The following is a 102,218-nucleotide window of genomic DNA, read 5'->3' as shown; positions in this document are numbered from 1 at the left end:
AGTTCTTTATCTCTTCCGATAAAATGACGGCATGGTTTCGGAACCTCACTGTCCATAATATAATCCAGCACAATGGGTGACAGGGCACCTCCGGCAATTAATTTTTGATTTTTAGTATCACGTTTGATAAATTGTCGCTCCATGCCAAAAGAAATCAGCTTTGCAAGAAAAAGCAGACGTGAGCTGGCTGGTTTGTACAGAGAAGCCAGATTTTTCTTTTTGGCATCGGAGATGGTGTCATCTTGTATAAATAATGTGTATATATCCTGCATAGCCATATTGCAGTCAGACATCAATGGAAGCAGATTCTGGTGAATGGTTTCTGCCAGTTTTTTCTGATTACTGGGTTTGGAATAGTAGGCAGATATTTTGGGACTGATCTTTGCTTGACCGGTCAGCCAACGACAAACCAGACCATTATCCATAGAAAAATCCTGATTTGCCGGATCATCCATAAAATCTTCAAATAATTCGTATAAAAAATCAGGCTGACTCATTTGATTACTTTCGCTGATATGATTTTTTAAGCAAGTGCTAATAGAAGAAAAATCGCATCGATTCAATAGAAATTCCCCTTTCGTAGTTAAGATTAAGTATATCTATCATAACACGAACATATATTCGATTCAAGAAAATGCGGATATTTTTAAATTGATTGTGTCAATTTACAATCAATTTCTATTCAATGTGGTTTTCCGGCAGGTTCTGTAAAATAAGCTCAGATCAAAACAATGACGGGAGGAGCTTATGCAACAGAATATTGAATTTGAGCGGTGCATTGATTTTCTGGTACGGATGCTTGATAAGTACGGCGATGAAGTCCTCCGGGAGTTGGAGGAAGAAAAACAGAATAAAGAAGAAAAAATAGCATAGAATACTTCTGAGCGGGTATGGCTAAGAATGTTTTGGCGTATTGACAGGACATTTAAAATGACGTATACTAAGCTCAGTGATCGTTCTGTAGAAACTTGCGAAGCCTACAGGCGGGGGAGAGCCTGCGGGTCTCTCCCTCTTTTGTTTTAAGGAGAAATGATATGCAGACACCGAAAAAATTCTCTTCTTTTAGTGATCAGGTTTCCTGGATCAGTGACGAAAAGGGAATAAAAATAAACGACAGAGAATATGCAGAAGAGATGTTACGCCAAATAGGATATTTTCCTCTTATGGGAGGATATAAACATCTTTTTAGAATATCGAATACAAAGAAATATAAAGCAGGAACAAGTTTTGAAGAAATAGTCAGTCTGTATAAGTTTGATGCAGAGCTTAGAGAGTTGTTCTTTAAATATTTACTGCAGGTTGAGCGACAGATGCGTTCTTTGATGTCATACTATTTTACTGAAATGTATGGAGCAGAGCAGAAGCAGTACCTGGATGCTAATAATTATAATCATACAAAAAGAAATCATGCAACAATCGTAAAGTTGATAGCGACCTTGAAACGGGCAACAACGACCACAGATTATACATATATCAATTATTATCGCAAGACATATGGTGAAATTCCATTATGGGTTTTGGCGAATGTACTTACGTTTGGAAATTTATCAAAAATGTTCCGAGTATTTCCCCAATCCTTAAAATCAAAAGTGTCAAAAAACTTTGAACCTTTGAATCAGCATCAGATGGAGCAGTTTCTATCGGTTCTCACGAAGTATAGAAACGTATGTGCACATGGAGAACGACTGTTCACATACAGAACGGTAGATGCTATTGCGGATACACCGCTTCATAAAAAACTTTCATTGCCACAGAGTGGGAATCAGTATGAAAAAGGAAAACTGGAAAAATATTACCAGATACCATTTAAAGTAAAGAAAAATCCTCTAAGAGATAGTGAAATACCTATTGTCTTAGGGGATTTTTTTGTATTAATTATAGGATTGACAAAGAAATGAGTCAATAAGAAAATAAGTATTGAAAATAGTTGGAACAAGTACTAAAATAAAGTTGGGACAATAAAACGGAATTATACTGCGAGGAAGATTATGAAGAATAAAAAGATTAAATGCGATATATATACCAGAGTATCCACAACCATGCAGGTGGATGGCTACAGTCTGGATGCTCAGAAAGAAAAACTCAAGAGATATGCAGAATTTCAGAATATGGAAATCGTAAATGAGTATTCCGATGAAGGTAAGTCTGGAAAGAGCGTAGAGGGCAGACCGGAATTTCAGAGAATGTTAGATAATATTGAGAATGGAACAGATGAGGTACAGTTTGTACTGGTGTTCAAGCTTTCCAGATTCGGTCGTAATGCGGCAGATGTATTAAACTCTTTGCAGAGGATGCAGGATTTTGGAGTGAATCTGATCTGTGTTGAAGATGGGATTGACAGCTCAAAAGATAGTGGAAAGCTGATGATTTCTGTTCTGTCTGCGGTGGCAGAGATTGAACGGGAGAATATCCTTGTTCAGACAATGGAAGGACGTAAGCAGAAAGCAAGGGAAGGAAAATGGAACGGCGGGTTTGCTCCATATGGCTATGAATTGGTAAATGGAGAATTGCAGATCGCAGAGGACGAAGCAGAGATTATTCGTCTGATCTATGATAAATTTATTCATACAAATATGGGAATTTCTGCGATTGCTGCATGGCTGAACCAGCATGGATATAAAAAGAAAAAACGACAGAATAATACACTGGACGCATTTGCCGCTTCATTTATAAAAGGCGTTCTGGATAATCCGGTATACTGTGGAAAGCTGGCTTATGGACGAAGGAAGAATGAGAAAGTATCTGGTACAAGAAATGAATACCGTATTGTAAAGCAGGAAAATTATATGCTACACGATGGTATCCATGAAGGAATCATTTCAGAAACAGACTGGGAGCTGGCACATCAAAAACGGGAAAAAACAGGTGTGAAATATGAAAAGACACATAGTCTCGAGCATGAGCATATTTTATCCGGAATATTGAGATGCCCGTTATGTGGAAGCGGTATGTATGGGAATGTGAACCGAAAGAAAAAGAAAGACGGAACCTTATATAAGGATTATTTCTATTATGCCTGCAAACATCGTCGCCTGGTAGACGGTCATAAATGTGGATATCGTAAACAATGGAGCGAGGAGAAGATTAATAATGCAGTGGAAGAAGTTATTCGGAAGCTGGTGAAGAATCCTAAATTCGAAGAAGCAATTCTGAATAAAATCGGTTCAAGAATAGATACAGAAGAAATAGAAAAAGAGATTGAAGGATTAGAAAAGCAGCATAAGCAGCTGACAGGAGCAAAAGCAAGACTCGGACAGCAGATGGATAGTCTGGATATCATGGATAAATTTTATGAGAAGAAATATCAGGATATGGAGACAAGGTTATACCGTTTGTATGATGAGATTGAAGGCGTGGAGAACAGTATAGAAGAAGTCAAGAATCGCCTGCTGAATATTCAGCAACAGAAAATATCAGAAGAAAACGTCTATCAATTTCTTTTATATTTTGATAAACTATATGATAAGTTCACCGACCTGGAGAAGAAAGAATTTCTTAACAGCTTTGTAGAACAGGTGGACATTTATGAGCAGGAGCAGCCGGATGGCAGATTCCTGAAGCACATAAAGTTCCGCTTCCCGGTGTATTTTGGAGACAGGGAAATACAGGAACTTTGTTGGAACAACGAAAGTACCGTTGAGACGGTAGTCTTGATGTCAAAACAAAGAAATAAGGACCAGCTTCCAGGTCGAGACGGTGAAATCCGGCAACTCAACTCCCTGCGAGTGTATGGCCAATCAGAGGTCAGAGCGGATGGATTGTGTAGGAGTTGAGCGTTCTTCACTGTCTCAACTGTCGAGACAGTAGCAGAGAGCAGCAATGTAAAAGTGCCTTGCATTATTTGGATGCTGATAAGACAGAAATTTCGTGAAACAGACGAAGAGGCTTGTCTGAAAAAAGAAGGAATGAAAAAACAGGAGAGGAAAAAAGAAACATGGCAGTAAATAAAAATGGAATCGTAGTATTAGGAGCAGTTTTTGTGGATATCAAAGGTTTTCCAGAGGACATCTACGTCCCGGACGGCAGAAACGCCGGCCATGTCGAATACATCCACGGCGGTGTGAGCCGAAACGTGGTGGAGGATATCGCAAACCTGGAACTGCGCCCGACCTTCCTTGGAATCGCGGATAATACCGCACTCGGCGAGGATGTTGTGCGCAAACTGCAGCGCCACAAAGTCAATACCGAATACATGAAAGAAATCCCGAACGGTATGGGAACATGGCTTGCTGTCTTCGATCACAACGGTGACCTGGCGGGCTCCATTTCCCAGCGCCCGAACCTGATGCCGATTCTCGATATTCTGGAAGAAAACGGAGATGAAATTATCGAAAACTGCGATTCCATTGTGGCAGAGATCGATATGGACAAAGAGATCATCAAAAAGCTGGTACAGCTCTGTGAAAAATACGATAAAAAATTGTACGGCGTTGTCAGCAACATGAACATCGCGGTCAGCAGAAGAGATCTTCTGCAGAAATTTGACTGCCTGATCTGCAACCAGCTCGAGGCAGGCGTTTTCTTCTCCGATGATTACAGCGAAAAAACACCGGTCGAGATGGAAAAGATTCTCGCCGAGCGTCTGAAAGCAGCAAATGTTCCGGCCATGGTCGTAACAATGGGCGGCGACGGAGTGGTTTATGCGGAAGCAGACGGAGAGAGCGGCTTCTGCCCGGCGCAGAAAGTACAGGTAAAAGATACAACAGGAGCCGGTGATGCGTTCTGTGCAGGTGTTTCCGCCGGTCTGACCTATGGAAAAACGCTTGGCCAGGCAGTTGAAATCGGTACGCGTCTTGCTGCATCCGTCATCACATCGTCGGAAAATGTCTGCCCGCGCTTCCGCCCGGAAGAGTTCGGCATCGAGGCATAGAAGGGGGCAGAAATGAAGTTACTGTACGGAACCGGCAACCCGGCAAAACTCGACGCGATGCGTCATCGCCTTGCCGGTCTTGGGATTGAGCTGATCGGGCTGAAAGATCTTGGCGGTGTTAAGCAGCCAGAGATTATCGAGGATGGAAAAACGCCGCTGGAAAATGCCAGGAAAAAGGTGGAGGCGTATTTCAACGCGCTTCATATGCCGGTGTTCTCCTGTGATTCCGGTCTGTATTTTGACAACGTGGCAGAGGACGACCAGCCCGGCGTCCATGTGCGGACCGTGAACGGAAAGTATCTGTCCGATGAAGAAATGACCGCGCATTACGCTGCCCTTGCAGAAAAGTACGGCGGCCTGACGGGACGCTACAAAAACGCAGTTTCGCTGATTCTTGATGCGGACCACCGCTATGACGCGATGGACCCGTCAATGGAGAGCGCTCCTTTCCGCATGGTCAGCACACCCCATCCGATGAGCAAAAAAGGCTTTCCGCTCGACCGTCTGTCGATCGATCTGCGGACCGGAAAATATTATTACGATCTGAATGAGCAAGAAGCCGCGCTCGATCAGCTTGCCGTGGAAGACGGTTTTCTGCAGTTTTTTGAGCGGGCAATGGAGGAATACCATAAAATGGAACGATATGAACTTCGAACCATCCGCCAGGATGAAATGGAACAGGGCGTTGCCATTGAGCTGGCGTGCTTTCCGCCGAATGAGGCGTGCTCCGAAAAGAGCATGCGCGAGCGGGTGCAGTACGCGCCGGAGCTGTTTCTGGCGGCAGTAGACAAAGAAACCGGAAAAATCGCCGGAACGCTGAACGGACTTGCAACAAACGAGACAAAATTCCGTGATGCCTTTTTCGATGAAATCAGTCTGTACGACCCGAAGGGAGAAAACGTCATGCTGCTGGGTCTCAGTGTCCTGCCGGAATACCGCGGCCAGGGAATCGCCCGCGCGCTGATGGAAGAGTACAGCCGCCGGGAACAGAAAAACGGAAGAAAACAGCTCATTCTGACCTGCCTGCAGGATAAGGTGGAGATGTACAAAAAGATGAATTTCCGCGACGAGGGAATCTCCGCATCCACCTGGGGCGGCGAGGAATGGCATGATATGACGAGAAAATTAAACGATTAAGAAAATTTGCAGAGAAAATCTCTTGTGTTAAAGTTTGCTGTAAGCGTTATAATAAAGAAAATCAAGCAAAACAGGAGGAACAACCATGAGCAGAGTAAATTTTGGAGCAAAACCAAACATGTATCCACTTCCGGTTCTGATTATTGCAACATACGACAAAGATGGCAACCCGGATGCCATGAATGCTGCATGGGGTGTAGTCACAGATTTCAATGAGAGCTTCCGATGGCACTGGAGTGCAAAGTGAAAAGCTTTGACAACGGCATTCTGGTCGGCGAGATCGTGAACGTCTGCGCAGACGAGAGCGTTCTGACCGACGGAAAGATCGACCCGAAAAAACTGAAACCAATCGCCTTCGACCCGGTCAACAACACCTATCTCGCCATGGGCGACAAAGTCGGCGACGCATTCGGTTCCGGAAAAGCCCTGAAATAAACACAGATGATGACATGACAGCGAATATGTAAAAATTTTATATATTCCCCTTGACAAACCACCTCCATCGTCTTATGATATGTATAAATTATATATATAAATATTTTACATATCAGAAACTAACGGAGGTGGTTTTTCATGTATTTTCCGGTATCAGCACTGCTGATCGAATTTATGATCCTGTCGATTGTGAATCGGGAAGATTCTTATGGATATGAAATCAGCCAGACGATCAAACTGGTTGCCGACATCAAAGAGTCGACACTGTACCCGATCCTGAAAAAACTGGAAAAGGCGGGCTACGTGACGACGTATTCCGCAGAGTACCAGGGCAGAAAACGGAAGTATTATTCGATCACAGAAGCAGGAAAAACACAGATGGCGTACCTGCAGGGCGAATGGAAGTCCTACCGTGACACCATTGACGACATTATCGTGTGGAGGAAAAAAGAATGACGAGTGGGGAATATCTGAAACAATTGGAAAAGTATCTGAGGAAGCTTCCGCAGAGCGACTATGAAGATGCGATGGAATACTTCACCGAGTATTTTGCAGATGCCGGTCCGGAAAATGAGCAGGCCGTGATCAAAGAACTTGGAACACCGAAACAGGCAGCCGCCGAACTGATGCGGAATCTTCTGGACAAAAAAGTAGATGAACGCGAGGCAATGGAAAAGGAAGAAAAACAGAAAGAGAAGAAAAAAACGACAGGCGCCAACGTCGTCTGGATCGCGATTCTCGCCCTGCTTGCAGCCCCGATCGGAGCCCCGATTCTGATCAGCATTCTCATTGTTCTGCTCTGCGCGGCCCTCTGTGCGGCACTGCTTGATATGAGCGTCTTTCTGATTGCAGTTGTCGGCGTGGCCGCCGGAATTAAGATGCTGCTGCGCGGCATTCTGGCAGTCTCGGTTTCCTTCGGCGGATTCTGCTTTATTACCGGAATGGGCGTTTTCATGCTGGGAATCAGTATTCTGTGCGCGGTGTTCGGCGTATACTTTGCAAAATGGATGGGACGGCTGTTCGTGTGGTGTACACGTAAGGTAACGAAAAAAGGAGGAAGCAGATCATGAAAAAATGGACAAAAACAGCATTACTGACAGGATGTGCCTGCTGTATTGCCGGTGCAGTGCTGATGTTCAGCGGATGGGCAAGCGGCGGAAAAGCATACGCGGAAACGTATGATCTGAATGCGATGAGCGGTTCTGCGAAGAAGGAAGACGGCATTTCCACACAGGAAAAGATAAAACTTGATGATTTTGATGAACTGCAGGCAGACCTTACGATCGGCGACCTGAACATCCTTCCGTCCGGTGACGATTCCTGTTATCTCGCCTGGCGGATTCCGTCGAAAAAAGGAGAGACTGCAGTGGAATATCGCGTGCGGGACGGTGTTCTGAGCATCGAAGAGACAAGCGCAGTGTCCGATACGATTTACATTAATATTGACTTTACGGAAGAAATCTTAAGTGGCGGTAAACAGTCGGAAACAGGAGTGATTCTGTATGTACCGGAAAAGAAGGTACTGAAAAAAATAGAGGTAACGATGGGATTCGGTGATGTGCAGATGAATGGCATCCAGGCGGAAAGCGGAAGACTGCAAAATGCGGATGGAGATATCACACTTTTCGGATGTGACATGCAGAATATCAAATGCAAAGCAGATTACGGTGATGTGGAACTGAAGAGCGGAACGTGGGAAAATGGGTCGATCACGCTGGAGGATGGCGATGCGAAAATCCAAAATACGAAGCTTTCCGGAGATGTGTCGGTGGAAAACTCTTACGGCGATATTGAACTTGAACTGGGTAAAAAAGATCTGGAACGGCTGGAAATTACGGCAAAGACAGATTTTGGGGAGATCGATGTACCGGATACCATGGAGAATCTGATGCAGAAAGAGGAGGACGAGCAGAGCTTTTCTTATGTACCGGATCAGGCTGCGGGCAGAATCACACTGATGACAAAGGATGGTGATATCTCGTTGGAAAACGATTAAGCGTTTGTGACTGTTCAGGGGCATATGAAATTCCAGAAAAATCGCAAAGCATGCCCGCATGAATGAGCGTTTTTGGAAAATAAGACAAAAGTGACAAAAACACAGGAGGCTGTTTGGATGGTTTCACCAGAAAAAGGGAAATGATCCAAACAGTCGCTTGTTTTTTTGTACTTAAATTTTCAGCTTTTAACTTGATTTGTAGATTGCGGTGCTTTAAAATAAAAGTAATCAAGCATTGTGGAACGGGCTCCACAGACCGGCAGCGGGGGAAAAGCCGGAACGAGTCAGTAGAAAACAGCCCAGTGTCAGAATAGGAGTTAGGAGAAACTATGGCAAGTATTAGAGATGTCGCGATCAAAGCGGGAGTAGGAATCGGAACGGTATCCCGTGCACTCAATGGAAGTGGGTATATTTCCGATGAAACAAAACAGAAAATCATGCAGGCGGTGGAGGAGCTGAACTACAAACCAAACGAACTCGCCCAGAACCTGTTCCACAACAAGTCCGGTTTTATCGGAATTGTTGTTACGAATCTTTCACATCCGTTTATGACATCTCTGGTGAAACATGTCGAGAATAATCTGTACACGAATGGCTACAAGTGTATGCTCTGCGAGGTTGGGGACAATCCGAACCGCATCGAGGAATTTGTGGAAATGCTGCAGCGAAATGTCATGGACGGCATTATCTGCTGTGCGGATATTCCGTCTTCTATCAGCCTGGCGGAAATTCATCGTCCGATTGTCATGGTTGACCGCTACGTCACCGAGGGGATTCCGTGTATACATTCCGACCATAAGCGCGGCGGTGAGCTTGCGGCGCAGGCACTTTTGAGCGCCGGATGTAAGAGCGTGGTCTATTTTGTGTCGAGTGCAACAGAGCGTGGTTACTCGATGGATCGTTACCGACGGTTTGCGGAAGTCTGCAAACAGCATAAATGTAAAGTTACAGCGATTGGTGGCGGAAGCAAGATTCCGAATTTCCAGAGCGGCCCGACGATCTGGAAAAAATACATCAGCCATTTTGATGGAATTGATGGACTCTTTACAGCCGATGTCACAGCGGCAGTGTGCATGAAGATGCTGCAGAAAAAAGGAATCAAGATTCCGAAAAAACTGAAGGTGGTCGGCTACGACGGTCTGGATTTTACCCGCTTTTTGACACCGGAGCTGACGACGGTCCGTCAGAATGTGCCGGAAATCGCAAAGCGGAGCGTGGACACCATCATCCGCATGATTGATGGAAAGAAGATTGAGGAGATGGAGCAGATTGTGGATGTGACCTTCCGAAAAGGAGAAAGTACCTGAAGGTAACAAAACAGGGAATCGCCGAATTTTGCATCATTCTCCGGAATTGCGATAGAACAAAAGAAGAACAGATATCAGAGACACTCGATCTGAAAAGAGAGGGTGTCTCTTTTTTAAATTTACAGGAAACCTCGTTGAATTTTTCTGTAAATTTAAAAAGCCCTCCGTAGCAGGATTCGTTCTTGTATATAAAATAAAAATGAAATAAAATCAACTGATATGCGGCAAAAAGACAGAAAGACGGAGCAAAAAGGCATGAAATCGCCGCTGAAACAGTTGCAATTGCCGAAAAAATAGTGAAAAACGGAAAAGTGGAACATATGGAACAGAAATACATGGAACAGCGGAATATGTGGAACAGAAGAATGAGAGAAGGAAAAAAATATGTGTGAGTTCTATGAAAAAATAAGATACATATTGCACAAAAACACGAAATATAAATTGTGAAAATATTGAAAATGACGAAAAAATATTGATGATTTGTTGACATTGGGCGAACTGCGTACTATGATACAGGTATGGAACAGGTTCCACAAGGCAAAGTGCCAAAACGGAAACGATGCAAATGTGGAACGAAAAGCGGTTGGTAAAGCTTTTAGAGAAATAAGGAGGGAACTATGAAGAAAAAAACGTCATCGCCGAAAACGGCAGAAAGTGGAAAATTGAAAAAAGCGCTCTCGTGCTGGCAGCTGTACATCCTGCTGATTCCTGCACTGATCTGGCTGATCGTTTTTGCTTACTATCCAATGTACGGTCTGATCATCGCCTTTAAAGATTTTAAAGGCCGCATGGGAATCATGGGAAGTCCGTGGGCAGATCCGATCTTCAAGTATTTCAAGATGTTCTTCAGTACCAGTATTGCCATGACGGCAATCAAGAACACGATCGTCATCAGTCTGGAGAGCCTGATCATCGGATTCCCGATTCCGGTTATCTTCGCACTCTTACTGAACCAGGTACAGAGAAGCGGACCGAGACGAATCATCCAGACCATCTCCTACGCACCGTACTTTATGTCAAACGTAGTTGTAGTCAGCCTGATTTCCGTACTGTTTTCCGCAAACGGTCTTGTAAACCACGCGGTTATGGGAGCCGGCGGAAAAGCAATCATGTTCACCAGCCTTCCGGAGTACTTCCGCAAACTTTTCATCGGAAGTAACATCTGGCAGACGATGGGATTCAACGCCATCATCTTCATCGCAGCACTGACCGCAATCAGCCCGGAATATTACGAAGCAGCAACGATGGATGGTGCTTCCAGATTTCAGAAGATCCTTTACATTGATTTACCTCTGATTATGCCGACCATCATCCTGATGCTGATCCTTCAGGTAGGTAACATTATGAACGTGGGATATGAGAAAGCTTATCTGATGCAGAACGGTACCAACACAACCGTCAGTGAGATCATTTCGACATACGTATACAAAGTAGGTCTCCAGACCGCACAGTACAGTTTTGCGACAGCCGTTGGCTTATTTAACTCCGTTGTAAACTTCATTATTCTGGTTATCACAAACGCAGTTGCAAAGAAGACCAGCGATATCAGTATTTTCTAAGAGTCAGGGGGCTTGAAAAATGGCAAATAATAACACTGTGAAAAAGAAAAAAGTAAAAATGAGTACGGGAGACAAGGTCTTTACTGTGATCAATACCGTTATCATGATCCTTGTCTGTATCGCAATTGTATATCCTCTGTACTACGTGCTTCTGGCATCTGTTACAGACCCGATTGTTGTAAGCTCCGGTAAATTCCTTCTCTATCCGGAAGCGTGGTACACCAACGGATATGAAACCACACTGAAATATCAGCCGCTCTGGACCGGCTATGCAAACACCATCAAGTATACCGTAATAGGAACGCTGATTTCCCTGGTCTGCACCATTCCGGCCGGCTATGCACTTTCCAGATACGATATGGTAGGAAGAAAACCGATCATGTTCCTGTTCACCTTCACGATGTTCTTCAGCGGCGGTATGATTCCGATGTACTTAACGGTACAGCAGCTGCACATCTACAACACAACATGGGCTATGGTTCTTCCGGTAGCAGTATCTGCTTACAACCTGATCGTATGCCGCTCTTTCTTTGAAAGCGGTATTCCGGTCGAGCTTCTCGAAGCAGCAAAAATCGACGGCTGCAGCGATTTTGGATTCTTCTTCAAAATTGCAATTCCGCTGTCGAAAACCATCATCGCAGTTATGTGTCTGTTCTATGCAACCGCAATGTGGAACCAGTTCTTCAACGCACTGATGTTCCTGCAGGATGACAGTAAGATGCCTCTTCAGGTCGTTCTTCGAAACCTGGTACTGATGAACCAGTCCAACCAGATGGGAAGTAGTGCTTCTGAGATGGTAACAAAACAGAAACTGGCTGAGCAGTTAAAATACTGCGTTGTAGTTGTTTCCGCATTCCCGTTGCTGTGCGTATATCCTTTCCTGCAGAAATACTTCGCAAAAGGTGTTACGATCGGTGCAGTCAAGGGCTGATACAGAACAGAAAAGTTATCGTTACAGAGTTCATGGCTACAACAGACATGATTTTATAGTAGAAACACAAAAATATTTACGTATTTCACTGCCGAAAAGGCAGCAAAATAAAGGAGGAACAACATGAAGAAAAAAATCGTATCCGTATTACTGGCAAGCCTTATGGTAACCAGCATGCTCGCAGGCTGTGGAAACAGCTCGGGCAGCTCAAGCAGCTCCGGTGCAGGAAGCACAGGAGGAGACACCACATCTGCATCCGGTACAGAAGCAGGTGACACAAGTCTCACAGCAGAAGAGCAGGAAGCAGTAGATGAGGGAATTATCCAGCTCGACGGTACCCTTCCGATCATCAAAGATCCGGCAAAATTCGAAGAGAAATACGGAAAAATTTCCGCTCTGATCGTAAACTCTGCAGACAGAACCGTAGAAGTAGGCGACCTGGCTATGTGCAAGAAATGGTTCGAGGACACAGGAGTAGAGTTTGACTGGCAGCCAATCCCGCAGGAGAGCGCAACAGAGAAAATCAACCTGATGCTTTCTTCCGGACAGGATCTTCCGGATGTATTCTGGAACTTCGGCGATGGTAAATCCGGAAACACCGTAGTTCAGTACGCAGACCAGGATGTATTCATTCCAACCGAAGGCCTGATCGAAGAGTACATGCCGAACCTGAAAGCATTCCTCGATGACAATGAGCAGTATCAGCTTGAGATCACCGCTCCGAACGGCCATAAATATGGATTCCCGTATGTAGAGGAAATGAAAGGTCTTGTATTAACACCTGGACCATTCGTGATTAACAAAACATGGCTGGATAAAGTAGGCAAAGAAGTGCCGACAACCGTAGACGAGTGGGTAGACTGCCTGAAAGCATTCCGCGACGGCGGCGATCTGAACGGCAACGGCGAAGCTGATGAAATCCCAATGGCAACCTGGTTCGGTGCAACCGATACCTTTGGTTCCTACAACCTGTTCTATCGTTTCACAGGTGCATTCGGATGCGCTGACTCCTACTGCGGAGGAAATGCATATGCGGATCACTTAAGACTGGTTGATGGAAAAGTTACCTTCACTGCAACAGACGAAGCATTCAAGAAAACAGCAGAATTCTTCAATATGCTGTATGAAGAAGGACTGATCTGGAACGGCTCCTTCGAGGCAGACTCCAGTATGGCATTCAACGCTTCCCTGATCAAAGAGAACGTTGCAAAGATCGGTTCCTTCGGTGTTTGGGGCGATCAGGAAATTACAAACCAGGAAGTACATGATCAGTACGTAGCAGTTCCAAGACTGCAGGGCGAAGACGGTATGACCGGTTTCGAGTGTAACTACTCTGAGCTGCAGGATTCTTCCGATACAGCAATCACAACAACCTGCAAATTCCCGCACGTTGTTGCAAGATTTGTAGATTACATGGTAGGCGATCCGGAAATTTCTGTTACATCTAACTGGGGTGCAATCGGATACAACTATGAGAAAGACGAGGACGGCATTCTTCGTACACCACTTGATGAAAATGGAAACTACAAACCTCTGAATCCGGATTATAAGAACTTTGGTGAGGCTCGTGTAAACTCCACAACCTGCCGTGGTTCTATGATCGTTCAGAACGAGTACTATGACACCGTTTGCGGATACACCTTCGATGCTGTGAAACTTCTGGAGATGCAGAAAGAAAACGGTAAAGATGACATCATGGAAGAGTATGACACTATTCCGCGTGTTCTGATGACCCAGGAAGAGATTCAGCGTCTGGCACAGATTCAGCCGACCATCTCCGATATTGTTGATCGTTACATCACCACATGGGTAACCGGCGGCGTTGATGATGCAAGCTGGGATTCCTATAAAACAGAGCTGGAAGGCGCTGGCTTGAATGAACTGGTTGAGATTTACCAGGGCGCAGTAGATCGAGCAGCTTCTGCAGCAAACTAAAAATCGGGCGAAAAGCGATTACGAAAAAAACAGTAACGTAAACGATTTGCAATTGATGTTCTACAACTAAAGAAATTCTAAAGGTGGCCATGTTGTATCCCATATAACATGGCCATATTTAAAAAGAAGACTATTTCGTTCTTATTTCTTTTTTGTTGAAGTTTCAAATGGAAAAAGATAAAATAGGAAAAGAGGGATTACATGAGTAAACAGGGAAAAAGAGATTTTAGACCGAACATTCATTTTACACCGGAGAAAAACTGGAACAACGATCCAAATGGACTGATTTATATCGATGGTATCTGGCGCCTGTATTATCAGCACAATCCAAATGACGTTGTATGGGGACCGATGCACTGGGGTCATGCAGTATCGAAAGACCTGATTCACTGGGAGCATCTGCCGATCGCATTGTACCCGGATGAGATCGGAACGATGTACTCCGGAAGTATGGCATACGATGAAAATAACACAAGCGGATTTGCGAAATACGGTGAGAAGCCGATGGTGGCTGTCTACACGGCACACAATATGGAAACAGGCCTGGAGCAGCAGTGTATTGCATACAGTCTGGATCAGGGAAAGCATTTTGAAAAATATTATGGCAACCCGGTGATCAAAAACCCGGGCGCACCGGATTTCCGTGATCCGCGCGTCTTCTGGAATGATAAAAAGGACTGCTGGAGCCTTGTTCTGGCATCCGGCGATCACGCAGAGTTTTACGCATCCCAGGATTTGAAAAACTGGAAGAAAACAGGCGAGTTCGGTGTCGGTGTCAATAAAGTGCCGACCGTATGGGAATGCACCGATCTGATCCGTGCTAAAACAGGAAATGAATTTGACGGATTCAAATGGATTCTGATAGTCAGCATGATACATCCGGGAACCGAAGGCCGTGCCAATATACAGTATTTCGTCGGCGATTTTGATGGAGATACCTTCCAGTGCACCGAGATCACAGACGAGCCGCTGTGGATTGATTTCGGATTCGACAACTATGCCGGCGTAACGTATGGAAACTACGACCGCCCGGTTTACCTTGGATGGGGCGTTAATCCTCTCTACGCGAACTTTGTTCCGACCGGTGAGTATTCCGGTCTGATGACACTGCCAAGAGAACTTTCGCTTTGTGAGACCGATGAGGGCTACCGCCTGAAAACAAAACCGTTCGGGATCGATGAGTACCGTGCGGGTGCCTTCCCGATCGGAAATCAGAAGCCGCTGCTGACCGAGAGCTTTGGACTTCTCGTGCAGGGCAATTTCGGAAGAATTGCGCTGAAAAACAGCAGAGGTGAGGAAGTAGTCATCGAGGTAACGGTGGACAGCATCACGGTGGACCGCTCTAAGAGCGGCGACCTTAGTTACTTTGATGATGTAGATCCGAAGCTCTTCAAAAAAGAGGATCTGCTGGTATCTACAACAAAACGTTACATGCGCGGAAATGTCAACATGGAGATTATTTTTGACGTTTCCTATCTGGAGATTTATGCAGATGGTGGTCTGGAGACCGCTTCCGTATGCGTTTACCCGGATGCTCCGTATCAGGTGGTTTCCACAGACGGAGATCTGGAAGTGAAAATGTACACTATTAAAAAATAGGGGATGGAACATTTATAAACGGTAACGATGCAGCATGGCAGAATCGAGATGGGACTCTGAAGCGTTACTATAAATAAAAACGACGGATGTCTGCAAAGCCGATGGAAGTGGTTTTGCAGACCGTTGTTTATCTTGGGAGGTTTTACAAAAATGATGAAAAAAAGAGATTACAGACCGAAAATTCACTTTTCACCGGAAGAAGGCTGGATGAACGACCCGAATGGCATGGTTTATGTAGATGGCGTGTACCACTTCTTTTATCAGAAGTACCCGTATGATACCAGCTGGGGACCGATGCACTGGGGGCATGCAACATCCCGCGACCTGATTCACTGGGAGCATCAGCCAATCGCACTTTATCCGGATGAACTTGGATTTATCTTTTCGGGAAGTGCTGTGTATGATACGCAGAATTCTTCTGAGTATGGTACCAATGAAAATCCGCCAATCATTGCTATTTATACCAGCCATCACAAGGACGGTTTGGAACAGCAGAGTATTGCATACAGCAATGATAAGGGCCGGCATTTTGAAAAGTCATATCTGAATCCGGTCATCAAAAACCCGGGAATTTCCGATTTCCGTGACCCGAAAGCGTTCTGGAATCCGGTCAGAAGATGCTGGAGTCTTGTTCTTGCAGCGCAGGACCGTGTCTTCTTCTACGCATCCCAGGATATGAAAAACTGGGAGAAAACTGGAGAATTCGGACCGGAAGGAAACCATGTGAAGGGTGTATGGGAATGCCCGGATCTGTTCCCGATTGAGTATAAAGGAAAAAATGTATGGGTTCTCGTTGTCAGCATGACGAAAGCTTCCGAAGATGACCACTGCAAAATGCAGTATTTCCTGGGTGATTTCGATGGAGAAAAATTCCTCTGCACCTATCCATCCGATGAGCCAAGATGGCTGGATGAAGGCTTCGACAACTATGCAGCCGTTACATTCCAGAATGCGAAAGATGTTCTGCTGATGGGATGGGGTATGAACTGGCAGTATGCAGCGCAGACTCCGACAGAAGGGTACTGTGGACAGGCAACTCTGGCAAGAAAACTGTCCCTGACAGAAGTAGATGGTGCTCTGACCCTTGCGGCTGCTCCGGCCGGACTGGAAAAATTCCGCCACAGCAGCTATCCGATCGAGAATCACACAACGATCCGCACAGAGACCTTTGGACTGAAGGTTTCCGGAAAAGGAGATGCGAAAATCTGTCTGAAAAACTCAGTGGGACAGAAATTGAAGATTTATGTAACTGACACCAAAATCACGGTTGACCGTACCATGGCGGGCTACAAAGAATTCAGTGAGCACTTCATGACGGAAAAATATTCCATCAGCACCGCAGCGAGAAAGAAAGACGGAGCATGGAATCTGGAGCTTGTTTTTGATGTTTCCATTCTGGAACTGTTTGCTGAGGACGGCGTAGATGCTATTTCTACAGTGGTTTATCCGGAGACACCGTACGACCGTATAAGCTGGAAGGGTGATCTTTCTGTTGAACTTTACGAAATTGATGCATAAGGGCTGCGAGAAAGGGGAAAAGCAAAATGGGATACTTTAAAGATGTGACACCGGAATCAGCTGGAATCAGCTCCAAAGGAATTTTGAATTTTCTCGACCGAATCGAAGAGAACCAGATTGAGCTGCACAGCTTTATGGTGATCCGCCATGGACAGTGTGCAGCGAAGGGCTGGTGGAAGCCGTATGATGAAAAATTTCGTCATCCACTGTATTCGTTCAGCAAATCGTTGACAGCAACGGCGATTGGTTTTGCAGAGCAGGAGGGAATCTTATCGCTGGATGAGAAAATTGTCGATATCTTTCCGGACCTGCTGCCGGAAAATCCATCCGAAAATCTCAAAAAAATCACGCTGCATCACCTGTTGATTATGGGTTGTGGTCACGAGACGGAGATTATGGACAATTCCGAAAACTGGATTTCTACCTTTCTTCATCATCCAGTGCTCCATGAGCCGGGAACGTTTTATAAATACAATACAGCCGGAACTAACATGCTGGCTGCCGTTCTGAGGAAAAAAACGGGACAGAACGTCACAGAGTTTCTGAAATCCCGTCTGCTGGAGCCGCTTGGCATCACATCCCTTACCTGTGCGCTGCTCGGAGACGGAACGGAGCTCGGTGGAGGCGGTATGAAGATGGTGACGGAGGATATGGCAAAATTCACGTATTTTCTGTCCAGACAGGGCGAGTGGGAAGGAAAACAGCTGCTTCGAAAAGAATGGTTTGAACGCGCCTGCCGCAAACAGATTGAGACGGAGGGCGATTCGGAAGGCCACGTAAAAGACTGGGCGCAGGGCTACGGCTATCAGTGCTGGATGTGCCGTTATCCGGGCTCCTTCCGCGCAGATGGTGCGTACGGTCAGTTCGGCGTTGTGTTCCCGGATCTCGATCTGATTGTGATTCTGACAACAGCAACTGAGCAGACACAGGAGGAACTGAGCGCACTGCAGGAGGAACTGATCCCGTATGTGAAGAAAGAGGCAGGAGAGCTGCCACCGTCCCCACTTGCCGGTGCAGTAAAAGAGCGTACCGCAGATCTGGCTCTGCCGCCGCGCAGAGGAACGAGAAATCCGTTTATGGAAGAGAAGGTAAGCAAGCATGTTTATGTATCTGCCCCGCTGATGGGGAACCAGCAGCTGCCGGATTCCGCAGAAATTCTGATCGGCGGAAGCGGTCTGTTTTCGCTGGAGACAAGTCCGATTCAGGAGATGCGATTCTCCTTTGGCAGCGATAAGATGTACTGGAAAGTACAAGAAGGCGGGAAAGAAAAGGAATTTGTCCTCTCCATGCGCCGGGATTTTGCCTATAGTGAAGCGGATGGCCATATTTATGCTGGTTCTGCTGCATGGCGTACGCTAAATACGCTCGAGATGGAGATTCGGCGGATGGACGGTTTGAGTGGTGGCCGCATGATCGTCAGATTCCAGAAGGAAAATCTTCTGCTGGAGGCAGAGGATACGCTGATTAGTGTCGGTGGACTCGGTATTTCACCACGTCAGGCACTGACTGTATTTGGAATAAAAAAAGATTAAACAGGTCGAAAGAGAGAAAAACCGGCGGAATTTTCCGTCGGTTTTTCCATAACAGTGTGAAAATCCTGTAAAAAAAAGAAAAACGATATGCAAAGCCGAACGGAAGAATTGCCAAGTCTCTCTGAACATGGTAAACTTTTACCTATATTGGAAAAGAATCGACACAAAATATTGAGATACAGGAGGCTCTATGTCAGTTTTTTCAGATTTATTATCCGAATATATCACCATGAAGGATGTCGGGGTTTACCCGCTTTCACAGTTCTGCGGACTCGATCGTTCTTTCATGTATAAGATCATCAATGGAAAACGAAATCCGTCCGGAGAGGATGTTGTGCGGAAGATGGCGCAGTTCATGCAGCTGACGCCACGGGAAAAAACAGATTTCATGGATGCATTTTACATTACCCAGATGGGTGAAGAGGTTTATTACCGGCGCAAATCGGTCGGAGAACTGATTGAAACGTTCAGCCACCGCGAGGGGAAAAAGGAATATATCTTCCATGAGGCGGAGATTGCAAAACTGGAATTGAACGGGGGGGGGTAGCGGAGAGATTCCCCTTCGGGGCACAGTGCATGTGCGGCATGCAATTTTGCAGCTGTTTTTCGGTGAAGCTGTAAAAGAAGACGGAAAAATTTCCGTTCTGGTCCAGCCGGACTTCGATTTTGCCATGGAACTTCTGCAGGTATTCGGGGAACAGAACCCGAATTTGACGATTCAACATCTGTTCTGCATGAACAACAACGAGAAGATGGTTTCGATGCGGAAAAATTACAACCTGAGTTGTCTGCAGAAAATTCTCCCGATCTGTGCCTGCGGCTGCGATTACCGTGCGCGGTACTACTACGACAATGTGACGGCACGGCTGAATGAGTTCCGCCTTTTCCCGTACCTCATCCTGACGGAGCACTGTGCGCTTGCTTTCAGCGCCGATTACCAGAATGCACTTTTGTTCCGGGAGGAGACGACGCTGCGGATGATGCGCGAGATGTTTGAAGGCTATTTCAAACAGTCGGAGCCGTTGTTTGAACGTCTTGACACGGTACAGTCCCAGCTTGGCTATACGGAAACACTGATTCGTCACTTTATCGCATCAGATTCCCCGCGGTATTTCTTCCAGAGAATGCCGTGTCTTTCCGGCCTTCTGACAGCAGAAATGCTGGAGCGCCATCTCGTAAAAGAAATGCCGGGGCGTGAGCAGATGATACGGGCGGTTGCACAGTACGCAAAGGTGATGCAGACACAGGTACTGGATAAAAAAACGACGATGTTTTTTTCAGAGGATGGCATCAAAAGTTTCCTGGAAACGGGGCGCGTGGATGAGTATCCAAAAGAATGCTATTCTCCGCTGGACTTTGACGAGCGTATCGCCCTGATCCGCCGCTTTCTGGCGCTGCGGGATCGCGCGAATCTTCGTATGATCCGGGAAACGAAAGAGAGAGCAGAGCATGCGCTGAATATTTCGGTCAATGCAAACGAGGGCTATCTTCTGTTCCAGACGCGGACAGAGCGGCTGATTTACCTCAGCATCCGGGAACCGAGCATTCTTATGGCATTCTACGATTACCTGGAATCCATGAAACCGGAAGAACTCTGCACGGAAGAGGAGATGCTGGGACGTGTCGAAGCCATTCTGTATGAATTTGTGGCTTGTCATTCCAGAGAAGGTTCGATATAATAGAAAAAAGGATATTTCCAAACCGGTCATCTCGGGTGAGTTCCGGTGTGTGTCTGCTGAAAAGAAGGCTGGACACACACCGGGCGGAAACCTGTGGATGACCGGTTTTGACTGTACGAAAAAGAAATGGGGGTTTTTACGAATGAGTGCAGAAAGTAAGACAAGAATGACGGAGGGCAGCATTTCGAAAAAGATGATTCTGTTTGCGATTCCGCTGTTTCTTGGCAATCTGTTCCAGCAGTTGTACAACACGGCTGACTCACTGATTGTAGGAAATTTTCTGGGAAGCAATGCGCTGGCAGCGGTCAGCTCTTCGGGCAATCTGATCTTTCTGATGGTTGGTTTTATTAACGGTATCGCAATGGGCGCCGGTGTCGTGATTGCAAGGTATTACGGAGCGAAAAACCGGGAAGATCTGCAGAAAGCGATCCATACGACCGTGGCGTTCGGCCTGGCGGCCGGTGCAGCGCTGACTGTGCTTGGCATGTATCTGGCGCCGAAAATCCTTGTGCTGATGGGAACACCGTCCGATGTCCTGCCGCAGTCCGTCGAATATTTCCGTACCTATTTTGCAGGATCTCTTGGTTTTATCATGTATAACATTTTCGTCGGCATCCTGCAGTCCGTTGGCGACAGCCGTCACCCGCTGATCTATCTGATCGTATCGTCGTGCATCAATGTTGTGCTCGACCTGCTTTTTATCGGAGGGCTTGGCATGGGGGTCGGTGCGGCGGCGCTTGCAACGGTCATTTCCCAGTTCACAAGCGCGATTCTCTGCATGATCCATCTGCTGCGGACGAAGGAAGAGTATCGTCTTCATATCCGCAAAATCCGTTTCGACGGCCGGGCGCTTGGCGAGATTATCCGCAACGGTGTGCCGTCCGGTTTCCAGAACTCGGTTATTTCGATCGCAAACGTTTTCGTGCAGACGAACATCAATGCATTCGGGAAAATGGCGATGGCAGGCTGCGGTTCATATGCAAAAATCGAGGGTTTTGCATTCCTTCCGGTTACATGCTTTACGATGGCATTAACGACGTTTGTCAGCCAGAATCTCGGTGCAAAACAGTATGACCGGGCGAAAAAAGGAGCGCGGTTTGGCATTCTCTGTTCCATTACCATCGCCGAGCTGATCGGGTTTGTGATCTATGCGGCCGCACCGACTTTGATTGCGGCGTTTAACAGCGATCCGGCCGTTGTCCATTACGGCGTGATGCAGGCGAGAACGATTGCACTGTTTTATTTTCTGCTGGCGTTTTCTCATTGCATCGCGGCTGTGCTCCGCGGTTCCGGGCACGCCGCGGTTCCCATGGTTGTCATGCTCTGCGTCTGGTGCCTGTTCCGCGTCAGCTACATTACCGTGACGGTCCGGCTGATCCCGGATATCCGCGTGATTTTCTGGGCTTACCCGCTGACCTGGAGTATCAGTTCTGTCATTTTCCTGTATCTGTTTTTGAAAGGAAAATGGGTATACGGTTTTGAAAAAGGAGGAAAACAAAGATGAACGCAGAATCGACGAGAGAAGCGCTTGATGTGGCATCGCTGGCGGGAGACATCCTGCTGGCGAGCGGTGCGGAAATCTTCCGTGTGGAGGAGACGATCGACCGCATTGCGCGGGCGTATGGCGTTGACTCCAGCGATGCGTTTGTGTTGAGCAGTGGTATTTTTCTGACAGCTGAGAGCGGAAAAAAGCAGGAATTTGCCCGCGTGCGTCACATTCCGCTGTCGGCGGCGCGGCTCGACAAGGTAACGGCAGTCAACCAGCTCTCCCGCGAAATCGAGGAGGGGCTGCACGCGCCGAAGGAGGCGAAGGCCTGGCTGCTCGACATTCAGCGGATGCCGGACAAACCAAGATGGCACCAGGTACTTGCATCCGGTGTCGGAAGCGCGTGCTTCTGTTTTCTGTTCGGCGGCGATGTGGTGGACAGCATGGTAGCATTTCTGTCGGGCTTTGTTCTGTACTTCTATCTGCTGTACCTGCTGCGCGGCAGAATGTCAAAAATTGCGACGAATATTTCCGGCGGCGCGCTTGTCACACTGATTGCCGTTTTTCTGTATCAGGCGGGGATCGGCCATCATCTGGACAAGGTCATCATCGGTTCGATTATTCCGCTGGTGCCCGGTGTCAATTTCACGAACGCCATCCGTGATATTGCGGATCAGGACTACATCGCGGGTTCCGTGCGGATGCTCGATGCGCTGCTTGTGACATTCTGTATTGCGCTCGGCGTCGGACTGATTATCACAGGATATCATCAACTGGCGGGAGGGCTGCAGCTATGAGTGATACCATTCGTTTAATTGCGGAATTTTTTGCAGCCTGCGTCGGAACGATTGCGTTTGCGCTGCTGTTCCAGGTGCCGCGGAAATACTACCTGTACTGCGGACTGGCAGGTGCCTGCGGCTGGATCTGCTATAAACTGATCCTCCCGCATACGACAGAGCCGGTGTCCATCTTTTTTGCAACGGTGCTCGTCATCCTTCTGTCGCGCAGCTTTGCGGTGTACAAGCGCTGTCCGGTAACGGTATTTCTGATTGCGGGTATTTTCCCGCTGGTGCCGGGAAGCGGCATCTACTGGACTGCTTTTTACGTGGTAACCAATGATCTGGAGCGCGCCGGTGCAAGAGGATTTCTGACACTGAAGGATGCAGTTGCGATTGTGCTTGGCATTCTCTTTGTTTTTGAGTTTCCGCAGAGCTGGTTCCGTAAGGTGTTGACAGACAAAAGCAAATAACCTATTATTGTAGTAGAGATTATAAACAAGGAGGAAGGAAAACAAATGGCATTAAATCAGTTTTCCAGAACACAGCTTCTGCTCGGACAGGAGAGCATGGATCTTCTGGCGGATGCGACCGTTGCCGTTTTCGGTATCGGCGGCGTGGGCGGCTATACCGTGGAGGCACTGGCAAGAAGCGGTGTCGGCCATTTTGTGCTGGTAGACGATGATAAGGTCTGCCTCACCAACATCAACCGTCAGATTATTGCGACGAGAAGCAGTGTCGGAAAATATAAAGTAGACGTAATGAAAGAACGCATTCTGGATATCAATCCGAAAGCGGAGGTAGAGGTATACAAATGCTTCTATCTGCCGGAAAATGCGGACGATTTTGATTTTTCGAAGTATTCATACGTGGTGGATGCTGTCGATACGGTGACAGCGAAGATTGAGATTATCATGCGCGCCAAAGCGTGCAATGTGCCGGTCATCAGCTGCATGGGAGCCGGAAACAAGCTGGACCCGACGAAGTTCCGCGTGGCGGATATCTATAAAACGAACATGTGCCCGCTGGCAAAGGTCATGCGTCGTGAGATGAAAAAACGCGGCGTGAAGAAACTGAAAGTGGTTTATTCAGAGGAAAAATCCCTCCGTCCGCTTGAGGATATGAGCATCAGCTGCCGGACAAATTGTATCTGTCCTCCGGGAGCTGCAAGAAAATGCACGGAGCGGCGTGATATCCCGGGCAGCGTAGCGTTTGTGCCGTCCGTAGCAGGACTGATTCTGGCGGGAGAGGTCATCAAAGATCTTTCCGGTGTCAGAGAGAGACGGCAGCTGCAGTAAAAAATAAGAATAAAAGGGACGAGCCCCGGAAAAGCAGTTGTGCTTTCCGGGGCTCGCCTTGTGTTTATGGAGATTTGAAATTTGAAAAATTACATTACGGCAACAACATCATATTCGGTGCAGCCTTCGGTGAGCGGAATCAGATTTCCTTCTACTGCGGTTCCGTTTACCGTGAGGGAAGAAATGCCCTTCTCTTTGTGATCCGGATTCTTAAAGGTAATGTTGTACCATGCACCGCGGAAGTATCTGCGGATCTTGAACTCTTCCATATTGGACGGAATACACGGATTTAAGGTCAGTCCGTCGTAATCCGGCTGAATACCGAGGATGTACTGGGAAACATTGACAAAAGTCCATGCGGCAGTACCGGTCAGCCAGGAGTTCTTTGCCTCACCGAAGTGAGCAGCGTCTTTTCCGGCGATCATCTGAGAGTAGACGTACGGCTCGGTGCGGTGGATCTCGCTGATGTCCTCAATGTAAGCCGGGCAGATCTTGCGGTACAGATCAAATGCGCGGTTTCCGTGGCCGACAACGGTTTCAGCGATGGAGATCCATGGGTTGTTGTGGCAGAAGATACCAGCATTCTCTTTGTATCCCGGCGGATAGGAGGAAACCTCACCAAGATTCAGGTAATACTTGGTGTAAGCCGGCTGCAGAAGAACGACACCGTACTTGGTTTCCAGAATATTTTTGACAGAAGTCAGTGCTTTTTCAGCCAGTCCCTCTTTGACACCGATTTCAGCAAGAACACAGAAGCCCTGCGGCTCGATGTAGATCTTACCTTCCTCACACTCATTGGAGCCGACTTTTTCGCCTGCTGCATCATAAGCACGCAGGAACCATTCGCCGTCCCAGCCTGCATCAAGGACTGCCTGGTAAACTTTTTCGACTTCTTTTTCTGCGTAAACAGCTTCTTCCTCATTGCCTCTGCGGCGGCAGATGGCTGCGTACTCTTTGCCGTATTTCACGAACATAGCGGCGATGAAAATGGACTCAGCAACCGGTCCCTCGGAAGGTCCTGTCGTCTGGAACGGTTCGCCCGGCTCTGCAGAGAAGCAGTTCAGGTTCAGACAGTCATTCCAGTCTGCACGGCCGATGAGCGGCAGTTTGTGCGGTCCGAGATGGGTTACGGTAAAGTCGAAGGAACGTTTCAGGTGCTCCATCAGAGGCTGTGCCTTGGTGGAATCGTTGTCGAAATCAACCTGCTCGTCGAGAATAGAGAAATCTCCGGTCTCTTTGATATAGGCGGCACATCCGGCGATCAGCCAGAGCGGGTCATCGTTGAAGCCGCTTCCGATATCCATGTTTCCTTTCTTCGTCAGTGGCTGGTACTGATGGTATGCGCTTCCGTCTTCAAACTGGGTAGCGGCAATATCGAGCAGACGCTCTCTTGCGCGGTCCGGGATCAGATGAACGAAGCCGAGCAGATCCTGGCAGGAGTCACGGAAGCCCATGCCGCGGCCGGTGCCAGACTCAAAGTAGGATGCGGAACGGGACATGTTGAAGGTAACCATACACTGATACTGGTTCCAGATGTTGACCATGCGTCCCAGTTTTTCATCTGCACAGGAGAGCGCATATTTTGCCAGCAGGCCTTCCCAGTAGGAAGCAAGCTCTGCAAGTGCTGCGTCAACCTGCTCGTCGGTCTGATAGTGGGAGAGCATCTCTTTTGCCGGCTTTTTGTTGATCACGCCAGGAGCTTCCCATTTGTCATCCGCTGCATTCTCACAGTAGCCGAGAACGAAGATAAAGGAGCGGGACTCGCCTGGTTTTAAGGTAACGTCGATGTGGTGGGAACCGATCACACCCCATCCGCTGGCAACGGTGTTGCCTGCAGTGCCGCGCAGAACGGTCTCCGGGCGGTCATTTCCGCGGTAAGCGCCAAGGAAAGCGTCGCGGTCGGTATCGTATCCGTCGATCGGGCAGTTGACTGCATAAACAGCGTAATGTCTGCGGCGCTCGCGGTACTCAGTTTTGTGGTAAATCTCAGAACCCTGGATCTCAACTTCGCCGATGCTGAAGTTTCTCTGGAAGTTGGTCATATCGTCCACGGCGTTCCAGAAGCAGAACTCTACAAAAGAAGTCAGAGTCAGTGTTTTTTCTTCGGTGCCGTTGTTGGTCAGCATGAGACGGTTTACTTCGCAGGAATCTGCCAGCGGAACAAAAGCGGTCAGTTCAGCGGCAACTAAGTTTTTGGAAGAAACAAAGCGGCTGTAGCCAAGGCCATGATGGCACTCGTAGGAATCGAGCGGCGTCTGGGTCGGCTGCCAGCCCGGGTTCCAGACGGTATCGCCGTCCTTGATGTAGTAGTAGCGTCCGTTCTGATCGAGCGGCGTATCGTTATAACGGTAACGGGTCAGACGCAGAAGTTTTGCGTCCTTGTAGAAGCTGTATCCGCCGCAGGTATTGGAAATCAGAGAAAAGAAGTTCTCAGATCCCAGATAGTTGATCCACGGAAGCGGAGTCTTCGGGCTTGTGATGACATACTCTTTTTTCGCATCATCAAAATGTCCAAATTGCATGTGTGATACCTCCTTCGTCGTACAATGTAATTTCATTATACAGCCGAAAAAAGAAAAAACTAGCAAGAATTTGCTAAAAATATAAAAAAACGCCGAAACCGTTTTCGTAACGGCTTCGGCATTTGTGAGATATTCACAGAAAAGATCAGATCTTCTCGCGGTTTTTAAATTTGCGGATGACTTTCTGAATACGATCCGCCGGATCCAGCAGTCCGCTGATGGAGGCGTCGTGATTCAGCTTGTCGATGATGAGAGCGATATATTTGCTCAGGTCGCAGCTGATGTAATATTCGCGGGAGAGAAGCTCCGGTGTCTGGTATACGACGTTGGTGGTCAGAACTTTTGTGAAGAGTCCTTCCTCATAAGCCTTGTCGAATTTCTCCAGTCCGCTGGTGAACAGTCCGAAGGTCGAGCACATGTAGATGTTGCGTGCCTCACGATCCTTTAAGAGTTTGGCAACTTCCAGCATACTCTCGCCGGAGGAGATCATATCGTCGATGATGATCATATCCTTACCTTTGACATCAGCACCGAGAAACTCATGGGCAACGATCGGGTTGCGTCCATCAATGATGGTAGAGTAGTCGCGGCGTTTGTAGAACATACCCATGTCAACACCGAGGTTGTTTGCCATGTAGATCGCACGGCCCATACCGCCCTCATCCGGGCTGATGACCATCAGATGATCCTTGTCGAGCTTCATATCCGGTGCATTGCGCAGGATGTTTTTGATGAACTGGTAAGCCGGCTGGATGGTTTCAAATCCATGCAGCGGAATCGCGTTCTGGACACGCGGGTCGTGAGCGTCGAAGGTGATGATGTTTTCTACGCCCATAGCAGTCAGCTCCTGCAGACCAAGTGCGCAGTCGAGAGACTCTCTTCCAGATCTCTTGTGCTGGCGGCTCTCATACAGGAATGGCATAATGACATTGATTCTGCGGGCTTTTCCACCGATGGCTGCGATGACACGCTTCAGATCCTGGAAGTGGTCGTCCGGAGACATGTGGTTGGTGTAGCCGCACAGAGAATAGGTCAGGCTGTAGTTGCAGACATCGAGCAGAATGTAGATATCGTCACCGCGGACAGATTCGTTGATGATACCCTTTGCCTCGCCTGAACCGAAACGCGGAACCTGAGACTGGATAATGTAGCTGTCACGCTCATATCCTTCATAGGCAGCGACATATTTTTCCGCAAATTCATTGCCGCGTCCCTTTCTCCAGCTGACCAGATAATCGTCGACCTTTTTTCCAAGTGCGGCGCTGCTGTTCAGCGGGATCAGTCCCAGTCTTCCGATTGGCAGTGTGTCAAAATGTCCTTCAGTTCCCTTACTCATGCTTTGGTTCCTCCCAAAAGTTTTTTCTGGATCCGAATATCGTTTCCAAAAAGTTTAATGATGGTGTAGTTACTTGAAATTCGTGAAAAGGTACGTTCCGAGTACGTCTCCATGAAGCGGTCAAGGGGCAGGTTCGTGGAGATGATCGTCGATTTCTTCCGCAGGATGCGTTCGTTGATGCAGAGAAAGAGCTGGGAAGAGACGAAGCTGTTGGTCAGTTCCGTACCTAAATCATCGATGATCAGAAGATCGCAGTCAAAGATATTGGCGTGAGCGTCTTTTGCTTCTTCTGAACTGGAAAAGGTGTAGCGTGCAAACAGGTCAAACAGATCAAATGCAGTAAAATAAATCACACAGAACGACTGCTCGATCAGCTCGCGGGCAATACAGTGCGAAAGAAACGTTTTTCCGACACCGGTGTCGCCGTAAAAGAAGAGATTTTCAAACGACGAGCCGAAATTGCGGACGAACGCCTGGCTTTTTTCGAGCGCGGCAGCAGCGGCCTCGCGGGAAGTGAGCGGTGTTCCGGTACTGGTCAGGCTGTCCGAGTAGTAATCCAGAGAGAACTGGCTGAAATTTTCGGCTTTCAGAAGCTCCTCCACGTTGGACTGCCGGTACAGAAGATCGACGGCAGCTTTTTTGAAGCAGGCGCATTTCTGCGTGCCGTTGATGTAGCCGGTGTCGCGGCAGAGCGGGCAGTCATACGTCAGCTCGAGATAGTCTGCCGGGTAGCCGTGCATGGAAAGGAGCGCCGCGCGTTCCTGGGAACGGTCACGGATGGCAGCATTCAGGTCGAGATCCATGGAAGCGTCTCCGTTCAGCATCGCTTTTGCTTTCCGGACCGAGAGGGATGCAATCTCGGCGTCGATTTCCGCAAGGCGCGGAATCTTTTCATAAGCAATGCGGATGTGCTCCTGCTGTTCTCTCTGGTGGCGGAGCTGCCGTTCGTTGTACATGCGCATAATCGCATCGTATTGCGGGTTTGTCAGTGCCATAGTTGTTTCGTCCTCCGGGCGTTATTTCAGAAGCTGTTCTTCTAACTTCTGGTAGTCGTATTCTCTCTGATGGAAATTGTTGAAGCGGTTACTTGAAGCAGCAGGAGCGGTTTTTCGTGCCGCATTCTGATCAGAAGCGGTTTTCTTCCTTTTCTGGTGCTCCGCATCGCGCTGTTCGACGTCTGCCATGGAGCGGACGCCCTGTTCCTTCCATTTGGAGAGAATGCCTTCCGCGTACTGGAAGCTCGGCTGGCCGATCTTGGAAACGGTGCGCTGACAGGCTTCGATGATAAGATCAATCGTAAAACCGTAGGTATTCAGCCAGCGGTCCATCATCTCGGCTTCTTTTTCCACCGGTGCGCGGTTGCGGATGCCGAATGCTTTCAAAATTGTGTAGTAATGTTTGTTGAATGTCGTGGTCTCCTGTTTGGCAGAGGCAACATCGCGGATTCCGCTTTCCTGCCAGGCGAGTCCTACCTTTTTCAGGTAGTGGATGCTGGTGCTTCCCTTCGAAACACAGTATTCCACCAGGTATTCCAGAAGATCCGCGGAAAAGTGGAGATCATCATAGAAAAACATGATGCATTCGATTTCCGTTGGCGACAGAAGATGACCGAAATACGTCTGCGCAACGTAAAGAACGTGCTGCAGTTCTTCGCGGCTGCCGGGAGCGTGTTTTTTTTCTACTGACTGTCCGGAAATACCGGAACTGGAAAGATCATCTGCCGGAGAAGAGGCAGATGGGGCAGAAACGGCCGGCTGTGGTGATGGAGCCGGGGTCTGTTCCGTCTGCGGGATTTCAACGGATACAGCAGAAACAGCCGGTGCAGCCGCAATCGGGCCGGAAATCGAGGATTCCGGTGTTGGAAGGATTCCGCTTTCTTCCTTCCGGACAAGCGGCAGAAAGGCGATTCCGGTCGGAACGCTTTCCCCGGCGGTGTAGGAGAGCGAGAGGAGTCCCTGCTTCTCCCAGTATTTCAGCGCCCGGACGATATCGTTTTCCGTGCAGGAAAAAAAATCTGCCATCGATGACAGAGTGGAATCCTGCTGATGGTCTTTGACCAGCTTCAGCAGATAAAGGTACACTTTTACAAATTCTCCGTTGGCTGCGGGCATATATTGTTCCAGAAAAAGATCCGGCACAGCAGTCACACTGGCCAGGCAGTCATTGTTTAATGTCAGCATACTCAAAATTACACCATCCTGTTCTTATCGTGCGGCAGATTTTTACTTTTAGCGATCTGTTTTTTATTATACGTCTTGCCTTCTCATACACAATCAAGTATAACACAGTATTTTCGACAAGTGAATAGGTGTTTTGCGGAAAAAACATTCCGGGAAAAAGGCACGGTGGATGAAAAAGGACTGTGGACAATGTGGATAATGTGGAGAAATCCGTTTTGTGAAATATTATCATCTACCAAAAATGTTGAAAAATGGAGGAAAACAGGGAAGTATAGGACTTTCTGGTGATATCGTTATGTAAACAAAGTTATACACAGGAAATCCACATTGTGTGGATCGTAAAAATGTGTATAAAATTGTGGATAATGTGGATAACTCTGAAAACAGGCGAAAATACAGGAAAATAGCTGTGAATAAAAATGTGCGTAACTATTTGGCGAAAAGACAGATTGTGTGGATTCGGAGCAAAAAAAGACCCTGTGGAAAAAAGGAAAACTCCATTTTCCACAGGGAGCAGGTAAAGCGAAAGAATGATTTTATTTTTCGGAAGCAAGAAGCTCCTCACCGATTTTTACAACGTCTCCGGCACCCATGGTGATCAGCATGTCGCCCTCGGCAAGATTTTCGTTCAGATAGTTTTCGATTTCCGCAAAGGATGGGAAATATTCGCAGGCAGTGCCGAGTTTTACAATGCGCTCCTGGATATCTTTGGAGGAGATGCCGAGCGTATCGGTTTCTCTGGCTGCGTAAATATCGGCGAGAACCACATGGTCTGCCAGGGAAAGAGCGGCGGCGAAATCATCGAGCAGCGCTTTCGTTCTGGTGTAGGTATGCGGCTGGAAGACGCACCACAGTGTTCTGTGCGCACAGTTTTCAGCGGCTTCCATCGTTGCACGGATTTCGGTTGGATGATGCGCATAATCGTCGATCACCTTTGCTCCGTGGTATGTACCTTTATACTGGAAACGGCGGTCGGTTCCGCGGAAGGTGGCAAAGCCTTCGTGGATAGCGTTTTCCGGCAGCTGCAGTTCATCGGCCAGTGCAATGGCAGCCAGGGCGTTGGAAACGTTGTGAAGTCCCGGAACCATCAGCGTATAGCGACCGCGCAGCTCGCCACGGCAGATGCAGTCGAAGGACGGGTGATCGAACTCATCGTAGGTGATGTTGGCAGCGGTATAATCAGCGACAGCCTGATTCTCCAGCGCGTAGGTGACAACCTTACAGCCAAGACCTTCGGTCACGTAATCGTATTTCGGCGTATCGGCATTGATAATCAGCATGCCGTCGGTCGGGAGCAGACGGGCAAACGCACGGAAAGAGTGGCGGATGTCGTCGATATCTTTGAAGAAATCGAGATGGTCTGCATCCATGTTGAGGATAATGCCGATTTTCGGAAAGAAGCTTAAGAAACTGTTGGTATACTCGCATGCCTCGGTCAGGAAGGTTTCGGAATGGCCGACACGGATATTTCCGCCGATGGACGGAAGAATACCGCCGACAGAAATAGTCGGATCGCAGTCAGCGGCCATCAGAATGTGGGAGAGCATAGAAGTTGTTGTCGTCTTTCCGTGTGTACCGGAAACGGCGATCGGTGTATCGTAGTTGCGCATGATCTGTCCAAGCAGTTCAGCACGGGTCAGCATCGGAATGCCGGCAGCTTTGGCGGCGGCAAATTCCGGGTTGTCCGGGTGGATCGCTGCGGTGTAAACGACAAGGTCGATGCCAGGAATGATATTTTCCGCCTTCTGGCCGTAGAAAACCTGTGCGCCAAGAGAAGTCAGGTGGCGGGTCAGGTCACTTTCTTTTGCATCGGAACCGGAAATTGTAAAGCTTTCTTTTAAAAGAATCTCGGCAAGGCCGCTCATGCTGATGCCGCCGATGCCAATAAAATGTATATGGATTGGTTTGCTGAAATCTACTTCGTACATGGTATCTCCTTCAATGTGTCTTTTCACTGAAAATGGGGAAATTTTCTCAATACATATTTTTCAATTAATATAGGAAAGAACAGAACGAAATGCAGCGCCGGTTCCCCGGAATCCGGCTGGAACTGTTCTGGCTAATAGTATACACGTATTTGCCGGAAAAGTAAAAGAAAAAAAGCGGATGAATTCGAAAATGAAATAAAAAACAATGGATAAGTATTATAAACCAGAACATATGCAAAAAGAAATATTGCAAACTAAAATGAACGAAATGTAACAAAAACTGGTAAAAATAAATGAATACGCTGTCGAAAATTGTAGAAAATCATGATACGATTTTTGACACAAATAAAATGCATAGTCAAAATCAATAAAATATAAGATAAAATAAAAGAAAAATTATAAAAAATGTTCACAATGAGACGGAAGTGTGATATAATTTTAATTGTAGTTATCAAAGAAGTGCGTGGATATGAAAAACCAGAACCGACAGCATGGTTGCTGTTTCGTACACAGGGAGACAGGTGCTGTTTCGCTGCGTGAGAAAGTGATTCAGGTGTAAGTAGCCCCTTCCTGCAAGGCAAAGCCTGAAGGGGGGCAGCGAAGGTTACCGTTCGCGGAAAAGCGGTGAACGGTAAGCGTAGAACCGTACATTCTTACAGTTACTGCAAATCTTTAGATACGACAAGAGGTGATTGCATGATTAAGAAAGAGATGATAGCAATGCTGCTGGCAGGCGGTCAGGGAAGCCGTCTCGGTGTGCTCACGGAGAAAGTGGCAAAACCGGCAGTAGCATTTGGCGGAAAGTATCGAATCATCGACTTCCCGCTCAGTAATTGTATCAATTCAGGAATTGATACGGTAGGCGTACTGACCCAGTATCAGCCGCTGCGGCTGAATACCCATATCGGAATCGGTATTCCGTGGGATCTCGATAAAAACGAAGGCGGCGTAACCGTTCTGCCGCCATATGAAAAAAGTACAAACAGCGAATGGTATACAGGAACTGCAAATGCAATTTACCAGAACATGGCTTATATGGAAACATACAATCCAGAATATGTTCTGATTCTTTCCGGCGACCACATTTACAAAATGGATTACGAGGTGATGCTTGACTATCACAAAGCAAACCACGCAGATGTGACCATCGCATGTATGCCGGTACCGATCGAAGAAGCAAGCCGTTTCGGTGTCATGATCACAGACGGAAACGGAAGAATTACCGAATTTGAAGAAAAACCGGAGCACCCGAGAAGCAACCTCGCTTCTATGGGCATCTATATTTTCAGCTGGAAAGCATTAAAGGAATCTCTGACAGCCCTGAAGGATCAGCCGAGCTGTGACTTCGGAAAACACATTCTGCCGTACTGCCGCGACAACGGAAAACGTCTGTTTGCGTATGAGTTCAACGGCTACTGGAAAGATGTCGGAACGCTTGGCTCATACTGGGAAGCAAATATGGAGCTGATCGATATTATTCCGGAATTCAATTTATATGAGGAGTTCTGGAAGATCTATACCAAAGGTGATATCATCCGTCCGCAGTATGTTTCAGGGGACGCTGTCGTCGACCGCTGTATTATCGGCGAGGGCGCTGAAATCTACGGAGAGGTACATAATTCCGTCATCGGTGCGGATGTGCGCATTGAAAAGGGTGTTGTTGTAAGAGATTCTATTATTATGCGCCACAGCACAATCGGCGAGGGAACCCAGGTCAATAAGGCCATTATTGCAGAAAACGTACATGTCGGCAGGCATGTTGTGATGGGCGTTGGCGAGGAAGCGCCGAACGTCTTAAAACCGAATATTTACGGATTCGGACTTGTGACCGTTGGAGAAAAGGCAGTCATTCCGGATGGCGTAACCATTGGAAAGAATGTCTGCATTTCCGGCGAAACTTCCCTTGAGGATTACCCGGATGGCACACTTCCGTCCGGCGGAGCAATTGTAGAAAAGGACGGTGAGTAATATGAGAGCATTGGGAATTATTCTTGCAGGCGGTAACAACAACAAAATGAGAGAGCTGTCCAATAAAAGAGCCGTTGCAGCTATGCCGGTCGCAGGCAGCTTCCGCAGCATCGATTTTGCGCTGTCAAGTATGGCAAACTCTCATATTCAGAAGGTGGCTGTCCTGACACAGTACAACGCCAGATCCTTAAACGAGCATTTGAGCTCATCCAAATGGTGGGATTTCGGAAGAAAACATGGCGGTCTGTTTGTATTTTCTCCAACCGTTACATCAGATAACAGCTGGTGGTACCGTGGAACGGCAGACGCGATCAGTCAGAACCTGACATGGCTGAAAAACAGCCATGAACCGTACGTAGTCATCGCATCGGGAGATGGCGTATACAAACTGGATTTCAATAAGGTACTGGAATACCATATTGCAAAACGTGCGGATGTTACCGTGGTATGCACGGATTCCAAGGAAGCAGATACCAGCCGCTTCGGCGTCCTGAAGATGAATGAGGACTGCCGCATCGAGGAGTTCGAGGAAAAACCGATGGTTTCGAGCTCCAACGTGATCTCTACCGGTATCTATGTCATCCGCCGTCGCCAGCTGATCGAAATGATTGAGCGCAGCGCACAGGAAGACCGCTACGACTTTGTAAAGGATATTTTAATCCGTTACAAAAACCTGAAACGGATTTACGGATACAAGATCAATACCTACTGGAGCAACATTGCTACCGTAGATTCCTATTACAGAACCAACATGGATTTCCTGAAACCGGAGGTAAGAGATTACTTCTTCGGACAGTATCCGGGCATCTACTCCAAGATCGACGATCTTCCGCCGGCAAAATACAATCCTGGCTGCACAGTGAAAAATTCTCTTGTATCCAGCGGCTGTATCATCAACGGACAGGTTGAGAACTCTGTTTTGTTCAAGAAGGTATATGTTGGAAACAACTGTGTGATTAAAAATTCTATCATCTTAAATGATGTATATCTCGGAGACAACACTCACATTGAAAACTGTATTGTGGAGAGCAGGGACACCATCCGTGCAAACTCCTATCACTGTGGGGAGGACGGCATCAAAATTGTTGTCGAAAAAAACGAAAGATACGCCATCTGATTATGGGGTGAAAGGGGCATAAAAGTTTATGAACATTACAGACGTGAGAGTACGCAAGGTAACAAAAGAAGGAAAAATGAAGGCGGTTGTGTCTATCACAATCGATGACGAATTTGTTGTACATGATATCAAGGTGATTGAAGGAGAAAAAGGACTGTTTATCGCAATGCCGAGCCGTAAGGCTACGGACGGGGAGTACCGCGATATCGCACATCCGATCAACTCCGGAACCAGAGAAAAAATTCAGACCATTATCCTGAAACAGTACGAACAGGCGATGGCAGAAGCGGAAGCAGAGGAAGCTGCTGCAGAGGCCTGAGCAAAAAGGAAGAAAGAATGCCCCCGGGCGGAAAACGGAAGTGGTTACGTTTTCCGCCCGGGGGCGTTTTTGTCAGTAAAAACAAAGATGACGATATACAAAAGTATATCGCCATCTTTTTATGAGGGGGGAGATAGTGAGTGGTTTATCAACTATCCGAGCTTTATTATAAAAGGAATATGTGAGCAAAGTGTGTCCAAATTCTAAAAGAAATGGAAAAAATATAAAGAAAAGAAGAAAAATTGTGGGAAGAGGTATGGACAGAAGAGAGAAGAGAGCGTAAAGTGAGAAAAAAATGTATCTTCGGAGTCTTTTTTTGTGCCTGTATTTGCGCGAGCTGAAAAATTCCGGGAGTACATCATAAAAAGAGGAGGAAACAGGATGAGACAGAAGAGAATCAGCGATTACGGATATCGGATCGGACATCATGAAAACGGACCGCGAAACAAAATTACGGATGTGCCCGGTGTGCGGGTAGGCCATGCGACGGTGGAAAGTGGAAATCAGCATACCGGAGTGACGGTGATTGTGCCGGGAGAGGGCAATCCGTTTCTGAAAAAGTACCTGGCGTCTGCCTACGTGCATAACGGTTTCGGGAAAACGTGCGGTCTTGTGCAGGTACAGGAGCTCGGAACTCTTGAAACGCCCATTGCCCTGACCAATACACTGAATGTCGGAAAAGTGGCGGATGCCATGATTTCCTGGATGATACAGCAGACCAAAAAAGAAGGGGAAGATGTTTTTTCCATCAATCCGGTTGTCGGAGAATGTAATGATTCGAGAATCAATGAGATTTGTAACCGGGTAGTGGGGGAAAAAGAGCTGTATCAGGCACTGGAGCAGGCGGATACAGACTTTGCGGAAGGTGATATCGGTGCCGGAACAGGAACGATCTGCTATGGGCTGAAAGGGGGAATCGGATCGGCATCCCGCACGCTGGTGCTTGACGGAAAAACATATACCATTGGTGTTCTGGTACAGTCAAATTTCGGAGCAACCAGAGATTTGAAAATCAGTGGAAAACCGGCAGGAGAGAAGATTCTGGAGCGGATCCGGAAGGAAGAATGCGGAAGCAGCGCCGAAGACCGGGGATCTATTATGACGGTTCTGGCAACAGACCTTCCGGTATCGGAGCGGCAGCTGTACCGGATTATCCGCCGCTGTGGAGTTGGAATCGCCAGAACAGGAGCCTACACCGGCCACGGAAGCGGTGAAATCATGATCGGATTTACAACAGCAAACCGCGTAGACACAAAGAGTACATGTGAGGTGGAAGCGTGCGCCCGGATAAAAGAAGAAAAAATCAACGAGGCATTTGAAGCAGCGGCAGAGGCTGTGGAGGAAGCGATCCTGAACTCTATGGTAACCGCGAAGGAAAAAAGAGGCCTGGACGGAGCCAGATACCGCAGCCTTGCCGAATTTCTGGAAATACCAGGATTTCTGAAATAAATTATTTTTCCAGAACCATACGCCCCAGCTCGGAAATTTCACATCCGCCTTTTGTCCGGTGCACGATGAGATAACCGGCGGAAGAAAGCTCTCCGAGTACGGTGCGCAGAGCCGCTTCGGATACAAAGGTTTCTCCGTCGGCCAGTCCGTTTTTGATTGCCAGGCGGCCTGCTTTCGGATGCGTCGATACGAAAGAAAGAACCTGATATTGAAGGTCGGTGAGGGAAACGTCAGCCATCTGGCGGGAGCGGAGGTACGTCGGCAGATCGGAAAGCTGCAGCTTATGGCTGCTGTACCGGGTAAACAGGCTGCAGGACAGATTGTACAGCTCATGAATATTTCCGGGGTACGCATATTCCTTCAGAAAGCGCAGAAGCCCTTCCGAAAAGATCCGGTCGCAGGTCATATCGGTGTTGTGGAAAAACTGAAGCAGAAAGTAATTCAGAAGATCGGGAATATCCTCCCTGCGTCTGCGGAGCGGGACTGTCTGAAGCTCTGAAGCACTTAAAAGGTGAAAAAGTTCCCGCAGGAAGGTTCCTTTTTCTACTTTTTTGTAAAGGTTATCATCCGCAATAGCAATGATCCGCACATCGAAACGGCGGGTTTCCGGTGCGGAAAAGAAGTTACCATGAACATTGGTAAGAACATTGACCAGCAGATCCTGAATGGAAAGCGGAAAACGGTCCACCTGGGAAAGGACGAGTGTGCCATGGTTGGTTTCGGCAAGAAGCCGGAGCAGGGAGGCTTCGGTCAGATCATTTCCCGGAGAATGAAGAACGGAAAACGGATAATGATGGCGGCGCGAAAAATTGTGGATCGCACGTGCGAGTGTCCTGCGCTGTGTACCGCTTTCTCCCTGGATCAGAATCGGAAAATCAAAAAGTGCAAGATGTCTGGCCTGCGCCGTCAGATTCTGGACGGAATCTGCGTGGGACAGGGAAAGGGAAAAGGTACGGGAGGAAGCGAAAAAAGTGCTTTCTTCCGTTTTTTCGTCTTTCGGTACCGACATTTCCGTGGATCTGCTCTCGGGAAGAAACGCAAGAAAAACAGGCTCTGTATCCGGAAAAACCATAGAGAGAACGCTTAACGTGATCTGTGTTTTCTGATCCGAAAGGAGAATGGTCCAGTCACCGTTGCGGTCGAAAGCAGTGTCCGCGTAGGCAGGCGGAAGACATTCCGAAAAAGGCTGTCCTTCAAAGTTGGAGGAAGGAAGCGAGAAGGCATGTGCAAATTTAGCGTTCATGAACTGAATGCGGCCATCCGCACCAAACAGACAGATGCCAATGGGAAGAGAGAACAGGATAACCTGCATGAGCTGTTCGGTCTGTACATAATTTGTATAGTAAGTTTCTGAGGTCTTGACGGTGTGAAGAATCTGATTGACATAATTGCGCGATACACGGTTTACGGTCTGCAGAGGAATGTTGAAATATTCGCAGAGCTGTAAAATAGTGGAAATATCGATGATACGGTTGCCGATATCCAGCACATTGGGGATGCGGGAAGGAACGAGCTGCGGCTCGCCGGCGGTGATGGCAAACTGAATGTCAGACTCGGTATCCTTGCATCCGGGATAAAACGGAACAAAGTCATATTGTGTGATGCCGCATTCCTCAAGCTGGGAAATGATAGCGAGCGTGGAATATTTATCATCGTTTACCAGATAGACACGTTCGTGCGGCGGAATCTGAATGATTTTATCCAGGAACATATGGTTGAAAACGCGGTCGCAGGGGAGCTGCAAAATGGAGGAGTCAAGGGTAAGCGGAAAGGTTTCCATGGCGCGGACGCTTGGAAAAAGGACGCACTGGTATCCCCGGAAGAGAGAGGGGTCTGTGGCCTGCTCTCTTAAAAGGGTGTTGAAGGTGAGATATTCACCGAGCACGGAGTGAAGATAAGACTGAAATTCGGAAAGCATTCGTTTCCGGGAAGAAATGATCAATACGTTGCCAAGCTTTTGTTTTCTGTTCATAAAGGGACCTCTTTTCCTGCTAAAAAGTGGTAATGGGTTAAAAATTAGGATAATTATATCATTTTTGACGAAAATAAACAACCTAAATGCAAAAAGACAAAAAAGAAAAGAAAAAATCAAGAAGAATGCTTTGACATAGTGACGCATTACATCTATAATACCGATTAAGCAAAGGGGCTGTAAAAAAAGGTAAGGCATCTTTGCTCTTTTTTATATCATGGTTCTGTTATCTGTGAAAAGAAAGAACAAAGAAAACAGCAACACTTGCAGAAAAGGAGGAGACAACAATGAAAAAAAGACATGTAATGCGTGCTCTGGTTGCAGCAGCAACGGCACTGGCACTGACAGCATGTGGATCGACAGGTTCTTCTGACACAAGTAAGAGCACATCAACAGCATCCGCTGCATCGACCTCATCCGGTTCAGAAGCAGGTACGGAGAATACCATCACGATTCCGGCAGGCGAGTCGGTATCCCAGGATTCTGATGTTACGGCAATGGTAGCTGTAGACTTTACCACCATGGATCCGATGGATACTTCCGATACACTTTCCGGTGGTGTACAGCGAATGATGATGGACGGTCTGTTTGGATTCGATGAGAATATGCAGATCATTCCGATGCTGGCAACCAGCTACGAAGCAAACGATGAAGCAACCGAGTATACGATCCATCTTCGTGAGGGCGTAAGCTTTACCGATGGAACTCCGTGGAATGCAGATGCCCTGATTGCAAACGTAAATAAATGGGCAGACAAGAGCCTTGGACTGAAACGTACTACATTCCTCTGCAATGTTCTGGATCATGCAGAGAAGATAGATGATTATACCGTTAAAATTTATTTATCACAGTCATTCGGTGCTTTCATCAGCAACCTGGCACATCCGGCTACGCTGATCATGAGCCCGAAACAGATTGAAGCAGGAGAAGATGCCTGTGCACAGGCACCGGTAGGAACCGGCCAGTACAAATTTGTTGAGTGGGTTGCCGGTGACCATATGAAGGTAGAGCTGAACAAAGACTGGTGGGGATATGACGCAGACGTCTGCGGCGGAACTGCTCTGGCAGATGCAGATGCAGGATTTAAGAGCATCACATTCAAACCGGTTGCAGAAAGTGCTACCCGTGTATCTGCAATTCAGGCAGGTGACGCACAGATTATGTGGTCTGTACCGACAGAAAGTGTTGACACCTTAAAAGGTGACAGCAACGTATCCGTTGGAATGGGCGACAGCATCGCCGTATGGTACTTCTTCATGAATACACAGAAAGCACCGTTCAACGATGTGAAGGTTCGTGAGGCAATGGCTTATGCAATCAACAAAGAGGCATATATCCAGGTCGTTATGAACGGTTACGGTTCTGTGGCAACTTCTATGGTAGGAGAAGAAGTACAGCACTACAAAGGAAATGATCCGTATTCCTACGATCCGGAAAAAGCAAAAGAGCTGTTAAAGGAAGCAGGATATCCGGATGGATTTACCACAACACTGATGTACAGCAACACGACAGCAAATCAGAAAAAAGCAGAGTTCTACAAACAGCAGCTTTCTGAGGTTGGTATTGATCTGGAATTGAACGGAATGGAAAATGCCGTTCTGAATGAAAAGGTTCAGGGAGCTGACTGCGCAGGAGCAGATGCCGAGGTAGACTGCTACTTAAGCGGATGGTCTACTTCCACCGGTGATGCTGACTGGGGACTTCGCCCGATGCTGGCAACCGAGTCTGAGCCGCCGATGAGCTTCAATATCAGCTACTATGAGAATGAAAAAGTAGATCAGCTTCTCAAAGATGGTCTTGCAACAGCAGATGAAGACAAACGTGGTGAGATCTATGCAGAAGTACAGGATACTGTATGGAAGGATCTTCCGCTGCTCTGCATCGCAAGTGATAAAAACATCTGGGCAACCAGCAACAACATTACCGGAGTATATCTGTTAGGCGATGGAAGCATCGGCATGAGAAATGCCAGAATGGCAGCCGAATAACGGCAGACTGAAATAAGGATATGAAAAAGACCCCGGCGTCCTTCCATCAAAAGAGGGCGCCGGTTTCTTACAAACAGGAAAGCAGGCAGTGATCCGTGGGATTGTACCTGTAGGATAAGCATGAAAGTAGGAGATACAATATGCCAAAATATATACTGAAGCGTATTGTGGGTACGATCCCCACACTGATTATTGTTGTTACATTTGTATTTTTCTTTGTCCGCCTGATTCCGGGAGATCCGGCGAGACTCGTTGCAGGAGAGCAGGCAACACAGGATGACGTAGAGGCAGTAAGAGAAGAGCTTGGCCTCAATAAATCCATTCCGACACAGTATGTTACCTACGTGACAGGACTTTTAAAAGGAAATCTCGGAACCTCCCTTCGAACAAAGCAGCCGGTTACAAAGGAAATTGCGGGAAGATTCGGAAATACCGTCCGTCTGGCATTTGTCACATTGCTGTGGAGCTCGGTTGTTGGTGTGCTCTTTGGTGTGTGGTCCGGAACACACCGGGGAAAATGGCAGGATTATACCGGAATGACGATTGCGGTCTCGGGTATTTCACTCCCCTCGTTCTGGATCGGCTTTCTGCTGATTATGCTGTTTGCGGTAAAACTGCGAATTCTGCCGACAACAAGCGGAACAAGCCTGAAAAGTCTGATTATGCCGTCGATCACGCTCGGCGTCGGAATTGCAGCCGTGATCGCACGATTTACAAGATCCTCCATTATTGAGGTTTTAAAAGAAGATTACGTCAGAACAGCAAGAGCAAAAGGAATCAAAGAAAAGGTTGTGATCTGGAAGCATGTTTTCCGCAACTCCATGATCTCCGTCGTGACGGTTGTGGGTCTGCAGTTCGGCTTTCTGCTGGGAGGTTCTGTTGTCACAGAAACGGTATTTGCCTATCCTGGCCTTGGCTCCCTTCTGATTGAATCGGTCAATTACAGAGATTATCCGGCAATCCAGTCCCTGATTCTGATCTTTTCGCTGCAGTTTATCGTCATCAACCTGATTGTCGATATCCTCTATGCGGTTCTGAATCCGGAAATTAAACTTCAGTAGGAGATGAGTGGAATGAAAGAAAAGAAAAAAGTACAGACCGAGAACCAGGAGAGAATTAAAACTCCGTTTTCTGAGATGGTTCGAAAATTTAAAAAACAGAAAAATGCAGTAGTTGCGCTTTGTTTTATCATTTTTCTCATTTTCCTTGCGTTTTTCGGAAGCAAAATTGTGCCGTACGGAATCAATGAGTATGATTACAATGCGATTCTGCAGGGACCAAGTATGAAGCACCTGTTTGGAACGGATGAGTTTGGACGGGATCTGTTTTCCCGTATCGTCTGTGGAACCCGGATTTCACTTGCAGTCGGATTCGGCGCTGTTACGGTCGGTGCAGTCTGTGGTACCATTCTCGGACTTCTGGCCGGATATTACGGCGGATGGATTGATTCTATTATTATGAGAATCTGCGATGTCCTGTTCGCTTTTCCGGGACTGATTCTTGCAATCGCCATCGTGGCAATCCTCGGAAGCGGCATGACAAACGTTGTGATTGCGGTCGCTGTCTTTTCTACACCGACCTTTGCGCGGCTTGTCCGAAGCAAAACGCTGAGCCTGAAAAATTCCGTCTTTGTCCTGGCGGCACGGAACATCGGTGTTTCCGATGCAAGAATTCTGTTTCACCATATTCTGCCGGGAGCCATTCCGGACATCATTGTACAGTATTCCATGTCATTTGGATCTTCCATTCTGACAGCATCAAGCCTTTCCTTCCTGGGAATGGGCGCACAGCCGCCGACACCGGAATGGGGACTGCTTCTTTCCAACGGAAGAAACTATATGGCAAGTGCAATGTATGTGACGATTTTCCCGGGTCTTGCGATTTTCCTTACCGTACTGAGCTTTAACCTGTTAGGCGACGGACTTCGCGATGCACTCGATCCGAAACTTTCCGATTGATAAGGAGGAGCAGAAGTGGCTACTGATAACGTACTTGAGATAAAAAATTTACATACGTATTTCTATACCGATGGCGGCGTGATCAAAGCAGTAGACGGTGTCGATGTGGAGCTTCGACGCGGCGCAACGCTTGGTATCGTAGGCGAGTCGGGAAGTGGAAAGAGCGTGACATCCCTCTCTGTGATGGGATTACTGACCGGAACGAAAGGAAAAATTGCTGATGGCGAAATCCTGCTGGATGGCGATGACATTGTAAAGTTGACGAAGGAACAGCAGAGAAAGCTGCGCGGAAGCAAGATTTCCATGATTTTCCAGGAACCGATGACCAGTCTGAACCCGGTCATGAAGATTGGAGACCAGGTGGCAGAATGCGTTCTGCAGCACGAAAAAATATCAAAAAAAGAGGCACTGAAAAAGGCAGAGGACATGCTCCGGAAAACGGGTGTTCCGCGTGTGGAGCATATGATGAAGGAGTATCCGTTCCAGCTTTCCGGCGGACAGAGACAGAGGGTCATGATTGCCATGGCGCTTGTATGCAAGCCGGAAATCCTGATTGCGGATGAGCCGACGACTGCGCTGGATGTAACGATTCAGGCACAGATTCTGGATCTGATGAATCAGCTGAAAAAAGAGACAGGTACATCCATCCTGTTTATTACACATGATCTTGGCGTCGTTGCAGAGGTCTGCGATGATGTTGCCGTTATGTACTGCGGCCGCGTGGTAGAGCGCGGAGATGTAAAAACAATTTTCGCCAATCCGTCCCACCCGTATACGAAGGGACTGCTGGGATCGATTCCGAGACTGGGAGACGCCGGAAAAGAACTGAAGTCGATTCCGGGTAACGTTCCAAACCCGAAATATATGCCGAAAGGCTGCAAATTTGCGCCGCGATGTCCATACGCTTCGGAAAAGTGCCGCGAGGAAGAACCGGGATTTTTCCAGATCGAGGAAGGCCATATCAGCAGATGCTGGCTCTGCGAAAGCGGACAGCTCAAAACAGATCACGTAGAGAAGGCAGGTGACTAGGATGTCGGATACATTACTTAGAGTAGAGGATTTGAAAATTTATTATCCGGTTGCCGGAAGCGGATTTGGGAAAAAGGAATTCGTCAAAGCGGTAGACGGAGTTACCTTTGAGGTGAAAAAAGGAGAGGTATTCGGAATTGTAGGCGAGTCCGGCTGCGGAAAATCCACACTGGGAAGAGGGGTCTGCAAACTGGAAAATCTGACATCGGGCCATGTGTATCTGGATGGCGAAGATATTACAGAGTACAATGACCGGAGAATGCGTTCCATCCGGAAAAAAGTACAGATGGTTTTTCAGGACCCGTATGCGTCCCTGAATCCACGAATGTCCGTTTTTGATATCATTGCAGAGCCGCTGCTGGTGCATCATCTGTATCAGGATAAAGCGGATCTGGAAAAGAAAGTGCTGGATCTTTTGCACCGGGTAGGACTGGATGACTACCATGCAAACCGTTATCCACATGAATTTTCCGGCGGTCAGCGTCAGAGAATCGGAATTGCCCGTGCACTTGCGGTAGAACCGTCTCTGATCATCGCAGACGAACCGGTTTCGGCACTGGATGTGTCTATTCAGGCGCAGGTTCTGAATCTTTTAAATGAACTGAAGCATGACCTGGATCTGACCTATATTTTTGTTGCACATGACCTGAGCGTTGTGGAATACATCAGTGACCGTGTCGGCGTTATGTATCTCGGCAATTTCGTGGAGGTCGGAGAAAAAGAGAAAATTTACAGCAATCCGATGCATCCGTATACGCAGGCACTGCTTTCTGCAGTTCCGGTTCCGGATCCGACGGCAAAAAGAGAAAGAATTCTGCTTGAGGGAAGCATCCCATCCGCCCACAAGCCGCCGACAGGCTGCAAATTCCATACCAGATGTCCAAAATGCATGGAATGCTGCAAAACACAGGCGCCGGAGCGGTATGAAGTGGATGACGGACATTACGTATATTGTCATCTTTATGATAAAGAAAGAAGGGAACAGCAGAAATGAAGCTTTTTATCAGTGCAGATATCGAGGGCTGTGCCGGAGTGGCACTGACCGATGAAACACATAAGAAGGAAAGCGTATACCAGAGATTTGCAGAGGAGATGACCGAAGAGGTCGTTGCGGCATGCGAAGCAGCACATGAAGCGGGCGCGGATGAGATTGTCGTAAAGGACGGTCACGGAGATGCATCCAACATTGACCCGCTGAAAATGCCGGAGTATGTCACCCTGATCCGGGGAAAGAGTGGTCATCCGTATAATATGATGTATGGTATCGACGACAGCTATGACGGCGTACTGTATCTTGGATACCATGCACCGGCAGGAGATCCCAATTTTTCGATCAGCCACACATCGACAGGAAACAGCCTGTATATTCATCTGAATGGAAAAGTGATGAGTGAGTGCATGCTGAACAGCTATACAGCAGCATCACATCACGTACCGGTGCTGTTTCTTTCCGGAGATGAGGAGATCTGCCGTCAGGCCAAAGAACTGATTCCGGGCATTACGACAGTGGAAACGAAGCATGGTGTCGGTGCGGCAACGTGGTGCAAAGCGAAAGGAAAAGTGATATCCGAAATCCGGGAAGGGGTAAAAAAGGCAGTTGCCGGACAGAAAAAAGAGTGTCAGGTGGCTCTTCCGGAGCACTTTACATATGAGGTAACCTATAAAGACTGGAAAAAAGCGTACACGATGTCGTTTTATCCGGGAATGCAGAGGGTAGATACCTTCACAAATAAGCTGGAGACAGATCGCTGGATGGATATTGTCACAGCACACTGCTTTGTTGTATATTAAGAATATAAATCTGATAGAAACCCAAAGAAAAGAGGATAAAACAATGGATATAGAAATGTTTGGTAAGCTTTCCGATGCATTTGGACCAAGTGGATTTGAGGAGGATGTCATCCGTACCATAGCAGATTACTGCAAAGAATTTGATGTAGAAAATGACGCAATGAATAACCTGTATGTGCGGATGCCGGGAACAAAGCAGGATTCCCGTCCGGTCATCCAGCTGGATGCCCATCTGGACGCATGCGGTTTCATGGTACAGAATATCCAGGACAACGGATGCCTTGGCATTATCATGCTTGGCGGCTTTCATCTGACCAGCCTTCCGGCACATGCGGTATGGATCCGCACCAGATCCGGAAAAATGGTACATGGTATTATCTGCGCAAAACCGGTTCATTTCATGACAACAGCGGAACGCAGCAGTCAGACTCTGGAAATTGAAAAAATGTATGTGGATGTCGGAGCAACCAGCCGCGAGGAGGTTGAAAACGTTTTCGGAATCCATATCGGTGATCCGATGATGCCGGATGTAACCTTTGAATACGATGCAGAGCATGAAATCTGCTTCGGAAAAGCATTTGACAACCGTGCCGGTTGCGCGTGCATCGTAGATACGATGAAACAGCTGGAAAAGGAGCAGGCTTCTCTTGCAGTTAATGTTGTCGGCGCCTTTGCGGCGCAGGAGGAGGTCGGAACCCGCGGTGCTGTGGTAACGAGCCAGATTGTAAAACCGGATCTTGCCATTGTATTTGAAGGATCTCCTTCCGATGACTTTTTCATCAGCGCAGGACAGGCACAGGGCTGCATGAAGAAGGGTGTTCAGATTCGTATCCTGGACAACAGCTATATTTCCAATACGCAGTTTATTTCACTGGCCGAGGAAGTGGCAGCAAAATGCGGAATCAAATACCAGGAGAGCGTAAGAAGAGGCGGAAGTACAAACGCAGCAAAAATCAGCGTGACAGGAAAAGCAGTTCCGTGTCTGGTGCTTGGTGTTCCATCCCGCTATGCGCACAGCCATTACAATTTCTGCGCAAAAGAAGACCTGGAGGCAGCAAGCGCAATGGCAGCCAATGTCATTCGTGCTTTAGATGAGGAAAAGATCCGTCATATCTGCCATCAGGATGTACTGTAAAATATTCGATAACGAAAGAAAAAGCATGCCGGAAGCGGGTTCACAGGAAAGGTGAAGCCGTTTTCGGCATATCTGGTAAAAAGGAGAGTTTACAAGTGAGAAAACCGATCATTGGAATCTTGGGAAATACGTATAAAACACAGCCGGGACTTTTTTCAAGCGCGGAGAGAATGTATGTCAACAGCGATTATATCGAATCAGTTCTGAACAACGGCGGAATTCCTATGGCAATTCCGGCAGTTGCCATGAAAGCGGATCCGGAAGGCATACTTGCTGTGTGCGACGGAATTCTGGTTCCCGGCGGAGAGGACTTAAATCCGTGGTATTATGGGGAAGAGCCAAAACCGCAGATCCAGACCATCCGCCCGGAGATCGACGAGGCATGGTTCGCACTTGGACGGGCAGCAAAAGAGATGGGAATGCCCATGCTTGGCATCTGCAAGGGAATTCAGTTTTTAAATGTCCTGTGCGGCGGTGATCTGTACCAGGATATCTATACGCAGAAGGAAACCACAATTCTGCATCTGCAGTCCCTGGAGCGGTCTTATCTGCATCACCATGTGGAAATTAAAGAGGGAACCCATCTGGCAGAAATCCTCGGGGCGGGAACCCATGCGGTAAACTCCATGCATCATCAGGCAGTGCGTACGCCGGGAGAGGACATCGTGGTTTCAGCAACGGCGCCGGATGGAACCATCGAGGCGATAGAAAGCCGCAACGGACAGATTGTGGCCGTACAGTGGCATCCGGAAGGGCTGATCCATTCAGCGCCGGAGATGAACCGCCTTTTTGCGGATCTGGTAGAAAGAAGCAGCAGATACAGAGAGAAAAGGTAACGATTTGGAACCATGTAAAAGGAAAGAAAAACCGGGATGGGACTTTTGAACCGTTACGAAAAAATAAGAATGGATAAGAATGCGATTCTAAAAGCAGAGAGCAGGAATCGTTCGGGAGGCAAAAAAGAATGAACAGAACAATAAGAGTATCGGCGGCAGGTGATATTCTGATTATGAAACGGCTTCTGCCGGGATATCAGGATGTTTTGCCGATTCGCGAATTTCTGATGCAGGGAGAGGTTCGGATGGCGAATCTGGAAACAACGATATCGGACGGCAGCTGTTACGCATCGGCATATTCCGGCGGAACATGGCTGACGGCAGATGCGAAGTGTCTGGAAGATACCCTGCGTTACGGTTTTAATTTTCTTGGGATTTCGAATAATCATACGATGGATTATTCCTACGAAGGACTTGCATCTACGATCAGCGAACTGAAAAAAAAGGATGTGGCATATGCCGGAGCAGGCAAAAATCTTTACGAAGCATCGCGTCCTGCCATTCTGGACACAACAGCGGGACAGATTGCGGTGATTGATATCTGTTCTACCTTTGAAAATGCAGCCAGGGCGGGAAGCCAGACGGAACGGCAGCCTGGCAGGCCGGGCTTAAATCCGCTGCGCTTTTCGGAAAAATATACCATTACGGAGAAACATGCGCAGGATCTTGCAAAGATTGCAGAGGTGACCGGAATCAACGGACTGCGGGATCTGCACCGGCAGGAGGGATTTATCGCTCCGCTTCCCGAGGGTATCATGGAATTTGGCGGGAAAATGTTTGAAATCAGCAAGGACGGAACAGAGGGAAGAAGCTCCAGCCCGAATCCGATCGATGTGAAACGCACCGTCGATGCAATCCGGGAAGCGAAGATGACATGTGAGGCAGTCCTGGTTATGGTACATTCCCATGAAATCCGTAAGGACAATGACGAGGAAGCGGATTATTTTCTGGAGGAATTTGCACACGCCTGTATCGATGCGGGCGCCAGCGCGGTGATCGGGGGCGGAACGCATCAGCTGAAGGGAATCGAACTGTATCATGACTGTCCGATTTTCTATTGCCTCGGAAATTTTATTTTTGAAAATCAGTATGTACGCCTTCTGCCTGCGGACTACATGGAAAAATATGGTCTGAATATTCACACGGCAGCATCCATCGGAATCGCCAGGCGGCAGGAGCAGTCCTCACATTCCCTCTACGAAATTCCGGAGGTCTATCGGAGTGTGCTGCCGTATTTCGAGATCTGTCAGGGAAAATGCACACATCTGGAGCTTCTGCCGGTCGAGCTTGGTATGGACAGGGAAAACGCAGAAAAAAATATTCCGTACGTGGCAGACGAAAAAACAGCAGAAAAAATTGCAGAATATCTCACCCGCGTGAGCAAGAGATATGGAACAGAATGGGAATACAAAGAAGGAAGGATTGTACTTCATGCGTAAAAAATGGGAAATAGAAGAAGAATACCGAAACTTTTGCCGGAACAACAAAGAACTTGCGCTGCAGACGCTGCGGGAGCTGACACTGACCCCGACGGAAACGGGAAAAGAGGATCAGAGAATCGCATATTGCATGGAATGGATGAAACAGCAGGGCATGGAGTCAGTTCATACGGATGAGCTTGGAAATGTAATCTGGGAGTATCGGCCGGAACAGGAAAAGAAGGTTCTGTATACGGCGCATCTGGACACCGTGTTTTCGCTGGAGGAGCCGCTGGAGATCAAAGAAGACGGAATGATCTGGCGTTGTCCCGGCATCACGGACGATACCGTGAATGTTGTGATGCTTCTGATGGCGGCAAAATACGTTCATGAGACAGAGCCGGAGCTTCCATGCGGTCTGATTTTTGCAGCGGATCTTGGAGAAGAAGGGCTTGGCAATCTGTGCGGAGTTCGCGCGCTTGTCGACCATTATGAAAAAAATCTGTGCGGAATGGCAGCCTTTGACCTGTATCGGGATAAAATGTATCCCATCTGCATTGGATCTGTGCGGTATCGGATTTCGGCAAAAACAAAGGGCGGTCATTCCTTCCTGAATTTCGGAAGAAAAAATGCCATTGCAGAGCTTGCGGGCCTGATCGGAGAGCTTTACCGTTTTCAGACGGATGCAGCATCCCATACAACATACAATGTGGGAAAAATAGAGGGAGGAACCTCCGTCAATACGATCGCGCAGGATGCCTCCATGCTGTTTGAATTCCGTTCGGAGGATTACCGGAGCCTGGAAGCCTGCGAAACATATCTGGAGGAGACCATAGCAGCACGCCAGAGTGAGGAGGTACAGTATTCCTGCAAGCTCGTCGGAAAGCGGCCGTGCGCAAGAGAAACCGATCCTGTCCAGATGGCACGTATGACGCGGTGCGCACAGAAAACGCTGAAGGCAGCCGATGGGGAAGAACCAGTATGCTCTGAAGCATCCACAGACTGTAATATCCCATTGTCGCGGCATATTCCTGCTATCTGCGTCGGTTTCTGCCGGGGCGGGGGAGCGCATACCAGAGAAGAATGGCTCGATGCCGCCAGCGTAGAAGATGGCATGTGTGCAGCCGTAGCACTCGTATGCCGGCTTCCGTGGATGTGCTGCGAGAGCAGAGTCGTTGTAAGGGACGGGATAGAGGATCGAAAAGAGAAAGAGGAAATCCGGCAGCTGCTGGAGCTGTGCGATCAGGATTTCGTTCCGCCGCTTTCCCACCGCAACAGTACATCCCAGACGAACTGGGCCGAGACAGAAGAAAAGACGGATGGAATTGCAGAATATCTGGAGAATATCTGCAGTCAGCATGTGGTGCTGTGGAAGGAAGAGGGAGTCGTGCGGGCCTTTATGACCTGGAAGGATCACTTTAACTGTGAGAATCTGGAAGCATATCCGGATTCCTGCTATCTGACCACCCTCTGCGTCTGGCCGGATTACCGCGGACAGGGAATTTCGGAGGTAATGTATGCAGAAGCAGAAAAGGATATCGCAGCAAAATTTCCGGGAAGCCGGATTACTCTCCGTACCTGGTCCACGAACGGGGCCCAGGAGCATATCCTGGACAAGCTGGGATATAGTCTTGTCCGGCGGCTGAAGGATGACAGGGGAGAAGGAATTGATACGGTTTATTTTGTGAAAAAGGAAGAAAACGACAGATAACATGGTGCTTGCAAATCGCAGCTGAAGATGTCATAATCGGAAGCATAAGACAGCAAAAGGAGGGCTATAGCTATGCCTTGTACAACCATTTTAGTTGGAAAGAAAGCATCGTATGACGGTTCCACCATGATCGCGCGAAACGACGATTCCGGTGCAGGCCATTATACATCGAAAAAATTTGTAGTGATTCACCCGGAGGAGCAGCCGAGAACCTATAAAACCGAGATTTCTCATCTGACCATTGAGCTTCCGGACAATCCGATGCGGTACACTGCAGTGCCAAACGCAGAAAAAGGCGAGGGTGTCTGGGCGGCAAGCGGCGTGAATGCAGCGCAGGTCGGCATGACTGCGACCGAGACAATCACATCGAATCCGCGTGTGCTGGGTGCTGATCCGCTTGTCGTTTATCAGCCGGCGGAAGATGGAAAAGAAGAGGTTCCGGGCGGAATCGGCGAGGAGGACCTCGTTTATATTGTTCTTCCTTATATTAAAAGCGCCAGAGAAGGTGTCAAAAGACTTGGCAGCCTGCTGGAGCAGTACGGTACATACGAGATGAACGGCATTGCATTTCAGGACCACGATGAGATCTGGTGGCTGGAGACGATCGGCGGCCATCACTGGATGGCAGTGAAAGTGCCGGATGACCATTATGTGGCCATGCCGAACCAGCTTGGCATCGACCATTTTGATCTGGAGGATGCACTCGGCGAACAGAAGGAATATATGTGCTCAGCAGACTTGAAAGAATTTATTGAAACATATCATCTGGATCTTTCTATGGATGGAAATTTTAATCCGCGCGATGCCTTCGGAAGCCACGATGATTCCGATCACGTTTACAATACACCGCGTGCCTGGTTCATGGAGCGCTGTCTGAACCCGCACACGAAAAAATGGGACGGACCGGATGCCGATTACACACCGGTATCTGACGATATTCCGTGGATGATGGTTCCGGAGAAGAAGATCACCGTAGAGGATGTGAAATACGTACTGTCCTCCCACTATCAGGGAACACCGTACGACCCGTATGCCGCATACGGCGATAAATCGTGGAAAGGGGCATACCGCTCCATCGGTGTCAACCGGACCGATTTCCTTTCTGTCATCCAGATGCGCCCGGATCACAAAGGAGACAACGGCATTCTGCAGTGGATTGCATTTGCGTCAAATGCATTCAATGTGCTGGTTCCGTTCTACACCGATGTGACGACAACACCGGAGTATCTTTCCAACACAACGGGAGAGGTTTCCACAGATAACTTCTACTGGGCAAGCCGCATGGTGGCAGCAATGGCAGATGCATCCTATAAGTCTTCTATCTTCCACATTGAGCGGTATCAGGAAAAGGTGATGGCAAAAGGCCATGCACTGATCCATCAGTACGATGCGCTGCTTGCAGGGGAGACAGACGAAACAAAACAGACACAATTGAGAGAAGAAGCAAACAACAAAATCGCTGAAATGCTGAAAAAAGAGACAGGTGCAACACTGCACAAGGTACTCTTTGAACTCAGTAACCAGATGAAAAACGCGTATTCCAGATCGGATGCGTAAGGCTTTTTTTAGGGAAAGAATAGGAGAATGGTTCTGCGCGCAGGAAAAATTGCGCGCAGAACCATTTCCTGTCCGGAACCGCCTTGAACAAACAGGGTGTTACAGCTCGCCGGACACCGGTGAACGATACGATCCTGATAAAAAATCTCAGCGTACTTTGGTGAATTTTGTTGACAACAGGCAGTTCCTGTGCTACAATAAACCAGCGACATGGAAGAAGGTCTTTTTTTTATGCCTGAAATTGCTGAAGTACGAGCAGCAAAAACAGGGCAGAAATGAAGAGACCGCCGCTGATCCGCAAGGATCACAAGCGATAACGCAAATACACAGTGGAGGTGGAAGTCGTGCGCGTAAAAATCACATTGGCATGTACTGAATGCAAACAGCGTAATTACAACATGACAAAAGAGAAAAAGAACCATCCTGAGAGAATGGAGACAAAGAAGTACTGCAGATTCTGCAAAAAGCACACAATGCACAAAGAAACCAAATAATCTTTGGTAAGAGGTGATCCAATGGCAGAAACTGAAAAAAAAGCATCCAAAAAGAGCTGGTTCAAGGGCTTGAAAGCAGAGTTCAGAAAAATCATCTGGGTTGACAACAAAACGCTGGGCAAGCAGACCGTTGCAGTCGTAGCGATCTCTGCAGTAACCTGCGGGTTAATCACCCTGGTTGACAGCGCTGTAATCGAGTTCGTCAATTTATTGATCAAATAAGGATAAAGGTGTCAGAATGTCAGAAGTAAACTGGTATGTAGTCCACACCTATTCGGGCTATGAAAACAAAGTAAAAGCCAATATTGAGAAAACAATTGAGAACCGTCATCTTGAGGATCAGATTTTGGAAGTACGTGTTCCTATGGAAGAAGTTGTTGAAGTCAAGAACGGAACCAAGAAACAGGTACTCCGGAAATTGTTTCCGGGCTACGTTCTGATCAACATGATCATGAACGACGATACCTGGTATGTTGTCCGCAATACCAGAGGTGTTACGGGCTTCGTAGGACCGGGATCCAAGCCGGTACCGCTTACGGATGAGGAAATGGTGAACCTTGGAATCACCGGTGGTGAGGAAAAGGTTGAGCTTGACCTTGAAGTCGGCGATGCAGTCGTTGTAACAGGCGGCGCATGGAAGGATACAACCGGACTGATTCAGAGTATCAACGATACAAAACAGATGGTTACCATCAATGTTGAGCTGTTCGGCCGCGAAACGCCGGTAGAAATAAGTTTCGCAGAAGTCAAGAAGATGTAAGAAATGCCCCAGGGGCGTTTCGTGGGAGGGAAATTCCCGCAATTACCACATTTATTTAGGAGGTGCCGTAAAATGGCAAAGAAAGTTACAGGATATATCAAATTACAGATTCCTGCTGGTAAAGCAACACCAGCACCACCGGTTGGACCTGCACTTGGACAGCACGGAGTAAACATCGTACAGTTTACCAAAGAGTTCAACGCAAGAACAGCAGATAAGGGAGACCTGATCATCCCTGTAGTTATCACTGTATATGCAGACAGAAGTTTCAGCTTCATAACCAAAACTCCTCCGGCAGCAGTTCTGCTTAAGAAAGCCTGCAACCTGAAATCTGGTTCCGGCGTTCCGAACAAAACGAAAGTTGCTACTATCTCTAAGGACAAAGTTCGTGAGATCGCAGAGATGAAGATGCCAGACCTGAATGCAGCAACTGTTGAGGCAGCTATGAGCATGATCGCAGGTACCGCAAGAAGTATGGGTATCGTTGTAGAGGACTAATTTAGAAGAAGAGTTTACATCTTCTCGTATTGACGTGGGAGGGAGATTCCCGCAACTACCACCAGGAGGTTATTAGACAATGAAACATGGTAAGAAATATTTAGAGGCTGCAAAAGCAGTTGATCGTAGCATTCAGTACGATCCGGCAGATGCTATTTCCACAGTTAAGAAATTAGCTACTGCTAAATTTGACGAGACAATCGAAGTTCACATCAAAACTGGTTGTGACGGACGTCACGCAGACCAGCAGATCCGTGGAGCAGTTGTTCTGCCGCACGGTACCGGAAAACAGGTTCGTGTACTTGTTTTCGCTAAAGGCGCAAAAGCTGATGAGGCTGTTGCAGCAGGTGCAGAGTTCGTTGGAGCTGAGGAGCTGATCCCGAAAATCCAGAACGATGGCTGGTTTGATTACGACGTTGTTGTTGCTACACCGGATATGATGGGTGTTGTTGGTCGTCTGGGCCGTGTACTTGGACCGAAAGGTTTAATGCCAAACCCGAAGGCTGGTACCGTAACTATGGATGTTACCAAAGCCGTTAAAGAGATCAAAGCAGGTAAGATTGAGTATCGTCTTGACAAAACAAACATTATCCACGTGCCAATCGGAAAAGCTTCTTTTACTGAGGAGCAGTTAAGCGACAACTTCCAGACGCTGATCGGTGCAATCAACAAAGCAAAACCGGCTACTCTGAAGGGACAGTACCTGAAGAGCGTTACTCTGGCTCCTACTATGGGACCTGGAGTTAAGGTTAATACTTTGAAGCTTGCATAATAAATGAAATACTGAGAACCCCCGGGGCTGTAATGGCTCCGGGGGTTCTTTGCGTTGAAAAACGGACGCAGGGGAAAGGCGAATTCCGATTCCTTAAGAAAGAGCTTTATTTCAATGGGAAATAATTGAAAAAGATCAAAATAGTGTTAGAACATGAAAATTAAGATCAAGTATTCTGCCGGAAATGTTAGTATAATGCTAAGCAGAAAGTAAACGAAAAGAGCAGAGCCCATGCATGCGTTTGGAACGGCGGGTTCTGGAAAGGGAGGTTTTTATGCAGTATTTTGAGAAACAGGGAAATGCGCTGATTTTCCGGCAGGATGGGGAGACGGTCCGGGTGGAGCCGTGGCAGAAGGACAGTCTTCGGGTGAGAGGTACGCTTCTTTCGGAGATAGAAGAGGGAAGCATTGCACTGCTTGATCCGGAACCGGTGGAAGCGGAAATTGAGCTGGTGGATGAACTGAAAGCGACGATTAAAAACGGTAAAATCCAGGCGATTCTCGAGCTTCAGCCGTGGGGACAGAAGCTTCGGATTACGTTCCTGAATCAGAAGGGCGAGGTGCTGCTCTCCGAGATCGCGAACGGCGGAGCACTCTGCCTGCGCGCACACGATTACCGTGCATTGAAGGGCGGCGCTTATCAGCTGAAAGTATCCTTCGATTCCAACCCGGATGAGAAGATTTACGGTATGGGACAGTATCAGCAGGAGCGAATGAACCTGAAGGGATGTAACCTGGAACTGGCGCACCGCAATTCGCAGGCGAGCATTCCGTTTTATGTATCGAGCCTTGGCTACGGCTTCCTGTGGCACAATGCAGCAGTCGGTGAGGTTCATTTCGGAACAAACACAACGGAATGGCTGGCACGCACCACAAAGCAGCTCGACTACTGGGTAACCGCAGGCGATACCCCGGCGGAAATTGAAGAGCACTTTGCAGACGCCATTGGTAAGGTTCCGATGATGCCGGAGTACGGCCTTGGCTTCTGGCAGTGCAAGCTGCGCTACTACAACCAGGAGCAGGTACTGAATGTGGCACGCGAGTACAAAAAACGCGGCATTCCGCTGGATGTCTTTGTCATCGACTACTATCACTGGCCAAGATGCGGTGATTATCGTTTTGATGAAGAATATTTCCCGGATCCGAAAGCAATGATCGACGAGCTGCATGAGATGGGCATCGAGACGATGGTTTCCATCTGGCCGCAGATCGACTGGAGAAGCGAAAATTACGAAGAAATGAAACAACAGGGACTTCTTGTGAAGAGTAATGCAGGTGTTGATGTTCAGATGCTGTTCCATGGAAATAATGTCTTTTTGGATGCAACGAATCCGAGAACGAGAAAGTATGTCTGGGAAAAAGTAAAGAAAAACTATGCAGATCTCGGCATCCGCACATTCTGGCTGGATGAAGCAGAGCCGGAGTTCTCGACGTACGAGTATGAGTGCTACCGCTACGCCGCAGGCCCGGTGGAAGAGATCGGAAATATTTACCCGAGAGAGTATTCCCGCATGTTCTACGAAGGACAAAAAGAGAATGGGCAGGAAGATATTGTCAACCTTGTGCGCTGTGCATGGCTCGGAAGCCAGAAATACGGTGCGCTTGTGTGGTCCGGGGATATTCTTTCGACCTACGAGGATTTCCGCAAACAGATCTGTGCAGGTCTTCATATGGGACTTTGCGGTATTCCGTGGTGGACGACCGATATCGGTGGATTCCACGGCGGCGTGACTGAAGATCCGGACTTTCAGGAGCTGCTTGTGCGCTGGTTCCAGTTTGGCACCTTCTGCCCGGTTATGCGTATTCACGGAAACCGGGGACCAAGAGAAGAGATCATCAACAAGGCTGGCGAAGTGCGTGAGGGAACCGGAGCTGACAACGAGGTATGGAGCTTCGGAGAGAAAAATTATGAAATCCTGACAAAATTCATCGGTGTCCGCGAAAAAATGCGCGATTACACGAGAAGCCTGATGGCAGAAGCACACGAAAAAGGAACACCGGTCATGAGAACGATGTTCTATGAGTTCCCGGAGGATGCAGCGTGCTGGGATATCTCCGATGCTTACATGTTCGGCTCCGACATCCTTGTAGCACCGATTGTCCGGCCAAAAGCAACGAGCCGTACCGTTTATCTGCCGGCCGGTGCGTCCTGGACGCTGGCAAATACCGGTGATGTTTATGAGGGCGGAAAAGCCTATGAAATTGAGGCGCCGATCGAAACACTGCCTGTTTTCCTTCGCAACGGAAAACAGGGATATCTGGTGGGAGAGATCTGATTTAACCGAATCAAGTAAGTCACCTGCTTCGAGTACGAAAAGTAATAAGCAGTGGTTGGGGACTTGCCTGTATCAGGAGGAATGCAAGCTTCTTCTGATAAACTGCGGAGCAGTTATTTGGTTATGGGCAGGCAGCCAATGCGGATTGCAGATAGCTGCATGAAAAAAGAAAAGGAAAAGGGAAAAGCATTCCAGAAGATCGATAAGATCCAAAGGAATGCTTTTCCGATGTTATAAATCAATCACGGATCCGAAAAGGGGATTTTAGCCTTGTTCCGCATACGGGCAGGCGGACAGAAAAACTTACGGAAGCGGATGGCCTGCCGCCAGATACAGCTCATACCATTCTTCCCGCGTCAGCGTAATATTGCATGCCGCGATAATCTCTTTCAGGCGGTTTTCGCTTGCCGTACCTGTGACAAGCTGCATATTTGCCGGGTGGCGCAAAATCCACGCTGCCGCAATTGTGGTATCACTGACGCTGTATTTTTCGGCCAGTGCACAGATTTTCCGGTTCAGTTCCGGGTACTCGTCGCTTCCAAGAAAACATCCCTTCCATGATGGCATCTGGAACGGCGACCATGCCTGAAGCGTAATGTCGTGAAGACGGCAGTAATCCAGCAGACTTCCATCGTGATCGACAGAACCCGGAGTCTCCATGTTGACTTCCATGCCATTTGCAACAAGGTTGGAAACCGGAATGCTGAACTGTATCTGATTGGCAACGAGTGGCTGGCGGACATATTTCTGCAGCAGTGCAATCTGCATCGGCTTGTGGTTGGAAACACCGAAATGGCGGACCTTTCCGCTCTCAAACAGAACATCAAAGGCTGCAGCCACCTCTTCCGGTTCTACGAGCGCATCCGGCCGGTGAAGCAGCAAAAGATCGAGGTAATCCGTCTGAAGCCGCTTTAAAATACCATCGACGGATTCCAGGATGTGGTCTTTCGACAGATCATAGCAGCCCTGGCGGATGCCGCATTTGGACTGGAGAAAAATATCCTCCCGTTTCAGGGACGGATCGCCAGAAAATGCCTCACCGAACACAGTCTCGCTCATGCCGCCGCCGTAGATATCCGCGTGATCAAAGAAATATGCGCCCTGCTCCAGCGCGGAGTGGATAAAATGATTCATCTCGTCCTTCGATTTTTCGGAAAGCCGCATGCATCCGACTGCAATGGAAGGAACTTTTCGCAGGTGATTGCCTAAAATTGTTTCTTTCATAGTAGAATTTTCTCCTTTGCAATGCTTCTGTATTCGCAGAGGTTTTCGTAAAGCAGGCGTGGAAGGACTCTGGAAGTACAGAAAGAATAGTAATTACGTTGCTTTTAATATATCATTTAAGTGCACTTGAAAGTCAATGGTTTTTGAGGAAAAGAGAATAAAAAAATCGCCGGAATCGATCAGAATTCGACCAGAACACAGAAAATCCGTATTTTGTTAACAAAATCGGAACAAAATCGACAACAAAGTTTACTTGCATTTTCAGAAAAATGATGTAAGATAGGGGTATTCGAAAAAAAGATCCGACAGGATCTGCGAAGTGGTATTGACTCAGATAATGGAGGTTTTGCGATGGATGCAAAAATAATAGCCGGAATCCTGGCCGCAGGAGGCGCAGCCTTAGCTGTGGGCGGCATATATAGCATGAATAAGAAAACAGGTTATTTTAAAAAGGGAAATTCCGTCCGATACGATGTTTCCCGTATTCCGTTTAAAAAAACAAGTCCGTTAAAAGGAAAAACAGTTGTATTTTTGGGATCCTCCGTGACGAAGGGCTTTGCTGCCCACAACAATTCGTTTGCGGAGTACATAGCGAAGAAAGACAGCTGTACCTGCATCAAAGAAGCGGTCAACGGAACCACGCTGATTGATAATGGTGAGGATTCCTACATCGAGCGTATGCGCGACAGGCTTGATCCAAAGCAACAGGTGGATCTTTTTATCTGCCAGCTGTCCACTAACGATGCAACACGCAACAGCCCGCTCGGTGAAATTTCGGAATCCCGCGATCTGGAGAGCTTCGATGTCGAAACTGTCTGTGGCGCGATTGAGTATATCATTGCATATGCAAAAGAAACGTGGCATTGCCCGGTGATGTTCTATACGAATCCACAGTATGATTCCAAGCCGTACGCGAAGATGGTAGAGGCGCTTCTGAAAATTCAGGAAAAATGGCAGATCGGTGTGATCGATTTCTGGAATGACGAACAAATCAACCGTGTTTCCCCGGAAAAACGAAAACTGTATCTTCAGGATCCGATTCATCCGATGAAGGCCGGCTATGCCGAGTGGCTGGTGCCTGTGATGGAACAGCGGATTGGTGAATATCTGGAACAGCAGGTATAAGCAAAGAGGAAAATAAAAATACTTTCGTGGTTTCTTTTGAAAAGATTCCGCGAAAGTATTTTTTGATTTACAGGAAACTTCGTTGAATTTTCCTGTAAATTAAAAAAGCCCTCCGGGCAGGATCGCACTGCGGCGGAGGGGAATTATGTCGCCAAAGCGACCCGCCGCAGGCGGAGAATCCTGCCGTAGCAGGATTCTTTCTTTTCTACGAGAACAGTGAGGCGGGATCCGCGCCTGCATTTTCCGCGTTTTTTCGTTTCTTACGGATCCGGAACTGTTTGAAAATGCCACAGATGGCAGCGTAAAGCTCCGGTTTTAGTTCTTCAAGCGGAACCGGCTGCTGGTACAGGATAGCGTTGTAGCTTGTACCGCTTACAAGCTCCAGAATCATATAGAACATCAGCTCCGGTGAACGATACGTATATGCTGCATGAGAGAGCAGAGATTCATAGATAGTGTAGATGGCCGGCGTGTCGGCAAACGGAGCAAAGGTAAGAGAATTTTTGAAGAATCCCCAGCTCAGATGCTTGGAAATAAGCGTCACGAGGCTGTGGTTGGCGGCAAACTGGTCGAGGATATTGTCGGTGATAAAAAGCACCTGCTCTTCAAAATCATGGATATCCGGGTGGCGCAGCAGATCTGAGTAGGCGGCCTGAAATACCTGACTCGCCTTATGTGCAATCAGATGATTCCGAATATCGTACTTATCTTTGAAATAAAGATAGAAGGTACCTTTTGCAACGCCGGCGTTATTCACGATATCCGAAATGGATGTTTTACTGAAGCCGTTGTTGATAAAAAGTGAGAAAGCAGAGTCCAGAAGGGACTCACGCTTCATTTGTTTGTTATTATCAATTTTTCCCACAGAGAGTCTCCTTTCCTGAAAGATATCAAAAACGTGTGTTACTATCTTGCCTATAATTATAGGTATCATACATGGAAACTGTCAAAGGGAAAATGACTAATTTTCTCATTTTTGTGACTATGCACGAAGAAAAAAATGACCGATCGTCAATTTTGTGCAGTATTTAATGTTGACTAAGAGTCATTTTTGCGTTATAACATTAGATGATTGAAAGGCATAGGAAAAACATCCTCGATCTGAGGGAAACAGTATCCCGCAGTATCTTACTCCGAGCGGGTTTTACTTCTCTTATGATCCTGGATTTCATCATAAAAAACCATTATAAAAACCACAGAAAGGAAGTTTATCACAATGAATAGAAACAGAAAACTGAGAAAACAGATGATGTCTGGTCTTGCTGTTGGTATGGCTGCTGTTATGGGAGCTGCTCCGGTTTATGCAGCGACAGGAGAGGACGCAGCGGTTTCCAAAGAAGAAACCGTATATGTAAATGCAAATGCAGACGGATCGGAAGATCAGATCACCGTATCCAACTGGCTGAAGAACGCAGGAACGGAAAAGAACCTGAAAGATGAGAGTGAACTGAAGGACATCAAAAACGTAAAGGGCGACGAGGAGTTCACCCAGAGCGGAAACGAGCTGACCTGGCAGACAGACGGCGAGGATATCTATTATCAGGGAACAACCACAAAAGAACCTCCGGTTTCCGTGAAGTTCACCTATTATCTGGACGGCAAGGAAATCAAACCGGATGACCTGGCCGGAAAGAGCGGAAAACTGAAAATCAAAGTTGACTATACAAACAACACAAAGACAACGGTTGACATCAATGGCAAGAAAGAGACGATGTACACCCCATTCGTCCTGATGACCGGAATGATTCTTCCGCAGGATACTTTCTCCAATGTCAAGATCGACAATGGTAAAGTCATTTCCGATGGAAGCAGAAACATCGTAATCGGATTTGGTATGCCGGGCCTGCAGGAAAGCCTGGGATTAAATTCCGATTCCCTTGAAGATCTGGTATCCGGTGACAGCGATTTCGAACTGCCGGAAAGCCTGGAGATCACTGCAGATGTGGAGAACTTCTCTCTGGATTCTACCTTCACCGTTGCACTTGACGATGTTCTCGACACCATCGATACCGACAACATCACCGGATACGATGATCTGAAGGATGCACTGAGTGATCTTGAGGATGCTGCAATGGAACTGGTTGACGGTTCCAAGGCACTCTCCGATGGTGTGGATACTTTAAAAGACAGCTACAAAGAGCTGGATGACGGTATCGGAACGTTAAAAGACGGCGCTGACGAGCTGAACAGCGGAGCCGGCACACTGGCAAGCGGAGCCGGCACACTGGCAAGCGGAGCATCGACTCTGGCAAACGGAACTTCTACTCTGAACAGCGGAGCTTCTACCTTAAACAGCGGAGCAGCTACCCTGTCCAACGGAGCATCCACCTTAAGCAGCGGAGCTTCTTCCCTGGCAAGCGGCGTAAACTCCTACACCGAGGGCGCTGATACCCTGAATAAAGCAATCCAGACGTATCTTGGAAAGAACGGTGTGCTGACTGGAAGCGTAACCGAGTATGTAAACGGTGTGAATAAAGTCGTTGCAGGCGTAAAACAGTACACCGACGGAACAACACAGCTGTCCGACGGCGTTGCTTCTTATGTAGCAGGCGAGAAACAGCTTGCAGCAGGCGCTGAGCAGCTTCAGCCTCTGGCAGACGGCCTGACCGAGGTAAACAGTGCAATCGCAACACTGAACGCAGCACTCGACGGAAAAGATGAGAATGATATTTTAGCAGGAGCAAAACAACTCTCCGAAGGACTGACCAGTTTGAACGAGCAGCTGCAGAGCACCGATGTACAGAGCCTTCTGACGATGGTAGACGGTATGACCAGCACCGGTTCTACCCTGATCTCCGAGACCGAGGCACTCTCCGGGGTTCTGAACACCACAATCGCAGGATCTGTCAACAGCATGATGACAAACGGCAACGAGCTGATGAGCCAGATGGATACGCTGTCCAAAGGACTTGAGAGCTACTTAAGCGGTCTGGAGGCACAGATCACGAATCAGGCAACGCAGATGGGAACCCAGATGGCAGCACAGGTTCAGGCATGGGCAGACGGAGCAGCAGCACAGCTGAACCAGGAAGCAACAGCAGCAGCACAGAGCGCAGCTGATACAGCAGCAAGCCAGGCATCCGCCGATGCAGCAAAACAGGCAAATGATCAGCTCTCTGCAGCAGCAGCTACACTGGATGCACAGATTTCCGCAGCTAAGAGCGCTGGAAATACAGAGCTTGCCGATTCCTTAAGTAAAGCAAGAAACCAGATCGGAAGTGTCAGCGTTTCCGCTTCCGCCGGAACCGTTTCGGTTACTCCGGTTACAGCTCCGCAGATTACCCTTCCGGAACTGAACTTCGAAATCGAGCGCCCGGATCTCTCCGGTCTTGCAGCAATGCAGCAGAAGATGAGCGACATCAAGAGCCAGTACAGTGATCTGCAGAAGACGGTTGCAGCTCTGATGCCGCAGCTTGAGACCATGAAGAAACAGATGCAGACCATCACCGATAATAAAGCAGTTGTTGAGCAGAATCTTGGTGCAATGCAGAAACTGACCGCAGGTGTGGCACAGCTTGATGCAGGCGGAAGCGCTCTGTACAAGGGCATCGGTACTCTGTCCGCAGGTGTGAGCCAGCTGTACAGCAGCACAAATGAGAGTTTTGCAAAAGCAACAGCAGGCATCAATGCACTGAACGCAGGATTCACTCAGCTGAGTGCTTACAATGATACGCTGCTTTCCGGCGCAAGCCAGCTGAAAGCAAATGCACCGGCTCTGGTTGAGGGTGTTACGACTCTGCAGGGCGGCACGACACAGCTGACCGCAGGTCTTGGACAGCTGGGAAGCCAGTTAAGCGATGGATCTGCAAAACTTTCTGCAAACAGCGGAAGCTTAAGAAGCGGTGCTTCTCAGGTAGCAGGCGGAGCATCCCAGCTGGCAAGCGGAGCCTCCACACTGGCAAATGGAACTTCTTCCCTGGCAAGCGGAGCTTCTGAACTGAACAGCGGAGCTTCTACGCTGGCAAGCGGAGCATCTGCTCTGGCGAGCGGAGCTTCTACACTGGCAAATGGAACTTCTTCTCTGGCAAGCGGAGCTTCTGATCTGAAATCGGGAAGCAGCAAGGTTGTTGATGGTATTGACGAGCTGTCCGATGGGGCGAAAGAACTGGCTGACGGTACGAAGAAGTTTGAAGAAGAGGGTACCAGCAAGCTGAAGAGTACCTTTGAGGATGATCTGGGAGATGTACTGGATCGGATTCAGGCGCTGAATTCGGATAAATGCGCTTATACTTCTTACAGTGGTAAGGCAAATGGAATGGATGGAAGCGTGAAATTTATTATCGAGACTGCAGCAATTGAAGCTGCGGAAGAGTAATGTGATTCCACGGTAGATTGTGAGGCCGCCTGCGGTCGGGATGTTTTCCCCGACCGCAGGCGGCATTTACGTTACGTGGGGTGCAAAAAGACAAAAAATAAGAACAGCCCGCGGATATGCGGGCTGCTCTTTCATAATGAGGGGGGAGATAGTTTTGAGTGGTTCATCAACTATCTAAGTTATAGTATAGTGAAGAAATGTGAGCAAAGTATGTCTATTTTCTAAAAGAAACAGTAAATTTCTAAAGAATAAGTGAATCCATCCATTGAGTAAATCACTTCCGTCCGCCAAAACGTAGATGGGTCCCCAGGCGCAGCGGGGCGGACGCTCCGCTGTGCCTGGGGGTCGTATCCTCCCGTCCTATTCAAAAGAAAGTTTCCGGTTCCCATAACTCTTCCGGTACTGTCCCGGCGTCATCCCGGTGAGCTTTCGGAAAGCCGTGGAAAAATTATGCGCATCCTGAAATCCAACGTTATAGGCAATCTGAGAGACCGTGTGATTCGTGTCCGTCAGCTCGGCCATAGCGCTGTCCGTTTTGGATTTCAGGATGAACTGCTTCAGTGTCATTCCGGTGCCCTCGTGGAAGAGGGAGGAGAGGTATTTGTCGTTGTAGCCGAAATAACGGGCGAGTTCGGTGACTTTGAGGGACTCGCTGCTGTGGTACTGGATGTAGCTGATAATGTCCTGCAGGATCTGCGTCCGCTGCGTTTCGGAAGTGTAGGTGCGGTAGAAGGGGCTCTGACAGTTGATTTCGCCGAGAACAGCGGCAGTCAGGCTGTTGTTGAGGAACGTGTTGTGGAAACGCAGGGAAGTGTCCTGGAGCTGCTTCATGAGGATGATGACGCGGTTCGGGGAGGAAAGCGTTCCCTGGCGCGGGATGCATAACGTTTCGGGGTAGTTGGATGGAAGCTGGGCGGGAGCGAGGTCCTCAAGGCGGTAGGAGGATGGCGGTGCAGCATGAAACTCATCCAGAACCGATCCGGCGGTCGGGTCAGAAGGAGCGATGAGCGGTGCGGAGGGGATACCCGGGATAAAATGGAGCCAGTAGAAAGAGCAGCTTCCTTTTTTCGAACCGTGCTGATGGGCGGTCGGAGGCAAAAGAAGATATTCGCCGGGGTGGACTTCGTAAGAGCGGCGTTCGTCCGCGATAAAAAGCGTTCCTTCCGTCACAACCATCAGTTCAAAATTGACGAGATTCCGTGTCAGGTGCATCCACTCCGGGGACGGGGACTGGAATTTGCCGCAGAGGTCGTAGGTAAAACAGGCGGCATCTGGAAATAAAACAGAGATCATATGACTTTTTCAAACCTTTTCAAACATTCTTGTATTTTAAACGGCGGTCTGTTTTGCTAAAATAAAACTATAGAAAAACAGGAAAACAGCCGTCAAAAGAAGTGTAACGCTTCCCATCCCTGAAAGCAAGGAAAATATCTTTTTCAAACCAGGAGGCGGCGGAAGACAACGAAAAAGGAGACCGAAAAAATGGATCAGAAAAACTTCAGCAAACCATTATCCCTGGCAAAAGTCCAGGTTACTGATGCATTCTGGAAAAAAGAGATGGAGCTTGTCCGCACCGAAGTAATTCCGTATCAGTGGAATGCCTTAAATGACAATGTTCCGGGAGCAGCACCGAGCTTCTGTATGCGGAACTACCGCCGCGCCGGTGAAGTTGAAAAAGAGCGGAAAGCAAAAGGAGACAAATTTGTTCAGATCAAATATCCGCTGGATACTTTTGAGACACTGCCGAAGGATGGCAAAATGGACGGAAGATTTTATGGCTTCCTGTTCCAGGATACCGATTTTACCAAATGGGTGGAGGCAGTTGCGTACTCCCTGACACAGCATCCCGATCCGGAGCTGGAAAAAACGGCAGATGAAGCAATTGAAGCTGTCTGCGCAGCACAGAGAGAAGACGGATACCTCGATACCTACTATCTGATCAACGATCAGGATATGATTTTTACAAACCTTAAGGACAACCATGAGCTGTACTGCTTCGGTCATCTGACGGAAGGCGCCGTAGCCTATTATCAGGCGACCGGAAAAGACCGTCTCTTAAAAGCAGCAGAGCGTTTCGCGGACTTTATTGCCAGCAAACTCGGTCACGGCGAGGGTAAAAAAGCAGGTTATCCTGGTCACGAAATTGCAGAGATGGCTCTGATGCGTCTCTATGATCTGACCGGCGAGCAGAAGTATCTCGATCTTGCAAAATACTTCATCGACGAGCGCGGAACAAAACCATACTATTACGATATCGAGCGCGGTCTGACCTGCCCGGAGGGCGAGGAACGATATAGCTACAATCAGGCAAACCGCCCGGTGCGTCAGCAGGATGAGGTGCAGGGGCACTCCGTACGCGCCGTATATCTCTATTCCGGCATGGCGGATGTGGCAAGGGCAACGCAGGATGAGAGCCTGCTGAAAGCCTGTGAAACTCTCTGGAACAACATGGTGCATCAGAAAATGTACGTCACCGGCGGAATCGGTGCCACTCATATAGGAGAGGCATTCTCTTTCAACTATGACCTGCCAAACGATACCGCTTACGCAGAGACCTGTGCATCCATCGGTCTTGTGTTCTTTGCTCGCCGCATGCTGGAGATTCAGGCAAAAGCAGAGTACGCGGATGTGATGGAATTAGCCCTCTACAATGGCGTTCTCTCCGGAATGGCGCTCGACGGAAAGAGCTTCTTCTATGTCAATCCGCTGGAGGTACTGCCGGAGGCATGCCACAAGGATGAGCGGAAATTCCATGTAAAACCGATCCGCCAGAAATGGTTCGGCTGTGCCTGCTGCCCTCCGAACCTGGCAAGAACGGTAAGCTCAGTTGCATCTTACGCATACACGGAAAACGACACAACCCTGTTTGTCCACTTGTACATGGGTGGAACAGTGGAAGGAGAAAAAGTAAAAGCATCCATCACTTCCGAATTCCCGTGGGACGGCCATGTTTCCGTGACCTGCGAGAGCGATACCAAAGAGCCGTACACCTTTGCATTCCGCATCCCGGGATGGTGTGCTTCTTATGAAAAAGAGATTCCAAAAGGCGCAGAATTGGAAGAAAAAGACGGGTATCTGTATGTGACAAAAGTATGGGCGAAGGGTGAGACGATCCGCCTGAACTTCCCGATGGAAATCCAGTTTTTGGCATCCAATCCGCTTGTACGCGAGGACGCCGGCCGTGTTGCCGTAAAACGAGGACCGGTTGTTTACTGTATGGAAGAAGCAGACAACGGAAAGAATCTGCATTTGACAAAACTCTGTGTGAATGGTGAAAAAACCGCAGAAGCAGCCGATGAGCTGGGCGAGCACTTTGTGTGCGTAACGGCCGAGGGACGTCGCATGAAGCTGGGCGATGCGGAAAAACAGCCGCTGTATCATCTGTATCAGAAAGAGGAAGAGGAAAAGACGAAACTGAAGCTGATTCCATATTATATGTGGAACAACCGAGGTGAGGGCGAAATGCAGGTATGGATCCGCGCATGTGAATGATTTTATTAAAGAAGAAATAAAAAACTCCGGAAAAGGGATGGCTCCTGATGCAGCCTCCCCTTTTTTCCGGAGTTCTTGTTATGCCAAAATATGAGAATCCTGCAAAAAAGAAAGTGAATTTTTTGCAGGATTCTTTGTGCTATTGGTACAGATTATTTTCTGCTTCTCATAGAAAGACTGCCGAAAGCAGAAGAAACGGCGGGCAGAATCACGAGGACGACTGCAAGGACAATCATTCGATCCACAAAGTCTGTCATGGCCTGTACAACGCAGACAGAGAGAGTCAGATTCATACCGAGGCTGTGAAGCAGCTGCACCAGCACAGTGGAGCCGGAGGAAGTAATTCCACCGAAAACAACCGCGGTGATTGTGGAACTTACCACAGTACCCGGAAGTGAGATCACAAGCGCTGCCGGAAACAGCTTCCAGCCCATGGAGCGGAGGGAAAGACTCTCGCTGCGGGATCCTGCCGTATGGGACGGGCGGAGTCTGCGGAATACAAGGCCGGCAACGAGACCGATGACAAGCTGCACCGGAATATAGTAAAACGCATAGACATCACTCGTCATGCCGGAAATGAGTCCGGAGATCAGTCCCGGAACGAGGCCTGCAGCAGGTCCGAACAGAGCGGCTGCCAGAACTGTTCCGATGGAGTCCAGATAAACCGGAAGACGCAGCAGCAGAGCAATGGTACCGCCGAGAATATTGATGACACCGCAGAGCGCGAGTGTCGTGAGTTTTAACGTACGGTTAGTATTCATCATGCCTCGCCTCCCTTCTGAAACATCGTCTCATGTGGGAAGACCGGCGGTGCGGTGAGAATCTGGTCGAGAACCGGTGCGGATTCCTCCTGCGGCACGCCGAGAACGCGCTCAAAGAACATCAGGAAGAAACGGCGCACATCGACCTGCGTCAGAATGTGGCTGTTCGGTGCTTTCTGATAAAAATTCATGGCATCCACAACCGTCTGTCCGATGCAGAGACCTCCGGTTTCTACCTGCGTATACGCATCAAAACCGCTGCAGAGCGACGGATCCACAAGATAAGCGGCCGCGAGCGGATCGTTGATCACGCATCCGATGACCTTTTCCTGTTTCCAGTGGAAATCAAAGTAGAAGCGCGTCAGCTCCTCAATGCGGGTTCCGACTCCTGGATTTACGCACTTCATATATTCCACAAGATTCGGCGTCAGGACAATTTTTCGTGTGACATCCAACCCGATCATATGAAGCTTTTTGCCTGCAAGCTGCGGCAGCTCGGAAAACGCGCGGAATACTTCGGCTGCGGCATCCGGGTCGCACCAGTAATTGTACTCGGCAACCGGGGAGCAGTTTCCATGGCTCTTATAGCTTCCGCCCATGGAGACAAGAGCCGTCAGGTTTGTCAGGCACTCCGGTGCGCGGGAGATGACTTTTGCAAGGTTCGTCATCGGTCCGAGGGCAAGAATGGTAACATCAGGGGTTGCTTTTAAGGTTTCGATCAGGAAAGAAACAGCGTCCTTGTTGGGCGTAAGGCCTTCGGCATCCGGCCAGCCCGATTCGCCGAGACCGTCCATGCCGTGGGTGTCCATCGCGTCCACGTAGTCGCGGACCAGAGGCGTCTCCTCGCCGACATAAACCGGGACATCTGGTTTTCCAATCATAGAAAGAATTTTGAGGGCATTTTTAGCGCCCATAGAAGCGGGTACATTTCCGCTGACTGTGGTGATGCCGACAAGATCCAGCTCTTTCGAAGCCGCGGCAAGCATCAGGGCGAGAGAATCGTCGATGCCCGGATCACAGTCGATGACCAGTTTTCTTGCATTCATTTTCCAATCTCCTTTGATGAAAATTTTGAGATACTTGGTTTTTTATACTGGGAAGTTCACGAACCAGTCCGGACACCCGCAAAAAGACGGGAAAATCCGATTGCATAAATGCACGGGAAAGAGTATAGCACAGATAAAAAAAAAAATCCAGTAAAACAAACCTTGCCTGTTTTGAAAAAATCGGTTATGGTATAGAAAAGCATACAGCAAATGAGAACATGGGAGAAAAGAAAATGGCAGATGGATTTTTAGCACCAACTGGGAAATTCTATCCCAAAACAGAAAATTTTCATGCGCAGACCGCGCGGGCGATTTTAGGTCAGGACGGCCAGACGGACGAGCCGATCCAGGAGCTTTTACGTCGCGGTTATATTTTATTTGTAGGATTCCACAAACCAGGCGAACCGGAAAATCTCCATGCCGATATGGATTACGTCCTCGGCGGACCGGGGTATCCGGCGACCGAAGGGCAGAAGGCCTGGATTGCAGAACATACGGAAGAGCTGTCGAGAAAGCAGCAGTTTGACATCAACAACGACGAGACAAACTTTGAGAACTTTTACATCAGCAATGTCCGCATGTTTCCCTGGTGCAAAGGGTGTGCCGAAGAGAAAGCGCGTGACCTCTGGGGCAATGCACAGAGCGAGGAGAAGCCGAAGCGGTGTGATGCGTGTCCGGCCTTCAGGAACCGTCCGCTTTAACGAAAAACAGAAAATGTCAGAAAATAATCTGGTGAGATTATAATAGGAAGAAAAAATACTTTTGCACAGTAATGCATCAATGGGGGAAATCCGCAGAAGCCGCGTAAATACGCGATTTTTTGCGAATTTCCCCCTTGACTTTTGAAAGGACAGACGCTATAATAAACGAGCGTGCGTAAAAGACTGTTTTTTGTGCGCGCAAAAGCTGCAAAGCAATTATGTTGAACTAAAGCAGCCGTATGAAACCCCGTGGGACACACGGAGAAATCTATCAGGAGGTGAAATGGAATGCCAACATTCAACCAGTTAGTAAGAAAAGGCCGTGAGACTTCCGTAAAGAAATCTACCGCGCCGGCACTGCAGAAAAGCTACAATTCTCTGAGAAAGAAATCCACAGATATGTCTTCTCCTCAGAAGAGAGGTGTGTGCACAGCTGTTAAAACTGCTACACCGAAAAAACCTAACTCAGCTCTTCGTAAAATCGCCAGAGTTCGTCTTTCCAACGGAATCGAAGTAACAAGTTACATCCCAGGAGAAGGTCACAACCTTCAGGAGCACAGCGTTGTTCTGATCCGTGGAGGAAGAGTTAAGGACCTGCCAGGTACCAGATACCACATCATCCGTGGTACACTTGATACTGCAGGTGTTGCTAACAGAAAACAGGCCCGTTCTAAATACGGTGCTAAGAGACCGAAAAAGAAATAATTAAGTAAAACGAGTTCGAGATATATCTAGTATCACAAAAAAAGCGAAATGTTGTGCGTTATTCCATAAATCCCCACGGCTGCGGATTTATAGAGAATTTACACGCGCGGACATACTGCAAATAAGTGTGAGTACCGATGATTTAATCGAATGATGGTTAAGGAGGGAAGTAACGTGCCACGTAAAGGACATACTCAGAAAAGAGATGTTTTAGCAGATCCGTTATACAATAACAAAGTGGTAACCAAGCTGATCAACAACATCATGCTGGATGGTAAGAGAGGCGTTGCCCAGAAAATCGTATACGGCGCATTTGCTAAAGTAGAAGAAAAAGCTGGAAAACCAGCAATCGAAGTATTTGAAGAAGCAATGAACAATATCATGCCGGTTCTTGAAGTAAAAGCAAGACGTATCGGTGGTGCTACTTATCAGGTACCGATCGAGGTAAGACCGGACAGACGTCAGGCTCTTGGCCTTCGTTGGCTGACCGCTTATTCTCGTAAGAGAGGCGAGCGTACCATGGAAGACAGACTGGCAAACGAGATTCTGGATGCATCTAACAACACAGGTGCTTCTGTGAAGAAGAAAGAAGAAGTTCATAAGATGGCAGAGGCTAACAAGGCATTTGCTCACTACAGATTCTAAGAGGAGGAAAATCCGTTGGCTGGAAGAGAATATCCATTAGAGAGAACCAGAAACATTGGTATTATGGCTCACATCGATGCAGGTAAAACAACCCTGACCGAGCGTATCCTGTACTATACCGGTGTTAACTACAAGATTGGTGATACTCACGAAGGAACTGCTACCATGGACTGGATGGAACAGGAGCAGGAGCGTGGTATCACAATTACTTCAGCTGCTACAACCTGCCACTGGACTCTGGAAGAGAACTGCAAGCCGAAACCGGGCGCTCTTGAGCACCGTATCAACATCATTGATACCCCAGGCCACGTTGACTTTACCGTAGAGGTAGAGCGTTCTCTTCGTGTACTGGACGGCGCTGTCGGCGTGTTCTGTGCAAAAGGTGGTGTAGAGCCTCAGTCTGAGAACGTATGGCGTCAGGCTGATACCTACAACGTACCGCGTATGGCATTCATCAACAAGATGGACATCCTTGGTGCTGACTTCTACAACGCTGTAGATCAGATCAAGACCAGACTTGGTAAAAATGCTATCTGCCTTCAGCTTCCAATTGGTAAGGAAGATGAATTCAAGGGAATTATCGATCTGTTCGAGATGAAAGCTTACATCTACAACGACGATAAGGGCGATGATATCTCCATCGTTGATATCCCGGAAGATATGAAAGACGACGCTGAGCTGTATCACACCGAGCTGGTAGAGAAAATCTGCGAGCTGGATGATGAGCTGATGATGCGTTATCTGGATGATGATATCCCGTCTGTAGACGAGATGAAAGCAGTTCTGCGTAAAGCTACCTGCGAGTGTACAGCTGTACCGGTATGCTGCGGTTCTGCATACAGAAACAAAGGTGTTCAGAAACTCCTGGACGCTATTCTTGAGTACATGCCGGCTCCGACCGATATCCCGCCAATCGAGGGTACCGATCTGGACGGAAACCCGATCGTAAGACATTCTTCCGATGACGAGCCGTTCTCCGCACTGGCATTCAAGATTATGACAGACCCATTCGTTGGTAAGCTGGCATACTTCCGTGTGTATTCAGGAACCATGAACTCCGGTTCTTACGTACTGAATGCAACAAAAGATAAAAAAGAGCGTGTTGGACGTATCCTTCAGATGCATGCAAACAAACGTATGGAGCTGGATAAAGTTTACTCCGGTGACATTGCAGCTGCAATCGGATTCAAGTTCACCACAACAGGTGATACCATCTGCGACGAGCAGCATCCGGTAATCCTTGAGTCTATGGAGTTCCCGGAGCCGGTTATCGAGCTGGCTATCGAGCCTAAGACAAAAGCAGGCCAGGGCAAACTGGGCGAGTCCCTTGCAAAACTGGCTGAGGAGGATCCGACCTTCCGTGCACACACCAATCAGGAAACTGGTCAGACCATCATCGCTGGTATGGGTGAGCTGCATCTGGAAATCATCGTTGACCGTCTGCTTCGTGAGTTCAAAGTAGAGGCTAACGTAGGTGCTCCGCAGGTTGCATACAAAGAGACCATTACCAAACCGGCAGACATCGACAGCAAATATGCAAAACAGTCTGGTGGACGTGGACAGTATGGTCACTGTAAAGTTAAATTCGAGCCTATGGATGCAAACGGCGAAGAGATTTACAAATTCGAGTCTACCGTTGTCGGTGGAGCTATTCCGAAAGAGTATATCCCGGCTGTAGGCGAAGGTATCGAAGAGGCTATGAAAGCCGGTATCCTGGGAGGCTTCCCGGTAGTCGGTGTTCATGCAAATGTATACGACGGATCTTATCATGAGGTCGATTCTTCTGAGATGGCATTCCACATTGCTGGTTCTCTGGCATTCAAGGAAGCTATGCAGAAGGGTGCTCCGGTTCTTCTTGAGCCTATCATGAAAGTCGAAGTTTCCACTCCGGAAGATTACATGGGTGATGTTATCGGTGATATCAACTCCCGTCGTGGTCGTATCGAGGGTATGGATGACATCGGCGGCGGAAAGATGATCCGTGGATTCGTACCGCTGGCTGAAATGTTCGGTTACGCAACAGACCTTCGTTCTAAAACTCAGGGACGTGGTAACTACTCCATGTTCTTTGATAAATACGAGCAGGTTCCGAAAAACGTACAGGAAAAAGTTCTGTCTGCAAAAGCAAAATAATGTAAGAAAAATAATCGGGTGTGCAGCTGTCAAAGGCTGCACAGCCTAAAAGTATTATTTTTCTGAGATTTCCCTTGCAAATAAGACGGAAATGCAATATAATCAGACTTAGCAGGTTTACGATTCAGGTGGGTTCCTGCCACCAATTTAGTCTCAAAAAAGCCCACTGGGCGCAATTTTAAGGAGGACATTTTAAAATGGCTAAAGCTAAATTTGAAAGAACAAAACCGCATTGTAACATTGGTACCATCGGCCACGTTGACCATGGTAAAACAACTCTGACCGCAGCTATCACAAAAGTACTTTCTACCAGAGTAGAAGGAAACACTGCTGAGAACTTCGAAGATATCGATAAAGCTCCGGAAGAGAGAGAGCGTGGTATCACAATCTCTACTGCACACGTTGAGTATCAGACAGAGAAAAGACACTATGCACACGTTGACTGCCCAGGCCATGCTGACTATGTAAAGAACATGATCACTGGTGCTGCACAGATGGACGGAGCTATCCTTGTAGTAGCTGCTACAGACGGTGTTATGGCTCAGACAAAAGAGCACATCCTTCTGTCCCGTCAGGTAGGTGTACCTTACATCGTTGTATTCATGAACAAATGCGATATGGTAGACGACGAAGAGCTGCTTGAGCTGGTAGACATGGAGATCCGTGAGCTGCTGAACGAGTATGACTTCCCGGGAGATGACACTCCGATCATCCAGGGTTCTGCTCTGAAAGCTCTGGAAGATCCGGCTGGCCCATGGGGAGATAAAATCATGGAGCTTATGGATGCAGTAGATAGCTGGATCCCGGATCCGCAGCGTGACACAGATAAAGACTTCATCATGCCTGTAGAGGACGTATTCACCATCACTGGTCGTGGTACTGTTGCTACTGGCCGTGTTGAGGCTGGTGTTCTTCATCTGAATGAGGAAGTTGAAATCGCAGGTCTGAAAGAAGAGACCAAGAAAACTGTTGTAACTGGTATCGAGATGTTCCGTAAACTCCTCGATGAGGCTCAGGCTGGTGATAACATCGGTGCTCTGCTTCGTGGTGTTCAGAGAACAGAGATCGAAAGAGGACAGGTTCTGGCTAAACCAGGTACCGTTCACTGCCATACCAAATTTACCGCTCAGGTATACGTTCTGACAAAAGACGAGGGTGGCCGTCATACTCCATTCTTCAACAACTATCGTCCGCAGTTCTACTTCCGTACAACTGACGTAACAGGTGTTATCACTCTTCCGGAAGGAACTGAGATGTGCATGCCTGGCGATAACGTAGAGATGACCATCGAACTGATCCACCCGATCGCTATGGATCAGGGTCTTACCTTCGCTATCCGTGAGGGTGGCCGTACCGTTGGATCAGGCCGTGTTGCTACTCTGATCGACTAATTATCGGTAGACTATTCTAAATAAAATATAATTGTATCGAAAGATACTTGTGCTCAAACGTAAGAGACCCCGGCGCCGTAAGGCGACCGGGGTTTTTCTGTCTGTATATAGATGATCAAGAACCGCAAAAGTTGAGAGCTGCAAAACAACCGTATGTAATTCCAATCGAAGCAGGTGCCCATACGATTGCGATTACAAGAAAGCCTATGGGAAAAATCGGAGCCGGTGATGTTGCAAATGCAGCCTTTGGAGCTGCTCTTGGCGGCGGACTGGGAGCTGTTTTAGGCGGCCATTTAGGCAAAAAGGCAGTTGGAGAAGATGGATTAAAAAATGCAAAAGTAATAGAGGCCCATGAGGGGGAAACATTTTCTTGTGATGTAAAAGCAGATCTTCGCGGAATGCCGAAGGTTACGTGGATGTAAGATAAAAAAATAAGAAAAAAGAAGAATTCCTGTGCGGAAATACTGCATGGGAATTCTTCTTTTTGATCTTCTGAAAGAAGAACAGAAATTTGAGAAAAGACAGAGAATTTCTTACAGAAGCTGAATATTCATCACATCCATCACCTCTCGTGTCTCCATCGGCCATACCGAGCACTGTACCTCTCCGATGTGCGCTTTGCGCAGGAAAAACATACAGATACGGGACTGTCCGATACCGCCGCCGATTGTCTGCGGGAGAGTGCCGTTCAGAATAGATTTCTGGAAGGGAAGCTTCGCGCGGGACTGGCATCCGCACTCCTTTAACTGGGCGCGGAGAGCATCTGCGTTGACGCGGATACCCATGGAGGAGAGCTCAAGGGCGATGTCAAGCACTGGATAATAAACGATCAGATCGCCGTTTAAGGACCAGTCGTCGTAGTCCGGGGAACGTCCGTCCTGACGCTCTCCGGAAGCAAGCACGCCGCCGATCTGCATAATAAAGACAGCACCTTTTTCTTTGGTGATTGTATACTCTCTTTCCTTTGGAGTCAGATCCGGATAGCGATCCTCAAGTTCCTGGGAAGTGATAAAGAAAATTTCATCCGGCAGAATGGTTTCGATGTAGTCGTACTGGTCTGCCATATGTTTTTCCGTGTTTTTCAGTGCCTCATAGATATCTTTTACGGTACTCTTTAAGAAATCAAGATTGCGTTCTTCCGGGGACATGATTTTTTCCCAGTCCCACTGATCCACGTAAACGGAGTGAATGTTGTCGGTCACCTCGTCCTGGCGGATGGCGTTCATATCGGTGTAGATGCCTTCTCCCTCAGAGAAGCCGTATTTGTGAAGCGCGTACCGTTTCCATTTTGCCAGAGACTGAACAATTTCAGCGGTTTTCTTGGTACCCTGATCCTTTAACTCAAAAGAAACCGGGTGTTCTACGCCATTCAGATTGTCATTCAAGCCGGTTTCCGGCTGTACAAAAAGCGGAGCTGTTACACGGAGCAGATGCAGACGATGTGTCAGCTCGTGCTGGAAATAATCCTTTACTGTTTTAATCGCCACCTGTGTATCGTGGAGGTTTAATGCAGATTTGTAACCCTGCGGAATAATAATTTCTCCCATTACTTTAAAACCCTCTTGTTTTAGATTTGCTTTTCGAATCACGCCTTCTCAAAAAGCTTCAAATTTAGTTTACCATGTTTTCCATGGAAAGCAAGGAAAAGATACGAAAAAACCAAAGATAGTAAAGAATTTTTTCGACATAATTTTTTTGCTGAAATTCTCCCCGGAAATACGAATTTTTCCGAAAATCAGAGCGCTTATGAAAGAGGCGGAATTATTCGGAAACCCACTGGCGCAGAAACGCTGCGGACTGTTCGATGAACGATAACTGATCCGGCGCATCGAAATGCTCGATGGCGAGATAACCGTCGTAATCGCACGCTTCTAAATCTGTAAGAAGCTTTGCCATCGGCAGATATCCCGTTCCGGCCGGTGTCTGGCCAAGGCCGCGGCAGAAACGTCCGTGAACGAGCGGGCTTTCGGCACGATCCTTACAGTGAACATGGACAATATAATCCTTCAGAAGCCAGGCAGCATACGAAACATCCTCATCACTGAAAGCAAAATTTCCGATATCAAGCGTATACCGCAGCCCCGGCACGTGCTCCATAAACCAGAGCAGCGGATATGTGCGTGCAAACGGCTGTAAAAAACCGTCAAAGTCCTCTAAGGTAATCGTAACGCCACGCAAAGCCGCATATTCGGCGAGTGAGGAAAGCGCATGTACCATATTTTGAATCGATTTGTTTTCGGCCATAAAAGTACTCGTTGCCTCATAGGTGCTGCTGCAGGCTGCAAGCTCTGCCGCTTCGGCAGTTTCAAGCGCGCCTGCAACAAACAGGACACGCGAAACCTGCTGCGATGCCGCAGTATCGAGCATCTGCTGTGCTCTGCCAAGATCCGTATCATGGGAAAAATCAAAGGTTTCATGCATACAGCTGATCACCAGCCCCGCATCGGAAAGCATCGGGGCAATGACCTCTTTTTCTGATGCAAACAGACTGTAGTTCATCTCAACAGCCGAAATTCCCTGATCCCTGCAGAACGCGAGCACTTCCGGAATCGTCTTACCGGATTGCTCACACGCCTGTAGAATGTGTTCGTAAAAAACGGAAAGCTTTCTCATATAACATTTCCTCCTGATTTATGCAATGTGTACGCAGATTCCATCCGCGTATTGCAGAACATTTTTGATCGTGAAATCAGACCCCTGTTTTGAAAAAATCAAACGGGATACAGATATCGGTAAACTGCAGTTGCTATTTTTCGTGTGAAGAAAGATACACTTCCTCTGTAGATGGATTCACCCATGCATTATCCAGTGGTGCCGGTCTTCGTACTACAGGAACGCACCAGCGCACCCCGTTTTTGATAATCTTCTGAATCACCGGCATATGGTAAATGGGGTATTCCTCGTGTCCCGGCTGAAAATAGAAAATTTTGCCCAGCCCACGTGTAAAGGTGCATCCGCTGCGGAACACCTCACCGCCTGCAAACCATCCCGTAAATACCACATCATCCGGTTTGGGAATATCAAAAAACTCCCCGTACATCTCTTCCTCCGGAATATCCACCCATGCCGGAATTCCCTGCGCGATCGGATGGGTCGGACACGTACAGAACAGTCTCTCACGATCCCCATGCCGCCACCGAAGCGTCATACTTGTTCCGAGAAGCTTCCGCATAATCTTGGAATAATGCCCTGAATGCAGAACTACCAGCCCCATTCCGGCCAGCACATGACGCCGAACCCGCTCGGCCACATCGTCCGAGAACTCCTCCTGCAGCATATGATTCCAGAACACCAGCACATCGGTATTTGCCAGCACTTCTTCCGTCAGCCCATGCTCCTTCTCGTCAAACACAGCTGTCCGAACCGAAAGCTCCTCCTCTTGTCTCAGAAACTTTGCAATACAGGTGTGAATCCCGTCCGGATAAATCTCTTTCACTTTCTCCTGCGTTCGCTCATGCTGAAACTCATTCCAGACCGTAACTCGTATCATTCGTCCATCCTCCTTCTATAAGAAAAAAATGTATCATTTTCAAAAAATTATCGATAGCAAATCTTGAAAATAATGAAAAAAGCAGTCGTTCACACTCTGCGGTACTGAATTTTTGCGTTATTTTCTGGCCTTACTATAAATTATACTCGTGCTATACCAATATTTCAATTCACAAATTCCTTGACATCCCCTCCGAAATCCCGTATACTAAACAATGCGCAGCCGGGGAGATAGCGGTGCCCTGTACCCGCAATCCGCTACAGCGGGGGTGATGCCAATCCGAGGGCTCTTTCATTGCGAAGCTGCCTTCTATAAGTGACGTTGACGTCTGGGTCTTACGCAACAGGACTCCATGAACCGTGTCAGGGCAGGAATGCAGCAGCACTAAGTGGAATCTCCTGTGTGCCGTGAGGGTGCCTGGGCCGAGTAGGCTGTAGGAGTAACGTTCGTGGTGAGAGTTCGAAGTGCGGCGCGCATAAAAAAGAAAATCCAAGGAAGCCTGAACCCCAGACTTCCTTTTTTCGTACAAAAAATAGAAACTCCCGCGCTTTCTTCCCCCGAACTATTGTGAGAACGAAAAAAATAGGGTATAATGTAAACATTCCATAATACTGCCAAGAAACAAGAAGCAGTCGTGAAAATCTAATAAAGAACAGGATGGGAAAAGTCATATGTTAAGAATTGGTCTGTTAACAAGCGGCGGAGACTGCCAGGCATTAAATGCGACCATGCGCGGAGTCGTAAAAGGCCTTGCAAACAATGTAAAAGATCTCGAAGTATACGGATTCATGAACGGCTATAAAGGCCTCATCTACAGCGATTACCGCATGCTCAGTGCAAAAGATTTTTCCGGTATATTAACACAGGGAGGAACTATTCTCGGAACCTCACGTCAGCCGTTTAAGCTGATGCGTACCCCGGATGCAAACGGTCTGGACAAAGTGGAAGCAATGAAGCATACCTACCACAAGCTCCTTCTGGACTGCCTTGTCATTCTTGGCGGAAACGGAACCCAGAAAACAGCAAACCTCTTGAGAGAGGAAGGACTGAATATTATCCATCTTCCGAAAACCATCGATAATGATATCTACGGAACGGATATGACCTTCGGTTTCTACAGTGCCGTCAATATTGCATCCGATGCGATCGACTGCATCCATACAACAGCCTCCTCTCACCAGAGAGTTTTTATCGTAGAGGTTATGGGTCATAAAGTAGGCTGGCTGACGCTGTACGCCGGAATCGCAAGCGGCGCAGACGTTATCCTGATTCCGGAAATTCCATACGATATTGAAAAAGTATGCGAGGCCATCAACAGACGAAAAGAGCGCGGAAGCGGATTCACCATTCTTGCCGTTGCCGAGGGTGCAATTGCAAAAGAAGACGCAGCACTTCCGAAGAAAGAGCTGAAAAAACGTCAGGAAGAAATCGCAAAGAAATACCCGTCCGTATCCTACAAGATCGCAGAAGAAATCGAGGCAAAGACAGGCATGGAAATCCGCGTCACCGTACCGGGCCACATGCAGCGAGGCGGCAGCCCGTGTCCGTATGACCGTGTCCTTTCCACAAGACTCGGATCCGAGGCAGCACAGCTTATTCTGGACAAACAGTACGGCTACATGGTCGGAATGGTCAACGGAAAAGTAAAGAAAATTCCGCTGGGCGAGTGCGCCGGAAAATTAAAGACCGTAGATCCGAATGCACAGGAAGTCCTGCAGGCAAAACGGATGGGAATCAGCTTCGGCGATTGATGCGTTCCCGAAAAAGGCAAGGAAAAAGAACGGAGGCCTTAAAGCAAGAACAACAAGGTCTCCGTTCTTCTGTTGCACTGCTGTCCAAAAGAAACTGCCGGCGGCAGGCTTCCATGCCGATGCAATAAAAGGAGAAAAATTTTATGAGCTATACTGCTCTGTACCGAAAATTCCGTCCTTCCACCTTTGAGGATGTAAAAGGACAGGATCACATTGTAACAACATTAAAAAATCAGATCCGCGCGGACCGCATCGGTCATGCGTATCTGTTCTGCGGAACCCGCGGAACAGGAAAAACGACGATCGCCAAGATTCTCGCCCGCTCGGTCAACTGCGAACATCCCGTGGACGGAAGCCCGTGCAACGAATGTCCGACGTGTAAGGCGATTCTGGCGGGCGTTTCCACGAACGTCATCGAGATCGATGCGGCATCGAACAACGGTGTCGACAACATCCGTGAAATCCGTGAGGAGGTAGCCTACCGGCCGACACAGGGACGGTATAAAGTCTATATCATCGACGAGGTGCATATGCTTTCTACCGGAGCGTTCAATGCACTCTTAAAAACCCTGGAGGAGCCGCCGTCCTATGTCATCTTCATTCTGGCGACCACAGAGGCAAACAAAATCCCGGTGACGATCCTTTCCAGATGCCAGCGGTACGATTTCCGCCGCATCACGATCGACACCATCGCGGCGCGTCTTGGTGAACTGATGGAAAAAGAGGGCGTGGACGTCGAAGAAAAAGCCATCCGCTACGTCGCAAAGGCGGGCGACGGCTCCATGCGAGACGCGTTAAGCCTCCTGGACCAGTGCATCGCCTTCTACCTCGGGCAGAAGCTGACGTACGATAAAGTTCTTGAAGTTCTCGGAACTGTTGATACCGAAATCTTCAGCCAGATGCTCCGCACGATCCTCGCCGGGGATGTAACGGGAAGCATCCGCACGCTGGAAACCCTTTTAAACCGCGGAAAAGAGCTGGGACAGTTCGTTACCGACTTTACGTGGTATCTGCGGAATCTGCTGTTGGTAAAAAGCGCAGATGAAACCGAAGAACTGCTCGACGTCTCTACAGAAAACCTGAAGCTCTTAAAAGAAGAGAGCACGATGGTAGACGATGAGACGCTGATCCACTATATCCGCGTTTTATCCGAGCTCTCCGGCCAGCTCCGCTATGCGGCGCAGAAGCGCGTGCTCGTTGAGGTGGCGCTCGTCAAACTCTGTAAACCGCAGATGGAGCAGAACATCGAATCCGTGCTGGAACGGCTTAGGATTCTCGAAGAAAAAATGGAGCGCGGAATCCCGATGATGGTGACAAATGCACCGGGAACAGGAAACGGCAGTGCAGGAGGCTCCGGAGCGGCCGGAGACGGCTATGCGGCGGCAGAAACACCGCAGAGTGCACCGGCACCAGTGAAAGCTGCACCGGCGGATTTACAGCGCATCAGCGCGTCCTGGAAGGCAATTGTCGGCCAGACAAGCGGCATGTTCCGCCAGTTTCTGCAGAGCGCCGTTCCGAAATACAACAGCGAGACGGGCGACGCCAAACTGTTTGTTGAGTTTGCAGACCAGCTCGCATCCATCTACGTTGAGCGGCCGGAGGCAGCCGATGAGATCCGCACCATTATTGAACAGATGACTGGAAAAACCGTAGAGGTCCAGCTCATTTTAGCAGACCAGCATGCAAACGCCGCGCTCTCCACGATTTCCGTGGATGATGCACTGACGCAGGCGATTCATGGAATCCCGGTCGAGGAGGACGACGAGAGCGACTTCGACGACGGGGAAGAATAAATTAAAAACAAATTTTTCAGGAGGATATTACCCATGGCAAAAAGAGGAGGATTCCCGGGAGGAATGCCGGGCAACATGAACAATCTGATGAAGCAGGCTCAGAAAATGCAGAAGCAGATGGAAGAGAACCAGAAAGCACTGGAGGAGAAAGAGTTCACTGCGACAGCAGGCGGCGGAGCCGTAGAAGTAACCATTTCCGGTAAAAAAGAAGTAACCAAAGTTAAAATCAGCGAAGATGCCGTAGATCCGGACGACGTAGAAATGCTCGAGGATCTGATCATGGCAGCAACCAACGAAGCACTGCGCAAAGTTGAGGACGAGGCAGCCAAAGCTATGGGCAAACTTGCCGGCGGACTCGGCAGCATGGGCGGAGGATTCCCGTTCTGATGGATTACTACAGCGGATACATCAATCAGTTGATCGAGCAGCTGTCCCATCTGCCTGGCATCGGTGTGAAAACCGCACAGCGACTGGCCTTTCATATTATGAATATGCCAGCCGACCAGGCAAAACGGCTGGCCGATTCGATCACAGAAGCAAAATCCCACGTCCAGTACTGCAAGTGCTGCCAGACCCTGACCGACAAAGAGCTGTGCCCGATCTGCGCAAATGTCAAGCGCGACCACAGCGTGATCATGGTGGTGGAGACGACGCAGGATCTTGCGGCATATGAAAAAACCGGAAAATACGACGGCGTTTACCACGTCCTGCACGGGGCCATCTCCCCGATGCTGGGGATTGGGCCGGACGACATCCGGTTAAAAGAGCTGATGCAGCGCCTCCAGGGCGATGTCTCGGAGGTTATCGTTGCCACGAACTCCAGCCTGGAGGGCGAGACAACGGCCATGTACATCAGCAAGCTGATCAAGCCGACCGGCATCAAGGTGACGCGGATTGCAAGCGGTGTTCCGGTGGGCGGCGATCTGGAAAATATTGACGAAGTCACCCTTCTGCGTGCGTTAGAGGGCAGAACGGAGCTGTAATTATGGGCAGAAAAAAAGTGACATCCAGTGATGTCGCAGCAGCCTCAGGCGTATCCCAGGCGACGGTCTCCATGATCCTGAACCGGCGGGAAAACGTTTCGTTCTCGCGGGAAACCGTAGAAAAAGTGGAGGCGGCGGCAAAAGAGCTGGGCTACCAGATTCCGCGGCGGAAGATGAGAAGAGAGTCGAACGGCAACAAGCTGATCGTCGTCTTCTGTCCGACGCTGACGAATCCTTACTATGTGATGCTGCTGCACGGCATCGAAGAAGTTGCAAAAGAGAAGAATTACGGGGTCTTTGTCTGCAATACGCAGAGGGACCTGAAAATCGAAGAGAATTATCTTCGGATGATGAAGAGTGTGCGCCCGCGCGGCATTATCTACACCTGCAATCCGAGCAGAAGCTGCAAGGAAAAAGTGGAGGAGCTGGCCGCGGAGATTCCGCTTGTCATCATCAACAACCGAGAAGAACTGCTGGAAATTGATGCGGTCGAGCTGAACAATGCAAAACCCGGCAGGCTGATGGCACGCCACCTGCTGGAACTGGGACACCGGCATGTGGCGTTTGTTTCACCTCCGCTGACTTCCAAACAGGGCCAGCGCCTGAAACGCGTGGAGGGCTTTGTGCGCGAGTTTGAGGAGGCAGGATACGGCGACGGCGTGATCGTCAAATCGGCGGATGAGGACCTCGACGAGGTGATCCCGAGCATGGATTCTGAGTACAAGATGGGCTATTATCTGACGAAGGAACTGCTGCGGGAGGACAAGAACCTTACGGCAATCGTCGGCATGAATGATATGATCGCGTTCGGGATCATGGACGCCGTGCTCGAGAGCAAACTGCGCATTCCGGCGGATATTTCCGTAGTGGGATGTGACAACACTGTCTATTCCAGCTTCCGCTCGATTTCCCTGACGACGATCGACCACTATGTGCCATTGAAGGGCCGCGATGCGTGCGATATCATCCTGCGGAAAATCCAGTCTCTTCGGGAAAGCCAGGACGGCAATGAACCCTTAAGCACGTATCATGTCGAGTATGAGCCGAAACTGATCGTGCGGCGCAGCACTTCGTATGCAAGAACCGAAAAATTAAAAAATAAATAGGACGGCTGAAATTATTATTAATAATTTTGAATAAAACAGCTCTGACGCAAACCGGGAAAACACAAAGAAAAGGAAAAACCGGAAAAAATGAGAAAAAATCCGCCAGAATAATTTATAAAATAGTATTTATAAATAATAAAATTAATTAATAAAAATGAGGCAGACTTGACGGAAAAACCAAACATATCTATACTGGAGATAACAGAAAAACGGAGCCGTTCTGCGGAAAACAACAGGCCCCGAAACCTTACGAAAGTATGAATATGGGAGGAAAAACAACATGAGATTTTTCATCGACACAGCAAAAGTAGAGGACATTAAAAAAGCAAACGACATGGGCGTTATCTGCGGCGTTACCACCAACCCGTCCCTGATCGCAAAAGAAGGACGTGACTTCAAAGAGGTCATCAAAGAGATCACCGAGATCGTAGACGGACCGATCAGCGGCGAGGTAAAAGCTACCACAACAGATGCAGAAGGCATGATCAAAGAAGGCCGTGAGATCGCAGCCATCCATCCAAACATGGTTGTTAAAATCCCGATGACCGTAGAAGGACTCAAAGCTGTTAAAGTTCTGAGCGCAGAGGGCATCAAGACAAACGTAACCCTGATCTTCTCCGCAAACCAGGCACTTCTGGCTGCAAGAGCAGGTGCAACTTATGTTTCCCCATTCCTTGGAAGACTCGATGACATCAGCACCCGCGGCGTTGATCTGATCCGTGAAATCGTTGAGATCTTCGACGTAGCCGGCATCGACACCGAGATCATCGCAGCAAGCGTCCGCAACCCGATCCACGTAACCGACTGCGCACTGGCTGGTGCAGACATTGCAACTGTTCCATACAACGTAATCGTGCAGATGACCAAACATCCTCTGACCGACGCCGGAATCGCAAAATTCCAGGCTGACTACAAAGCTGTATTCGGCGAATAAGACCTAAACATGATTGCATAAAAGCTGGAAATATGGTATTGTGAACGAAGTGAACAATAGCGATATTTCCAGCTTTTGATTCCGATCCAACTAAACAAGGAGAAAAGACATGAACAAGTTAGAACTTCAGAAGACGGCCAATGAGATCCGCAAAGGGATCGTCAGCGGCGTTCATGCAGCAAAGGCCGGCCATCCGGGCGGATCTCTGTCTGCAGCCGATATTTTCACGTATCTGTATTTTGAAGAAATGAACGTGGATCCGAAAAATCCAAAAGATCCGGACCGCGATCGTTTTGTACTTTCGAAAGGCCACACAGCGCCGGGACTCTACGCAGCACTGGCTGAAAAAGGTTACTTCCCGAAAGAAGACCTGCTGACCCTTCGTCACCTTGGCTCTTACCTGCAGGGACATCCGGATATGAAACATATCCCGGGCGTTGATATGTCAAGCGGTTCCCTCGGACAGGGAATCTCCGCAGCAGTCGGAATGGCACTCGGTGCAAAACTGCAGAACAAAGCATTTCGTGTTTATACACTTCTTGGCGATGGTGAAATCCAGGAAGGTCAGGTCTGGGAGGCAGCCATGTTTGCCGGAGCAAAACATCTGGACAACCTCGTTGTGATCGTAGACAACAACGGACTTCAGATCGACGGAAACGTAGCAGATGTCAACAGTCCGTACCCGATCGACAAAAAATTCGAGGCATTCAACTTCCACGTAATCAACGTAGCGGACGGCAACGATTTCGATCAGCTGAAAGCTGCATTTGATGAGGCGCGCACCGTAACAGGCATGCCGACCGCCATCATCACAAAGACCGTAAAAGGAAAAGGCGTTTCCTTCATGGAGAACCAGGTAGGCTGGCACGGAAAAGCTCCGAACGATGAAGAGTACGCAATTGCTATGGCAGAACTGGAAAAGGCAGGTGAAGCGTTATGTCAGAAGTAAAGAAAATCGCAACAAGAGAAAGTTACGGTAATGCACTGGTTGAACTTGGCGCAGAGCATGACAATCTGATCGTACTCGACGCTGACCTTGCAGCAGCAACCAAGACCGGTGTGTTCAAAAAAGCATATCCGGACCGCCACATCGACTGTGGTATCGCAGAATGTAATATGATGGGAATCGCTGCCGGTCTTTCCACCACAGGCATCGTTCCGTTCGCAAGCACCTTCGCGATGTTTGCCGCAGGCCGTGCGTTTGAGCAGGTGCGCAACTCCATCGGATACCCGCATCTGAACGTAAAAATCGGTGCTACCCATGCCGGAATTTCCGTAGGAGAAGACGGCGCAACACATCAGTGCAACGAGGATATCGCCCTGATGAGAACCATCCCGGGCATGGTCATCCTGAACCCGGCAGATGATGTAGAGGCAAAAGCCTGCGTGAAAGCAGCTTATGAATACAACGGACCGGTTTACCTTCGTTTCGGACGTCTGGCAGTGCCGGTGATCAACGACAGACCGGATTACAAATTTGAGCTCGGAAAAGGCGTTGTTCTTCGTGAAGGCAAGGATGTCACCATCGTTGCAACAGGCCTTTGCGTAAGCTCCGCTCTGGAAGCAGCAGAGAAACTTGCCGCAGACGGCATTGATGCCAAGATCATCAACATCCACACCATCAAACCGCTGGATGAGGAGCTGATCGTTGCAGCAGCAAAAGAGACTGGCAAAGTCGTAACCGTAGAAGAGCACTCGGTGATCGGAGGACTTGGAAGCGCAGTCTGCGACGCACTGGCAGAGAAATGCCCGGTTCCGGTGAAGAAAATCGGTGTACAGGACGTCTTCGGAGAGTCCGGCCCGGCAGCCGCTCTTCTTGCAAAATACAAACTCGACGGCGAGGGCGTTTACGAGCAGGTAAAAGAGTTCTGTAAATAAGATTTTTCGAAATAAATGACAAAAGAAAACAGGCAGAGGCTACACCGGAAAACGGTGCGGTCTCTGCCTGTTTTGTTGTCTGCAGTTTTTCTTAAAGCAGAAGTTCGCTTGTCCCGGCCGCCTCAAGTTCCCGGCAGGCGAGCAGGATTCCCTGCGAGATGGATTCCGCCATATGGAAAATCGTGGCAAGCCGGGTTGTCTGCAGAAGAAGCTGTTCAAAACTGCCCGATACATTCACAATGCCTGTGATAAAAATATCCCCGACCTCGGGCAGCGTCTTCCCTGCCCCCGCGCCCGGCCGGATCGCCCCGTTTCCGATCGTGATATATCCCTGATGACGCCGCGAACCAAGCGAAGCATCGATCGCAACGAGCAGTGCCTCCGGGTGGCGGGAATGGATGTACGAAATCCGGTCCGGTAGATTCAGGGCGTGCACCGGGTCATCCAGCGTTCCATAGACATGAAAAACGCGGCTGCAGTACGGCGAAAGCTGGTACCCGATCAGCGGTCCTAAGGAATCCCCAGTGATCCGGTCGCTTCCGATGCAGAGAAATACCAGTTCACGGAACATGCGTCCGTCCTTTTGAATGCAGTAAGAAAACAGCGACGCCAGCTCTTCGCTGGCGCTGCGGCTTCGCTCATTGATGTAGTAAACTTCGGCGTCTTTTTTTCGAAACATGACCGGTACCTGCCTTTCAGAAGAATCATCCACAGTTTAACCGTATATGGTATAAACTATTCCTGCAATGAAAAAAACATGACATGCCCTCCGGTGCAGAAAAACGGGAAAACAGTCGGAAAAAACCGTGACAGCCCTGCCCCAAAACGATCTTTTTCGCGGAACATCCGTGATAAAGTAGGCAAAAAGGGGTGAAAAGCATGATTGAGATTGTCTATAAAGAAAACAAAGAGCAGGCGAACGGCAACGAAGGATACTTTCATCTGCCGAAAAATATCCGCCAGGTCGGTGATACGAACGGCAGGGAGCGGATTTATCTGGAAGATTATGTCGGAACCTTTCTGAAAAAATATTTTTCCGCACCGGAGGGACGTGCCGCCATGCTGTTCGGCGAATTTAAGTGGGCGGACGGAATTTCCTACTTTTTTATCCGCAGCGCGGCCGCGATTCATACGATGGAGCCGGCGCCGGATCACCTGGTCTTCGATGATGCAGTATGGACGGAGGTCCACGATGTGATGGAAAAATATTTCAAAAACCAGCAGATCCTCGGCTGGGCACTTTCTCTTCCGGGATACGGGGAGGATCTGAATGAACAGATCATCCGAGCGCATCTGAACCACTTCGGCGGAAATGACAAGACGCTGTTCCGCGTCAACGGACAGGAAAAAGAGGAAACCTTCTATACGTACGAGGGCGGCACCCTGCGGAGCACGGGAGGCTTTTACATTTATTATGAAAAGAATGAGCCGATGCAGTCGTATCTGATCGATCAGAATCAGAACCGGTCGATCGAAAACGGAGAGAGCGTGCCCGACCGCGCGGTCAGCGATTTTCGGAAGATGATTGAGGAGAAGAGCGGGGAGGAGCCGGAACACGATCACAGAAAGCCGATCCTCTATGCGATGACAGCATGCGCGGCTGCGGCGCTTCTTGTAACGGTGACGCAGAAATACGGAGATGCGCTGCCGTTTCCGGGGAAAACAAAGGAGCAGACGGTAGCAGTGGCGGGAAACGTACAGGGAGAGAAGACACAGACGGCGGAGAGTGCAGCGGAAGCATCAGCGGCGGAAGAGGGAAACACAGGGGAAAATACTTCGACGCCGGAAAGCACAGGAACGGAACTGGAAACGGAAAATGAGAGCGGGAGCGCGGCGGTAAGTGAGGAGCAGAATTTATCCGGAACGGATCCGGCAGGCAGCGGAGAGCAAAGCACATCCGGCGGGGAGCAGACTGGTGCAGCGGAGAACAATACCGGTACGGCGCAGACAGATCCAGCACCGGGAGCAGAGCCATCGTCCGCCCCGGGAACTGCTTCCGGCAGTGAGACGGCAGAAACCGCCGCACAGGTCTGGCAGGAGTACACCGTACAGAAGGGGGACAGCCTCTCGAAAATCAGTGAGAGATATTACGGAACGATGAGCAGAGTGAAAGATATCTGCGAACTGAACCAGATCGCGGTGGAAGATCTCATATATGCGGGGCAGAAAATATACCTCCCAAAATAGAGAAAAATATGGTACACTAGAGCGGAATCAAACTGCGGCCGAAAGGGCGGCAGAAAATAAGTCCGAAAAGAACATAAGGGGAATGAAAATGGACGGAAAAAACAGAGAAGAACAGGAGAACGGAGCAAAAGTCCGGGATCTTGAGGAGTATAAAGCAGAAAACAGAAAAAGAAAACGCAGACGCCGGATCACCGTTGGAATCCTTGCAGGAGCCATTCTCGCGGCCGGAATTGGTACAGGGGTATGGCTTCAGCTGCGTACTTTTCAGGGATACGACACAGTACAGGCAACAGAGACCGAGGACATCGATACGTATATGTTTCAGAAATCCGGAAATAAGATCGTGCGCTACGGTATCGACGGCATCGAACTGCGCGACCGGAAAAATCAGACCCTCTGGAGCGATCATTATACCATGGAAAATCCGCAGATGATATCCTGCGGCGATGCAATTGCCATTTACGATAAAAACGGAACCAAAATTGTTGTATACGATGCCGATGGAAAGGCCGGCGAAATTACCGCGTCGTATCCGATCGTGAAAGCATCCATTGCAGGCCAGGGCGTCGTTGCGGCGATTCTGGAAAACAACGGGGAGAGCTGGATCAAATACTATAATACCGATGGAACGGAGATCGCCTCCTCTCACCCGAACATGGACAGCCCGGGCTATCCGATGGATCTCTCACTTTCTGCGGACGGACTCTGGATGGCGGTTTCCTACGCTTACGAAGACGGCGGCAAGATGAAATCACAGGTCGCTTTCTACAATTTCGGAAGCAGGGGCGAGGATCTGGTGGACAATCTTGCAAGCTCATCGAGCTACACCGATATGCTGTGCCCACAGATCGAAACCGCGGGAACATCCTCATGGGTTGCCTTCTTTGACAACGGCTTCCGCGTTTATGAAGGAACAAACAAGCCGAAGGAAACGGTGAGCGTATCGGAAGATGGAGAAATTTTAAGCTGCGCGTATGCGGACGACCGCGTGGTTCTGATTCTGCGCGGGGAGAGTGACGATCATCCTTACCGGATGAAAATCTACAATCTGAAAGGAAAGCAGCTTGCGGATGAAAATCTGGATTTCTATTACCAGAACCTTCAGATAGAAGAAAAACAGATTCTGCTGACGAACCGGCAGGAGCTGTGTGTATATACCTTAAATGGAAGAAAGAAGTACAGCGGCGTGGTCAGCGAAACACAGATTCACGAGATCCTCGGCATGGGGCAGAACCGGTATCTGCTCGCGGAGGAGGACGGCGTTTCGATGATCCGGCTGAAATAGGAGAAGAAAAACATGAATTGGCTGAGATACGTATTACTTGCGGTGTGTATTCTTTCCGCGCTGGCTGGATATCGAAAGGGGCTGGTCCGGACAGTGCTGTCCATGGTGTCCCTGATTCTGGTGACAGGACTGGCGATCTGGATGAATCCGTATGTGACGGATGTGCTGAATGAGCGGACGGAGCTGCCGCAGTATGTGGAGAAGAAATGCTTAGAGACATTTGAAAACAATGAATTTCTGTCGGGGGAAAACCAGGATGTGCAGAAGAAATGGCTGGAGAGCATGGGCGTGCCGGAGGAGCTGGTGAACCAGATTCTCGGAAGCGGCGCGGTGCGGGAGTACCAGGAGGAACAGCTGCACAGTTTGGCATCCTACGCGGCGAAGGCGGTATCGGAAAAGATTATGAAAGGGATTGCTTTCTTTCTGACGCTGGTGCTTGCCGTTGTTTTCGTGACGATTGCGGTGAAAATTGTGGAATTGATTGCGGAGATTCCGGGGATCAGCTTTTTGAACCGCATGGGAGGAGCAGGACTTGGTGTCGTGCGTGCGGTGCTGTGGATCTGGATTTTCTTTGCGGTGGTGTACTGCTTTCAGGCGACACACTGGGGGAATGTATGCATGAAGCAGATCCAGGGCGATATGGCGCTGGCATGGATTCGGGAGAATAATCCGGTGCTGATGCTGTTGAAGAATGTATTATAAGATGAGAAAAAACGGTTCCTTGTGGGGCCGTTTTTTGGTGGGAGGGGGGACGAGGAAAAGCGGGCGTCGTGTGGGCGGCGGATGCGGTGGGAGGGGAGAAACGTGCCGGGGTGCGGGGCTGTGATTTGGGTGGGGCGGAGACCTTGGCGTGGATGGGACGGAACGGGGGAGCACCGAGACAATTCGTCAGGAAAACTGATGTTTTCCCGACTCAGTGTCTCTTGAAATCCGGCTTTGTGAGCCGGATTTCATCTCCCCCGTTCCGTCCCGTCCGCGTCAGGTTCCGCTCCCACCCAAATCAATGCCCCGCGCCCCGGCACGTTTCTCCCCTCCCACCGCATCCGCCGCCCACACGCCGACCGCTTTTTCTCTGAAGTTGAGAGCGGAAGAATCTGCTAGATAGAAGGGGATAAGAATGGAAATGAAAGAACAAATAGGATATTAGTGGAAAAAGTTGAGAGTTGTGGAAAATATGGGGGTTGAACTGATATGAAAAGAAATATCTATAAATATACGTATTTATATAAAAAAAATTACATGTTTTTGTGAAAAAAATATTTATGTGAATTTATAATGAATAAAAACTGAAAATATGTACAAAAAGCACATTGAAAAAAGAAGAAATATAGATATAATGTAAGTATGTAGACGAAAAAGAAAAGCTGAACAAGACTATTTGCATATGAAAAATAAAAAAAACGATGGAAAATATGTAATTATAGATGACGGGACAGCAGGGGGACTGTTTCTGAGTGAGAATGAATACTATGTTGATGAGAATAAAAAAGTTGTTTTGTGCAATTCTGAAAAAAAAGATAATCTGTTTAGAAAGAGATATAAACTAACACATGGCGATAAGTGTTATAGTATCATCAAATATTTTTGCCCAGAGGTAGAATTTATCTCTATAAAAATTATGGAAACAGGGGAAAGAGGTAGCATTGATTCATTCAAAGCGGCGTTAGAATGGTGCTTAAAAGAAAAGATAAAACTTGTGCATATGAGTGTTGGAACAACAAATTATATAGATGCAAAAAAGATAGAAAATATTATAAAACAAATGGTTTCTAATAAAATGATATTATGTGCAGCGCTATCAAATACAAACTTTCCTACATGGCCGGCATGCTTTGATGGGGTTTTCGGGGTAAGAAATTATATTGCTAAATTGCAGGAAAAAGAAATTTCGGTGTCTAAATCATTTCCTTTTTCGGAAATGAATTCGATACAGTTAAATTTTGATGACGTTTTAAAGAAGATTGTTGGGAAAGAATACAAATCAAATAGTTTTGCAGCTCCGATTATTACTGTGCTTTTGATATGTTATTTAAGGAAAAATAAAAAAGGTTCATACCAAGATGCAAAAAAATTTATTATGAATCATATAAACAAATGTATCTATGAAAAAGAATTGGAATGGAATGGGATTGTGAATAATAAAGCGTGGTCAATTCCGATAATTTTAACACGTACTGTTATTGGGGCAAAGTTGTTATATGAGTGTTTTGGGAAGGAAGACTATGAGTGTATAGTATTAACATCAGAAAAGAACCTAAAAGAGTCTTGCGTGGCAGAAATTCCATTAGAATTTTATACGCATGGGAATGTGACAGAGACGTTAATAATGGCAGTAAATACAATATACAATCCAGATGTGCTTATTATTCAAACGGATAAAAATATATTTGAAAGTAATAGTTTGATAGATTTTGAGGTTTTTGATAAAAAAGGATGGAATGTGAAAACAAGGATGGAGCAAATGCAGTTTGAAAATTGTTATAACGCATATAAATGGATAATAATGCAACTTTTAGACGACTAAAATTTACTGGATTACTTTTGCGATCGCAATGGGTAATAAAATTATGCTCGAAGGGAGGTATTCAAATGAAGAAAACGCTTAAAAAGAAAGAACATAAGGGAAGAAATAATGTGAGTGTTTATGCAAATGGACCGTGTTCATGCACATGCTTTTCTACGTGTGGGTCTGCCTATGTTCAGAAAGCTCAGGCGCAGAATCAGTTATACACAAGTGTATTTGGATCTAATGCTAATCACTAAAATGTAAGAAAGATGAGGGTTGCTACAGTGTTAATTAGTGGTAGTCCTCATTTTAATTAGAGGATAAGTTTAAAAGTTGATTTAAGCATTATAAAAAATCGTTTAAGAATATGGCTAGAAGTATTATAGATCCTTTGAAATAGCGTTTGTTAAAATGTTGATATGTTTGTTGTAGAGTAAAAATGCTGACAATAGTAGATTTGATGAAAGAGAATAGAAATGATAGAAGAAAAAGTGAAAGATATATTAAAGAAATATAGAAATTTAGAACAGAAAAAAGACTGGAAAAATCAAAAGCTTTTAGGAAATGATCTAAAATTCAGCGCAAGAGATTTGATAAATGTATATGTGGAGTTAGAAAAAGAATTTGATATTCATTTTAAGGAAAAAGATATTGTGGCTGGAAAATTTGATACATTTGATGACATAATAAAATTGATTAACAAAGAAATAGCATATAAAACAAGAGGAAAAGAACATGCATAAACCATTTATTCATTGTTTCAAAACTGCAAAAGAATATTATGTATATGATGTGAATACTGATAAAATTATTCAGGTGTCTTTCGAAACATATAATTTTTTGGAAAACAATATTTGGGATGAAAAAGCGGAAAGAGAAATAGAAAAGCTAATAAATGAAGGATATTTGAAAAGAACGCGGGTAGAAGAGGTAAAACATTTTGCTACGGACTTTTTAGAATCTTATTTAGAAAATAGAATGAATCAGTTAGTTTTGCAAGTGACACAAAAATGTAATTTGCGTTGCAGTTATTGTGTTTATTCTGGTGATTACAAAAATAGAAATCATAGTCAAAAAGAAATGAGCTGGGAAACTGCAAAAGAAGCAGTAGATTATTTGTATGGGCATTCGATGTCTAGCGAAGACATATATATATCATTTTATGGCGGAGAGCCATTATTAATGTTCAGATTGATAAAAGAAGTAGTTGAGTATGTGAAGAGAGAATATTGCCAAAGAACGGTACATTTTAATTTGACCACTAATGGAACGTTGTTTACACCAGAAATTGTTCAGTATTTTATTAAAAATAATATACAAATTATGTTTAGTTTGGATGGGCCTAAAGAAGTGCACGATAAAAATAGAATATTTGCAGGAAGTAATAGAGGATCATTTGAAAAATTGAGAGATAGCATGAAAATGATATATAGTATGGACAGAAAATATTATAAAAAAAATGTGTCTTTCAACACAGTGTTAGATCCCCAAAATGAGTTAAGAACAATATATGAGTTTTTGGATAAAGATAGGCTGATTTCGAAAAATTTGAGTAGAATATCTGTTTTGAATGATAATTATACGGATAAACAATGTGAATTTAGCGGAGAATTTGTTGAAGAACAGGAATATGAATATTTTAAATGTTTTCTTTCAAAATTAAAACGAATTAATGAAAAATTTGTGGCTAGAGCAGTAAAAGAAGAATTTGATAATGAAATGAGAGAAATTAAACAACATGAGGAAAAAATGCAAGAAGAGATTTCAAAGGTAAATCATCATAGTGGTCCCTGTATTCCAGGCGCGAAAAAAATTTTTGTAACAGCAGAAGGAAATATATATCCGTGTGAGCGAGTGAGTGAAATATCAGAAGTTTCCAAAATAGGTGATATAAAAAAAGGAATAGATAAAAACAAAGTGTTAAATTTGCTAAATATAGAACGATATTCGCAAGACCGGTGTAAGGATTGTTGGGCATATCAACATTGCACAATTTGTATAGCATGTGCAGATGACACTAAAAATATTTCAAATAAAGAAATAGAAAAACATTGCTGGAAGGTTAGAGGGGGATTTGAAGAGGCAATGAAAAATTACTGTACTTTAAAAGAACTTGGTTATAAATTTGAGGAGTATGAATGAAAATGTTAAAAAGAGTAGGTATATTTCCGGTAGATCAAGAAAGTATAACACTATTTGAGAACATACATGAATGTAGATATGGTGAAATTATGCATATTGCTTCAATAAAAGCATGGGGACTTTGCGGGAAAAAAATTCAACGTTGTGATGGTAGTGAGATAATAATAGAGGAGGGAATAGGTAATATTATAAAAGAATGTGAAGTGTTAATTCTTCTTGAAAGTTGGCACGATGCATCGCCTGAATATATAAAGAGCGTGGTGAAAACAGCAAAGCAGAAATCCATAACGATAGTTTCTATTAATAATATCAGGAACAGTTTAGAGATAGATCAGCATTATGAAAATGTCGTTGTTGCTAAAAAATTAAAAATTCAAAAAAAGTGTGACGATTTAAGAGTAAGAAAGATAAATATTCCGGTTATTTGCGTTTTGGGTTTGACACAAAATAGTGGAAAATTGAAAATGGAATTAGAACTGCAAAAATGTTTGAAACAAAAAGGATATAAAGTTGCAGCAATTGTTTCTGGATTAAATGGATTAATTGGGAAAGATACATTTTGCTTTGAAAAGAAATATTTAAATGGGAAAAATAGGAATGAAGAGATAATTATAAATATAAATGCGGCTGTAAAGCGGTTAGAACAAGATTATGATATTGTAATTGTTGGGATACCAGGAGCATGTCTCTCGTTTAATCCACAATATTCTAATGATTTTGGCATTACTACACAATTGTTTATGTGTGCAATAGAACCAGATTATAGTGTTTTGATGCTACCATATATGCGCTATGAAGAAGCGTTTATTAGTCATGTTAAAGATGAGGTTCAAAAAAGATATGATATTACAATTAATGATATTGGAATATCAGAATTTGCAATTGATATGGATGCGAGTTTTGAACAAAAAAAGATGTGTTTTTTAAAATTAATTGACAAGGAAAGGGATTTTGAGCATTTGAAAAAAATATCAGTTGTTGATATTAAAAGTGATTCTCAAATAGAAAAATTGAGCGATAGGATTATTTGGACACTTGAAAATTAAACATAAGCTTGTCGCATTTTGAAATATATAGGGGGAAGAAAGAATATGTTGAAAAGAGCAAGCAGAAAATTAAGAAGTACTCCTGCGAAAACATTGATGTATATCATACTGTTTTTAGTACTTTTCCTGGCGATATTTTCTATGCTGATGATTGGAATTGCAAGTGGAAATAAAGTGAAAAGAGCACAGGAAACATTGGCCAACTCTATTACTCTGCGCGGGCCGGCCGAGGGAGAAGCTGGAAAATCATGTACTGTATATGCGATCCCGTCCGCAATCGTAGAAAAGTTCATTGACAGCAATTATGTTCAGGGGTACACCATGGAAGCGGGAACATATTGGCTTGATCCGGTGGATACGGAAACATATATCAGCGAGGAGACACAACAGCGCCTAAAAGGTTATCTGAAAGATTCAGGCATGTATACGATGACGGCTGTTGGAACACTGGACTGCGCATACGATACCTATTTTCTGGCAAAGGGTTACAGGATTGTGGAAGGAAGCGGACTGAGCTACGGAGAACGGGGCAAATACGAAGCTGTGGTAGGAGAAAAATACGCCGAAAAAAATCATCTCCATGTGGGCGATACTGTTAAATATAAAATGGAGCAGGGAACGATCGAATACTATAAAGTAAGTGCCCCGGAAGAAATTAGTTTCAAAATTCGAGGCATTTACAGAACTCCAGAGGTTTATCAGTCCGATTCCGTTGTGAATGACTGGCACAATAATTTAATTTTTATTCCACTGGATATTTTCTGCGAGTATTCTATGAAAGCATTAAAAATTCAAAATGTGGGATTTAATACAGTTACGGTCTATTTGAAAGATACAAAATCAGTTGAACCATTCATAGAAGAAACAAAAAACAAAATAAAAATAGGAAGTGTGGATGATGTTGTACAGACCGATGAAAATGGAATACGTTCCAGCGTAAAGCCAATGGTAATATCACAGCAGGATTTGGAATCTGGAGAATGGTCCTATCAGTTGATTCGAAACAAGGAATGGTATGAGATGGTTGCGAAACCTGTTGAAAAATTGAATCGTCTGATAGGATATATGATCGTAGGATTTGTGACTGCCGGAATTTTACTGTTCGGCATTCTGACCAGCCTGTCAGTCAAAGGGCGAAAACGTGAGATTGGAATTTTACTTTCGATGGGGGAACACAGAAAAAGGATTTTAGGACAGTTCGTTTTGGAGAATTTGGTTCCGGTTTTGATTGCCCTGGTTTTTGCGGCGCTGTGTGCGACACCAACAGCAGAGTATTTCGCAGATCGGATGATTTCGAATCAGGCTGAGAAAGTGGAGCAGGAAAATGAAGATCTGTCGGGAAATATTAAAAACGCGCTCCCGACAAGCGAAATAGCTGCGTATGAATCAACGGGAGTAACTGTTGATACGGATTTGTCCATTGAGTGGAACTGGAAAATCATGACGGGGATGATTCTTGGTATTTTAGATCTTTTCCTTTTGATATTAATTCTGCAAGTCGGCAAAATAACTAGAGAAAGCCCGGCATCTATATTGCTGGACAGAAAGTAGGTGTTCATGAAGAAAAAAAGAATGATAATGATCGTAGCGATGGTTCTGGTGCTGGTATGGCGGGAAGACGTTTTTGCAGTGGAATCTGGAACGACACAGGTTTCGCTACAGGCAGACTGGCTCCAAGAGGGAGATTACCAGTATAGCGTGGAAGAAGATGAAACTGTAACTTTACGAAACTATATCGGGACGGAAAGCGTGATTGTCACACCGAAAGAAGTAGGTGGGAAAGAAGTGACGAGAATCGGAGATTCCTGCTTTTTGAGAAAAACGGATCTTCGGGCAGTGCAGATATCCGAAGGCATTGTTGAAATCGGGGAATCTGCCTTTGCGGAAGATGGTCAGTACAGTGATACAACTGCTGGGTTTATCAGCATTGTAATGCCAAAAACACTAAAAAAGGTAGGAAAAAGCGCATTTCAGGGAACTAGAATCACACAGATTTATTTTTATGATGGTTTAGAGAGCATTGGTGATAATGCCTTTATGTATTGCTCTTCTTTGTCAAAAATACGGATTCCAGATAGCGTGGAGAAAGTAGGACAATTTTTATTTTTGGGAGCTGGAAAACCCTATGAAGAAAGTCAAGATAGTGCGATGAAGATTTTTGGCGGAAAAATAGCGGAAGAACTTGCAAAAGATAATCAAAGAGCCGAATATGGTGGTGAAGAAATGCAGGAAATTTCGATCCAGTATTGGCTTGAGAAGAAGGAGAATGAAACGAAAGAAGAGGTTATAGGACAAAAATATTTTGATAAAAATGATACAGGCTTTGAAAAAGTATTTTTTAAGGCTCCTTCGAGTGGAGAAAAGCAAAGTGGGAAAATAGTCTGGATGGACATATTTCTTGGGGTGTGTATGGTTGGACTAATAGGAATCAGTGTTTGCTTAAAGGATTAAAAATATTATATTTGTGAACAATGAAGAAAATAATAGAGAATAATAAATGTTTATATTTTTTAAAAGAGTTACTCAAATATAAAAAAGAAATAGGTATTTTGAGTATAAGCACTATTGTTTCTACAGTAACTGTATTTCTGCAACCATTATTGATAAAACAGATCACAGACATCGGAATACTCGAAAAAAATATGCCCCAAATTGTTAATGGAGTAGCCGGTTTATTTGTTTGTGTGCTGGTATATTTAATGATTGAAGTTGTGCAGGCAAAAACTTTTGCAGAAATACATAATTCATTCTATAAGAACTTGTATTGCAATGTATTTCGAAAATTATTGCATTTAAAAAAACATTATTTTCAAATGAAAAATAGTATGGAAATAGTGCAAATGTTACAATGCGATGTATCTCAGGTTGCGTCTATGACAGATAGATATGTAGTGATGAGCTTTTCGTATGTTTTTCGTGTAATTAGTGGACTTGCTGGACTTATGCTGTTGAGTCCTGAACTGTTATGCATTGTAGTGATAGTAATTCCAGTGAAATACGTGTTAGTAAAATGTCTTGCTAAAAAGCGTGAGAAAAACATGAAAATGTATATTCAAGTTGAGCAACAATTTGGAGGATGGCTTGGCGATACAATTAATACTGTGGAAGAAATTAAATTGTGGAATCTATATGAATTAAGAAAATGCGAATTTTTAAAACAGATTTGTAAATCGTTAGCGGTTGAAATGAAAGGAACCATGATTGAGACATGGAATATTTTTGGGGATGCTGTTTTAGAGTGGGGTGTAACAATTCTTATTTATTTAGTTGGTGGATATTTGGTGTTCGTGGGAAAAATTTCCATAGGTTCAGTTTTTGCTTTTGTTTCTTATTCTAGTTATGTTACAAGACCGGTAAATAGTTTAATTGATCTGCGTATGCATTTTGCAAGTGTCAAACCGTCCGCTGAACGACTTTATACATTTTTGAATATGGAAGAGGAACGAAGTGGAAGTAAAAGAGTGGAAAAAGAGATTTCGCCAATATTAGAATTTAAAAATGTGAGATTTCAGTATACAAAGGATAGGGAAGTGTTAAAGAAAGTATCTTTTAAACTTGAGCCGGGAGAAAAAGTGGCTATTATTGGAAAAAATGGAAGTGGAAAATCAACAATTTTGGAATTACTATTACGATTTTATGAACCGGAAGAAGGAGAAATTTTATGTAATGGTGAAAATATAAAAGTGCTAAAATTATCAGAATACCGAAGCCTTTTTTCTGTTGTGAGTCAGAAATCAGCGTTGTTTTTGGGGGACATTGTGCAGAATATAGATTTGGAGGGGAAAGCAGACAGACAAAAACTGAATGAGGTACTAAGGAAAAGTGGCGTGAAAAAATACTTGCAACGTTTTCCAGAAAAAGAAAAAACACAAATAGGAGATGATGGAGCATTTCTTTCAGGAGGAGAAAGACAAAAGCTTGTGGTTGCACGGGCACTATTGAAAGATGCGCCGGTTATGCTTTTTGATGAAGCGTCCAGTGGATTTGATGTAGAAGCCAATGAATATCTTTATAAAATTATAACAGAAGAAATGCCGGAAAAATCTGTGATTTTTATTACACATCATTATGATAAACTGGAAAAATTTGATAAAGTATATTTGGTAAAAGATGGGTTTCTTACGGAAGTGAGAACTGGAAAAATGTAGAGGCGACTAGATTATAGTAGAAAGGAACAATATGGCAGAACTGGAATTAAAAGAGGTAAGCTATTTTTACGAGAGCGGCGGAAAGAGAATTGATATTTTGGATAAAGCCAGCTATTCATTTGAGAAGGGTACTCTTTACACGATTGTTGGTCCTTCTGGATCGGGGAAAACAACGACGCTGACTTTGGCGGGTGCGCTGGAAGAACCTAAGAGCGGCTGCGTGTGCTTTGAAGGAAAAGATATCCGGGAAATTGGCTATACAAGATATCGAAACAGCAAGATTGGAATTGTGTTTCAGGCGTATAATCTGCTGCCTTATCTGACCCCGCTGGAGAATGTGCTGGCGGCAATGGAAATTACGTCAAATCCGATTAAAAACAAAAAAGAACGGGCGCGGGAACTTCTGACACGAATGGGAATTACAGAAGATCAGATGAACCGCAATATCAATAAACTTTCAGGAGGCGAACAGCAGCGCGTAGCGATTGCGCGTGCGATTTCGACAAATGCAGAGGTGATTCTTGCGGATGAGCCGACGGGAAATCTGGACGTTGATACGGCGGCTGGCATTGTGAAAATTTTCAAAGAGCTGGCTCATGAAGATAAGAAATGTGTAATAGCAGTTACACATTCGGAAGCATTTGCCGCGGAGGCAGATGTGGTGGTACGGCTGGAAAAGAAAAAATTGCAGGATTAAACATGAGGGGGAGGGAAAGTTTTTATGAACTGGATCAAAAGAGCATTTCGCAGTATTTCTTATCATAAAAAAAATACAATTCTGATGTTTTTAAGTTTCCTGATTTTATCCATCCTGATCCTGTTTGGCTTATGTATCCGCGCGGCAAGTCGGGAACGGATATGGGAGATTCGGACGAGCATCGGAGGAAGCGTGCTTGTATCGAATGAGCGTCAGATATACAGTGAAGAGCCGCGCGGTGTGAATTCGATTTCACATCAAAAATATTTGGAACTCTGCGCTGATGAAAGAATTCGGTTTGGCAGCTGTAATACGGTGACAGCTGCTCTGGCGGATAACTTTACAGCTGAAATTATGGACGGACAGGAAGAAAATGGAACAGAAAATATTTATGTGGAGGGATCATCTGATCCTGTCGAGTATTTTAGTTCTGTTTCTTCTGTAGTTACACTGATTTCGGGACATGTACCGCAGAATGCAGAAGAAGCGGTAGTCAGTGATGGGATTGCGGAACGGAATGGACTGGGAATAGGAGATACCATAGCTGTTCTTTCACCATACACAAAGGAGCGGTATACATTTAAAATCAGTGGTATTTACAGTACGAACGAGGCAGCTTACAGTGGAAATGTGGTATATAATAACCCAGCAAATGCTATCTATACCCTGGATACACCAGTTTATGAGATGAATGAAAATGATAATGTAAAAGAAATTACATTGCAGTTGAAGGACCCGGAAGAAGGAAGAGCGTTTGCTGAAGATGCGAAAAAAATGCCGGAATATATCAAAGAAGAATATGATATGGACTATACGGTAAATGTTTCAGCTTATAAAGCGGTGGCCGACAGCCTGAAGAGCCTGGCAGGGATTTCGAATCTCATGGTGATAGTTTCCGTAATCCTTGGAACTATCACATTAAGTTTTTTGATTCTTATGAATTTGCGGGATCGCATGTTTGAGATTGGCATTCTTCTTTCTGTTGGAGAAACAAAGATGCGGATTATGCTGCAGATGTTGATGGAATCTTTTTGCCCGGTATTGCTGGCAATTACAGCGGGGGTAATTTTTTCTTATCCTTTGGCGAATGTGATAAAAATAGCTGTAGATCTTTCGAACGGTGTGCAGGCTGCAATTAAGACACAGCAGATTATAATATTGTATCTTTGTGGAATGGGGGTTGTGCTGGCTTCTTCTATGGTTATGGTATACCAGATTGTACGATATCAGCCGAAAAAGATTTTGATGATGGAGTAAAAAAAGAAATAGTCAGATAAAATACTGAATATGCAGAATTGACCGTATTTTTCTAAAAATAAGAAAATTCGAAAAAAGGTGTTGACTTTTGCTTTTGGCGGTGTTATTATAACTAAGCTGTCAGCGAGAGCTGATGCAAAAGAGTTCTTTTGAAACAGAAAAACCTAGTTCGGAGCCGGGTGGCTGCCGCGGGTTGCAAAACTACTTCAAAAAAACTTGAAAAAAGTTCTTGACAAAAGCAAATGAGTTTGATAGAATAAACGAGTTGCTGATCGAGAGAACGGCAGAGAACAAAACGTTCTCAGGAAGTTCGAAAGAGCTTCAAAAAAATTAATTAAAAAAGTTCTTGACAAATGAAAAGCTCTGTGATAAAATAAACGAGCTGATCCGAGTCGGAACGGCAGAG

At 47.0% G+C, this 102,218-nt stretch carries 88 protein-coding genes, 1 other RNA gene, 1 pseudogene and 1 riboswitch; of the genes and pseudogenes, 74 read left to right on the top strand and 16 right to left on the bottom strand.

The window, feature by feature from the left end:
- Window positions 1-497: pseudogene (locus PGS38_RS13575) on the bottom strand (tetratricopeptide repeat protein); the annotation flags it as partial.
- 250 nt (window positions 498-747) lie between these two features.
- Between PGS38_RS13575 and PGS38_RS13570 the strand changes: the two are divergent.
- The 23 genes from PGS38_RS13570 to PGS38_RS13460 all read left to right on the top strand — a co-directional run bounded on the left by PGS38_RS13570 (window position 748) and on the right by PGS38_RS13460 (window position 24,058).
- The gene (locus PGS38_RS13570) at window positions 748-873 is read left to right on the top strand and encodes a hypothetical protein (protein WP_264292947.1); all 126 of its coding nucleotides are present in this window, start codon (window positions 748-750) and stop codon (window positions 871-873) included.
- Between the two features lie 161 nt (window positions 874-1,034).
- A complete protein-coding gene (locus PGS38_RS13565; protein ID WP_238033768.1) occupies window positions 1,035-1,898 on the top strand; it encodes an Abi family protein in 864 nt (287 codons plus the stop codon).
- A gap of 90 nt (window positions 1,899-1,988) precedes the next feature.
- Window positions 1,989-3,773, top strand: coding sequence for a recombinase family protein (locus PGS38_RS13560; protein WP_082426159.1), 1,785 nt, complete (start codon window positions 1,989-1,991; stop codon window positions 3,771-3,773).
- Between the two features lie 161 nt (window positions 3,774-3,934).
- A complete protein-coding gene (locus PGS38_RS13555) occupies window positions 3,935-4,870 on the top strand; it encodes a carbohydrate kinase family protein (protein WP_270476376.1) in 936 nt (311 codons plus the stop codon).
- A gap of 12 nt (window positions 4,871-4,882) precedes the next feature.
- Complete coding sequence (locus PGS38_RS17550) at window positions 4,883-6,007, top strand: non-canonical purine NTP pyrophosphatase (RefSeq protein WP_119198230.1); 1,125 nt, start codon at window positions 4,883-4,885, stop codon at window positions 6,005-6,007.
- A gap of 85 nt (window positions 6,008-6,092) precedes the next feature.
- Window positions 6,093-6,254: a hypothetical protein gene (locus PGS38_RS17545; RefSeq protein WP_330427061.1), complete on the top strand. Its 162-nt coding sequence runs from the start codon at window positions 6,093-6,095 to the stop codon at window positions 6,252-6,254.
- Complete coding sequence (locus PGS38_RS17540) at window positions 6,233-6,442, top strand: hypothetical protein (RefSeq protein WP_330425959.1); 210 nt, start codon at window positions 6,233-6,235, stop codon at window positions 6,440-6,442. Before PGS38_RS17545 ends, PGS38_RS17540 begins: the two co-directional genes overlap by 22 nt.
- 138 nt (window positions 6,443-6,580) lie before the next feature.
- A complete protein-coding gene (locus PGS38_RS13535; protein ID WP_117509934.1) occupies window positions 6,581-6,898 on the top strand; it encodes a PadR family transcriptional regulator in 318 nt (105 codons plus the stop codon).
- Window positions 6,895-7,512, top strand: coding sequence for a DUF1700 domain-containing protein (locus PGS38_RS13530; protein ID WP_270476375.1), 618 nt, complete (start codon window positions 6,895-6,897; stop codon window positions 7,510-7,512). Before PGS38_RS13535 ends, PGS38_RS13530 begins: the two co-directional genes overlap by 4 nt.
- On the top strand, window positions 7,509-8,438 hold the full coding sequence (locus PGS38_RS13525) for a DUF4097 family beta strand repeat-containing protein (protein WP_055226691.1): 930 nt from the start codon (window positions 7,509-7,511) through the stop codon (window positions 8,436-8,438). Before PGS38_RS13530 ends, PGS38_RS13525 begins: the two co-directional genes overlap by 4 nt.
- 329 nt (window positions 8,439-8,767) lie before the next feature.
- Window positions 8,768-9,745, top strand: a complete 978-nt coding sequence (locus PGS38_RS13520; protein ID WP_158583779.1) for a LacI family DNA-binding transcriptional regulator — start codon at window positions 8,768-8,770, stop codon at window positions 9,743-9,745.
- 617 nt (window positions 9,746-10,362) lie between these two features.
- Window positions 10,363-11,304: an ABC transporter permease gene (locus tag PGS38_RS13515; protein WP_022461554.1), complete on the top strand. Its 942-nt coding sequence runs from the start codon at window positions 10,363-10,365 to the stop codon at window positions 11,302-11,304.
- A gap of 19 nt (window positions 11,305-11,323) precedes the next feature.
- Window positions 11,324-12,235 (top strand): carbohydrate ABC transporter permease, encoded by a 912-nt coding sequence (locus tag PGS38_RS13510; RefSeq protein WP_270476374.1) that lies wholly within the window; start codon window positions 11,324-11,326, stop codon window positions 12,233-12,235.
- Between the two features lie 123 nt (window positions 12,236-12,358).
- A complete protein-coding gene (locus PGS38_RS13505) occupies window positions 12,359-14,170 on the top strand; it encodes an extracellular solute-binding protein (RefSeq protein ID WP_270476373.1) in 1,812 nt (603 codons plus the stop codon).
- 201 nt (window positions 14,171-14,371) lie between these two features.
- On the top strand, window positions 14,372-15,769 hold the full coding sequence (locus PGS38_RS13500) for a glycoside hydrolase family 32 protein (protein ID WP_270476372.1): 1,398 nt from the start codon (window positions 14,372-14,374) through the stop codon (window positions 15,767-15,769).
- Between the two features lie 150 nt (window positions 15,770-15,919).
- Window positions 15,920-17,287, top strand: coding sequence for a glycoside hydrolase family 32 protein (locus PGS38_RS13495; RefSeq protein WP_117802615.1), 1,368 nt, complete (start codon window positions 15,920-15,922; stop codon window positions 17,285-17,287).
- Window positions 17,288-17,313: 26 nt separating this feature from the next.
- The gene (locus tag PGS38_RS13490) at window positions 17,314-18,819 is read left to right on the top strand and encodes a serine hydrolase domain-containing protein (RefSeq protein WP_022461559.1); all 1,506 of its coding nucleotides are present in this window, start codon (window positions 17,314-17,316) and stop codon (window positions 18,817-18,819) included.
- A gap of 190 nt (window positions 18,820-19,009) precedes the next feature.
- Window positions 19,010-19,366 carry a helix-turn-helix domain-containing protein gene (locus tag PGS38_RS13485; protein ID WP_055226705.1) on the top strand — a complete coding sequence of 119 codons (357 nt, stop codon included), beginning with the start codon at window positions 19,010-19,012 and terminating at the stop codon, window positions 19,364-19,366.
- 31 nt (window positions 19,367-19,397) lie between these two features.
- Window positions 19,398-20,498 carry a hypothetical protein gene (locus PGS38_RS13480; protein ID WP_118641004.1) on the top strand — a complete coding sequence of 367 codons (1,101 nt, stop codon included), beginning with the start codon at window positions 19,398-19,400 and terminating at the stop codon, window positions 20,496-20,498.
- Window positions 20,499-20,640: 142 nt separating this feature from the next.
- Window positions 20,641-22,002: an MATE family efflux transporter gene (locus tag PGS38_RS13475; RefSeq protein WP_118641042.1), complete on the top strand. Its 1,362-nt coding sequence runs from the start codon at window positions 20,641-20,643 to the stop codon at window positions 22,000-22,002.
- Entirely contained in the window at window positions 21,999-22,781 is a 783-nt protein-coding gene (locus PGS38_RS13470) for a threonine/serine exporter family protein (protein WP_117761737.1), read from the top strand. Before PGS38_RS13475 ends, PGS38_RS13470 begins: the two co-directional genes overlap by 4 nt.
- Window positions 22,778-23,233, top strand: a complete 456-nt coding sequence (locus tag PGS38_RS13465) for a threonine/serine exporter family protein (RefSeq protein ID WP_117761736.1) — start codon at window positions 22,778-22,780, stop codon at window positions 23,231-23,233. The genes PGS38_RS13470 and PGS38_RS13465 overlap by 4 nt, the downstream gene beginning before the upstream one ends.
- Window positions 23,234-23,278: 45 nt before the next feature.
- Window positions 23,279-24,058 carry a tRNA threonylcarbamoyladenosine dehydratase gene (locus tag PGS38_RS13460; protein ID WP_118595278.1) on the top strand — a complete coding sequence of 260 codons (780 nt, stop codon included), beginning with the start codon at window positions 23,279-23,281 and terminating at the stop codon, window positions 24,056-24,058.
- An 89-nt stretch (window positions 24,059-24,147) separates the two neighbouring features.
- Here the strand turns inward: PGS38_RS13460 and PGS38_RS13455 are convergent, their stop codons facing one another.
- From PGS38_RS13455 to murC, 5 genes are all read right to left on the bottom strand, one after another.
- On the bottom strand, window positions 24,148-26,580 hold the full coding sequence (locus PGS38_RS13455) for a glycoside hydrolase family 94 protein (RefSeq protein WP_118641006.1): 2,433 nt from the start codon (window positions 26,578-26,580) through the stop codon (window positions 24,148-24,150).
- A 145-nt stretch (window positions 26,581-26,725) separates the two neighbouring features.
- Window positions 26,726-27,916, bottom strand: a complete 1,191-nt coding sequence (locus PGS38_RS13450; RefSeq protein WP_118601402.1) for a ribose-phosphate pyrophosphokinase — start codon at window positions 27,914-27,916, stop codon at window positions 26,726-26,728.
- Complete coding sequence (locus tag PGS38_RS13445) at window positions 27,913-28,911, bottom strand: ATP-binding protein (RefSeq protein ID WP_055219220.1); 999 nt, start codon at window positions 28,909-28,911, stop codon at window positions 27,913-27,915. The genes PGS38_RS13450 and PGS38_RS13445 overlap by 4 nt, the downstream gene beginning before the upstream one ends.
- A gap of 21 nt (window positions 28,912-28,932) precedes the next feature.
- Window positions 28,933-30,096, bottom strand: coding sequence for a DnaD domain protein (locus tag PGS38_RS13440; RefSeq protein WP_118601401.1), 1,164 nt, complete (start codon window positions 30,094-30,096; stop codon window positions 28,933-28,935).
- Between the two features lie 536 nt (window positions 30,097-30,632).
- Window positions 30,633-32,024 carry a UDP-N-acetylmuramate--L-alanine ligase gene (gene murC, locus PGS38_RS13435; protein WP_118601400.1) on the bottom strand — a complete coding sequence of 464 codons (1,392 nt, stop codon included), beginning with the start codon at window positions 32,022-32,024 and terminating at the stop codon, window positions 30,633-30,635.
- A 696-nt stretch (window positions 32,025-32,720) separates the two neighbouring features.
- Between murC and PGS38_RS13430 the strand changes: the two genes are divergently transcribed.
- The 4 genes from PGS38_RS13430 (at window position 32,721) to PGS38_RS13415 (ending at window position 36,877) form a co-directional block, all read left to right on the top strand.
- The gene (locus tag PGS38_RS13430; RefSeq protein WP_117802608.1) at window positions 32,721-33,992 is read left to right on the top strand and encodes a glucose-1-phosphate adenylyltransferase; all 1,272 of its coding nucleotides are present in this window, start codon (window positions 32,721-32,723) and stop codon (window positions 33,990-33,992) included.
- Between the two features lies 1 nt (window position 33,993).
- Entirely contained in the window at window positions 33,994-35,109 is a 1,116-nt protein-coding gene (gene glgD, locus PGS38_RS13425; protein WP_022463228.1) for a glucose-1-phosphate adenylyltransferase subunit GlgD, read from the top strand.
- Window positions 35,110-35,137: 28 nt separating this feature from the next.
- Window positions 35,138-35,428, top strand: a complete 291-nt coding sequence (gene spoVG, locus PGS38_RS13420) for a septation regulator SpoVG (protein ID WP_022463229.1) — start codon at window positions 35,138-35,140, stop codon at window positions 35,426-35,428.
- Window positions 35,429-35,809: 381 nt separating this feature from the next.
- Window positions 35,810-36,877 (top strand): P1 family peptidase, encoded by a 1,068-nt coding sequence (locus PGS38_RS13415; protein ID WP_173828084.1) that lies wholly within the window; start codon window positions 35,810-35,812, stop codon window positions 36,875-36,877.
- Window position 36,878: 1 nt separating this feature from the next.
- Here the strand turns inward: PGS38_RS13415 and PGS38_RS13410 are convergent, their stop codons facing one another.
- On the bottom strand, window positions 36,879-38,849 hold the full coding sequence (locus tag PGS38_RS13410; protein WP_158580604.1) for a sigma 54-interacting transcriptional regulator: 1,971 nt from the start codon (window positions 38,847-38,849) through the stop codon (window positions 36,879-36,881).
- A 287-nt stretch (window positions 38,850-39,136) separates the two neighbouring features.
- Between PGS38_RS13410 and PGS38_RS13405 the strand changes: the two genes are divergently transcribed.
- The 17 genes from PGS38_RS13405 (at window position 39,137) to PGS38_RS13325 (ending at window position 57,071) form a co-directional block, all read left to right on the top strand.
- Window positions 39,137-40,837 (top strand): glutathione ABC transporter substrate-binding protein, encoded by a 1,701-nt coding sequence (locus PGS38_RS13405; protein WP_119188876.1) that lies wholly within the window; start codon window positions 39,137-39,139, stop codon window positions 40,835-40,837.
- A 140-nt stretch (window positions 40,838-40,977) separates the two neighbouring features.
- Entirely contained in the window at window positions 40,978-41,898 is a 921-nt protein-coding gene (locus PGS38_RS13400; RefSeq protein WP_022463233.1) for an ABC transporter permease, read from the top strand.
- 12 nt (window positions 41,899-41,910) lie between these two features.
- On the top strand, window positions 41,911-42,795 hold the full coding sequence (locus PGS38_RS13395; RefSeq protein WP_055265632.1) for an ABC transporter permease subunit: 885 nt from the start codon (window positions 41,911-41,913) through the stop codon (window positions 42,793-42,795).
- A gap of 15 nt (window positions 42,796-42,810) precedes the next feature.
- Complete coding sequence (locus PGS38_RS13390) at window positions 42,811-43,824, top strand: ABC transporter ATP-binding protein (protein ID WP_119188877.1); 1,014 nt, start codon at window positions 42,811-42,813, stop codon at window positions 43,822-43,824.
- 1 nt (window position 43,825) lies between these two features.
- Window positions 43,826-44,818 (top strand): ABC transporter ATP-binding protein, encoded by a 993-nt coding sequence (locus PGS38_RS13385; RefSeq protein WP_055219243.1) that lies wholly within the window; start codon window positions 43,826-43,828, stop codon window positions 44,816-44,818.
- Window positions 44,815-45,615: a M55 family metallopeptidase gene (locus PGS38_RS13380; protein WP_117802603.1), complete on the top strand. Its 801-nt coding sequence runs from the start codon at window positions 44,815-44,817 to the stop codon at window positions 45,613-45,615. The genes PGS38_RS13385 and PGS38_RS13380 overlap by 4 nt, the downstream gene beginning before the upstream one ends.
- Before the next feature lie 43 nt (window positions 45,616-45,658).
- A complete protein-coding gene (locus PGS38_RS13375; protein ID WP_117802602.1) occupies window positions 45,659-46,750 on the top strand; it encodes a M42 family metallopeptidase in 1,092 nt (363 codons plus the stop codon).
- A 95-nt stretch (window positions 46,751-46,845) separates the two neighbouring features.
- A complete protein-coding gene (locus PGS38_RS13370) occupies window positions 46,846-47,586 on the top strand; it encodes a gamma-glutamyl-gamma-aminobutyrate hydrolase family protein (protein WP_055226730.1) in 741 nt (246 codons plus the stop codon).
- Between the two features lie 128 nt (window positions 47,587-47,714).
- On the top strand, window positions 47,715-49,025 hold the full coding sequence (locus PGS38_RS13365; RefSeq protein WP_119188878.1) for a CapA family protein: 1,311 nt from the start codon (window positions 47,715-47,717) through the stop codon (window positions 49,023-49,025).
- Window positions 49,018-50,715: a M20/M25/M40 family metallo-hydrolase gene (locus PGS38_RS13360; protein WP_158583780.1), complete on the top strand. Its 1,698-nt coding sequence runs from the start codon at window positions 49,018-49,020 to the stop codon at window positions 50,713-50,715. Before PGS38_RS13365 ends, PGS38_RS13360 begins: the two co-directional genes overlap by 8 nt.
- A gap of 72 nt (window positions 50,716-50,787) precedes the next feature.
- Complete coding sequence (locus PGS38_RS13355) at window positions 50,788-52,272, top strand: C69 family dipeptidase (protein ID WP_117805058.1); 1,485 nt, start codon at window positions 50,788-50,790, stop codon at window positions 52,270-52,272.
- A gap of 344 nt (window positions 52,273-52,616) precedes the next feature.
- On the top strand, window positions 52,617-52,766 hold the full coding sequence (gene rpmG, locus PGS38_RS13350; protein ID WP_055219257.1) for a 50S ribosomal protein L33: 150 nt from the start codon (window positions 52,617-52,619) through the stop codon (window positions 52,764-52,766).
- A gap of 21 nt (window positions 52,767-52,787) precedes the next feature.
- The gene (gene secE / locus PGS38_RS13345) at window positions 52,788-52,988 is read left to right on the top strand and encodes a preprotein translocase subunit SecE (protein ID WP_022463243.1); all 201 of its coding nucleotides are present in this window, start codon (window positions 52,788-52,790) and stop codon (window positions 52,986-52,988) included.
- A 16-nt stretch (window positions 52,989-53,004) separates the two neighbouring features.
- Window positions 53,005-53,526 carry a transcription termination/antitermination protein NusG gene (gene nusG, locus PGS38_RS13340; protein ID WP_022463244.1) on the top strand — a complete coding sequence of 174 codons (522 nt, stop codon included), beginning with the start codon at window positions 53,005-53,007 and terminating at the stop codon, window positions 53,524-53,526.
- Between the two features lie 72 nt (window positions 53,527-53,598).
- Window positions 53,599-54,024, top strand: coding sequence for a 50S ribosomal protein L11 (gene rplK, locus PGS38_RS13335; protein ID WP_022463245.1), 426 nt, complete (start codon window positions 53,599-53,601; stop codon window positions 54,022-54,024).
- A 79-nt stretch (window positions 54,025-54,103) separates the two neighbouring features.
- Window positions 54,104-54,796: a 50S ribosomal protein L1 gene (rplA, locus tag PGS38_RS13330; RefSeq protein ID WP_270476371.1), complete on the top strand. Its 693-nt coding sequence runs from the start codon at window positions 54,104-54,106 to the stop codon at window positions 54,794-54,796.
- Window positions 54,797-55,070: 274 nt separating this feature from the next.
- The gene (locus tag PGS38_RS13325) at window positions 55,071-57,071 is read left to right on the top strand and encodes a glycoside hydrolase family 31 protein (RefSeq protein ID WP_119188882.1); all 2,001 of its coding nucleotides are present in this window, start codon (window positions 55,071-55,073) and stop codon (window positions 57,069-57,071) included.
- A 303-nt stretch (window positions 57,072-57,374) separates the two neighbouring features.
- Here the strand turns inward: PGS38_RS13325 and PGS38_RS13320 are convergent, their stop codons facing one another.
- Entirely contained in the window at window positions 57,375-58,295 is a 921-nt protein-coding gene (locus PGS38_RS13320; RefSeq protein ID WP_270476370.1) for an aldo/keto reductase, read from the bottom strand.
- 351 nt (window positions 58,296-58,646) lie between these two features.
- On the opposite strand from PGS38_RS13320, the gene PGS38_RS13315 reads away from it, so the two are divergent.
- Entirely contained in the window at window positions 58,647-59,420 is a 774-nt protein-coding gene (locus PGS38_RS13315) for an SGNH/GDSL hydrolase family protein (RefSeq protein WP_117509910.1), read from the top strand.
- Between the two features lie 205 nt (window positions 59,421-59,625).
- Here the strand turns inward: PGS38_RS13315 and PGS38_RS13310 are convergent, their stop codons facing one another.
- Complete coding sequence (locus tag PGS38_RS13310) at window positions 59,626-60,285, bottom strand: TetR/AcrR family transcriptional regulator (RefSeq protein ID WP_117509909.1); 660 nt, start codon at window positions 60,283-60,285, stop codon at window positions 59,626-59,628.
- A gap of 351 nt (window positions 60,286-60,636) precedes the next feature.
- Between PGS38_RS13310 and PGS38_RS13305 the strand changes: the two genes are divergently transcribed.
- Complete coding sequence (locus PGS38_RS13305) at window positions 60,637-63,735, top strand: methyl-accepting chemotaxis protein (RefSeq protein WP_270476369.1); 3,099 nt, start codon at window positions 60,637-60,639, stop codon at window positions 63,733-63,735.
- Window positions 63,736-64,095: 360 nt separating this feature from the next.
- Here PGS38_RS13305 and PGS38_RS13300 read toward each other — a convergent pair whose 3' ends face one another.
- Window positions 64,096-65,028, bottom strand: a complete 933-nt coding sequence (locus PGS38_RS13300; protein ID WP_118700348.1) for an AraC family transcriptional regulator — start codon at window positions 65,026-65,028, stop codon at window positions 64,096-64,098.
- 189 nt (window positions 65,029-65,217) lie between these two features.
- On the opposite strand from PGS38_RS13300, the gene PGS38_RS13295 reads away from it, so the two are divergent.
- Window positions 65,218-67,227 (top strand): glycoside hydrolase family 127 protein, encoded by a 2,010-nt coding sequence (locus PGS38_RS13295; protein WP_118641028.1) that lies wholly within the window; start codon window positions 65,218-65,220, stop codon window positions 67,225-67,227.
- A 152-nt stretch (window positions 67,228-67,379) separates the two neighbouring features.
- Here PGS38_RS13295 and PGS38_RS13290 read toward each other — a convergent pair whose 3' ends face one another.
- On the bottom strand, window positions 67,380-67,991 hold the full coding sequence (locus tag PGS38_RS13290; RefSeq protein ID WP_022463255.1) for an ECF transporter S component: 612 nt from the start codon (window positions 67,989-67,991) through the stop codon (window positions 67,380-67,382).
- A complete protein-coding gene (locus PGS38_RS13285) occupies window positions 67,988-69,034 on the bottom strand; it encodes a nucleoside hydrolase (RefSeq protein WP_118641030.1) in 1,047 nt (348 codons plus the stop codon). The genes PGS38_RS13290 and PGS38_RS13285 overlap by 4 nt, the downstream gene beginning before the upstream one ends.
- A gap of 28 nt (window positions 69,035-69,062) precedes the next feature.
- Window positions 69,063-69,107, bottom strand: a riboswitch (PreQ1 riboswitch).
- Between the two features lie 160 nt (window positions 69,108-69,267).
- Here PGS38_RS13285 and PGS38_RS13280 point away from each other — a divergent pair.
- The 6 genes from PGS38_RS13280 (at window position 69,268) to PGS38_RS13255 (ending at window position 75,031) form a co-directional block, all read left to right on the top strand.
- Complete coding sequence (locus tag PGS38_RS13280; protein ID WP_118601390.1) at window positions 69,268-69,735, top strand: hypothetical protein; 468 nt, start codon at window positions 69,268-69,270, stop codon at window positions 69,733-69,735.
- A 288-nt stretch (window positions 69,736-70,023) separates the two neighbouring features.
- Complete coding sequence (gene rpsL / locus PGS38_RS13275; RefSeq protein WP_022463258.1) at window positions 70,024-70,440, top strand: 30S ribosomal protein S12; 417 nt, start codon at window positions 70,024-70,026, stop codon at window positions 70,438-70,440.
- 174 nt (window positions 70,441-70,614) lie between these two features.
- Window positions 70,615-71,085, top strand: a complete 471-nt coding sequence (gene rpsG, locus PGS38_RS13270; protein ID WP_022463259.1) for a 30S ribosomal protein S7 — start codon at window positions 70,615-70,617, stop codon at window positions 71,083-71,085.
- 15 nt (window positions 71,086-71,100) lie between these two features.
- Window positions 71,101-73,218, top strand: a complete 2,118-nt coding sequence (fusA, locus tag PGS38_RS13265; RefSeq protein WP_055219269.1) for an elongation factor G — start codon at window positions 71,101-71,103, stop codon at window positions 73,216-73,218.
- 197 nt (window positions 73,219-73,415) lie between these two features.
- The gene (tuf, locus tag PGS38_RS13260; protein WP_022463261.1) at window positions 73,416-74,609 is read left to right on the top strand and encodes an elongation factor Tu; all 1,194 of its coding nucleotides are present in this window, start codon (window positions 73,416-73,418) and stop codon (window positions 74,607-74,609) included.
- Window positions 74,610-74,740: 131 nt separating this feature from the next.
- The gene (locus PGS38_RS13255; protein WP_147397741.1) at window positions 74,741-75,031 is read left to right on the top strand and encodes a hypothetical protein; all 291 of its coding nucleotides are present in this window, start codon (window positions 74,741-74,743) and stop codon (window positions 75,029-75,031) included.
- Window positions 75,032-75,142: 111 nt separating this feature from the next.
- On the opposite strand, the gene asnA is transcribed toward PGS38_RS13255, so the two are convergent.
- From asnA to PGS38_RS13240, 3 genes are all read right to left on the bottom strand, one after another.
- Complete coding sequence (gene asnA / locus PGS38_RS13250; RefSeq protein ID WP_022463264.1) at window positions 75,143-76,156, bottom strand: aspartate--ammonia ligase; 1,014 nt, start codon at window positions 76,154-76,156, stop codon at window positions 75,143-75,145.
- A 214-nt stretch (window positions 76,157-76,370) separates the two neighbouring features.
- On the bottom strand, window positions 76,371-77,222 hold the full coding sequence (locus tag PGS38_RS13245) for a sugar phosphate isomerase/epimerase family protein (RefSeq protein WP_117805070.1): 852 nt from the start codon (window positions 77,220-77,222) through the stop codon (window positions 76,371-76,373).
- Between the two features lie 133 nt (window positions 77,223-77,355).
- The gene (locus tag PGS38_RS13240; RefSeq protein WP_118641036.1) at window positions 77,356-78,099 is read right to left on the bottom strand and encodes a ThuA domain-containing protein; all 744 of its coding nucleotides are present in this window, start codon (window positions 78,097-78,099) and stop codon (window positions 77,356-77,358) included.
- A 214-nt stretch (window positions 78,100-78,313) separates the two neighbouring features.
- Between PGS38_RS13240 and ffs the strand changes: the two genes are divergently transcribed.
- The 9 genes from ffs to PGS38_RS13195 all read left to right on the top strand — a co-directional run bounded on the left by ffs (window position 78,314) and on the right by PGS38_RS13195 (window position 86,544).
- An RNA gene (gene ffs, locus PGS38_RS13235) (signal recognition particle sRNA large type) lies at window positions 78,314-78,576 on the top strand.
- Window positions 78,577-78,770: 194 nt separating this feature from the next.
- Window positions 78,771-79,850 carry a 6-phosphofructokinase gene (locus PGS38_RS13230; protein WP_022463267.1) on the top strand — a complete coding sequence of 360 codons (1,080 nt, stop codon included), beginning with the start codon at window positions 78,771-78,773 and terminating at the stop codon, window positions 79,848-79,850.
- A gap of 143 nt (window positions 79,851-79,993) precedes the next feature.
- Window positions 79,994-81,643, top strand: a complete 1,650-nt coding sequence (gene dnaX, locus PGS38_RS13225) for a DNA polymerase III subunit gamma/tau (protein WP_118641038.1) — start codon at window positions 79,994-79,996, stop codon at window positions 81,641-81,643.
- A 33-nt stretch (window positions 81,644-81,676) separates the two neighbouring features.
- Window positions 81,677-82,030 carry a YbaB/EbfC family nucleoid-associated protein gene (locus PGS38_RS13220; protein WP_022463269.1) on the top strand — a complete coding sequence of 118 codons (354 nt, stop codon included), beginning with the start codon at window positions 81,677-81,679 and terminating at the stop codon, window positions 82,028-82,030.
- On the top strand, window positions 82,030-82,626 hold the full coding sequence (recR, locus tag PGS38_RS13215) for a recombination mediator RecR (protein ID WP_022463270.1): 597 nt from the start codon (window positions 82,030-82,032) through the stop codon (window positions 82,624-82,626). The genes PGS38_RS13220 and recR overlap by 1 nt, the downstream gene beginning before the upstream one ends.
- Before the next feature lie 2 nt (window positions 82,627-82,628).
- On the top strand, window positions 82,629-83,732 hold the full coding sequence (locus PGS38_RS13210) for a LacI family DNA-binding transcriptional regulator (RefSeq protein ID WP_022463271.1): 1,104 nt from the start codon (window positions 82,629-82,631) through the stop codon (window positions 83,730-83,732).
- A gap of 280 nt (window positions 83,733-84,012) precedes the next feature.
- The gene (fsa, locus tag PGS38_RS13205) at window positions 84,013-84,666 is read left to right on the top strand and encodes a fructose-6-phosphate aldolase (protein ID WP_022463272.1); all 654 of its coding nucleotides are present in this window, start codon (window positions 84,013-84,015) and stop codon (window positions 84,664-84,666) included.
- Window positions 84,667-84,775: 109 nt separating this feature from the next.
- Entirely contained in the window at window positions 84,776-85,615 is an 840-nt protein-coding gene (locus tag PGS38_RS13200) for a transketolase (protein ID WP_055219293.1), read from the top strand.
- Window positions 85,603-86,544, top strand: a complete 942-nt coding sequence (locus PGS38_RS13195) for a transketolase family protein (protein ID WP_055219295.1) — start codon at window positions 85,603-85,605, stop codon at window positions 86,542-86,544. The genes PGS38_RS13200 and PGS38_RS13195 overlap by 13 nt, the downstream gene beginning before the upstream one ends.
- Before the next feature lie 91 nt (window positions 86,545-86,635).
- Here PGS38_RS13195 and yyaC read toward each other — a convergent pair whose 3' ends face one another.
- Window positions 86,636-87,223: a spore protease YyaC gene (gene yyaC, locus PGS38_RS13190; protein WP_022463275.1), complete on the bottom strand. Its 588-nt coding sequence runs from the start codon at window positions 87,221-87,223 to the stop codon at window positions 86,636-86,638.
- 200 nt (window positions 87,224-87,423) lie between these two features.
- Here yyaC and PGS38_RS13185 point away from each other — a divergent pair, with 200 nt between their 5' ends.
- The 12 genes from PGS38_RS13185 to PGS38_RS13130 all read left to right on the top strand — a co-directional run bounded on the left by PGS38_RS13185 (window position 87,424) and on the right by PGS38_RS13130 (window position 101,812).
- Window positions 87,424-88,731 carry a LysM peptidoglycan-binding domain-containing protein gene (locus PGS38_RS13185; protein WP_226906423.1) on the top strand — a complete coding sequence of 436 codons (1,308 nt, stop codon included), beginning with the start codon at window positions 87,424-87,426 and terminating at the stop codon, window positions 88,729-88,731.
- Between the two features lie 88 nt (window positions 88,732-88,819).
- Window positions 88,820-90,016, top strand: a complete 1,197-nt coding sequence (locus PGS38_RS13180) for a DUF5711 family protein (protein ID WP_118641040.1) — start codon at window positions 88,820-88,822, stop codon at window positions 90,014-90,016.
- A 12-nt stretch (window positions 90,017-90,028) separates the two neighbouring features.
- Entirely contained in the window at window positions 90,029-90,718 is a 690-nt protein-coding gene (locus tag PGS38_RS13175) for a CvpA family protein (RefSeq protein WP_055226862.1), read from the top strand.
- A 682-nt stretch (window positions 90,719-91,400) separates the two neighbouring features.
- Window positions 91,401-92,540, top strand: coding sequence for a S8/S53 family peptidase (locus PGS38_RS13170; RefSeq protein ID WP_055226864.1), 1,140 nt, complete (start codon window positions 91,401-91,403; stop codon window positions 92,538-92,540).
- 458 nt (window positions 92,541-92,998) lie between these two features.
- Window positions 92,999-93,265, top strand: a complete 267-nt coding sequence (locus PGS38_RS13165; RefSeq protein ID WP_055226866.1) for a hypothetical protein — start codon at window positions 92,999-93,001, stop codon at window positions 93,263-93,265.
- Window positions 93,258-94,664: a Cys-rich peptide radical SAM maturase CcpM gene (gene ccpM, locus PGS38_RS13160; RefSeq protein WP_055265672.1), complete on the top strand. Its 1,407-nt coding sequence runs from the start codon at window positions 93,258-93,260 to the stop codon at window positions 94,662-94,664. Before PGS38_RS13165 ends, ccpM begins: the two co-directional genes overlap by 8 nt.
- A gap of 2 nt (window positions 94,665-94,666) precedes the next feature.
- A complete protein-coding gene (locus PGS38_RS13155; protein ID WP_055226872.1) occupies window positions 94,667-95,710 on the top strand; it encodes a P-loop NTPase family protein in 1,044 nt (347 codons plus the stop codon).
- A gap of 141 nt (window positions 95,711-95,851) precedes the next feature.
- A complete protein-coding gene (locus PGS38_RS13150) occupies window positions 95,852-97,261 on the top strand; it encodes an ABC transporter permease (RefSeq protein WP_158554998.1) in 1,410 nt (469 codons plus the stop codon).
- Window positions 97,262-97,267: 6 nt separating this feature from the next.
- Window positions 97,268-98,161, top strand: coding sequence for a leucine-rich repeat domain-containing protein (locus tag PGS38_RS13145; protein ID WP_022463281.1), 894 nt, complete (start codon window positions 97,268-97,270; stop codon window positions 98,159-98,161).
- Window positions 98,162-98,181: 20 nt separating this feature from the next.
- On the top strand, window positions 98,182-99,858 hold the full coding sequence (locus PGS38_RS13140; RefSeq protein WP_055226874.1) for an ABC transporter ATP-binding protein: 1,677 nt from the start codon (window positions 98,182-98,184) through the stop codon (window positions 99,856-99,858).
- Between the two features lie 31 nt (window positions 99,859-99,889).
- Entirely contained in the window at window positions 99,890-100,555 is a 666-nt protein-coding gene (locus PGS38_RS13135) for an ABC transporter ATP-binding protein (protein WP_055226876.1), read from the top strand.
- Window positions 100,556-100,579: 24 nt separating this feature from the next.
- Complete coding sequence (locus PGS38_RS13130) at window positions 100,580-101,812, top strand: ABC transporter permease (protein ID WP_055226878.1); 1,233 nt, start codon at window positions 100,580-100,582, stop codon at window positions 101,810-101,812.
- Window positions 101,813-102,218 lie beyond the last annotated feature (406 nt).

This window comes from Fusicatenibacter saccharivorans (genome assembly GCF_027667425.1).
Lineage (GTDB): Bacteria > Bacillota > Clostridia > Lachnospirales > Lachnospiraceae > Fusicatenibacter > Fusicatenibacter saccharivorans.
Note: the sequence above shows the minus strand (reverse complement) of the source record. Positions and strands in the feature narration are given on the sequence as shown.

Coding starts and splice junctions, on each gene's coding strand:
- PGS38_RS13570 (WP_264292947.1), top strand. CDS start 748: ATGCAACAGAATATTGAATTTGAGCGGTGCATTGATTTTCTGGTACGG.
- PGS38_RS13565 (WP_238033768.1), top strand. CDS start 1,035: ATGCAGACACCGAAAAAATTCTCTTCTTTTAGTGATCAGGTTTCCTGG.
- PGS38_RS13560 (WP_082426159.1), top strand. CDS start 1,989: ATGAAGAATAAAAAGATTAAATGCGATATATATACCAGAGTATCCACA.
- PGS38_RS13555 (WP_270476376.1), top strand. CDS start 3,935: ATGGCAGTAAATAAAAATGGAATCGTAGTATTAGGAGCAGTTTTTGTG.
- PGS38_RS17550 (WP_119198230.1), top strand. CDS start 4,883: ATGAAGTTACTGTACGGAACCGGCAACCCGGCAAAACTCGACGCGATG.
- PGS38_RS17545 (WP_330427061.1), top strand. CDS start 6,093: ATGAGCAGAGTAAATTTTGGAGCAAAACCAAACATGTATCCACTTCCG.
- PGS38_RS17540 (WP_330425959.1), top strand. CDS start 6,233: ATGGCACTGGAGTGCAAAGTGAAAAGCTTTGACAACGGCATTCTGGTC.
- PGS38_RS13535 (WP_117509934.1), top strand. CDS start 6,581: ATGTATTTTCCGGTATCAGCACTGCTGATCGAATTTATGATCCTGTCG.
- PGS38_RS13530 (WP_270476375.1), top strand. CDS start 6,895: ATGACGAGTGGGGAATATCTGAAACAATTGGAAAAGTATCTGAGGAAG.
- PGS38_RS13525 (WP_055226691.1), top strand. CDS start 7,509: ATGAAAAAATGGACAAAAACAGCATTACTGACAGGATGTGCCTGCTGT.
- PGS38_RS13520 (WP_158583779.1), top strand. CDS start 8,768: ATGGCAAGTATTAGAGATGTCGCGATCAAAGCGGGAGTAGGAATCGGA.
- PGS38_RS13515 (WP_022461554.1), top strand. CDS start 10,363: ATGAAGAAAAAAACGTCATCGCCGAAAACGGCAGAAAGTGGAAAATTG.
- PGS38_RS13510 (WP_270476374.1), top strand. CDS start 11,324: ATGGCAAATAATAACACTGTGAAAAAGAAAAAAGTAAAAATGAGTACG.
- PGS38_RS13505 (WP_270476373.1), top strand. CDS start 12,359: ATGAAGAAAAAAATCGTATCCGTATTACTGGCAAGCCTTATGGTAACC.
- PGS38_RS13500 (WP_270476372.1), top strand. CDS start 14,372: ATGAGTAAACAGGGAAAAAGAGATTTTAGACCGAACATTCATTTTACA.
- PGS38_RS13495 (WP_117802615.1), top strand. CDS start 15,920: ATGATGAAAAAAAGAGATTACAGACCGAAAATTCACTTTTCACCGGAA.
- PGS38_RS13490 (WP_022461559.1), top strand. CDS start 17,314: ATGGGATACTTTAAAGATGTGACACCGGAATCAGCTGGAATCAGCTCC.
- PGS38_RS13485 (WP_055226705.1), top strand. CDS start 19,010: ATGTCAGTTTTTTCAGATTTATTATCCGAATATATCACCATGAAGGAT.
- PGS38_RS13475 (WP_118641042.1), top strand. CDS start 20,641: ATGAGTGCAGAAAGTAAGACAAGAATGACGGAGGGCAGCATTTCGAAA.
- PGS38_RS13470 (WP_117761737.1), top strand. CDS start 21,999: ATGAACGCAGAATCGACGAGAGAAGCGCTTGATGTGGCATCGCTGGCG.
- PGS38_RS13465 (WP_117761736.1), top strand. CDS start 22,778: ATGAGTGATACCATTCGTTTAATTGCGGAATTTTTTGCAGCCTGCGTC.
- PGS38_RS13460 (WP_118595278.1), top strand. CDS start 23,279: ATGGCATTAAATCAGTTTTCCAGAACACAGCTTCTGCTCGGACAGGAG.
- PGS38_RS13455 (WP_118641006.1), bottom strand. CDS start 26,580: ATGCAATTTGGACATTTTGATGATGCGAAAAAAGAGTATGTCATCACA.
- PGS38_RS13450 (WP_118601402.1), bottom strand. CDS start 27,916: ATGAGTAAGGGAACTGAAGGACATTTTGACACACTGCCAATCGGAAGA.
- PGS38_RS13445 (WP_055219220.1), bottom strand. CDS start 28,911: ATGGCACTGACAAACCCGCAATACGATGCGATTATGCGCATGTACAAC.
- PGS38_RS13440 (WP_118601401.1), bottom strand. CDS start 30,096: ATGCTGACATTAAACAATGACTGCCTGGCCAGTGTGACTGCTGTGCCG.
- murC (WP_118601400.1), bottom strand. CDS start 32,024: ATGTACGAAGTAGATTTCAGCAAACCAATCCATATACATTTTATTGGC.
- PGS38_RS13430 (WP_117802608.1), top strand. CDS start 32,721: ATGATTAAGAAAGAGATGATAGCAATGCTGCTGGCAGGCGGTCAGGGA.
- glgD (WP_022463228.1), top strand. CDS start 33,994: ATGAGAGCATTGGGAATTATTCTTGCAGGCGGTAACAACAACAAAATG.
- spoVG (WP_022463229.1), top strand. CDS start 35,138: ATGAACATTACAGACGTGAGAGTACGCAAGGTAACAAAAGAAGGAAAA.
- PGS38_RS13415 (WP_173828084.1), top strand. CDS start 35,810: ATGAGACAGAAGAGAATCAGCGATTACGGATATCGGATCGGACATCAT.
- PGS38_RS13410 (WP_158580604.1), bottom strand. CDS start 38,849: ATGAACAGAAAACAAAAGCTTGGCAACGTATTGATCATTTCTTCCCGG.
- PGS38_RS13405 (WP_119188876.1), top strand. CDS start 39,137: ATGAAAAAAAGACATGTAATGCGTGCTCTGGTTGCAGCAGCAACGGCA.
- PGS38_RS13400 (WP_022463233.1), top strand. CDS start 40,978: ATGCCAAAATATATACTGAAGCGTATTGTGGGTACGATCCCCACACTG.
- PGS38_RS13395 (WP_055265632.1), top strand. CDS start 41,911: ATGAAAGAAAAGAAAAAAGTACAGACCGAGAACCAGGAGAGAATTAAA.
- PGS38_RS13385 (WP_055219243.1), top strand. CDS start 43,826: ATGTCGGATACATTACTTAGAGTAGAGGATTTGAAAATTTATTATCCG.
- PGS38_RS13380 (WP_117802603.1), top strand. CDS start 44,815: ATGAAGCTTTTTATCAGTGCAGATATCGAGGGCTGTGCCGGAGTGGCA.
- PGS38_RS13375 (WP_117802602.1), top strand. CDS start 45,659: ATGGATATAGAAATGTTTGGTAAGCTTTCCGATGCATTTGGACCAAGT.
- PGS38_RS13365 (WP_119188878.1), top strand. CDS start 47,715: ATGAACAGAACAATAAGAGTATCGGCGGCAGGTGATATTCTGATTATG.
- PGS38_RS13360 (WP_158583780.1), top strand. CDS start 49,018: ATGCGTAAAAAATGGGAAATAGAAGAAGAATACCGAAACTTTTGCCGG.
- PGS38_RS13355 (WP_117805058.1), top strand. CDS start 50,788: ATGCCTTGTACAACCATTTTAGTTGGAAAGAAAGCATCGTATGACGGT.
- secE (WP_022463243.1), top strand. CDS start 52,788: ATGGCAGAAACTGAAAAAAAAGCATCCAAAAAGAGCTGGTTCAAGGGC.
- nusG (WP_022463244.1), top strand. CDS start 53,005: ATGTCAGAAGTAAACTGGTATGTAGTCCACACCTATTCGGGCTATGAA.
- rplK (WP_022463245.1), top strand. CDS start 53,599: ATGGCAAAGAAAGTTACAGGATATATCAAATTACAGATTCCTGCTGGT.
- rplA (WP_270476371.1), top strand. CDS start 54,104: ATGAAACATGGTAAGAAATATTTAGAGGCTGCAAAAGCAGTTGATCGT.
- PGS38_RS13325 (WP_119188882.1), top strand. CDS start 55,071: ATGCAGTATTTTGAGAAACAGGGAAATGCGCTGATTTTCCGGCAGGAT.
- PGS38_RS13320 (WP_270476370.1), bottom strand. CDS start 58,295: ATGAAAGAAACAATTTTAGGCAATCACCTGCGAAAAGTTCCTTCCATT.
- PGS38_RS13315 (WP_117509910.1), top strand. CDS start 58,647: ATGGATGCAAAAATAATAGCCGGAATCCTGGCCGCAGGAGGCGCAGCC.
- PGS38_RS13305 (WP_270476369.1), top strand. CDS start 60,637: ATGAATAGAAACAGAAAACTGAGAAAACAGATGATGTCTGGTCTTGCT.
- PGS38_RS13300 (WP_118700348.1), bottom strand. CDS start 65,028: ATGATCTCTGTTTTATTTCCAGATGCCGCCTGTTTTACCTACGACCTC.
- PGS38_RS13295 (WP_118641028.1), top strand. CDS start 65,218: ATGGATCAGAAAAACTTCAGCAAACCATTATCCCTGGCAAAAGTCCAG.
- PGS38_RS13290 (WP_022463255.1), bottom strand. CDS start 67,991: ATGATGAATACTAACCGTACGTTAAAACTCACGACACTCGCGCTCTGC.
- PGS38_RS13285 (WP_118641030.1), bottom strand. CDS start 69,034: ATGAATGCAAGAAAACTGGTCATCGACTGTGATCCGGGCATCGACGAT.
- PGS38_RS13280 (WP_118601390.1), top strand. CDS start 69,268: ATGGCAGATGGATTTTTAGCACCAACTGGGAAATTCTATCCCAAAACA.
- rpsL (WP_022463258.1), top strand. CDS start 70,024: ATGCCAACATTCAACCAGTTAGTAAGAAAAGGCCGTGAGACTTCCGTA.
- tuf (WP_022463261.1), top strand. CDS start 73,416: ATGGCTAAAGCTAAATTTGAAAGAACAAAACCGCATTGTAACATTGGT.
- asnA (WP_022463264.1), bottom strand. CDS start 76,156: ATGGGAGAAATTATTATTCCGCAGGGTTACAAATCTGCATTAAACCTC.
- PGS38_RS13245 (WP_117805070.1), bottom strand. CDS start 77,222: ATGAGAAAGCTTTCCGTTTTTTACGAACACATTCTACAGGCGTGTGAG.
- PGS38_RS13240 (WP_118641036.1), bottom strand. CDS start 78,099: ATGATACGAGTTACGGTCTGGAATGAGTTTCAGCATGAGCGAACGCAG.
- PGS38_RS13230 (WP_022463267.1), top strand. CDS start 78,771: ATGTTAAGAATTGGTCTGTTAACAAGCGGCGGAGACTGCCAGGCATTA.
- dnaX (WP_118641038.1), top strand. CDS start 79,994: ATGAGCTATACTGCTCTGTACCGAAAATTCCGTCCTTCCACCTTTGAG.
- PGS38_RS13220 (WP_022463269.1), top strand. CDS start 81,677: ATGGCAAAAAGAGGAGGATTCCCGGGAGGAATGCCGGGCAACATGAAC.
- recR (WP_022463270.1), top strand. CDS start 82,030: ATGGATTACTACAGCGGATACATCAATCAGTTGATCGAGCAGCTGTCC.
- PGS38_RS13210 (WP_022463271.1), top strand. CDS start 82,629: ATGGGCAGAAAAAAAGTGACATCCAGTGATGTCGCAGCAGCCTCAGGC.
- fsa (WP_022463272.1), top strand. CDS start 84,013: ATGAGATTTTTCATCGACACAGCAAAAGTAGAGGACATTAAAAAAGCA.
- PGS38_RS13200 (WP_055219293.1), top strand. CDS start 84,776: ATGAACAAGTTAGAACTTCAGAAGACGGCCAATGAGATCCGCAAAGGG.
- PGS38_RS13195 (WP_055219295.1), top strand. CDS start 85,603: ATGTCAGAAGTAAAGAAAATCGCAACAAGAGAAAGTTACGGTAATGCA.
- yyaC (WP_022463275.1), bottom strand. CDS start 87,223: ATGTTTCGAAAAAAAGACGCCGAAGTTTACTACATCAATGAGCGAAGC.
- PGS38_RS13185 (WP_226906423.1), top strand. CDS start 87,424: ATGATTGAGATTGTCTATAAAGAAAACAAAGAGCAGGCGAACGGCAAC.
- PGS38_RS13180 (WP_118641040.1), top strand. CDS start 88,820: ATGGACGGAAAAAACAGAGAAGAACAGGAGAACGGAGCAAAAGTCCGG.
- PGS38_RS13175 (WP_055226862.1), top strand. CDS start 90,029: ATGAATTGGCTGAGATACGTATTACTTGCGGTGTGTATTCTTTCCGCG.
- PGS38_RS13170 (WP_055226864.1), top strand. CDS start 91,401: ATGAAAAATAAAAAAAACGATGGAAAATATGTAATTATAGATGACGGG.
- PGS38_RS13165 (WP_055226866.1), top strand. CDS start 92,999: ATGATAGAAGAAAAAGTGAAAGATATATTAAAGAAATATAGAAATTTA.
- ccpM (WP_055265672.1), top strand. CDS start 93,258: ATGCATAAACCATTTATTCATTGTTTCAAAACTGCAAAAGAATATTAT.
- PGS38_RS13155 (WP_055226872.1), top strand. CDS start 94,667: ATGTTAAAAAGAGTAGGTATATTTCCGGTAGATCAAGAAAGTATAACA.
- PGS38_RS13150 (WP_158554998.1), top strand. CDS start 95,852: ATGCTGATGATTGGAATTGCAAGTGGAAATAAAGTGAAAAGAGCACAG.
- PGS38_RS13145 (WP_022463281.1), top strand. CDS start 97,268: ATGAAGAAAAAAAGAATGATAATGATCGTAGCGATGGTTCTGGTGCTG.
- PGS38_RS13140 (WP_055226874.1), top strand. CDS start 98,182: ATGAAGAAAATAATAGAGAATAATAAATGTTTATATTTTTTAAAAGAG.
- PGS38_RS13135 (WP_055226876.1), top strand. CDS start 99,890: ATGGCAGAACTGGAATTAAAAGAGGTAAGCTATTTTTACGAGAGCGGC.
- PGS38_RS13130 (WP_055226878.1), top strand. CDS start 100,580: ATGAACTGGATCAAAAGAGCATTTCGCAGTATTTCTTATCATAAAAAA.